Consider the following 115,343-nt stretch of genomic DNA (forward strand, 5'->3'; position numbering starts at 1 on the left):
GGCATAATCCAACAAGTCCGCTTTCTCGGGGATTATTTTGGCGTTCGAAATATCGGTGAGCTGGAAGAAGTGCTCGTTGGTTGTCGGCATGATCGAACAGCATTGGAGAAACGATTATCTCAGATTTCGCTGCATGCGTATCTTCATGGCGTGGAGTTGCCGATATTGCTGGACTGCCTGTTCTGATTTTTTGTCTGTTACCATTGAACCGACTGTTCCATTTTGGATCAATGTTCATGTATGGGACATGATAAAACATGTCTGTAAAAGTAGGCTTTTTGTAATATCCTGAAATAGCTGTTTAATTCCGCTTGATCTTTCAAGGCATGCTCCTTGCTTTATGGATGTATCGTAACATCTAACCTTAGGAGATAACAAAAATGGATGCAGCAGAAAAAGCAGCAATGACATTGGGTAAAATGCAGCAGAAAGCTGGTGACGTTTTCCCAAACTACCTTGCTTTCACCAAAGAAATCAGCCAATTCGGTCCTATTGATCACAAAACTCAGGAGCTGATTCACGTGGCTTGTTCCATGATGTCTCAGTGCGAAATGTGTATCTCTCTTCATATCCAGGGTGCAGCCAGTAATGGTGCTACCAAGGAAGAGATCATGCAGGCCGCCATGCTTGCCATTTCCATGGGTGGTTCACCGAAAATCATGTATATGCACTACGTTTTTGATGAACTTGAAGATCTTTTTGACTAACCGAGAATTCTCGCATACTGCCGAGGCCGGGAGAAGAGTTACCTCCTCCCGGCCTCGGCATTTGACACCAGTCGGGCACCGCGTGTGCGGTGCCCGTTATCCAAGAGGAATGTATGCAGATTAAGACACATAATAGCATTGAGCAATCATTGTGCGGCAAGCCCATCACAGTGGAAGAAGGGCGGAGTGAAGTTTGCTTGATGTGCACGCAGAACATGGCGGCCGACTCACGCGGATTGGTTCACGGAGGATTCATTTTCGGTCTTGCGGATTATGCGGCCATGCTGGCCGTCAATCATCCCAATGTCGTGTTGGGTTCAGCGGAGACCCGTTTCTTGAAGCCCTCACGAGTTGGAGACGTCCTGGTTGCCAGGGCGCAGGATCAAACTCCGGACGAACGGAAGCATGAAGTGCTGGTAGATGTTCTTTGCGGAGAGGATACGGTCTTTTCGGGCAAATTTATTTGTTTTGTTACCAAACAACACGTTCTTGAGAACGCGTAGTTTTATCGGGTAAGCAATAAGAAGGCGACATCACGTCTGATGTCGCCTTCTTGCATTGTCCGTTTTCTTAGCTGAACAGCGTGTCTCCACTCGCATTGCCCAAACCAGGGTGTGAGTCAAAACGGACAACCCCCACAGGCACTTCAACAGCTGCGGCAACGCGTGCTGTTCCCTGAGCGCCGAATCCTCCGCAGAGTTCGATGGCGGCAATACCCTCCTTTTCCACCAGTTCTTTGGCCAGTTTTTCTGCCTGACCATAGTTACTGACGGCAATGGCCAGAAGTTCGACTCCGTCGGTAAGTACCCAACTTCTGTGAAGGGCGGGATCGCCACCGGGTGCGATAAAAATAAATGCGGCTTTAAGTGGTTGGCTCATGCAATGTCTCCTTGTAGGTTATAATGCGTGTCTAAACAGACCTTCTTGTCTGGCCAAATCCATTGTTTTGTGTACGTCGATGACCATGGGGCCGTCTGTATTCAAACGAATACCTGCACGGGCCCCTATCGGGATTTCAACCTCCCGTTCCCCGTCCACAGCTATCAGGCTTGGAGTGACAGACACAGGGAAGACGGTCCCCGGAGCCATTTCCGATACGCCGGCGATCGGCACATCTGCAAACATTCCAGGAGCGATCGCTGCCGTTACAGAGACAGGGGTCTCCTTGCCGATTGTGATGGCGAGGCCTTTAGGATCTTCTGGTCTTATCTCCTGAATTTGACCACCGATTGCGGACAATCCAATGGATGAAGCACTGCATCGTGTTAAAAAGAGTTGTGGAACCTTTTCCATATGCCAGACTGCACGGGATGCGAGAAATACATCGTCATACACTGCGGCATCAACCAATGCGATATCCACTATTTTATTATCAATCAGAATATCAAACATGCAGGATTTAGTGCAACACGCTTCACGCGGAAGTTGGCCGCTTGCAACCAGACCGGCAGCCATCCCGGCCACAGTGGCTTCTCCCATCATGGGGAAGACATTATTAGTTCCCGTGGAAAGCGGCAGAATGGGAAGGGCAACAGTTCCCTTGCAAGCTGCTCGGCTGGTACCGTCCCCTCCAAGCACAATGAGACACTGTGCTCCAAGGGTTTCCATTATGCCCGCTGCAATGGTCGTGTCGGTTTGGTTGTTTCGAATGGGCATTTCTACCGCTTTCACGGGAATCGAGGGGGAAATAGCGTTGAGAGCACGTGGAATGATAGCGTAGCCATCGGGCATATAGAGAATTTTCGTTACGCCGGATCGTTCCAGGCCAAGGATAAGCCTGCGCACCATGCGTACTTTTTCCTGGTTATCGAAGACGCTGCCGTGGGCTACCAGGCGGCGGATGTCCTTACCGGAAGCAGGGTTGGCCAATATGGCTGCTATACTCAACGATACGCCCTTTTGAAATTTGGACGGGGGAACGGCTGAAGCCGTTCCCCCGCAATATGTTTTAACGAATGCTCTTGACTGCTTCGACAATGTTGTCTGCGCTGGGAATGTAGTGCTGTTCCAGCGGCGGCGAGAAGGGAACCGGGCAGAAGGGGGCACCGACACGCTTGATGGGAGCGTCCAGGTATTCAATGGCTTCTTCTGCAACAATGGCAGAGATTTCAGCGCCAGGGCCAGCAAAGGTCACAGCTTCATGAGCAACGACCAGAGCATGTGTCTTCTTGACGGAATCCAGGATGGTGTCCTTGTCCAGAGGCTGGAGGCAGCGCGGATCAACCACTTCTGCTTCAATGCCATCGGCTTTGAGCCTTTCTGCGGCTTCAAGGGCAGAGTAGACCATCTGGGAAGTGGCAACGATGGTGACATCAGAGCCTTCGCGTTTGATGTCGGCCTTGCCGATATCAATGGTGTAGCTTTCATCAGGTACTTCGCCGGATGCACCGTAGAGCAGCTTGTGCTCCAGGAAGACAACAGGGTTGTCATCGCGGATAGCACTGATCAGCAGCCCTTTAGCATCATATGGGGTGGAAGGAATGACGACTTTAAGGCCGGGAATGTTCATGAACCATGATTCCAGGCACTGTGAGTGCTGGGCCGCAGCACCGATGCCAGCACCCTGGGGCATGCGCAGTGTCATGGGAACGGTGGTCTTGCCGCCGAACATGTAGCGCATTTTCGCAGCCTGGTTGAACAGTTGGTCCATGGAAACGCCGATGAAGTCGACGAACATCAGTTCAGGCACGGGACGAAGGCCACAGGCGGCAGCGCCACAGGCAGCACCAACAATGGTGCTTTCGGTGATAGGCGTATCCATGACACGATCTTCGCCGAATTGATCAAAAAGTCCCTGGGTGACGCCAAAGCAACCACCAAACTGGCCAACATCTTCGCCGAGAATGAAGACATTCTCATCGCGCTCCATTTCCTGCCTCAATGCCTCATTGAGAGCTTGCAGATATGTTTTTTCGGACATTATTTTCTCCGTTGGATTTAGTATGGATTCGTAAAAGGGAACGAGCGCCGTTTAGGCGTACACGTCGTCCATCATGGCGCTGGAAGCCGGCATAGGACTTTCCTTGGCAAATGCGACAGCCTCATCGACGTCTTTTTCAATGCCAGCCTTGATTTTTTCGGCTTCCTTTTTGCTGAGAGTCTTGCTTTCGATAAGCTTGGCCTCAAAGCGGGGGATGGGATCCTTGGCCTTCCATTCTTCCAATTCTTCATCGCAGCGGTACGTGCAGGCATCGCCTTCGAAGTGACCGCGCCAGCGGTATGTCTTGCATTCCACCAGAGAGGGGCCTTCGCCATTGCGAGCGCGCTTGACTGCTTCGGTGACAGCTTCATGAACTGCGAGTACGTCGTTGCCATCAACAACAACACCGGGCATGTCATATGCGGCGGCACGGTCGGCGATGTCGACGATAGCCATGGATTTGCACTGAGGGCAGGAAATGCCGTACCCGTTGTTTTCATTGACGAACACCAACGGCAGTTTCCAGGCGCTGGCGATGTTCAACGCTTCTTGGGTGGTACCCTGGTTGGATGCACCATCACCGAAGAAGCACATGGCAACGTCTTTGCTCTTTCTGTATTTTGCAGCCAGGGCAGCACCGGCAGCCAGCGGGCCACCTCCACCAACGATACCGTTGGCACCGAGAATGCCGAGGTCAAGGTCGGCGATGTGCATGGAGCCGCCTTTACCTTTGCAGTAACCGGTTGATCTGCCGAATATTTCAGCCATCATCAGCTTCAGATCGCCACCTTTTGCGAGCAGGTGACCATGGCCACGGTGGGTACTGGTGATCATGTCTGCGTTGGTGAGTGCAGCGCAGGCGCCTGTGGCGACTGCTTCTTCACCAAGGTAAAGGTGAACGAAGCCGGGAATTTCGCCTGCAGCGAAAAATTCCTGCAACTTCAGCTCGAACAGGCGAATCCTGTTCATGGTTTCATACATCTGAATCAATGTCTTCTTACTGAGAGCCATTGCTTTCTCTCCTCTGGGTTATTCGGCCTTGGCGGCGCATCCGCAGGCCTGTTTTTCCGTTATTTCCGTCCCGCCATCCGCCATATCCATCTCGACCGAGACAGTGAGGGCGGCGCACGCTACAACAATATTGCTGACACCAGGGGCAAAGCAGGGGACCTCAATCCCCGGAATACTCATGCCACCGGTAGTCAAAGACAGCGAAGTCTCGCCGATCGGGATGCAAGAAAGGACTGCATCCCGATCGACACTATCTGGTTCGGGGACGGCCACTTCCGCATGCACGAAGACGCCTTGAAATTGATCTCGGCCACATATTTCCATGATTCCACACAGGCATATCCGGGAAACAGCATCGCGCACTGCGCGTACCGCGGCCTTGGTCATGTCTTCACCGTGCAGATCCGCGGCGTAACCGAGTTCTATGGCAAATCGTTTTCGCGACATGGACGGGCTCCTAAGCGATCATCAGGCCGGGATTTTCCAACATGTCTCCCAGCTCGCGCAGGAAGGACATTGCCGGAGCACCGTCCGTGGTCATGTGGTTGAAGGTCAGGGAAAGAGTCATCATCTGACGAATACAAATCTCACCATCTTTGACGGCGGGCTTTTCGACGATGCGACCGACTCCCAGGATGCCGGTTTCGGGAGGATTGAGGATGGGGGTGAACCCGTCGACGCCAAGCATGCTCACATTACTGATAGTAAATGTACCGCCTGCTATTTCATCCATGCTCAGTCCGCCCTTGCGAGCGCGACTGGCGACATCCCGAACTTCCACTTTGAGTTCTTCAAGAGTGAACGTGTCAGCCATCTTGACATTGGGGACGATGAGTCCGTTAGGCAGGGCAACGGCGATGCCGAGGTTGACGTGCTCATGCATGTGGATGCCATCATCCTGCAGTGTGGAATTCATGATGGGGTGACGCTTGAGGGCACGACAGACTGCGTAGGATACCAAGTCATTATATGACAAACGGTAGTCCTGATTGCGCTTGTTCCGCTCAAGGAAGCTGGTGCGCAGGGCGACCAGTTCAGTAACGTCCAACTCCACGAAAACAGAGAGTTGTGCTGCGCTGTTCAGGCTTGCATGCATGTTGTCTGCGATGAGCTTGCGGACGCCGTCCATGGGGACAATGGTGTCCTTGGCTGCGGCCTGAGCTGCTTGAGCAGGCTGTTCGGCTGCCGGATTCATGGCGCGCAGAATGTCAGCCTTGGTGATTCGACCACCATCTCCAGTACCGGTGACATCATTGAGATCAATTCCCTTTTTACGAGCGAACTCAATGGCTTTGGGACTGGCGTTTACGTTGCAAGCCGCGTCGGCTGTTTCCTGTACATCCTTTCGGGTAATACTCCCGTTGGGACCAGTTCCTACAATAGTGGATAAAGCTACGCCCAGTTCCTTGGCCAGCTTGCGTGCTGCAGGCATGGCGGGGACGAACTCTCCATCTTCAACTGCCGGTGTAGGTGTTGTGGAAGAGGGGGCTTCAGCGGCGGGGGCGCTTGCTTCTGCTTCAGGTGCGGCACCTGCGGCAGCCTTTTCCGGTGTTTCTCCCGGTGCGGCAATGGTTGCGAGTACGGCCTGGACCGGTGCAACTTCACCTTCGGGTACAATGATTTGGAACAAGATTCCACTGGCGGGCGCTTCAACCGAATTGGTAATTTTATCGGTTTCAACTTCGAACAGTTCTTCTCCTGCTTCGACTTGGTCGCCTTCGCTTTTCAGCCAGCGGACAACCTTTCCTTCTTTCATGGTCAAACCCCATTTGGGCATGATCACTTGTTCAGCCATGACCGAGTCCTCCTAGTTGTTAACGTATGAACGTCACCCCTTGTGCAACGGGAGTGCCAAATAATTATATATATTTATTTCAAGTGTTTGAGTGTGTTTTAAGCAAAATGAATCGCTCTGCTTGTGTTCGGGGGTGGAACAAAAGACTTTGAGAAAATATAGTGAGGCTGTGTGTGTTTATCTCTTTGTTATTGTTGTGTTTATTTGTATAAAATGGATTTTAATCTGTTCAACATTTGAACACTTGACAGAAAATGGGTGATGAGTCAGTCATTCAGAGTTGTGAGATATTATTTTGCGTTTTCACGGAGGGCGGTATGCATTCGCTTTACAGGGATGGAGATGGTTTTGGAATTAGTCGAGACTCGGTTGATGGGGCCAACCCTGTTGGTCTCAAGCTATCGCGACCCCGTCGGCAACGAGCCGCCTCTGTCGATTATACCCGTTGGAAACAATTCGTTGATGGAAAGCACCCTAGTATAGATGATATGGATAAAACCCTTGTCGATTCATGGAGTCGGTGCCTTGATTTGGCCGTAGACCCAGGGCCTCGGTGTTGCTGGGATTTTACTCCCATGGATCAACTCAAGTCTTTTTCATCCACTCTTGAGAAAATATGCGGTGATGTTGAAACCACGGCATATAGGGCTATCAAGGGGAAAAAACTGTTGATTACAATGACGAACGCCGATGCCCGGGTTGTTCGCACCTGCGGTGATCTTGAAGTCTTACGGCAGGCAGACAAATTGAATTTTGGTCCCGGAGCAAACTGGGCAGAAGAAAGTGTCGGCACCAATGCCATCGGCACTTCTCTGGTTACCGGTCGTCCCATTCAGGTCATGGGGGAAGAGCATTTTTGTCGGAGCCACCACAGATGGAGTTGTACGGCTGCTCCCATTTTGGATCCTCGTGGCGACATATGGGGGTGTTTTGATATTTCAGGCCCCACGGAATCCGATCATTCCAAGAACATGGAGCTGGTTTTGCAAGCTGCAAAGGCTTTGGAACACAGGTTGTCACGACTGTATTGTTCCGAACTAGAAGGGCAGATGGGATCGCTTTTTTCTTCGATGTTCAATTCCGTCATGACCGGCATCATTTCCATGGATTCTTCCGGGAGAATAACCAACGCCAATACTATTGCGGAAACCTTGCTGAATCATACAGGGAAATCTTTACGAGGATATCAGGCAGATCTCTTTTTTGATTTCGAAGTGTTTCTTGCAAAGGCAAAGCATGCGACCATACATGAGCCTGTCGTCATTAAATGCCTTGTAAACAAGGACCTTTTTGTTAGGGCCATGCCCATATTCGCCACTGATGGAACATGGACAGATACCATTATCACGGTCAGTGAAATGCAACGTTTCCATCAAAGTGTCGTCCCGGAAAGGGTGCTGGAGGAGAAAAAGAACGTCTCCGTTGAAACGCCGAAAGGATTTGAACATGTCCTGCATTCAAGTGCGGTCATGAGGAGGGCAATCAAACAGGCAGCCAATGTTGCCAGGACACCCTCCACGGTTCTCTTGTCTGGAGAGTCCGGAACCGGCAAAGAATTATTTGCCCGTGGCATTCATCAGGCCGGGCCGCGTGCAAAGAATCCTTTTGTCGCGGTCAACTGTGGTGCTTTCTCCGAAGAACTTGTTCAGAGTGAGCTGTTTGGGTATTGCGAGGGCGCTTTTACCGGCGCAGTGAAACGCGGCCGGATAGGGCAGTTTCAACGAGCGGACAAGGGCGTGTTGTTCTTGGATGAAATTTCAGAAATGCCTTTGTCGCAACAGGTCAATCTCCTCCGGGCTCTGGAGGAACGGGCTATTGTGCCTGTGGGCGGTACCGACCCTCGCCCAGTGGACGTAAAAATTATTGCGGCCACAAACAAGGATCTGAGTGAGCTTGTGCAGCAGGGGTTGTTCCGTGAGGATTTATTCTACAGATTGAATGTGGTGGGTATTGCCATACCTCCACTTCGGGATCGTGGCGGTGACGTTGTACAGCTTGCTGCTTACCATTTGAATCGTCTGTGTTCCGATTTCGGTCTGGAAAGTGTGCACATTTCGCCGGAAGCCGAGAGTGTTTTGATGGTTCATGATTGGCCGGGGAATGTTCGTGAATTGGTCAATTGCCTTGAGTACGCCGTGAACAATCTGTCTGGAGATGTTTTGCATATGGAAAACCTTCCCCCCAGTTTGCTGGCGCAAGCACGGGGCGGTACGGATACAGACCGGATAAAGCGGACAAGTGAATTTCATCTCAAGAAAAGGGAAGAGGTCGCCATTCGTGAGGCCCTGGATTTTCATAATGGCAATATCAGTAAAACAGCCAAAGCCCTAGGAATCGGACGAAATACATTGTATTCCAAAATGGAACGATTCAGTATTCAGGCATAAATCAGCGGTTTCAATCTTATTTTAAAATATTTTAAAATCAAATAGTTATAAGCAAATAGGGGGAGTCTGGCTCCCCTTTTTGCTTTTCGGATTTGTTGGAGCGGGGCTACACTTCAACAGTATTTTTCATACTCAGATTAATGCGACCGCGAGCCGTATCAACACCAATCACCGTCACCTCAACCTCACGGCCAGCAGCGACCACTTCAGATGGATCACGTACAAACGTGTCGGACAGCTGGCTTATATGAACCAGTCCGTCACGGTGAACGCCGATGTCTACGAACGCGCCAAACTTGGTGACGTTGGTGACGATACCAGGCAGTTTCATACCTTCATACAGGTCGCTGATATCGTTAACACCTTCGGCAAATGAAAAGACACTGAATTCGGCACGCGGATCACGGCCCGGTCTGGTCAGTTCGGCCATGATATCACGCAAGGTGGGGAGACCGACCTCGTCAGAGATATATTTATCGATCTGCACCTTATTGCGGGCTGTTTCATCGCTAACCAGGTCCGCAACCGAGCATCCTGCTTCTTTGGCCATCTGTTTGACCAGTGCATATCGTTCTGGATGAACAGCACTTGCATCCAGTACTTCTTTTCCATGAACACGCAGGAATCCCGCTGCCTGTTCAAAAGCCTTGGGTCCAAGCCGTTTGACTTTTAACAGGTCTCGACGGGAAGAGAAGGGGCCTTGTTCATCTCGGTGATTGACAATATTTTGTGCCAGTACAGGCCCCAGACCGGATACGAATGCAAGGAGTTCTCTGCTGGCTGTGTTTATATCGACGCCCACCGAGTTGACACATTGTTCCACCACATCATCCAGGCTTTTTTTGAGGGCAGTCTGATCCACATCATGCTGATACTGGCCGACGCCAATGGATTTAGGATCTATCTTGACCAGCTCGGCCAGTGGATCCATGAGTCGACGCCCGATGGACACCGACCCACGAACAGTCAGGTCGAGATCAGGAAATTCACGGCGGGCTACCTCAGATGCGGAGTAGATGGAAGCTCCGGATTCGTTGACCAGCAAGGCTGGTATGCCGAGATTCAACTCACGGACAAAGGCTTCGGTTTCACGCCCTGCCGTACCGTTTCCGATGGCAATGGCTTCGATAGCGTGCTTGGTAGACAAGGTTTGAAGAACACGAGCCGCCTCTTTCTGCTGATTCTTTGAGCCTGTAGGAAAAATAGTGGAATATTCCTTGAGAGCTCCCTGCGCATCAAGGACGGTGAGTTTTGCCCCTGTACGGAAACCGGGGTCCAGAGCCAGTACGCGTTTTTGGCCAAGAGGGGCAGCCAACAACAGTTCACGTAAATTGGCTGCGAATACGGTAATGGCTTCAATATCAGCACGTTTTTTTACTTCGGCGCGTATTTCATTTTCAATGGATGGCCCCAGCAAACGTTTGTAGCAGTCATCCAGAGCTAATCCCACCTCGTGCGAATCCTGCCCAGTGCCGCGCAATACGGACTTACGCATAAGCTCCGTCGCCTCTTCTTCAGACGGACGCAGAGAGAGTTTCAGCAGCTTTTCATTCTCACCGCGGAACATGGCCAGTGCCCGGTGTCCGGGGATGCGAGCGAGAGGTTCATTCCAATCAAACCAGTCACGGTACTTTGCACCAGCTTCCTCTTTGCCTTTTGCGACCTTGGATACGAATCTGCCTCGCTTTACAAACAACGTTCGCATAGCGGCACGCGCCCTGGCATTTTCGTTGATATTTTCAGCTATGATATCTCGTGCTCCGGCCAGAGCGGCGTCTACATCAGGGACGTCTTTGCCCGGATTGACAAATCCTTTGGCTTCAGCACTTGTATTTATCCCACGTTGGCTGAACACGATCTTTGCCAGCGGTTCCAACCCGCGCTCCTTGGCCATCGTTGCCCGAGTCCTTCTTTTGGGGCGGTAGGGCAGATAGATATCTTCAAGCTGCGCTTTGTCTTGAGCCTTTTGGAGTGCCAGCTTTAGATCAGCGGTAAGAAGCTCTCGTTCGGTCAGTGACGACAGGATTGACTCGCGGCGCTTGTCCAACTCGGCCAGTTCGTTCAGCCTGTCACGAACCCCAGCAACGCCCACTTCATCCATGGTGCCAGTTGCTTCCTTGCGATAGCGGGAGATAAATGGCACGGTCGCGCCTTCATCAAGAAGGGTGGCAACAGCTTTAACATGCTGTTGTTTAAGGGAAAGTTCACGAGATATTGTTTGTATATGTGTATCGATCATGCGGTGCGTATTCCTTGCAAATGAAGTAACGAATTCAAGTTGAAATATATTCAAGTAAGACAGGTTGATGGTGGAGTTTCAAAATCAAAGAACAAGCCCTTCACAAGAAGTGAAAGGCTTGTTCTTTATGAATAGACTGAAGCGTGAGTTCGGTCCATGCGTTTCCAACAGATTAAAAAGGGTACTCAAGAGTGCTTTGTTGAACGTGCTCTTGTTTGCCCATTTTTTTGTCAATGGCTGTTATGCGGGCTGTAGCTGCTTCACGTTGTTCCTTGCGGGAGGCGTTCTTGACCACTGTGCCGAGCAGTTTTTTGGCTGTTTCGTACTTGCCGCGTTTCTCATAGATGAGTGAAGCCCTGTACATGGCGGTCAATGCCCATATGTTTTCCTGCGGATACTTCCAAGCCAGTTTGAGATAATAATCCAATGCCTTATCCGTGTTTTTCAAGGCATATTCACCTTCACCGAGCCAAAACAGTGTTTCCGCTTGAAGTGTGGTTGTCATCTGGTTTTTAGATTGCCACATGCTCAACAACTCTTCCCGCGCCGCTTCGTATTCCCTGCGCTGTTGGAACAACAGGGCCATGCGTAAGCGAGTCATGACGGGAATAGTTTCGCCGGTTTTGACCATTTCCTTATAGGTGGTCAATGCTGTCGCCTGTCTGCCAGAATCGAGTTCAAGACGGGTCTTGATGTCCAGCCAGGCCATTCTCAAATTTGAGGGGAGGGTGGTTTCATCAATTTTGTTCAGGTAGTAGGCTCCCAACTGCAGGTTTTTATCTTTCACGACATCATCGGCCAGATAGAGCAACCCCTGAATGCCGAAGGATGAATCACTGAAAAGAAAGGCAGCACGTTTGGCCAGCTTGACCGTTGGAGCGACATCAAAGGTATGACGCAGGTGTGCCAGCAGGAGCAACTTGTCCAGGGGGTACTGAATTTCAGAGAGAGATTCGAGTCGTTCGAGCGGGGCTTCAGTCCAGAAGGGGGCCTCGGTTCTTTCGTGAATGTCCATCCCACCTGCACCTGATAACAGCGACAGGATGGGGTATAATGCATAGGATTCTGCCGGATTATGCGGAAGAATATTGTTCAAGTTATCCTTGAAGGTTAGTACCCCGGCAACCTGAAGAGAAATAGGAAGTTTTGATTTATCTATTTTATTCCAGATGGTTGACGCTGACTTTTTATTTCCGTTTGAAAGAGCCAAGGCAAGTTTGAAGCTGTTCAGAAGTGCAGCCGTCTGCTCAGAAATGAGCATGGAACGGAGTTCCGTATCAATGGCCGCCATGGCTTCTTCAAAGTCCATTTTCAGCAGGTTATTTCTGAATTGAGTCCAGGGACCGGAGTCCTGGTTTCCAAGAAACCACTTGCCTCGAGATTTGGAATAAGGCGCAAGGACGTTGCCAGCCCAAAAGGCGTGTGCCTTGAGATAATTGCCTTTTTCGAAAATATGCAGATTAGGGGGAAGGGAGCCTCTTTCCATGAAAACGGCTAATGAAGACCAGAAAATTCGAACCGGTTCATTCGTCAGTTGAGAAACAGAAGAATACGCCTCATCGAACTGTTCCAAAGAAATGGAGGCCATTGTCTGGATGATCAAATCTGTATCAGTGGCGCTGACCAAAGGAGTTGAACGATGAGAATCCCCTGTCAATTCAGATGGTTCGTTCTCTGGATTAACAGAAGTATTGGGATTCAACAACACAGCAGCTCTGTTCCAGAAGTCGTCATTCCAGACTTTTTTCCCGACCATCAGCACCATGTTTAACGCTTCTTTCTGTGAATCCTTTGAAAGGGTGTAGTTTGCACTGTATGACCAGTACATCTTAAGCCAGACATCGTGCCAGATTTGCTGCAAATCGGGTTCACTGTCGAATCGTTCATCCATGACACTTTTGGTCATGTTTTGCGATGCTTGAGTGAACCAAAGCACTGCCTGAGACAGGTTCCCCAAGCCACGGTGGGCAATACCACCCAGCCAAAGCCGTTCCGCTTCGAGTTTCGGGTCGCTGAAAGCGGGGGTCATTTCAATTATTTCAAGAGCTTTCTGTGGAGAATTCAAATTGAGGTAAACCTGAGCTCTTTTTAGAATGGCGTCCGGGGTCTCGGCTTGCGCCTCCTGTGAGTATTCATGTTCAAGGCGATCCCAGGCGCTGTAGTGCTCAAGCCATTGCTTGAATGTCTGCTGTTGACCTGCAAATGCAGGACAAGCGGTTCCAACGACAAGGGCGAAAGTCAAAATAATGGGGTGTAAGCTGTATTTCATATTTCCTCTAAGGTCAGAGTGGAATTGAGTACTGTTGTTAGAGACTCATTACCAGTCACTCATGAAACACTCAATGAAGAGTTTGGCCATTTGCGTTGAAAAAGACTGAAAGCAAAGGTGAGGAATCAATACTGTATTTCGAACCGTTCGATTTCGATTATTTGTTAAAAGTTTACATAATTTACATTATGAGACAAGAATGCAACATCTTGATATCGCGTTATAAAAACCAACTTTAACTGTTGCCGTATGCCTTATTCTGCTTGTCGATGACTTATCGTTTCTGCCTGTGCTTCAGGATCTAAGCCTAAGGGCTTTTATGGCGTTTATGGATATGAGCCTTGGTTTTGGTCTGTAAATGAGTCCTGGCTGAATCTGAGGCCAAAAAAAAGGCCCTGTAACGGGCCTTGTTGTATTTAGGATATGTTTTGGACTCTATTCTTCAGGTATTTCCTTGGAAGTTGCTTCCAACTCCTTCAGAAACTTGTCTCGACATTCGTATGAGCAGAAGACGTGTACCTTCTCCCCTTCTCGAATTCGAATAGAACCATCCTTTTCGACATACGTGCCACAGGAAGGGTCTTTGACCATTTCTCCGGACGCGACTTTGTCCTTGACGACTTTTTCGGACTGCACTTCCGTGTTCTTCTTGTCGCCCATGAAGAGCTTGTACATAACGAAAAGCGCAATGCCGATGGCGAGGAACTTCCACATGGTTTACCTCTCAGAAGTTGTTGGCTAGGAATCCTGCCAGATTTTAAAGTCTTCCAGTCGGTAATCGATGGCGTCGAGAGCTTTATCGATAGTCGTACCATCAGGAAAAACGAAATCAGGAGCCAATTCCTTCAACGGAATAAGGACAAATGCCCTTTTCTTGGCCCGCGGATGCGGCAGTGTCAGGAATTCCGAATCCATAACGAGATCGCCCCAGGCTATGATGTCCATATCAAGCGGCCTTGGTCCTCCTGGTACGGAGCGTTGACGTCCAAGTGCGGCTTCAATACCTGTCAATGACGACAAGAAGCCGGCTGGCGCCCATATCTCGGCGTCAATTTCCAGCTTGATGACCTGGTTCGTGAACCATGGTTGATCTTTGACTTCGCCCTGCGGTTCGGTCTGATAATATTCAGACACGCCCTTCAGGGTGATTTCGTCGCCATAGTCTTCAAGTTTTATGAGTGCATCGTGCAGGTTTTCCTCGGTATCACCAGTGTTTGAACCAAGGCTAACGTAGCAGATTACAGTTTCGATATTCTGGATACCGCCTCCTCAAGCAGATCGTTATGCACAGTCAGGGAAATGCGGAAATACCCTTCTCCCGGTGTGCCGAAGCCGTTTCCGGGGGTCAGAACCACGCCTGTTTGTTTCAGGACGTTTGTAACGAATTCCGAAGACTTGTACCCTTCCGGCGTATTGCACCAGATGTAAAAAGATGCGTCTGGAACGCGGTGACCGATACCGACCTTGCTCAGGGCGGCGCAGACCACATCCCGACGTTCCTTGTAGATCGCACGGAATTTTTCCGCGTAAGGTTCTCCTTGCTGCAATGCGGCAATACCCGCTTCCTGAACAGCCTGAAAGATCCCGGAATCCACGTTTTCCTTGATCTTGCCAAGGCCCGCAATGAGGCTGGCGTTACCTACGGCCATGCCGACACGCCAGCCGGTCATGTTGTAGGTTTTGGACAAAGAGTGGAATTCGATGCAGACATCTTTGGCGCCTTCGCATTCCAAAATGGAGATGGGCTTGTTGTCTGGATCGTAGTAAATCTCTGTGTATGCTGCATCGGAGACAACGATTACATTGAATTCTTTGGCCTTTTCAATGAGGCGGTCATAGAATTCCTTCGTTGCTGTTGCTGCGGTGGGGTTGTTGGGATAGCAAACAAAGATCATCTTTGCCTTGGCCCAAGTGTCGTCATCAATGGCTTCCAGGTCCACCAGGAAGTCATTTTCTTCCAGCAGCGGCAGGTATTCGACGGTACCACCGGCGAATTCTGTGGCAATGCCGTATACCGGATAGTTGGGGGTGGCGACCAGCACCACATCGCCCGGATTCACATACGCAAGGGGGAAGTGGGCAATGCCTTCTTTTGAGCCGATGAGGCTGACCACCTCGGTGGCGGCATCAAGGTCGACATCAAAGCGCTGTTTGTACCAGTCAGCCACGGCCTGACGATAGGCCAACATACCGACATACGAAGGATACTGATGGTTTACGGGCTTTTGGGCGCCCTCATACAGTGCTTCGATAATGAAGTCGGGAGTGGGCAGGTCGGGATCACCGATGCCCAGGCTGATGATATCCATGCCTTTGGCGGCCACTTCTGCCTTGGCCTTGTCGATTGCTGCAAACAAATACGGAGGCAGCGTGGAAAGACGGTCGGCAAGTTTGAAATCAGACATGTAATGGGTCTCCTTAAATTTCTGAGTAGAAGGACTTTCATAATTGCGGGTTGACTCGCTGTCAATGCGAACCATTGCGCTTTTACCGGTCCCTTGGTAGCACCGTATACTCAAGGTGAGTTGTTCTGGACTGATGCGTGCCCGGTACCCTACTCTTTATGATATTATCCAATACTTTTCTGATATTAAATATGATCTGAGCGTGATCATGAATGAAAAAAAGTTAACAAGAACAGTTGAAAACCCCAGTCATCCATGGATTGACATGTATCTTGAACATCTCCTTATTGAAAAGGGGCTGTCCGAAAACAGTTTGACCAGTTATACGGCTGATCTGACTTCGTTGCTCTTGTTTCTGAATGACAGGTCTTTTGAACTCAAGGTTTTGTCTGACCAGACACTCTTCTTGTACCTGACACATCTTCGGGCCAAAGGACTCAAAAGTCGTTCGCTGGCTCGGCATCTTTCTTCTCTGCGTGGTTTTTTCTCCTATGCCATGGATGAACGCTGGTACAAGACGGATCCCGGCCATTTGTTGGAGAATCCCAAGCTCCCCAAGAAGCTTCCGGAATTTCTTTCTCGTGAAGAAATAGGCAGGTTGCTCGCCCTGCCAGACACATCTACCAAGCTCGGCATGCGGGACAAGACCATGCTGGAACTTCTCTATGCCGCCGGTTTACGCGTGTCCGAACTTATCGAGATGAAAGTTCTTGATTATGATGCCCAGGTCGGAATGCTGCGGGTGTTTGGCAAAGGAGCCAAGGAGCGCCTTGTTCCCATTCATTTCACAGCCCAGGACTATTTGAATCAATATCTGCAGGCCACCCGCCCTTCTTTCAAACCTGTGGAGGACTTCATGTTCCTCAATCGATCAGGTAAAGGGCTTACACGCCAAGGTGTATGGAAGTTAATCAAGAAATTTGCTACATTGGCAGATATCAAACGGAGTATTTCTCCGCACACCTTTCGTCACTCTTTTGCCACGCATTTGCTGGAAGGAGGAGCGGACCTGAGGACAGTGCAGCTTTTATTGGGACATGCGGACATCAGTGCGACGGAGATTTATACGCATGTGGAATCTGAACGGTTGAAAAGACTGCATCAAAAGTATCACCCGAGATCATCACTGTAGTTTTGTAATAAACTGAAATTTATGAAGAAAATAGAAAAACTGGCGGCTCCAACTGTAATTACAGCGCACGCCAATGCAGATTTTGATGCATTGGCAGCCATGGTTGCGGCCAGCAAGATATACGAAAACGCCGTGCTCATTTTTCCAGGAAGCCAGGAAAGCAACCTTCGGAATTTTTTTATTGAGAGCACAACATACCTTTTTAATTTCAAGGCTTTCAAGGATATCGATCCGAAATCAGTCGAACTTTTGGTCGTGGTGGATACCCGTCAGCGATCCCGTATTCCGCATGTTCGTCCTGTGCTTGATAATCCTGACTTGCGAATCCATTTGTATGACCACCACCCTGACAGTGATGAAGATTTGCCGTTTGAAAAAAGTGTTGTCAAAACATGGGGATCGACAACAACAATTATAACCCATGAGATTATCAAACAAAATCTGACATTGAACAGAGAGGAGGCTACCCTTTTAGGGTTGGGAATCTACGAAGATACAGGCTCCTTTGGCTTCAATACCACCACCCCGGAAGATTTCGAGGCCGCCGGTTGGCTCAAAAGCCAAGGCATGGATCTTGAGGTAGTGACCGATCTTTTGTCACATGAACTGTCTGCTCAGCAAGTGACATATCTTGGTGAATTACTCAAAAATGCAAGTACATACGATATCCATGGCGTGGATGTCATCATTACGGAAATATCCACGGACGCCTTTGTCCCCGACTTCGCCCTGTTGGTCCATAAGATAATGGACATGGAAAAGATCAAGGTCGTCTTTGCCCTTGGTCGCATGGCTGACCGCATTCATGTGGTCTCGCGTTCCAAGAATCCTGATGTGAATGTCGGTCAGATTTGCGCTTCCCTCGGAGGGGGTGGGCATGAGGCCGCGGCGTCCGCCACAGTCAAGGACAAGACGCTGGCCGAGGTTCGGGATGATCTGTTCGCCCTTTTTTATTCCCAGATCAATCCACAGATCGTGGTGGACAGTCTGATGTCGCGGCCGCCAGTGGTCATTGAGGATGACAAGTCCATTGATGATGCCGTGCAACTCATGTCGCGCTATGGCTTGAAAGACGTGCCTGTGGTGGCTGCCGGAACAATGCATTGTGTCGGTATCATGGGACATAAAACAGCAGACAAGGCGCTGTCGCATCATTTGGGTACTGTCGGTATCACCGAATACATGACACGCACATTTGAAGTCGTAGCCATCAAAACCGATCTGTATCGCGTCATGGAAATCATTCTGAGCAACCGACAGCGCATGTTGCCGGTGGTTGAAGGCGACAACCTCGCCGGTGTCATTACCCGTACAGACCTGATGAACATGCTCATCGATGAACCGGCCCGCATCCCAGATTCATTGCTGCCCGAACGGAAACGAGAGCGCAATATCGGAGCGCAAGTGAAAAACCGCCTGCCGGAAGACATGCTCGATCTGCTTCAAACCGCCGGAGAGCTCGGAACTGATATCGGATGGAATGTTTATGTCGTGGGCGGATTTGTGCGTGATATCCTTCTGGGCAGGCCCAATCAGGATCTTGATCTTGTTGTCGAGGGTGACGGCATTCAGTTTGCGAAAAAACTCGCTGGAATTCTCGGTGGTCGCGTCAAGGCGCACTCCAAGTTCAAGACCGCCGTTGTCATATTACAAAATGGACAGCGCGTGGATGTGGCCACCGCCCGCCTGGAATATTATGAGTACCCTGCCGCCCTTCCAACCGTAGAGCTGTCTTCGATCAAGATGGATCTTTACCGTCGTGATTTCACTGTGAATGCGCTTGCATTGCGTATTAATCCGAATCGCTTTGGCCAGCTAGTCGACTTCTTTGGAGCCGAGCGGGATATTCGGAACAGAACCATACGGGTGCTCCATTCTCTGAGTTTTGTCGAAGATCCGACTCGAATTCTCAGGGCTATACGATTTGAACGCCGTTTTGATTTTCAGATTGGCGGCCAGACCATGCGTTTGATAAAAAACGCCTTGAATCTTGAATTGTTCAGCAAGTTGTCCGGTTCTCGTGTCATGCATGAACTGCAATTGATCATGAACGAGGAAGATCCGCTGTCCTGTCTGTTGCGCATGCAGGAACTCGGCATCATGGAGGCCATTCATCCTTTATTGAAGATCAATAGAGACCGGGTACAGGTTCTCACTGAACTGGTAAAAGTCCATAATTGGTACAAGTTGCTGTATTTGGAACCGGAAATTGTTCCATGGAAGCTCTATATCCTGGGGCTGACAATGGGGGTCAAACGCGATCAGATTGGAAAAATAACCAAACGGTTGTATTTTACCAAAAAAGAAGAGCGTGAGTTCCTCCAGTTGCGTGACCAGATTGGTGACGGGCTCATGAAGCTCATGGGGTGGCGTGAGGGCAAATCAAAGCTCAGCAAGCTGTATTCGATCCTGCACTACATTCCTGTTGAGGGCGTACTCTTCATGATGGCACGGAGCAGGAAGGAGTATATTCGTCGAAATATTTCGCAATATCTTTCCCGGCTCCAGTCTCTTGAGGTTGAGATTAACGGCAAAGATCTACAGGCCATGGGCATTGAACCCGGGCCAATATATACGGTGATTTTAGACAAGCTCCTGATAGCCAAAATTGATGGTCGTATCGAGACCAGAGAAGAGCAACTGAACATGGTTGAAGCCTTGCATAAGGAATTCATCGAAAAATCGGATAATCAGCTCTGATCAGGAGAGGTTTCCCTCTTGCTCTTGCCTGACAAGCCGTGTAGGAAATTCAGGATATTGGTCTGTTATTTTAACTCATAAAGAGAAAGCCTTCGGGCTCTTTGAAAATGGATTTGAGACATGGAAGTTTTATGGGCGCCATGGCGTCTCAATTATATATTGGGTCCAAAACCCGAGGAATGCGTCTTCTGCATTCCTGAGCATACTGACGAAGATCGGGAACGGTGCGTTCTCGCACGAGGGGATCATTGTTTTATTATCATGAACATGTTCCCGTACAATAATGGGCATCTCATGGTGACGCCCTACCGCCACGTTTCCAATCTCACGGATTTGACGATCGAAGAATCCAATGATTGCATGTTGTGGATTCGTCATTGTACGACTGTTTTGGAAAAAGCGTTTACACCCCATGGAATCAACATGGGGTTGAATTTGGGAGAAGCGGCTGGTGCCGGCATTGCCCAGCATATGCATTTTCAGATCGTGCCTCGCTGGAACGGAGATGCCTCGTTCATGGCTGTTTTTGGCGAAACCACGGTCATCCCTGAACATCTGTCTTCAACTTACGGGAGGCTCAAGCCCCTGTTTGATGAAATAACCGCATAAGGAGTTTGTATATGCGTTATATCAAGTTTTTATTTTTATTGGTGCTTTTGGTCTTTTCCGTCATGTTCTTCACCCAGAACAATGATACGTTGTCGCAGGGGTTGAGCCTGGTGCTGGATATCCCCTCTGTCGTGACACTGCACTCAGTGCTTTTGCCCTTTGGCGTTTTGCTTTCATTTGCGTTTGTGGCCGGTGCCTTGCTGACTCTGCTCTATTTTGCCGTAGACAAATTTCGCACCATGTCCACAATGCGCGAATACCGGACTCGTATGTCCAGCCTGGAGCAGGAGCTCAATTCTCTGCGCAACATGCCCATTACTGAAGAGCAGTCTTACTCAGAAGTGAAAGAAGAAGAGAACGCATAGGGACCTCTATGGTTTGGAAATTGTTTGGACGTAAAAAGGTTTCAACATTCGATGAGAACATTGAAGCCGCACGAGCAGCCGGTGGTGGGGAATCCCTGCCGGTTGAGGATACTCGTGCCGCTATCGAGGAGCTTAGTCAGGTCGTCAAGAACGACCCCGAAGCTGTTGAAATCTATCTCGCATTGGGAAGCTTGTATCGCTCTCAAGGGGAAATAGAGCGTGCCATCCAAATCAGAAACAGCCTTATTGTACGGCCTAGCCTGGATCGTAAGTTCAAGGCCCGAGCGTGGTTTGAGCTCGGCAGGGATTTTCGTAGAGGCGGATTCCTTGATCGTGCTGAAAAGGCCTTTGAAGAAGCCCGTGCTCTGGGACAATCCTCGTCATCCATTCATCAGGAAATGGCTCGACTCGCAGCAGAACGCGGTGCCTTTGAGATCGCAGCCGAATCATATGGACAATTGAATCTTCCCTTGCCGCAGGCCCACTATCTGGTGCGACTCGCAACGGATCAGTTCTCCGATGGTGAAGACTCTCGGGCTCACCGATCCTTGCGACATGCCATACGGGCATACCCGGGAGCGATAGAAGCGTGGCTGGAGCAGCTTGTTCAGGCCTATAAAAGCGGCAGTGCCAATAAGGTCGGGGATATTTTAGGACAAGCTCTTGAGCATGTTGCCCCTGAACTGCGGTTTGTCCTTTTCGAGGGAATCCTGCAGGCCATTACTAAAGCCGAGATATTCAAGGAGAGAGCTGCGGGCGAAGAGACTGAATGGTCTCATGCCTGTGCCGATGAAAAGCTGGTGGCCAAGATCATTCCAATCATGGAGTGTCAGGCACCAGATGTCCTGATTCTCTACTATGGGGCATTGTTTTATCTTAAGATCAATGATCAGGATAACGCGCAGGCCTGGTTGGAGAAATCCATGGTCATGCTGCCCGATTTCTGGCTGGCCCGGTTGGAACTCTTTGAACTTTCACGAGCCGATCAGACGTTGACTCCGTTTTTCAGGGAGCAATTAACTTTTTTCATTGATCGGGCCAGACGTGTGCGTCGGTTTTTCTGCCGTCGTTGCGGGTTAAAGCGAGATCAGTTGTTTTTCAACTGCCCCCGTTGTCGAAGCTGGCACTCCATTGCTTTTCGCACTGATATTTCAGAATAACTCTATCTAAATACATCACGTGACCAAAAGAAAACTCACTCCCATGCTTGAGCAGTACCTCCGTTTCAAGGAGGAGCACCCTGGTTGTCTGCTTTTTTTCCGCATGGGCGATTTTTACGAATTGTTTTTTGAGGATGCGGAGATTGTGGCCAGGGCCGTCCAGATAGCCCTGACCAGCAGAAATCCCAATGACGAGAACCCTATTCCCATGTGCGGCATGCCCCACCACTCTGTGGAGCCATACCTCAGCCAGTTGCTCGACAAGGGATACAAGATTGCCATCTGTGATCAAATAGAAGATCCCAAGGAAGCCAAAGGGTTGGTGAAACGCGATGTAACGCGGGTCCTCACGCCTGGCACCGTGGTTGAGGATTCCAACCTTACTTCCAAGGCAAACAATTACCTTGGCGCACTGTATTGGGGTTCCTCCAAAGAGGCCGGGGGCATTGCCTGGGTTGATTTTTCAACAGGTCAGTGGTCCGGTCTGCATAGCCGTCGTGAACTTGAACTGTGGCAATGGATGGCCAAGATCAATCCCAGAGAGCTTTTGCTTCCGCAGGGGATGAAGGTCCCGCCACAGTTTTCCGAGTTGAGTGATCAGGTAACACCGGTTTCTACCGGGACATTTTTTGACATGCCCTCTTCTGTTCATAGAATTCAGGAGACACAGGGGACGGCCGATCTTGGCAGTCTGGGCTTGAAAGGCAAGAATGAACTTGTGCTCGCGTGTGGCGCCCTGCTCACCTACCTTGACCAGACCCAGAAAGGGGAATTTGGTCATATTGGCGAATTCAAGCCACTCAATCTATCGAAGCATCTTTTGCTTGATGAGATAACCGAGCGGAATCTTGAGATTTTCAGACGGCTGGATGGCAGACCTGGCAAGGGAACCCTGTGGCGCGTGTTGGACCGAACCATGACGCCCATGGGCGGCCGTTTGCTTGAAGCGCGTCTCCGCCAGCCATGGCGTCAGCTTTCCCCTATCGAGAAAACTCTTGATTGTGTGTCTTTCTTCTTTGAACGGGATCAACTGAGAGGCGACATCCGTCATGCTCTTGATTCGGTTTATGACCTCGAAAGACTGTCAACGCGCATCTTTCTTGGACGGGCAAACCCAAAAGATTTCATTGCATTGCGAAAAAGTCTGTCAATGTTGCCGACTCTTCAACGGCATTTGAAAGAGCAGAATCTCGAAAAGGCAACAGAGCTGGGGCGTATCATCAGGAAGTGGGATGCCATGGATGATCTGTCCACACTTCTGGACACTGCCCTGGTGGACAGCCCTCCGCCAACCATCATGGAAGGCGGTTTGTTCAAAAAGGGATTTGATGCGGTATTGGATGACCTTATTGATCTCCATGAACACGGCGAGGATCTGCTTAACGAACTGCATCAAAAAGAATTGGCAGCCAATGATATTCCCAAATTGAAATTGGGATATAACAAGGTCTTCGGTTATTATTTCGACGTATCTAAAGCCTATAAGGGCCAGGTCCCGGAACATTTTATCCGTCGACAGACCCTTGTGAACAGCGAACGGTATATTACCCCTGAACTCAAGGAACTCGAAGACCGGATTATCTCTGCGTCTGATGAACGCAAGAGTCTGGAATACAAACTTTTTCAGGATTTGAGAGCACAACTGGCCAAAGCGCGCAGCCGATTCCTTTTCATGGCCGACGTGGTGGCGGCACTGGACTACTGGCAGGGATTGGCCGAAGCCGCCCGAGTGAACGAATGGTGCAGGCCGGAATTGCATGAAGGCATGGAGATAGAAATTCATGCTGGCCGACACCCTGTGGTCGAAGATGCCATGGGTGCGTCAAATTATATTCCCGGTGATATGAAAATGGATACGGATCGACGTATCCTGCTTATTACCGGCCCGAACATGGCTGGTAAATCCACGGTCCTCAGACAGGTCGCCATTCTGACCATTATGGCGCAGATCGGTTCCTTTGTGCCCGCCAAATCGGCCCGTATCGGCCTTGCCGATCGTGTTTTTTCTCGGGTGGGCGCTTCTGACAACCTCGCGCAGGGCCACTCCACTTTCATGGTGGAAATGACTGAAACCGCCCGTATTCTGCGCCAGGCCACCAAAAGAAGCCTGGTTATTCTGGATGAAATCGGGCGTGGAACGAGTACCTATGACGGACTTTCACTGGCCTGGTCTGTGGTCGAAGAACTCTCCATGCGCGCCAGTGGCGGCATCCGCACGCTTTTTGCCACCCATTACCACGAATTGACCAGCCTCGAAGGGAAGATAGACGGCCTCAGAAACCTCAATATTGCAGTCAAGGAATGGAAAGGCGATATTGTGTTCCTGCGCAGGCTTGTCCCCGGCCCCGCGGATCGAAGCTATGGTATCGAAGTCGCCCGTCTGGCCGGTGTGCCGCGTCCCGTGGTCGAACGAGCTCGGGAAATCCTTGCGAAACTCGAAGAAAAATCGCAGGATAGCAACTCACGAGGAGCGGTTGAAAAAGCCTCTCAAACATTGTTGCCCGGCTTTGGGGCGCCTCCCATCGAGATACGCGAAGAGTTGACGGAACATCCTATTATCACTCAGCTTGTTGATCTTGATGTGGACGGCATGACGCCTATCCAGGCGTTGATGCTCCTCAATCAATGGAAGGATATGATCAAGGATTGATTTCATGCAAAAGGCAATCTTAACGATAGTATTACTGCTGTTTACTCTGACTGTACTTGGGGGCTGTGCGCTTGGTCGCAAGGAATGGCCACAGGCAGTGGAAAGTGAAGATACATTCAAACTGAAAATCATCGAAGGGGTTCGGCAGGATGACTGCTTGACCCTGAATGTTGGTGTTACAGGTGCCACCCATCGTCTCTGGCGGGCCAGTATTCAATACGAGGCCGTTGGTAGTGGTGAAGGAGAAGGATGTGAGGGGTGTCCATTCGTACCGAGAGATGCAGTGCATTTTACTCGCGATCAGCATGGATTCACTGTGCAGGACAATCACATGCAGCTCAGTTTCTGTGGGTTGACCCCGGGAACGGAATACAGGTTTCGGGTTGTGGGAAAGAGCGAGCTGCCTACCATGCCTCTCGAATACACTGATGTGTATATGTCATTGCCCTAAACTTTTCAGATTTCTTTTGATATAATAAAAGTATTGGATGATATCAAAGTATACGGAGTACGTATTCTTCACATCATTTTCAGGAGATTGAATCACAATGCATCATTTTGAATACCGCGACGGCTCCCTCTTTGCTGAAGAGGTCAGCGCTACCAAGTTGGCTGAAGAATACGGGACTCCTTTGTATATTTATTCCGCCGCTACGTTCAGGCGTCATTTTCAGGCCTTTGACTCTGCCTTCAAAGGCCTTGACCATTTGACGTGTTTTTCGGTCAAGGCGAACTCCAACCTGTCTGTTCTCAGAATGTTGGGCGAAGAAGGCGCCGGCATGGATATCGTCTCCGGTGGCGAGCTGTATCGTGCTTTGCGAGCCGGTATTGACCCCGGCAAAATCGTCTACTCGGGCGTGGGCAAGCGCGAATCCGAGATCAGAGAAGCATTGGAAGCGCGCATCTTGATGTTCAACATCGAATCTGTCGCTGAATTGCACAAGATTAACGCCGTGGCTGAAGAAATGGGTACGGTTGCCAAGGTCAGTTTCCGCATCAACCCGGATGTGGATGCCAAGACCCACCCCTATATTTCAACCGGCATGGCTAAAAACAAATTTGGTCTGGATATCGAACATTCACTGGAAGCCTACAAGCAGGCAGTGGAACTCAAGAACATTGATCCCGTGGGCATGGATTGTCATATCGGCTCCCAGCTGACCTCAATTGATCCGTTTTTGGAAGCCCTGGATAAACTGCTGAATTTTTATGAAAAATTGAAAGATATTGGTGTGGATATCAAGTATCTTGATCTCGGTGGTGGACTTGGTATCCCCTATGACGAAGAGGAACCGCCCCACCCTACGGAGTTTGGTCAGGCTCTTGTTGAGAAACTCAAGGCATTACCGCTCAAGATCATTCTCGAGCCGGGCCGTGTCATTGCCGGTAACGCCGGCATCATGATCACCGAAGTCGTCTATACCAAATCCAACCCCATGAAGAATTTTCTCATTGTGGATGGCGCCATGAACGATCTGGTACGGCCGAGCCTCTATGGCTCCTACCACCGTATTGATGAAGTGGAAAAAAATGGTCGTGAGACCGATATCTTTGACGTAGTCGGTCCTATTTGCGAATCCAGTGATTTTCTCGCCCGGGATCGCGAACTGCCCAAGATGGAACAGGGGGAAAGATTGGTTGTCTTCTCCGCTGGAGCGTATGGTTTCACAATGGCTTCGAACTACAACACCCGTCCTCGGGCCTGCGAGCTCATAGTGGATGGAGACAAGGTGCTTGTAGCCAGAAAACGTGAAACATATGAAGATCTTATAGAGAACGAAATCTAATTGGACAGGCCGGGGGTTCGCCTCCGGCCTTTTCATTTCAGGCTAGTCATGTCCAGACTCAATTCATTTTATCTTTCTCCTGATCAATGGCCCACAGCGGTTGGTGACACGGTTGTGTTGGAAGGAGCCGAGGTCAAACACATGGGGACCGTCCTGAGAACGGAAAAGAACCAGACCGTTCGCCTATTTGATGGGCAGGGTCGGACCGGACTGTTTGTGGTAATCGATTTCGGACGAAACAAGGCTGTTCTTCAGGCAACAGAACTGGCTGAGCACCCTGCTCCGGCTACTGGACTCACCCTTGCCATTGGTTGGGGAAAATCAAAAAGACGCAACTACCTTTTCGAGAAAACCGTTGAACTCCAAGGTAATGGAATTGTCTTTTGGCAGGCGAAACGGAGCCAGGGGCGCGTTCCCGATCAAATAAAAGCGACATGGTCAGACAAATGCATCCAGGCCGCAAAGCAGTGCGGCAGTGTGTATTTACCAGAATTGAAGACCAGTGTAGGTGGCGTGGCGGCTTTGGTTCAATTGGCTGATGCTTTTGATCACTGCTATATTGCGTGGGAATCAGATCAAATTTCATCTCCGCTCTCCCCTTTCATGCTTTCCAAAGGCCGTTCTCTTGTAGTAATCGGACCGGAAGGCGGGTTCGATGATGCGGAAGCCGAAAAGCTTATTCAGGCATCGTTCAAGGCCGTCACGTTGGGACGGAGTATTCTTCGCTGGGAAACGGCGGCTACATATTGCCTTAGTTTGGCCATGTTTGGTGGACAGGAAGTATAATGAAACTGGAAATAGAAGAAAATCAACCTCTTGCTGATCGAATTCGTCCTGCCACACTGGATGATTTTGTTGGGCAGGGGCATATTCGAAACAGAATAGAGGCATTTACTCACTCCAAGAGGATGCCCAGTCTTTTGCTGTTTGGTCCCCCCGGATGCGGCAAGTCGACCCTGGCAATGTTGTTGGCACACATGACCGGAAAGAAATTTTTGCGTGTCAGCGCCCCGGAAGCAGGGTTGACCGCACTGCGCAAGATGCTGCCCGGGCAGGATATTCTTATCCTTGATGAGTTGCATCGTTTTTCCAAGGCCCAACAGGATTTCTTCCTCCCCATTCTTGAAAGCGGCGAAATTACTCTGTTGGCTACGACTACGGAAAATCCGTCGTTCAGCGTCACCCGTCAACTCCTCTCGCGGCTCCATGTTTTGCGTTTGCGTCAACTCAGCCGAGAAGAACTTTTGGATGTCAGCGTGCGTGGTGCCAAGGAACTCGGTGTTGATCTCGAAGAAGACAGCCATAAGATGCTGGCCGCCATGGCTGGTGGTGACGCTCGTACTCTGCTGAATTTACTTGAGTATACTGCTGAACTTCCCAAGGATAAACGATGCCCTGAGTGCCTGCGCGAGTCGCTGCCGGAGATACTTGTCCGGGGCGATCGGGATGGTGACTCGCATTATGAGCTTGTCTCGGCGTTGATTAAATCCATTCGGGGCAGCGATCCTGATGCAGCGCTCTACTATCTTGCCTGTCTCATCGAAAGCGGTGAGGATCCGCGTTTCATCACGCGTCGTCTGATTATTTCTGCTTCCGAAGATGTGGGACTGGGCGACCCAACTGCCTTGAGTCATGCAGTGGCCTGCCACCAGGCTGTTGAAGCCATCGGCATGCCCGAAGGGTTTATTCCCATGTCGCAAACAGCTGTATATCTTGCGTTGGCGCCCAAATCGAACTCAACATATGGAGCGTATCGGACTGCCCAAAAGGAAGTGCGGGAAAATGGCGCCAAGCCGGTTCCTCTTCATTTGCGCAATGCAACGACATCCCTGCAGCGCGAGTGGGGATATGGTCGAGGCTATCTCTATCCTCATAATTTTCCCAAATCCTGGGCTGATCAGGATTACCTGCCTAGTGATTTGTCAGGAAGAAAATTCTATCATCCCAAAGACCAGGGAACAGAACCAAAACTGCTATCCTGGTTAAGACAATTCAAGAAACAGCGATAACAAATACCCATTAAAACGAATGGTTACGTTTTTGTCTTGCTAGACACTTAAGCCATCACTTTAAGAAATTGCTCCCGTTTTTTTATAGAGCTTCTGCCACTCATCAAGGAACAGAATTGCCGTATCCAGATCGGAGAGTTTGCCCTCCTGTTGTCGAACAGCCCATACTAAATCTTCAAATGAGACATCTTCCGGCAAACGGAGTTTACCAAGTAGCTTTTTAATGTCCTCAGCCAATTCAGGCGGGTAATCTGTGTTGAAAACGGATGACTGTTTCTTTGGTTTTGGCCATCCTGGTATACGTTCAGCCGTGAATTCAATGAGTGTGCGCATACGATGTGTGTAGGTGTGGTCAGCAAGAACGCGTGCCCTTCCACGTTCAGCGATGGCCTTACGTTTTTCTGGTTGAGTTGAATAATAATCAATCTTTTCAATAAGATCATCCATACTTGAGAATGTCGCAAGCTCATCCTCAGCAAACGCCTTGTCAAGCAAGGTTCGTTTATCCACCAATTGAAAAGCGCCACAGGCCGCCAACTCAAAGGTACGAGGATTGACGAAGTCGCCGAAAGTCACCAGTTCCTCCGCCTGAATGCTCGAATGCAAATTGAGATTGATCTTTGTGGCATTAAAAATTTTCACACATTCTTCGGGCGTTACGCGAGCCCCTTTGAGTTGAAGAAGTGGTGCCAGCACATGATCTCCGTCCCATTCGGTACCCCACAGTTTAAAATCATATTTGACCAGATCACGAAACGCCTTACGTCGATTGGCATACCCTGCTCCCATGAATGACACGTCCGATCCGAATTTGCGTTTTTCCACTGGGGTCAGATCAACGGGCTGATGGAAGTCGGGCTGGGCTGCCAATGGCAGGTAGACGGCATTGGGTTGACCTATTGACTCAAGATCTTTGAAAAATTGTCCTTTTTGAATGACTGCAAAGATATCATACAACGGTGCAAACGACTTCCAGTATGTGAAGAGTGTATGATCTTCGACAAACCACATCGCCGTCACCACTCCGTCACGTCTGAGTCGTTTAAGTGCCTGACGATTGAGAGGCGCTTGAGCCATGGACAGAACCATATCCGGCTCAAAAGACTCCACTTTGGCAAGAACGGCCTGACTGACGACGTTCAAAAAGGAATTCTGTAAATAATCCAGTCGATCCGTTGTCACCTTGAGAGCGTCCAGTGAATCGTAGGCAGGGTAAAAATCCGGTGCTTCAAAAGTTTCGACAAGGTGGCCCTCCTGTTGAAGAGCCGAGGCAACATATCGCCCAATGGGCAAAGAGCCGCCGTACAGTGGAAGAACAACCAGTATTCTCAAAGTGTTCATCTAGTTATCCATGTGTTGCGTTGGGTTGTATCTTGGTCATCCAGTCTTTTTCACGATAGAATTCGTGAGCAAAAGCGTGCTCCAATTCCGAAAAACCAGCAGAGACACCAGAGAGATGCTGAAGTATGAACTGCCGCAGCACTGTTCGTTGCTGCAAGTCAGCGTCTTCCCCAGCAAAAGATGTGTATATCTGGCCCAGAGCATCAAATGACGACTTGAAACCAAGTATCCCTTCAGGAGTGTGATCACTCTTTCCTGTAATGAGAAAGCGTTGCAACTGAGGGGCGGTAAAGCCTCCGAGACACCGTACATCATACGGGCATGGCTGTGTCTCAAGGCACGGCAGACACTCTGTAACTCCCTGATAAACCGTATGCCCGAGGCCGTAAGGGCCGGTCTCGAAACACCATGCAGATGAAAGGAAAAAGGCTCGGACAGGCGTTCCAAGGTGTGCTGCCAGGTGCATGGTTCCGGTATCCGGCGTCAAAAGCATATCCAAAGATCCTACTAAATCAACAAGTTCAGCCCAATCGGTTTTGCCAGCTTTGTTCTCTGTCCGGGATTGGAGGCTGGGAGACAACGCTTTGAGCAGTGACTGCCCCGCCTGATGTTCACTTGCCCCACCCAAAAGAAATATTTTTCCTGAAACGGTGGATGACATGGTCGTTACCATGGTCGCCAGAAGAGATGCGGGAAGCGAGCGTCGTGACTCCCGTCCAGCCAGAACAACGCCTATACCGCCTCCTTTGGGCGAGGCATGGGGGTTGACCTGTTCCGGGACAATCATGTCCGGGCAGTACCCGGCCCAAAAATCCACGAGGTTCATACCGAGGCGACGCAGTCTGGACCAACGCATGGCCATTGCCGGCCACTGTCCGGTGATCTCCTGCCCATTGTGCCAGGAGTATCCTTCCACTTTTTCATGATCAAAAAGCGCGGCCAGTCTGAAGTTCAGCGGCGAAAAGTTGAGATTGTAGATGGTCTCAAAATCAATACCGGAGAGTTCTGCAAAGGAGCGTCTGTTCTCCACAAGCATTTTCAAGGCGGCATCATGCCCACTCAATCCGGTTCCATGTGCCAGAATCGGGTGAACGATAACATCGGGATAAACCAGTCGTGCCAATGGTTCAAGAGAGATATCAACACATAGATGTACAGTGGCGTCAGGACGTGTCGTCAGAGTGGCGACGAGTCGCTTTGTCTGGATTAAATCCCCGAATCGGGCGAGTTGTATGACAAGATAATTTTTCATGGTCCTTCAGGGTGTCAAAATACTAGCGTAATTCAATTGATTATTGCAAGAACCGGGCAATTTCCCATTTTACATGCAAGCGGGCATTGGTTATCAAGACAGATGCGATACTATCCAATCTTCGTGAACTTGGAAAACAAACACTGTCTCGTTGTCGGCGCCGGTGACGTTGGCAAACGGAAAATTCAATCTCTGCTCGATTCCGGGGCCGCTGCGGTCACCATCATTGATACCCGAGAGCCTGATTCGTCTTTGGATTCCATTCTTAAGCAGGGTAATGTAACCTATTGTTGTCGGGAATTTGATGATGCGGACCTCAATGGACAGTTCCTGGTTATAGCCTGCACTACTTCCGAGGCAATCAACGAGCATATCAGTCGTGTTTGTAATGAACGTGGTATTCTGTGCAATATCGCCGATCAACCGGAGAAAAGCAGTTTCATTGTCCCGGCATCAGTCAAGCAGGGAGATCTAACCCTTGCCATTTCCACCGGAGGACAAAGCCCTGCTCTGGCCAAATGTATCTGCAGGGATCTGCGAGAATCGTTTGGCGACGAATATGCGCGCTTGCTAACTCTTATGGGCCTCATTCGTCCCCTCATGCTTGATCTTGCTTTGGAAACCAAGGAGAATACAGCTGTCTTTCGTAAGTTGGTCAACTCGAATCTATTGACGGCAATCAAGGATCATGACCTTGACTCTGTCGTCGAAATACTTAAAGAATCTTTGCCCGAACCGTTGCACGACAACATCCCGGAGTTACTTGATGGGCTCGTTTGAATCATTACATATCTGCATTATCGTACTCTATGCTCTTGGCACCCTGTTGTTTCTGACCGGTATTTCTTCCGGAAACGACAAGCTTAAGCGCATCGCCACATGGTTTGCTGTACTCGGTTTTGCTTTGAATACAGTAGACTTGGGGCTCATGGTCAACAGTGACCCCTCAGTGCTGTATGGTGGTACTTTTTATTTCAATATTCTGGCCTGGTCAGTGGTGGCCTTCTACTTCTTCCTTTGGTGGAAGCTCCGCCTTGAATTTCTGGCCATAACCGCCCTGCCCTTGGCAGCCCTTCTTTTTGTCGGCTCGATGGCCTTTGGCGGTATCAAGGTCTTCATGCCGCCGCATTTGACGCTTTTGTTCTTCGGCTTGCATATAGGAACCCTTGTCTTGACACTTGGTGCCCTGATGATGGCCTTTGGGGCCGCTCTGGCATTCATTTATTACAACCGCCAGCTCAAGACCAAGGCCGGCCTGACCTCAATGGGACAAGGAGTACCTTCTCTCAACAAATTTGACACGGTTAATCATTGGACCGTAACTCTCGGGTTTCCCTTGTACACATTGGGGCTTTTTTCCACCTTTTTCTGGTACTGGGTGGCTCCTGACAAGAAATTCGCATGGGATATCATGAAGATAGGCTCATTAGCAGTCTGGTTCCTCTACGCCTTTCTTTTTCACCAACGCATCGTATTGGGGTGGCGCGGACGTAAACCCGCCATCCTGACAATCTGGGTCTTTGCCGGTATGTGCATCTCCCTTATTCATCACACAATTACTTTCAGGGCGATGCCATGAACAATAGAAAAATCATACTTATTGGATTGAACCATCGTACCGCAGGTGTGGACGTACGTGAAAAATTCGCTCTGACTGACGTGGAGAACTTTGAACAGGGGCTCATGGGCAACTGTCCAGTGCATGAATGTATGGCGCTCTCCACCTGTAACAGGGTGGAGATTGTGGCTGTTGGCAAAGGTGTCCCGGAAAGAGAAGTTATGGATTCGCTCATCCAGTACTGGGCAGGAGTCTGTAAGGCCTCTCCGGAGCTGTTGATGGAAAATATCTATCAATATTCTGACCTTGAAGCCGTACAGCACATCTTTACCGTGGCCAGCAGCCTGGATTCCATGGTCATGGGAGAGCCGCAGATTCTCGGCCAGCTCAAGGATGCCTACCGTGTCGCGGTCGAACGCGGTGCAGCCAAAACCATCGTCAATCGTCTGCTGCACAAGTCGTTTTCAGTGGCCAAACGCATTCGTACAGAGACCGCCATTGCTTCCAGCGCTGTTTCAATCAGTTATGCGGCCGTGGAGTTGGCGCGCAAGATTTTCGGCGACCTTGAGGGCACCAAGGCCATGCTGGTCGGTGCTGGTGAAATGGCAGAATTGGCCGCAACCCACCTGATGCGTAATGGTGTGCAGGATATCATCATTGCCAATAGAACACTCTCTCGGGCCAAGGAGCTGGCTGATAATCTTGGTGGTGAGCCTATCCAGATCGAGTCAATGCCTGATCGACTGCATGAAGTGGATATCGTCATCAGTTCCACAGGCTCACCGGTGGCGGTCATCAAGGCCAAGGATGTCAAATCTATCCTCAAGCGGCGCAAAAACAAACCCATGTTTTTTATCGACATCGCAGTGCCACGAGATATCGACCCCAACATCAACAACCTGGACAACGTATATCTATACGATATCGACGATCTCAAAGAGGTGGTCGACGAAAACATGGCCCAGCGCCAGGAAGAGGCATCCAAGGCGCATGCCGTTGTCGAACTGGAGACCGAAATTTTTGGCAACTGGTTGAACTCATTGAGTCTGCAACCTACCATTGTGGACATGGTGGACAAAACCGAAGAAGTTGCTCTTCGGGAATTGAACAAGACGTTGAAAAAAATTGGCCCAGTGGACAACAAGACGCTCAAGGCTCTTGAAACACTGGTCCTTTCCATCGGGCGTAAATCCCTGCATGAGCCTATCTGTTTCCTGAAACGACGTACTCAGGAAGAAGGTTCGGCCGAACGGTTTATCGATCTGGCACGTCGCATGTTCAATCTGGATGACGAGGTCGTTCCGCCTACGGCGCACCTCAACAGGAAATCGCAGACATGCGCACCCGAAGATATTGAACAACTCATTGAAGTATCGAAAAAGGAACAATAATGCGGAGCTATCTGATAGAAGATCTCGTTGAAGACGATTACAAGAAGGTAATGAAATCCTTTGATGAACTTGGATTTCGTGGTCCTATTGATGATATTTATTACCTTCCCATGCCAGAGGAACTTCTTCAACGTGAACAGCAAGAGCATATGGATGAATGTGGTCCGTACTTCATGGCGCTGGAATGTATCGCCGGTACAGAAGAAAGCTCTTTGAAGCTGGAGCTTCTGGTACGTGGCCGCAACAGAATGCGGTGCTCCTGTGTCACCTACGCGACTTCTGAGCAACGCAAGCACATGATTGAGTACCTCGATCAGTTCATCGAGGAGCTTGAAATCTCTGTCTAGTATGACGAGTTCAAAAGATACCCCTCTGCAATCATTGCAGGATTTGCTCCCCAAGTGGGCGCATTTCTGTTTGTATACCGAAAAATTCATTACGCACGAATTGAATGTCGATCTGAAAGAGAAAAAGATCGTCATCGGTGTCTCGGGCGGCGTGGATTCCACCGCCCTGCTGCTTGTCCTGCACTACTTGTCTCCCAGGCTGGGCTGCCACGTCATCGCCGCTCACCTTAACCATACTCTTCGCGATGAAGCCGACGATGATGCTCGCTGGGTGCAGGAATTGTGTGCTTCATTGAACATCAAGTGTCTTGTCAATTCTCAGGACATCAGAGCGTTGGCCAAAGTAATGGGAACTGGTCTGGAAGAAGCGGGCCGTTCTGCACGCTATTCTTTTTTTAACGAGGTCCTGCAATCCCACTCGGCGCAGTATATTGCTTTGGGACATCATCTGGACGACCTGAGCGAAGATGTCCTTATGCGCTTCATCCGGGGAACCGGCTGGCCCGGTTTATCCGGCATGTCCGGGTATGATCCAGACCGCAATCTCATTCGTCCTTTTCTCATGCTTCCCAAATCCACATTAAAGGCGTTTGTGACGCATGTGGGTGTGCTGTGGCGCGAAGACGCTACCAATGCGGAGTCCGATATGACTCGCAACCGTGTGCGTAATGAAATTCTCCCCCTGCTCCTCAAGGAGAACCCCAATTTCAGGGATTCCGTTGGGCGGCTTTGGAAAATTGGTCGTATCGAGAGCGACTATTGGGAGAAAATGACTCAGGATGCCTCAGATACGCTTTCTGCAGACCTCTTGGACGCATCTCACAAGGCGGCTCGGCTTCGTCTCTATAAAGCCTGTCTTGACCGTTTGGGACCGGGACAGGCACTGGCACACACATTATTCAATCTTGATGAAGCCTGGCAGGAAAAACGTGTAGGCGCTGTGCTGCAATTCCCGGGTGAAAAGACTGCTACGATTACCGCTTCCGGCATGGTTTTCGCCACCACCCATTGACTTCCTTTACTGCCCGGTATAAGAGCATGTGATCTTTTGCACAATGTGCTGAACTGCCATGCGGCATTTCGCTTTTTCACTCATCAGGAGGAATTATGAATATTCTTATTTTCGGCCCCAACGGCTCCGGTAAAGGCACCCAGGGAACCCTGGCCAAAGACAAATACGGTCTGGATCACATCGAATCCGGTGCCATTTTCCGCAAGCACATCGGCGGCGGCACCGAACTCGGCATGAAAGCCAAGGAATACATCAACAAGGGCGAGCTCGTTCCTGATGACATTACCATCCCGATGGTTCTGGACGTTCTGTCCAACTCTGATGAAAACGGCTGGTTGCTTGACGGCTTTCCCCGCTCTCTCGTTCAGGGTGAAAAGCTGTGGGAATCCCTGCAGAAAGATGGCGAAAAGCTCGACTTCGTTATCGAAATTAAGCTGCCCCGCGAAATCGCCAAGGGTCGCATCATGGGTCGTCGCCTCTGCGAGAACAACCCGAACCACCCTAACAACGTCGGTATCCCTGTGATCGCTCCTGACGGTGACAAATGTCGTGTCTGCGGCGGCGCTCTGTCCGCTCGTGAAGATGACCAGGATGAAGCCGCTATCGATCAGCGTCACGACATCTACTACGATGAAGAGACCGGCACCATGGCCGCTTGCAACTTCTACAAGAACATGACTGACGGTGGTTTCAAGTTCATCGAACTCAACGGTGAAGATTCCATTGATACTATCAAGGACTACCTGATGAGCCAGCTCGTCTAGTTCTGTCTTTAGAGAATATGTAAAGTCCTTCAGGCATGCCTGAGGGACTTTTTTTGCGTCTATTACCCAGACACACGGTGACGTCTTTAACTGATCAGATACAGACGGTTTTATTCGAAGGACTCCCCTCTCTACAGTATGCCTTGTTGTTTTTAAGCCCGAGGGGACTGATGTTGACAAGCCGGACAACAAAAAAAGGGAAGGACCATGAGGCCCTTCCCTTTGTCTTTTCGAATTGAATCGATTTATGCTTCTACTTCGTCCTGCTTGGCAAAGTCGCTGGGGCCGAAACCAAGAAGGATCGGGCTGGCGACAAAGATGGAGGAATACGTTCCAACGCCGATGCCTATGAGCAGTGCCAGGGCAAAGTCGTGGATAACGGAACCACCAAGAACAAACAGGCAGAACACGACCATCAACGTCGTGAGTGACGTCATGATGGTACGAGACAATGTCTGGTTGACTGACAGATTGATCACATCCGCAAAGGAATTGGTGTTCTTGCGTGCGTTGCTGTTTTCACGGATACGGTCGAATACGATAATGGTATCGTTAAGCGAGTAACCGATGATGGTCAGCAATGCCGCAATGATCGTCAGGTCGAATTCCTTGCCCAGAATTGAGAAGATGCCGATCGTTATGGTCACGTCATGTATAAGCGCCGTTACAGCGCCGAGAGCGTAGTTGAGTTTCAGGTACCAACACAGCCCGACCGTGATGGCCAGAGCCGCGATAATGAGCCAGCCCATGTCAAGACCGAGCAAACCGATACCATACACACCTGCGCCCAAAGCGGCGGCCATGAAGCCAGCTACGGTCCACCGCTGTTCAAAGCGGCCCGAGATGTAAACGGCAATCAGCAACACTGCGTAGAACAGTGCTTCCAAGGCCTTGGAACGTAAGTCGGCACCGACCTTGGGGCCAACCATTTCAAGGCGTTGGATATCGTACGATGCACCGTCAAGATTGGCTTGAAACGCATTGTTCACCCGGTTCCTGACTTCCTCCGAGGAGATGTTGGAACTGGAGGTGCGAATCAGGTACTCGTGGTCGCCTTCCAGACCGAATGTCTGGACGACCAATCCGGGCAGCTCGACACCCTTCAGGGCATCCTTGACCATATTGACGTCTGTATCTTTTTCGATCTTTACCTGGACGATCATGCCGCCTGCGAAGTCGATGCCGTACTTGGGGCCACCCTTGATAATCAGGGAGCCGAGACCGGCCAGAATAAGCAGCGCCGAGAGAATAAAGGCAATCTTCTTGATGCCGATGAAGTCAATAGTCGTGTTGGGTTTAATTATTTGAAGTCCCATGATCGTCCCCTTAAATGCTCAGCTTCGCGTTGGCGGAGCGGCTTTTAGTGTACAGGTCGAACAGGATGCGCGACACGAAGATGGCCGTGAACATGGATGTGACGATACCGAGTATCAAGGTAACAGCAAAACCACGAATCGGGCCGGTTCCGAACTGATAGAGGATAATGGCCGCAATGACGGTGGTCAGGTTCGCGTCCAGGATGGTGAGCGTAGCTCTGTCATACCCTTCAATTATGGCCTGCGTCGAGGAGAGGCCTCGTCTGAGTTCTTCACGGATACGTTCAAAGATGATGACGTTGGCGTCAACGGCCATACCGATAGTCAGGATGATACCCGCTATACCCGGCAAGGTCAGCGTCGCACCAAATAAGGCGAGACCACTCATGATGAGCATGATGTTGATGCAGAGCACCAGGTCGGCGACCATGCCAGCGAATCCGTAATAGATCAGCATGAAGGCAAGCACCGCGACCATACCGATAACTGCGGACATGATACCGTTGTCGATGGATTCCTGTCCCAGGGACGGGCCTACTGTGCGCTGCTCAAGGATCTGAACTGGGGCAGGCAGGGAACCGGCGCGCAATACGACAGCCAGGTCACGCGCTTCTTCCTGAGTGAATTGACCGGTAATGGATGCGCGACCGCCGGAGATACGTTCCTGAATGACCGGGGCGGAATACACCTTGCCATCCAGAACGATCGCCATGCGTTTGTTGACGTTTTCGCTGGTAAGGTTGGTGAAGATGGCGCCACCGCGTGCATTAAAGGTAATGGACACGAAGGGCTTGTTCCACTGGTCCATGGAAACCTTTGCGTCAGTGACATACTCACCGGTGAGCACAGAGTCTTTTTTGAGAACAATGGATGTCTCAGAGTACTTACCGTTGGGCAGTTTGTGCAGAATCGTTGAAAGTTCTCGACCTGGAGCAAGTATGCCCTTCTTCGCTTTTTCGATATCAGCAGTGTCATCGACCATCTTGAATTCGAGGAGTGCTGTCTGCCCGATGATCTTGATGGCGCGTTCAGGATCCTGAAGACCAGGCAACTGGACCTGGATTCGATTATCCTGCTGACGACGGATATCAGGTTCGGCAACGCCGAACTGGTCAATCCTGTTGCGGATGGTCTTGATAGCCTGTTCCATTGTCAGCTTTTCGATATTGCTGCGGTACTGGGGGGAAATGGACAGGACATATTTCAGCTTGCTGTCACCCAGGGGAGTACTACTCTCTATGGCAAAAGGGCTGGAATTTTTGATGATTGTATCAAAGGCATCTTTTTGATCACCTTTGAGCAGGGTCACCTCGATCTGAGATTCGGACAGCACTGTCGGACGCAGGATGAAGACATCCCCCTCGCGTGCCGTGGCCTTGAGGTCGTCTCCAAGACGGGCCAGGTTGTTGTCCATGGCCGTATCCATATCAACACCAAGAGTGAGATGGATACCGCCTTTGAGGTCGAGGCCAAGATTAATGGCATCGCCCGGAAGGATTTTGCCCAAAGCAGAATCCTGTACGCCGGGAACGGACGGTAACATGTATACCAGTCCGAGGATCAGGACGATCAGGGCCGCAATGGCTCTGAAACGTAAACTTTGCATGTAAACTCCCTTACTGAAACTCGACGAACATGGTCAAATTCCACGTTCAAGAAACACAAGTGCGGATCGGGCCACAGACAGTGGTCCGATCCGCTTGATCGTCTCAAATACCGGGTGCAAGAACCTACTTCTTGTCGGCTGCGGGTGCGCCGCCATCCTTGTCGGCTACGAAGCCGCGCTTGATGACAACGTTGACACCTGTGGCGATTTCAATGGTGATATTGTCACCATCGATGGACACGATAGTGCCAAGGATGCCGCCATTGGTCCATACTTTGTCACCCTTTTTGAGGGCTTCCAGCATAGCCTTGTGGGTTTTCTGCTTTTTCTGCTGCGGACGGATGAGCAGGAAGTAGAAAATGGCGAACATCAGGACGAGCATGGGCAGCGGACCGCCAATAATGGCGCCCAAGCCGCCTTCACCACCGCCACCTGCGGGCGGGGCCATGGCATATGCTACGGATTCGAAGAGCATAGGTTTCTCCAAAAAAAGTTAATAATGTTGTACTGTTCCCAGTTTTTTTAGCACGGCACGTATAGGTTGGCATACGGACGATGCGAAAATGGACGTATTTTCACGAAGTTATCGCTCAAAATGTCCTTGCTGTCCAGCTTCAATTCCTTGGCATAATCTTCAACAAGACTTTCAATGATTTTGAAGTCTTCTTCGTCCGCTGGCTGAGCGCTCAAGCCCGGACCGAGCTGGGCTTCAGGCATTTCGCCACGTACATAGATGACACCGCCGTGCATGCCTGTTCCGAGATTTCGTCCCGCAACAGGCGCATCAGGCTTATCAGAAAACATACCCAAGAGCAAAATAATTCCTCCAGCCATATATTCTCCGAGGAAGTCCCCTGCCTTGCCTCCGATCACGATTTTAGGCTGATGTTCAAGATAGGCTTTCATATGGATTCCAACACGATAACCGACATCTCCTCGTATGAATATTTCACCCCCACGCATGGCGTAGCCAATAACGTCGCCAGCGATACCGTCGATGATAACGCGTCCGTCATCCATTGTATTGCCGACACCGTCCTGCGCGTTGTTGTGGATATGGATTCTTGGACCACGCATGAATGCGCCGAGATCCTGGCCGGGGACGCCGTAGATATCAAATGAGAGATCCCCTTCAAGAGCGGTTGCGATATATCGTTGGCCAGTACATTGCTTGATGGTGAAATCAGTCACGCCTTTATTGACAAGCTCCCGTATTTCCTCATTTAACTGACGATAATGTGTTCGCCCTGCCGTGAGCGTCTTCTGTTTTATTTTGACTGGCATTTAAGCCTCCATATCCACAATTACCGGTTCGCCTGCCTTGGGCATCCATACCCTGTCCAGTTCCGGGCAGACATCACGCACGGCAGATTCTTCTGAAGACATGAAGATCATGTCGTCCTTTTCAGCCACCAGCAATGGCCTGAGTTTGATCCGATCATTGAGTCCCATGAGCCTGTTGTTGCTCGCCACCAGGATGGCGAACGGCCCGTTGAGCATGGCCGGTCCGTATGTGGCGCGAAGCGTGGTGTAGAGTTCCTTTTCATCCTCGTCCATACGTTCAATTTCATCCCAAAAAGGCGGAGCAAACACCTTAGCTGCCATTTCCCAGGAAAGACCATGTTTGCGGATGAGCATATCGAGTTCATAGGCCACAACCTCGGTGTCAGTCATCATGGTGCACAGGTAGTCGTGCTCACAAAGGTAGCGCCGGTTGATACCGTAGGAAGAAATTTCGCCGTTATGTACTATGGACCAGTTTAAAATGGTGAAAGGATGAGCCCCTCCCCACCAGCCCGGTGTATTGGTCGGGAAGCGATTATGGCCGGTCCAGATATACGCTTCATATTCTTCCAGCCGGAAGAATTCAGCGATATCTTCAGGAAAACCGACCCCTTTGAAGGCTCCCATGTTCTTGCCGCTGGAGACGACGAACGCGCCGGGAATGGTGGTGTTGATTTTCATGACAACGGCCACCACATAATCCTCCTCAGGCAGTTCCCAGAATTCATTGTCCGGATTCTCGGGAACAGTCACGAAATACCGATTGAATCTGGGAGACGTCGGAATAGCCAATGTCCGGCGTGTCGGAATCGGTTCGTAGAAATGTAACTCGAAGTATTTCTTGAGCAAGGATTCAGACCCACTGATGGCAGCTGTATCATCACACATCATGTGAAAGCAGTATTTGTCTGCATGGTCCGGGTAAATGCCATAGGCGGCGAATCCGCCACCCAGCCCGTTACCTCGGTCATGCATGCAGGTCATGGCCTGAATGGGCATGTCACCGGAAATCAGACCACGCTTCTTGTTGATGACGCCAAAGACGCCGCAACCGGAAATGTCTTTTTCGAAATCATAATATCTGTCTGGTGCTTTCATTGCGTATCTCTTTAGTCGGGGTCAACAACGCCGGGATTCCATGTTTCCTGGAAAAAATCGTCGGGCCACATCAACACATCAGGCTCTCCGGCCAGGATTTGCTTCTTGGCCCCTTCCGGGACAGCCATCTTGAATTTGACAAAAGCGGTGTACATGCCTGCCATATCAATATCACCCACCAAAACATAGCCCACCAGGCGATCGTTCTGAAATACGAGCTTGCGATAGCTTTTTTTCTTTTCATCCAGCGACAGGGCTATTTCATAAGAATCATCGCCCTCGGGAGGATTTACCCGCCCCACTGAAATAGTAGGCAAACCATAAAATGATATTGAATTCATGGACAGGGAACCGGTGAATTCGGTAGCGCAACCAGCCATGTTCTTGCCTGCGCAAAAGCCCTGATTGTAAGCGTTGGTCCAGATGGGAATGACGCGTTTTTCACCGAACAACAGATCTTTGGCCTGGGCCACATCGCCTGCGGCATACACTCCCTCGGCGCTGGTGTGCATATGTTCATCCACCCTGATGCCTTGATCCACTTCGATGGCGGCATTTTTGGCAAGATCGTAGTTGGGCACTACGCCGATGGCAATCACCACTGCGTCACATTGCAAAAAGTCGCCGTCTGTCAGATGGATCCCTTTGAGTCGGCCATCAGTATCTCGTTGAATGTCCTTGGCTGTTACACCGCATCGAACATGAAGCCCCACTTCTTCCAGTCGTTTTCCTGCAAGCGCTGCCGCATTCTCGTCAAAAGCCAGACTCAAAATGCGTGGAGAAAGCTCCAGAATGGTTACCTCAACCCCTCGATCAAAAAGTGATTCACCTGCTTTGAGGCCGATAAGCCCCCCGCCGATGACAACCGCCCTCTTTATTTCCTTGGCTTTCGATATGAGAAGCTGTGTGTGTGTCAGGTTGGTGAAATTATAGACGTCAGCACCATCGGTTCCCGGAATGGACGGTGAAAAAGGAATACCGCCTGTGGCAATGAGTAAATGCTGAAATTCAACCGTGTCACCCTGGTCGGTCGTTATTGTCTTTGTCGTGGTGTCTATGCCGGTAACCCGCGTACCAAGCATCAGAGAAACATTGCTTTTTTGATAAAAATCCTGCGGACGAAGGGCTAATCGCTCGGGGCCGATCTTCCCGGCCAACAGGTAGGAGATAAGCGGACGTCCGTAGGCATGGGAGTCTTCGGCGCCAATAACCAGAATTTCGTTTGTGGTATCGACCTTGCGGATGCCTTCAATGGCACCGATAGAAGCGATTCCGTTCCCGATGATGACGTATTTCATGGTCTCGTTCCTATCGTTCTTCGAATTTTAGTGCCCCATTAGGACACGCTTCCACACAGGCGGGACCGTTCTCGCGCTCAAAACACAAATCACATTTAACGATCTTATCCTCTGTGGGGTGCCGCCTAATGGCACCGTATGGGCAGGACATGAGACAGGACCAGCAGCCGACACATTTTTCTCTGTCATAGACAGTGCGCCCTGTTTCCGGGTCTTTGTGCAGGCCACCGGCGATACAGGCCGCCACACAGGCTGGCTCGTCACAATGACGGCAACTTATGGCCACTGAGATGTCTCCGTTTTCGAATACGCGTTTTCGCGGAGAAAGCCCGTCCTTTCCCCGCTCCTCGCGGAAAGCGATGATCAGATCCTTTGACTTGGAGTGGGATGTAATACAGGCCAGCTCACAAAGGTGGCAGCCGATACAATATTCTTTATTCGGATAAACTCGTTTCATTATGCCCTCTGTCTAGCGCCCGGCGTGTTTGATGCCGAGAATGTCGAGTTCAGTGTCGGAAATACCCACGCCGCGCAGTTTGTCTCGATTGCCGCGCAGGGATTCGATGGAGTTCAGCCCCATACCTCCGAGCATCTCTTCAATTTCGTGCCCCCATGCACGAATGAGGTTGGCCATTTTCTTGGCCGCGATATCCGGATTTTGCCGTTTGGACAGCTTGGGGTCATTGGTGGCGATCCCCCACGGACATTTGCCCGTATAGCACCGTCCGCACAGAGTACACCCCACTGAGATCAGGGTTGCGGTGCCGATATACACGGCGTCGGCACCCAGGGCGATTGCCTTGACCACGTCACCGGAACAACGGATGCCGCCTGCTGCCACAATGGACACATTGTTGCGGATGCCCTCATCTCTCAGTCGTTGATCCACCTGTGCCAGAGCAAGCTCGATAGGAATCCCCACATTGTCTCGAATCATGGCCGGGGCAGCTCCAGTACCGCCACGCATTCCGTCAATGGTCACGATATCGGCGCCAGCCCGGGCGATACCTGAAGCAATGGCGGCCACGTTGTGTACCGCTGCTATCTTGACCGAGACAGGAGCCTTGTATTCGGAGGCCTCTTTCAATGCATAGATAAGCTGGAGCAAATCCTCGATAGAATAAATATCGTGATGCGGTGCCGGCGAGATGGCGTCTGAGCCAATGGGAATCATCCGGGTTTCAGAGACCTTGTCGTTGATCTTTTCACCGGGGAGATGACCGCCTATCCCAGGCTTTGCGCCCTGTCCGACTTTGATCTCGATCCCTGCGCCTGCCTTGAGGTAGTCGCGGTGCACGCCGAAACGACCGGACGCCACCTGAACAATGGTGTTTGCGCCATACTTATATAATGATTTGTGCAGACCGCCCTCGCCTGTGTTGTAGGCGGTGCCGGTTTCCGTGGCGGCACGGGCCATGGCGCGGTGAAGATTGAAATTGATGGCACCAAAACTCATGGCTGCGAACATAATGGGAATATCCAATTCAAGTTGCGGTGTGAGCCGGGTGTTCAATCGGGGTTTTCCGGTTTTCTTGTCGGTCGTGATATCCAACTTGCGGGGCTTGGCCCCGAGGAACGTCTTCAACTCCATGGGCTCGCGTAGAGGGTCAATTGATGGATTGGTTACCTGGGAGGCATCCAGAAGCATCTGATCCCAATAAACGGGAATATCTACCGGCGAGCCCATGCCTGCCAGAAGTACACCGCCTGTATCCGCCTGTTTATAGATATTTTGCAGAAAGACCGGTCTCCACAAGCTGTTTGTCCGAAAATCTGATGGTTTGTTGCGTATATTCAACGCGTTGGTCGGACAGAGGGCTTCGCATCTATGGCAGCCGATACACTTGGCATTGTCATGCATGACCTTTTGGCGGGCATCATCCCAGAAATGCGCCTCATAGGAACATTGCCGGATGCAGACCTTGCAGTTGATGCACAGGTCCGGGTCCCGGTCTATGACGAACTCATGATAGTTCTTGTTGATGGGCTGAAACAGCAAGGTTTGTTACCTCGTATATTGGTTGCCAAAACTTTGATTTATTGAAACAACTTCCCGAAAAGGTGATTTGCTTTTGATAATCCATGAATTTTCACTATTTTTTCAGGGGATAACCAAAAAACCACATCTCATTCCTATCTGTCAAGGAAGCAGTTAATCACTCGATATTAAACCCATTTAAATCTGCTCATAGTTATCGAGCACGCCAGAACCGAGAAAACGCCGTCTTTCCTTGACTTACAACTCCTTTAATAATAAAGAGATTCGCATGAACACGAACCAGAATCGCTTTAGCTTCTTTTTCTTTTTTAGCTTTCGCTTTTTTAGAAGCGCCTGCGGTTCTGAGGTGTGCATGTAAACGACAGTAGACTACATACACAACAAGGGCCGTAGGCGTTAAGCTTACGGCCCTTTTCTTTTGCGGGTCGAAGTGGATGCCGGGGTCGAAAACGAGAGGGGAATTTGTGATGATGTTGGGTTTTGGAAGTATGGAGATAGCACTTGCGTTCTGGCTATCCGTCGGTGCGACGGTACTGTGTGTTGTTTATGGACTCTTGAACTGGAACAACAAAGGCAATGATGAACCCGGGGGGGATGCATAGATGGAAGGCAAACTCATCGGCATACTCATTTACTTGGGAGTCATTTTCTTTCTTGGATACAAAGCATGGAAAAAGACCAAGGAATCGACTGATTACATGCTCGCCGGTCGCTCCATGAATCCGTTCGTTCTGGCCATGTCATACGGAGCAACCTTTGTATCCACATCCGCCATTGTGGGGTTTGGCGGCGTGTCCGGCATGTTTGGCATGTCGTTGCTCTGGCTCACCTTTCTGACCATTTTTGTCGGTGTTTTCATTGCCATGGTCTTTTTTGGCAAGCGGACCCGCCGTATGGGGCTGGCCCTGAATACGCACACCTTCCCAGAACTGCTGGGAAGGCGCTATAAATCGAAGTTCATCCAGCAGTTCACCGGGGTCGTCATTTTTGTCTTCATCCCGGTCTATGCCGCTGCCGTGCTTATCGGCATCTGCCGCATGCTTGAAGTGGCTTTTCCGGCGATCAGCTATCATTACTGGCTTATTATCGTCACTGCGATTGTTGCCATGTACGTCATTACCGGCGGCTTGAAAGCGGTCATGTATACAGACGCCTTCCAAGGATCCATCATGGCCGTCATGATGCTTATCCTTATGGTGACTACCTACTCTCTTCTTGGAGGAATGACCGAAGCGCACCAGGCCCTTACGGATATGGTCAACCTGATCCCTGCCAAAATGCTCAAAGGGGGCCTTGTCAGTTGGACAGAAGGACCAAACTTCAAATCCCCTATCGGCCTGACTGTCTACACCACCATCATTTACGGTGTCGGCATCGGGGTTCTGGCACAGCCTCAACTCGCTATCCGCTACATGACCGTGCCCTCAGACCGTGAGCTGAATCGTGCCGTGGCTATCGGCGGTGTCTTTATCCTGCTCATGACCGGCGTGGCATTCATCACCGGCGCTCTGTCAAATGTCGTCTTTTTCAATGAATTCGGGAAGATTTCCAGTGTCATGGCCAAAGGTAATTACGACAAAATCATTCCCCTTTATATCGATAAAATAATGCCGGGATGGTTTTCAGGGCTCTTCCTTGTGGCCATGTTTGCCGCAGCCATGTCCACCATGAGTTCTCAATATCATGTGGGTGGTACATCGCTCTCGCGCGACTTTCTGGAACAGTACGTTGAAATTGGCAATGACGGCTCGTCCATGAAGCTGAATCGTCTTGGAGTCACTATCGCCATCATCGCCACCCTGATTTGGGCCTGGCTGCTTCCTGAAGGGGTCATCGCACGCGCCACGGCATTCTTTTTTGGTCTGTGTGCAGCCTCGTTCCTGCCCATTTACGTGCTTGGACTGTATTGGAAGGGCATGACAAAGCTCGGCGCCAAGATATCCATGATCGGTGGATTCTCTTTTTCCATGTTCTGGCTGCTATTCATTCACCTGAAAGAAGCTGCCCCCATTGGATTGTGTCAGGCTGTGACCGGCAAGGTTACGCTGGTCGCTGATGCCGCGCCCATGTCCTGGTTGTGGCTCATGCAATGGGTGGACCCCAATGTGGTCGCCCTGCCCGTCTCCATCATTCTGGCCGTCGGTGCCAGCCTTGCCACTCGACGAATGGAACAGGATCATCTGAATCTGTGCTGGGACGGACTCTGTTAACCTTCGGATATTAAAAGAAGTATGGGGACGCCGGGGCAGATGCTCCGGCGTCCTTTTTATATGGTGGATTGACAGTTTCAAGCAATGCGAACATAAACAACTATTCTGATTAAAAAGGACACCAATATGAATAAAATCAATGTAAATATGAAATTTCTCCACCCAGTGTGGGAGGAGCACAAGCTGGCCTATGCAACGGAATATTCGGCAGGACTCGACCTGCGCGCCTGTCTCGATGTGGATGAAATCGAAATCGGGCCAGGTGAAAAGGCAGCCATTCCTGCCGGAGTCGCCATTGAAATCCATGAACCTTCCATTGCAGGGTACGTTTTTTCTCGGAGCGGCCTTGGCACCAAGGACGGCCTTACCGTCAGCCAGGGCGTTGGAGTCATTGATCCGGACTATCGTGGGGAAATCAAGGTGTCTCTGCTCAACACCTCCGATCAAGTGCGACGAATCAAGCGCGGACAGCGCATCGCACAACTGGTCTTCATGCCCATCTTTCAGGCCAACATCCTTCCAATGGATGAACTCGGTGAAACAGACCGTGGGGCCGGAGGATTCGGATCAACAGGCAAACATTAACGAGTTGAGAGAATATAATGAGTAATACATTTGATGCGATAGTAAAAAGAGAGAACAGTCTGCTCTGCAACACCTACGGACGCTATCCTTTGGCAGTGTCCAAGGCAAAAGGCTGCAGGCTGTACGACCTGGACGGCGTTGCATATCACGATTTCCTGGCCGGGATCGCGGTATGCAGTCTGGGGCATAGTCGGGAAGACCTGGCCGAGGTCATGGCTGAACAAGCCAGGAAAATGGTCCATGTTTCCAACTTGTTTTATCAGGAACCGCAATTGGACCTGGCTGAAAAGCTCCTGAATACCTGTGCCGCAGACAAAGTCTTCTTCTGTAACTCCGGGGCGGAAGCCAATGAAGGAGCCATCAAGCTCGCACGTCGCTACATGCATTCGGTCAAAAATGACGATCGGCATGAAGTGATCACGCTTGAAAAATCCTTCCACGGCAGAACTCTGTCCACCCTGACCGCCACAGGACAGTCCGGCCCTATCAAGGATGGTTTCAATCCGCTGCCCAAGGGTTTTGTGACCGTGCCTTTCGGCAATGTGAACGCCCTGCGTGGTGCAATCAACGCACAAACAGCTGCCATCATGATCGAAATGGTCCAGGGTGAAGGCGGCGTACGCCCCCTGCCGAGCGATTACGTCAACGATATAGTCGCGTTATGCAAGGAAAACGGCATTCTGCTTATCGTCGATGAAGTGCAGACCGGGTTGTGCCGCACCGGAAAGATGTGGGCGCACCAGCATTACGGAATTACGCCGGATATCTTTACCTCTGCAAAGGCCCTGGCCAATGGCCTACCCATGGGGGCGGTCATGTGTACCGATGAGGTTGCAAAGGGGTTTGCCCCTGGCTCTCATGCCACCACATTCGGTGGGGGCGCGGTCGTGTCTGCCGTGGCATCCAAGGTGCTTGATATCATGGTAACCGAAAAGCTCGCTGAACGGGCCTGGGATATGGGGGAATTCGCCAAGGCCGAAGCACAAAAAGTCATGGCCAAACATCCTGACAAGATTGCCGGGACACGTGGGTTGGGGCTGCTTTTCGGCATCGAATTGACCTTCAACGGCGCAGATGTCTGGAAAGCCCTTTTGGAAAACAAGATGGTGTGCAATTTGACTCAGGGAAACATCCTGCGCCTTGTACCGCCTCTAACCATAGAGAAAGAGGATATCGTCACCTTTATGGAGGTACTCGATTCCATTCTTTCTTCTGTTGAAATCGACCCGGCTTGACCGTCAACAGGTGAATGCGTATCTTGATGAATAGAGGATACAGATATGAGCGGTGTGGCCCCCATAGAAGGTGCGAGTGAATACCACCCCAAGCACAAAGACCTTGAAGTCGATCGTTTGGAGCAGACTTCCACTCAGCCCCTGCCCGACGAGAAGCCCGTTGTGGCTTTGAATGGAGACGCCGCTAAACAAGCTGAAAAAACGACGATTTACGGATTTCAATATACCGGAAAAGGTTCGTTTATCGACAATGTTTTTTAAATTGATTCACATGCAATAACACAAAAATAAAGGCCGGGGACCAGGTTCCCGGCCTTGTCATATTCAACTCACGGAGACGACGTATTCCATGTCTACCCTGCTCAAAATAGAATTTATCATTGCCGAAGAACTGGCTGATGAAGCCGGTGTATTTATTGTATCCAAGGTGCCCCATGGCTGGGAAGAGACTCCGATCGAAGGTGGTCGAAAAATCACACTGTATCTGGAAGATCATCCTCTCGGCATGGAAGTTGTCAAAGAGTTTCAGGCTCGGTTCCCTGATGGTGACGTCACCTATGGAGAAGAAGAACCGGAAGATTGGGCCATGGCATGGAAGGACTTCTTCGTCCCAGTCAATTGTGGAGAATCATTCAAGATTTTCCCGCCGTGGTTGAGTGATGACGATGATACGACAACCAAGCATATCACCATAGAACCCAAAATGGCCTTTGGCACCGGCCATCACCCCACGACGTCATTGTGCCTTGCGACAATAGGCGACCTGGCTAAAAGCGAGGTCATTCTTCCCGGACAGACTTTTCTTGATCTCGGCACCGGCTCCGGTATTCTCGGCATTGGTTTAAGCATGCTCGGTCTGACTGGTGTCGCACTGGATATCGACCCGCTCGCGGTGTCCTGTGCTGTCGAAAATGCCGGAATCAATGATGTTGCCGAATGCATGGAGTTGGCTGTGGGGTCAATTGACTGTCTGGCTGATGACGTTGAATTTGATCTGGTTGTGGCCAATATCCTGTCAGGACCGCTTATCGAAATGGCCTCGGATATTCTCGCTCGTATCAAACCGGGCGGTTCGCTTGTCCTCTCGGGTATCCTTGTTGACAAGCAGTCCGATGCCGTGGCCGACGCCTATGAGAAGCGTGGCATAGGCCAACCGCAACGGTTCACCGAAGGCGAATGGGTTTGCCTCACCTGGGACAACATAGGAAGCTAAGGCCGTCAATGACGCAGGCTGATACCCTTCTGGCAATGTACGAGGCCATGCATGATGCTTTGGGGCCGAGTGACTGGTGGCCGGGAGATTCTCCCTTTGAGATAGCTATCGGAGCCATTCTTACCCAGAATACCAATTGGAAGAATGTCGAACGGGCCATCGGCAACCTCAAGGACCATCAGGTCTTGACGCCGGAAGGACTGCACTCCCTGCCGGTTGACACGTTGGCAGAATTGATACGCCCTGCCGGATATTACAATATCAAAGCGCGCCGTCTTCGCCATTTTCTTCAATTCCTCTGCGAGGAAGTCGAGTATGATTTGCTCGCTCTCAAAGGATACACCCTTGAGGATCTCCGTCCCAGGATTCTGGGCATCAATGGTATCGGCCCGGAGACAGCAGATGCAATTTTATTGTATGCGCTCGATTTTCCAACATTTGTTGTCGACGCATATACCCATCGGATGATGGGACGCCACGGGCTCGCTTACGAAGACATTGACTACAATGAGTTGCAGTCCATTTTTATGGACGCGTTGCCCGAAGATGTGGCACTGTACAACGAATATCACGCCCTCATCGTTCGAGTTGGCAAAGATTGGTGTAAAAAAAAGGTCGGTCTTTGCGAGACCTGCCCCCTCAAACACTTTCTTGATTGATACGGTTTCATGAAACAACTTTTCTTACTGTTCCTCATATCCACCCTCCTCTTTCCCGCCGTCGCGTGGTCGGAGGGAGAAGGCGACGCGCTCAATGAAACGCTTCAGCAACAACACGACAAGGCTGATCGCAACGAACAGAAGGTTCGTGAGCTCACCAAAAAAGCCGGACAGATTTCCACTCGCCTTTCCGACATTGAGGCTGATGTCAAATATCTCAAACAAAAGGTCAGCAAGCAGGAGGCCGTCCTCAAGGATATCAAAGCAAAGGAAATGAAAACCCGCCAGGATCACTTTCTTCTTGAGGAAGAAAAACAACGGATCACGCTCGAACTTTCCGGTCTGATGCAAACCTTGTGGCCCGTACACCTGCAAAATATCCGTTCCCGGTTTGAGGGCGTCGACAGTTGGGATATGTTTGATCGGCGTTTCAACTGGCTGGCCGAGATTTACAAAGCCACCGGCGACAAGCTTGCCGAGGCAAAGGCCAATTCTGAACAAATTGCCAAAAATCTTGAACATCAACGGCAACTTGCGGCTGAAGCCGAAGAACAACTGGGACAGATCAACAAAAATAAGGACAGACTGCTCTCGAACAAATATGCGTTGCGCAAGAACCTCAGAAAGGTTCGAAAAGAACGGCAGAATGTTGAGAGTGAGTTGACGGATATTCTGGCCACAATCGAAGATCTCAAGTATCAACTACAGTCACAGACAACCAAACGATTTTCCTTATATAAACGGAGTCTTCCGTGGCCGGTCAAAGGTCGTCTGGTCTCCGGGTTCAACATGCGGGCCAAGCCGCCGCTCCATGGATGGACCATCAGTACAGGTGAGGGCGTCAACGTCCAATCTGTTTTCTGGGGTAAAGTTGTTCACAACGACACCCTGCGCGGATTCGGTCATGTTGTCATCGTATATCATGGCTATGATTACTACAGTCTTTATGCCTATCTTTCCGAGACCTTTGTCAGGAATGGGCAGGAAATTGAAAAGAATGAACCTTTGGGGTTGGTCGGATACTGCCCCAAAGCCGATGGACCTGGGTTGTATTTTGAATTGCGTTTTCATCAAAAACCAATTAACCCAAAAACTTGGTTAACAGCTTTGAAATGATGTCAGTTAACCCAACATATTAGGACTCCGTTTACGGGGAGGCTTTCATGCGTGTTTCGCTTTGGATTTTTACTTTTCTTCTTCTCTTCACCCTTTCGGTCGCACCCGGTCCTACCATGGCCGACAACGACGACCACTATGAGGCCCTCAAGCGGTTTTCCCAGATTCTTGATATAATTGAGAATTCCTATGTAAAGCCCCTCACGAAAAAGGAACTTATAGACAATTCAATTCGTGGCATGCTTGAACAGCTCGATCCCCATTCAGCATATCTTTCTCCTGATGATTTCAAGGATATGCAAGAAGATACCGCTGGCAAATTCAGCGGAATTGGTATCGAAATCACGCAGGAACAAGGGCGTATCCTTGTTGTCACTCCGATTGAGGATACTCCGGCGTACAAGGCCGGTCTGTTGGCAGGAGATCTTATTCTTGAAATCAATGGAGAGTCCACACAGGGAATGACACTCAAAGATGCCGTGGACCGTATTCGCGGTGAAAAAGGAACGACTGTCAGGCTCATGATTCTGCACAAAGATTCAAACAAGCCTGTTGAGATTCCCATCGTGCGTGGCACCATCCCCATCGTCAACGTCAAAACCCAATCGCTCGAAGATGGATACCTGTATCTCCGTTTGACCAAATTCCAGGAATCTTCCACGCGTAACCTGCGTGAAAAAATCGCGGAATATCAACAGCAGCATACACTTAAAGGCATTGTCTTTGACCTGCGCAACAACCCCGGCGGCCTTCTCGGCCAGGCTGTATCCGTTGCGGACACCTTCATCGGTGAAGGAACTATCGTCTACATGCAGGGACAAGAAAAGGCCTCTCGCAAGGACTTCTACGCTTCCAACAATGAAAACGAAATAACCGTGCCCATGGTCACGCTGATCAACGCCGGTTCTGCTTCCGCTTCGGAAATCGTTGCCGGAGCCTTGCAGGATCATAATCGGTCCCTCCTCGTGGGAGAACGCTCCTTCGGAAAGGGTTCTGTTCAGACGATCATGCCCATGACCGATGGATCTGCCATCAAGTTGACCACTGCACTTTATTACACCCCCAATGGCCGCTCCATTCAGGCCAAGGGTATTGAACCTGATTTGAACATTCCCTTTGTCGCCCCCAACAAGGACGACGATTCCCAGATGCGCAACCGCTTTACTGTTCGTGAAAAGGATTTGAGTGGCCATCTGGAAAATGGACAGGGCTCAGCCAAGAACAAGAAAGACACTGATGCTGAAAAGGCCAAGGACATGCTCCAACGCGACAATCAGCTCCGTATGGCTTTGGAACTCGTGAAGAGCCTGCCGCGACTGAAGGAAATCAAGTAGGAAAGACTGATCTTATGGACGATCACTCTCCTGAGGAAACCACACAAGAACAGACCGGGTTCGATAAGCTTGTCACCAAGCTGTATCGGCCCGGTCCTCTTATTGCCTTCTTTTCCGTCGTGTTCCTGGCCCTTGTGTCGCTGGGAATTTTTATCCTGACGAAAGAGACGCCCCCTCCCCCTGTGTTGCCCCCACCCGCTGCTCAAGAGGCTCCGGTTGAGACCAAGGAGTATGAAGAACCCACTTCAGAAATGGAAGATTGGGTCAAGCAGGCAGATCTGGCCATCATTCAATCCATGCAGGATTTGGGATTGAAGATGAGTAATCTCGATCTGGTGGACGTTGAACTGCGTCAGCTGGATGGCCGAGGGTATCACTATCAGATTCTCCAAATGCCCAAGGTTGATGACAGGCAGCATTTTCTGATCACTTTGAGGAAGCGCCTCTATGAGCGCCTGCCTGATGCCGTTCTTTTGGATAATGGTGACAATGAGGCCATGGTGGAAATAAATGGTCTGCCGACCCATCGCCTGCTGCTTGAGGCCAAGCCCCGTGTCATTGCCATTCCCGAAGTCAAAGGCCCCAAACTCGCTATTGTCATTGATGATGTTGGCGAAAATTATTCTGTACTCAAAGGATTGATTCGTCTCGATCTTAACCTGACGTTTGCCGTCTGGCCCAATGCAAGTTCAACCAGAGCCTCGGTGGAACTCATCAGTCAGAACAGGCATGATCTGATTGTACATTTCCCAATGGAGCCTATTGGATATCCTGCTGTCAACCCAGGGGATGACGCCTTGTTCGTGACCATGAGTGCTGCCGATATCAGGAAGCAGGTCCAGGCCAATCTCCAGAAAATCCCCGAAGCCATCGGGGTCAACAATCATATGGGGTCGCAATTTACAGGCAATGCTCAGGGGATGAGAGTTGCTCTGGAAGAATTCAAACGGCATGGTCTGTACTTTCTTGACAGTTTAACCTCTTCGAAGAGTGTAGGCAGAAAAGTCGCGAAATCCGTGGCTATTCCCTTTTATGAAAGGGATACCTTTCTGGACAACGTCAAGGATGTGGATGCCATCGTTCATCAACTCAAAAAGACCGAACGGGTTGCCCTGACCAAGGGGACAGCCATTGCCATCGGACACCCCTATAAGGAAACTCTGGCCGCGCTCAAAAAATGGAGCAAATCCAGAAACAGAACCATTCAGATTATTGCTCTATCGAGACTCTCTCCAGAATAAATTTCTGCAGTTTTAATGTGCATCTAAATGCTCATTTGCACTTTTTTGTTCCTAATTTGCACCTTTTTGTTGCACATCAGGCTGTAGTGTGTTTTTACACTCCCACATTTTTTAAAGAAAAAGTGTCGATGTGTAACAGTCTGTTTTTGTTATTATATTCCAAAAGCTGTATGTAGATATTTGAAAAACTCCCAAAATTGTTTAAATAATGTTATGAATAAATGCGGATATTTGGCGCCTTTTTATTGCTTTGAATTGTTCCTGAGTGTAAAAATCAATTTAAGCAAATATGCAGAGTTGACGATAAGAAGATGAGCCATACGGTCCATTTTTTGCTTAATATCTACCCGATATTCAATTTATTGGCGAAAACCGATGACAAACGGGCCGAACAATCGGCAAGAATGAGGCTTTTTTGAAATGAGCAAAATCCTCGAACAAGATGAAGTAGATGCCCTGCTCCGGGGACTTTCCGGCGGGGATGTCGAAACAGAGACTGAGATACCGGAGGATGATACCGGCGTTGTCGCTTTTGACCTGGCCAACCAGGACAGGATCATTCGCGGTCGTATGCCCGTCCTTGAGATCGTCAACGATCGTTTCGCTCGTTTGTGCACAAATGCCTTGGCCAACACCATGCGCAAACGTGTGGACATCAACCCCATCTCCATCGACATGTCAAAGTTTGGAGACTTCATGCGCTCGCTGCCGGTGCCCACCTCCATATCCATTTTCAAAATGGATCCGCTACGCGGCAACGCATTGCTGGTTGTTGACTCCCGCCTGGTCTTCGCATTGGTTGAAAACTTTTTTGGCGGAGCTGGCTCCCAGCCCAAAGTTGAAGGTCGTGACTTCACGCCGATCGAACAGGCCATTGTCGAGCGCGTGGTCAAGATCGCTCTGGCAAACATGGAAGAATCCTGGAAACCGGTCCATGAAGTGCATGTCGAGATGGTGCGCACAGAGGTCAACCCCCAGTTCGCCGCCATTGTTCCACCTTCGGATGTCGTGATCGTGGTTACGTTCGAGGTTGAACTTGAAAACGCCATCGGCTCTCTTATCGTGTGTCTGCCCTATGCGACCATGGAACCTATCCGTTCCAAGCTGCATGCCTCTTTCCAGTCGGAACGTCTGGAAGTCGACCATGTCTGGATCAACCGGTTCAAGGAACGGCTCATGGAAACTCCGGTGGAGATTGTTGTCCGCATGGGAAAGACCGCCATCAGCGGCCGTCAGCTTCTTTATCTGCAGGAAGGGGATATCATTCTGCTGGATACAGACGAAGACGAATTGCTGGAAGCGGAAATTGAGGGGATCCGCAAATTCCGTGGCCTACCTGGCCGCGTCAAAGGCAATAAGTCCTTTCAGATCGTTAAAGAGGAAGAGATCAGATTCTGATACATCTTCACTATATATTGTTCCAAGGGCCGCATTTCGCGGCCCTTTTTTTGTTCTCCGAATTGAAAACACCTTGACTTTGCACCCTGCTGTTGTTCAACTTCCACTCTCAATTAATTCGAGGAGGGATTCATTTCATGAAAAAGATATTACTGACCATGGCAGCGCTCCTGCTGCTTACGGCACCATCCTTTGCCGGTGACCACTACACAGTCTCTGTCACACAGATAGTAGAACATCCCGCGCTGGATGCCATACGAAACGGTGTTATCGACAGATTGAAAGAGAAAGGCATCGACGCTACGTTCAACGTGCACATTGCCCAGGGAAACTCGGCAACCAACGTGCAGATTATCAGTCAGATAAAGGGCGAAGAGCCTGATCTCGTCCTGGCTATCGCCACTCCCGGCGCACAGGCTGCAGCCCAGAAAATCAAAGATCGCCCCATCGTTTTCACTGGTGTCACCGACCCTGTTTCAGCCGGCTTGGTCAAAGATCTCAAAAACAGCGGAAACGGCAACGTAACCGGCATGTCCGATTTCAGCCCCATGGACAAACATGTGGCTTTGATCAAAGAAATTGTCCCTTCCGTGAAAACCATTGGTGTCATTTACAACGCCGGTGAGCCCAACTCAGTGGTGCTGGTCAATGCGCTTACAGAACAGGCCACTCTTGTCGGCCTTGGCGTTGAAGAGGCGACAGTCGCCAACTCCAGCGGAGTGTATCAGGCGGCGAAAAGCCTGGTCGGACGCTGTGACGTTGTTTACATCCCCACTGACAACACCGTTATCTCTGCCGTGGAGTCCGCAGTCAAAGTCTGCTCTCAGAACAAATTGCCTTTGATTGTCGCTGATGTCGATTCAGTTGCTCGGGGCGCCATTGCCGCTGTTGCTGTCGATTATTACAGAATGGGCTTGCAAACAGGTGATATGGCTGCAAAAATTCTGGCCGACGGTGTGAAAGCCGGCGACATGCCGGTGGAGTTTCTCAATGATCTCAAGCTGCATGTAAACAAGAAAGCCGCTGCGGCCATGGGTGTCACCTTGCCTGAGGACATCATCGCCCGTGCAGATAAGGTTATTGAGTAGGCTCTGCTCAATTTGCGTATTGTCCCTAATAAGTATACAAGGCGCGTTGTCTACAACGCGCCTTTTTTTGCCCTTTTTCCAACGGGCTGAAATGTAATGTCTTCTTGATACATCAGGAAAGGAATATGACCAGTTACGCTTTATTTGGAGCTCTTGAACAAGGATTTGCCTACGGCCTTATGGTTATCGGCGTTTATCTGACGTTCAGAGTGCTTGATTTTCCGGATCTTACCGTTGATGGCAGCCTGCCTCTCGGAGCATCCGTATCCGCCGTGGCCATCACCGCCGGCTATTCTCCCTTCCTGGCTGTGCTTATGGCAACCGGCGCCGGATTTATTGCAGGGATGGTGACCGGTATACTCAATACCAAATTCAAAATATTACACTTGCTTGCATCCATCCTGACCATGATCGCGCTCTACTCCATCAACCTGCGCATTATGGGGCGGCCCAATATGGCGCTGCTTGGTCAGGACACCGTGGTAGACTGGTTCAACAACCTTACCGGGTTGCTTCCACAATATTCGACCCCACTCCTTTTCTGCATTATCAGTATTATCGTCATTCTCATATTGATATGGTTTCTGCACACGGAAAAAGGGTTTGCTTTTCTGGCTACCGGGGACAACAAGCAGATGATCACCAGTCAGGGGATTAATACAGACAATGTCATCATCTTCGGCGTCGGCTTGTCCAACGCCCTTGTGGCGACATCCGGCGCACTCGTAGCACAGAATCAGGGTGCGGCAGACGTCAACATGGGTGTGGGAACCATCGTAGCAGGGCTGGCTTCTGTAATCATTGGTGAAACCGTGTTTGGCGACAAGACCATTAGTCGAGCGCTTATTGCCGCCCTGCTTGGTTCTGTTTTGTATCGTATTGCCATTGCCTTGGCTCTCGGACTGAAACTTGGTGCTTTTTCCATTACTCCCAGTGACTTGAATTTGATCACAGCGACCTTGGTTGTCTTTGCTCTGATCATGCCCAAAATGAAGAAAAAATTCCTCGCCGGGAGGTCTGCATGATTTCCATTACAGGTGTAACCAAATCATTCAATAAGGGTGACGTCAACGAAGTGACCGCACTCAACGGCGTCAACCTGGAAATACAAGATGGCGATTTCATCACTATCATCGGCTCAAACGGTGCAGGAAAGTCCACTTTTCTGAATGCGCTTGCCGGATCATTCTACACGGACTCCGGCAAGATTGTTCTTGAGAACACAGACATTACCAAGTGGCCGGAACATAAGCGTGCCGGCATGATTGGTCGCGTGTTTCAGGATCCGTTGCTTGGAACCTGTGCCGGAGCCACCATCGAACAGAACCTTGCCATGGCCAACAAACGCGGTATGTCTCGCAGTTTGCGTTTGGGTATCAAGGCCAAGGACCGTGAATTCTTCAAAGAGAAGCTGGCAGTATTGGGGCTTGGGCTGGAAGATCGCCTCAAAACGCACACAGGGCTCCTCTCTGGCGGACAGAGACAGGCATTGACCATGCTTATGGCGACGCTAGTTCGTCCTCGCCTGCTCCTGCTTGACGAGCATACGGCCGCCCTGGACCCGAAGACAGCAGCCATGGTTCTGGACTTGACCGAAGAAATCGTCAGCTCGCAGAATCTGACCACCATGATGGTGACACACAACATGAATCAGGCCATCAGCATGGGGAACAGGCTTATCATGTTCCACCGCGGTCAGGTTGTCATGGATATCAGTGGCGAAGAAAAACAAAATCTCAAGGTCGAAGATCTCCTCAATCGGTTCTCCGAGTTGCGTGGCGGTGAGGGAGTCTCTGACCGTATGTTATTGAGTTAAGGCCCGCGGGGGCTGGCCTTATGGCATGGATTGGCAAATCCATGTCAATGTGTATATGAACAACAATTAATGGAGGCTCATATGGCTATCGAAAAAACCTTTTCCATCATCAAGCCCGACGCAGTCGAGCGCGGTCTCATTGCTGAAATCCTGAAAATGATCACCGATTCCGGTCTGAAGATCAAAGGCATGAAAATGATCCACATGGATCGTGCAAAAGCCGAAGGCTTCTACGCTGTTCACAGCGAACGTCCTTTCTTTGGCGAGCTCGTGGACTACATGATTTCCGGTCCGGTTGTGGTTTCCTGCCTCGAAGGCGAGAGCGCCATTGAAAAGTACCGCGCTCTCATGGGTGCCACCAACCCTGCCGAAGCTGCCGAGGGCACCATTCGCGCCGCTTATGGCCAGGATATCCAAAACAACTCCTGCCACGGTTCTGACGGTCCTGACACTGCCAAGACCGAGGTAGCCTACTTCTTCAACGACAACGAGCTGGTGGGATAATGACTAAAAAACTCGGGTTCATAGGCGTTGGCAACATGGGCTCAGCCATCATCAAGGGGCTGGCTTCTCGTGACGACATCCAGTTGCATGGTTTTGACCTGGACAAGGAAAGCCTTGCCAAACTGGGCAAGGATTATGGTCTGGTGTCGCATGACACAGCCGTGGATCTGGTCAAGGCATGCGACTATATTGTGCTGGCAGTTAAACCCCAGCACGCCGAACCCGTGGTCAAGGAAGTCACAACAGAGCTGAAAAGCTCCACGTGCTTCATCTCCATCTGCGCCGGTATCACACAGGCAAAATATGAAGACTGGACCGAGGGCAAGTGCCCTGTAGTCAGAGTCATGCCCAACACCCCAGCCCTTGTGGCCGAAGGTGTTGCCGCCATCTGTCTGGATGACAAAAAGCTTACGGATGACATGAAAGTGTTTGTACCCGAGGTTTTTGAATCCATTGGCCAGTCTCACATTCTGCCCGAAAAGCTCTTTGATGCCTTTACAGGCGTGATCGGCTCCGGGCCTGCCTATGTCTTCTATTTCATGGAAGCCATGATAGAATCCGGCGTTGCACTCGGTCTTACCCGGCCACAGGCAGCCGAAATGGTCAAAGGACTTTTCCTCGGTTCTGCCAAACTGGCCAGCGAGTCCGATTACTCCGTTTCTGAACTGCGGGAAATGGTCACCTCTCCTGGAGGAACGACTATTCGTGCGTTAATGCATTTTGACCGTCAGGCGGTCAGAGGTGACATTATCGACGGCGTGTTCGAATCATATATGCGAAGTATCGAACTCGGAGAGTAAATTCATTTAAAAAGGGCTTCTTATGAAGCCCTTTTTTTATGTTATAATGCCATTGTTATTCCCGACTTTATAGGTCAGAAATTGGGCTGGGTTTTGATACAAATTTGAAGCGGGAGTTAGGCATGGACACATCACTTATTACAGCAAGCGGACTTATCTTTTTAGGTGCGCTCATCATGCTCGCCAATATTCTCAGCTATCAACAGAACATTAAGGAAACAGACAGATATACAAGCACTCAAGATGATAAGACACGACATTTCATCAGAATCCATCATCTTTTCATGGCATTTTTCCTTTTAGGGTATCTTGGTGTTTTATATCTTTTCATGACGAAAGTTCACACATTAAGCGCCCTTTTTGTTTCGATCATTTTTTTGTTCGGTGCGATCTTCGTTCATATGAGTGTCGTCATCCAAAAAAGGATGTTTCGGCTTCTGCAGGCAAAAAATGATCACCTTGAACATGAAAGAACTCGGCTTATTTCCATAAACAATCAACTGCAAGAAGAGATCGACGGCAGAATCAAGGCAGAACAATCAGATCAAAAGAAATCCAATTTCTTGTCGTTGGTATCCCACGAGCTGCGAACACCACTGACCTCCATATTCGGATTTACCAAATTGATCAGTAAAGGAGTGGCCAATCTTCCTCAATCCATTGATGGGCAAAATATAGACAAGATCAAGAAAAGGATGGCCGAGAACCTGAATATCGTCAGTAACGAGTGTTGCAGACTCACCCGTTTAATCAACAATGTTCTGGATTTGGCCAAAATTGAATCAGGCCAGATGGAATGGTTAGACACAGATATATGTCTGAAAGATGCAGTAGAATCAGCGCTCAACTCATTGGCGGGGATGTTCGTCAACAATGCAAAAGTGTATGTTTGCATCGACATACCACAGGATGCTCCTGTCGTACGCCTTGATGCAGATCTGTTTACCCAGGTGCTCATAAACATTATCAGCAATGCGGTAAAATTTTCGGAAGAAGGAGAATTGAGCGTACGCATGTCATCTCATGAAGAAGGCGTACTCCTTTCTATTACGGATCAGGGCCAGGGGATTCCTCAAGAGAACTTGAGTGATATATTCGACAAATTCTACATAGTAAGAAGCGGTGATACTCTGGGTGAAAAGCGCCAGGGAACAGGACTCGGTCTTCCCATCTGCCAACAGATCATCAAGCATTATAATGGGCGGATATGGGCTGAATCCAATATCGGAGAAGGCAGTACATTTCATATCCTCCTCCCGGATGCAATTATTGTCGAATAATTAAAACACTAATCGCAACAAACCAAGAAGTGGAATAAGAATACAGGCGGTCAGAAAGCCTGTCCAACGGCACAGCCCCAACAATAGCTGGACCTTTTCTTTTGACCACTCAACGCCTTTCAAACCGAGTATGGGCTTTTCCTTGATCTTGCCGAAATAAACGGTACTGCCGCCCATCTGCGCTCCCACCAACCATGCGGCTGCCGCCATGGGCCACCCTGCGTTAGGGCTTTCCATCTTCCTGGCGTCAAAAACAAAATTCGACCACGCATCCTTGAAATTCAGTCCTCGAATTTTACCCACGAGGATCATCAGACAGGCGGTTATTCTGGCGGGTATGTAGGCAAGAACATCATCCACCCTTGCCGCCCCTTCTCCCAGGTCCTTGTATTTTTCCGTCTTATAGCCCCACATTGAATCCATGGTGCTGACGGTTTTGTAGACCCAGAGACCACCAACGCCGCACAGAAGAAGATAGAAAAGCGGTGCTACAAAGCCATCATTGAAATTTTCACTGAGGGTCTCAGCCAGAGTCCTACGGAGACCATTCTCATCGAGCGCTTCTGTATCCCTGCTCACCAACAGGCCAAGCTTTTGCCGAGCCTCTTCAAGGTTCCCTTCATCCAGTAAATTGGCGACCTTGTTGGATTCATTGAGCAGACTGCCCAGTGCCAGCCCTGCATAGGCAAGGTATAGGACGATGATGACGCCGACATAAGGGATGGACGCGAGCGATTTCGTGACAACCCAGGCTAGTCCTGAAAAGAGAAAAATTGCTCCCCACCCTGTCGGACGCAGGTTTATATCAATATCGCGCGCGGCTTTTTCAAACATATCTAACCCTTTGCCAATAAGCCGAACAGGATGAGGCAAAGAATGGGGATCGCCGAATACACGGTCGATAACAATGGCCAAAACCGGAATGATGAACGCGTAGTATATTTCCATATTCAATAAAAAAAGGGTCGAGAAGCAGAACTCCTCGACCCGATTGGTTTTTAATTTTCGAAGTATGACCTAAGCAGTGCGCTCCGAACCGGGTGACGCAGCTTCCTGAGGGCCTTGGCCTCAATCTGTCTGATACGCTCACGAGTGACGTTGAAAAGCTTACCGACCTCTTCCAGAGTGTGGTCGGACTTTTCACCAATGCCGAAGCGCTTCCTGAGTACCTGCTCCTCACGTGGAGTCAGGTCAGACAGGACTGAGGCAATCTGCTCACCGAGTTTGGTGGAGACCACCTCTTCAGCAGGCGCAGTGGCCTTCTTGTCTTCAATGAAATCGCCAAGGCTGGAATCTTCCTCGTCACCGATTGGCGTCTCAAGAGAGATAGGCTCTTTGGCGATCTTGAGAACCTTTTTGACCTTTTCAAGCGGATAATCCATACGCTCCGCAATCTCTTCGGGAGAAGGATCACGACCCAGTTCCTGTACGAGATACCGAGAGGTCCGGATAAGCTTGTTGATGGTCTCGATCATGTGCACAGGGATACGGATCGTCCTGGCCTGGTCCGCGATGGCACGGGTGATGGCCTGACGAATCCACCATGTGGCGTACGTGGAGAATTTATATCCACGCTGGTATTCGAATTTATCGACAGCTTTCATCAAGCCGATGTTGCCTTCCTGAATGAGATCCAGGAATTGCAAGCCTCGGTTGGTGTACTTCTTGGCAATCGACACAACCAGACGCAGATTGGCACGAATGAGCTCCTGCTTTGCCCGCATGGCCGTGCTGTTGCCGGACTTGATGCGCCACAGCACCTCTTCGAGGTCGTGGACAGAGTGACAGCACTTGTCCTGAAGACGATTCATGATCTCCAGCTTACCTGCGAGCATTTCCTTGAAGGAGAAGAATTCCTCCACGGTCATGCCAAGTGTGTCGGCAGCCACAACGGGGTTGATCTCGCGATCGTCAACCTGTTTGAACAGTTCTTCTATCTCAGTCTTGGTTTGTCCCACAGAGAGGATATATGCTGACAAGTCGCGCTGGCAGTTGTGCATCTGGCGCACATAGTCATTAACTGTCTCGATAATACGATCAATCAGTGTCTTTTCCAGCTTGATGTCGCGAAGACGCGTGACAACCTCTTCCTTGAAATCAAGGATTTCCTTCTGGACACTGTAGACGCGCTTGTCCAGGCACGCACAGTAGTCAAGCTTGCCATACAGTTTTCTCTTCTTATCGTAGAGGTCTCTCACCTCACCGAGCAGATGGATGACGCGCTGGCGCTGGTTCATTTCATCTTCGGAAGGATCATCTTCTTCAATGGTTTTGACCACGTCCTTGAGCTTGATATATCCTTCATCGAGGTCATGCCCCACATCAATGAGCTCTTCGATAGCCACGGGAACTTCAACCAGAGAGTAAAGAACGTCCATTTCGCCATTTTCAATCTTCTTGGCTATGACGACCTCACCTTCCCGGTCCAGAAGCGGCACAGCGCCCATCTCACGCAAATACATGCGTACCGGGTCTGTGGAGCGAGAGGCATATTCCGTGGAATCTTCCTCCTTTTCATCCAACTCCAGTTCCTTTTCAGGATTGAGTTTTTTGCCGCTATCTTCGGAATCCACGATGGCAATGTCCATCTGGTCGAAAATGGCGTGAATCTCTTCCAGTTGTTCCGGCGAATTATAGTCGGATGGAAGAGCTTTGCTCAATTCTTCATATGTGAGAAATCCCTTTTTCTTACCTTCGGCAATAAGGGTTTTTATCTGTTGAATTTCTTTAATGTTGCTCATCATCCCTCCTGCGAGATTCCTTCAAGGCCAAGAGTTCAAGTGCCCGCTTGGTGTCGCCTGTTTCCTGCGCCTGACGTATGGCCTCAGTGAGCTGACGTCTGTTCATTTCATCTTTACCAGACGAGATTTTGTTACAAATATGCTGCCATTCGTTCAACAACTCCCGACCGGACAAAATGTTTGCCCGCATTTCTTCGCGGCATCTGATGTAGAAGCTTTTTTCCTGGCCACCCAACAGATCTGCTATCTGGCCTGGTTGCGCATTGACCAGCTTCTCCCACAATGCCTTCGCCCAATCAGTGCGAAGAATACGATCAAATCCTCTTTTGGATAGTTCCGGCACATAATCCGGATACTGGATCGGAAACTGTAAAAAGTACCGATCGTCCTTATCATCCTTGCCTACACCCATTACCGGTGCCTGCTGAGGAGCCTGAGTCTGTCGAGGCTGCTGTTGTGTGTTGCGTGGCGGTGCGCTTACACCGGCATCACGCCTGAAGTCAGCCTCTGATAACCCGAGCCCTGCAGCCAACCGGGGCAGGTAATATGCCCTCAAGGATGCATCGGCCAAATCCGACAAAAAACTTTTGGCCCAAGCCATGATTTCCCTTGGCGCGAAAGCCGTGCGCAAAGTATTCATGCAATACGCCAAACCATCCGGGGCCTCATTCATGCAAGCCTCGAATCCATCCGCTCCCTGAACCTGAAGCAGACTATCCACATCTTCCCCATCCGGCATGATGACCACTTTGCAAGCCACACCCTGCAACAGGATCATTCTGCTGGATTTCATGGCGGCCTTATGGCCGGCTCCATCGCCATCAAAAACAAGATCAATACGCGACACAAATCCAGCCAACCTTTTAACCTGTTCAGATGTCAGGGCAGTTCCCAAAACACCACAGGCGTCAGTGTAGCCGAATTGATGCAGCGATATCACATCCATGTATCCTTCGGTCAGAATGGCTCGTTTTGTTCGAGTCATAGTGGACCGTGCCAGATTCAACCCATACAAGTGGTCGCCCTTCTTGTAGATGGGAGTATCCGAACTGTTCAGATACTTGGGTTCTCCATCTGTAATAATTCTACCGCCAAAAGCAATAACCTTCCCTGATAAATTCTGAATGGGAAAAATCAATCTTCCACGGAATCTATCGTAAATATTACCTTTTTCGTTTTTTGACAAAAGTCCGGCTTCGACCCCTTGATCAGGATTTCGCCCTTTTGATTTCAAAAAATTGTCCAAACCATGCCAATCGTCAGGACTATACCCCAACTGGAATTTGTCCATGACGTCCTGTGTCATACCACGATCAGTCAAATATTTTCGACAAAAATCTCCAGAGGCTACACGCAAATTCCGCTGAAACCACTGGCTGGCTTCCTCATGCATGGCAATGAGCATCTGTGTACGGGCTTTCCGTTCAGCTGCATGCGGGTCATGGGGGACATGTGAGAGCTCGATCCCGGCCTCGGCAGCCAACTGCTCAAGAGCCTCCCGAAAATCCAGCCCATTGATACGTCCATAAAAATCAATGACATCACCTGAGGCCTGACACCCAAAGCAATAGAAAAATCCTTCGTCATCATTGACGGACATGGAAGGTTTGGTTTCCTGATGGAATGGACACGCCCCCATAAATCGGCCTGAAACGGGTTTCAGGTCTACATAACGGCGCACTATGTCCGAGATATTGATTCGGGCCTTGACAGCCTCGACACCACTTCTGTCCACCAAGCGTCTCCGTCGATTACTTCAATTTCACTTCAGTCATGCCATCCCCACCCCGATCTTCGGGTGCCAGGGAAAACGTCTCAACCGCCGGATAGTATTTAAGAAAATTATGGACTTCACGTCGCAATGCCCCAGTACCGCGACCATGAACGATCTCCAACTTGCCAGCACCCTTGCGCAAAGCGCTATCCATGGCCCGCTCAAGTTCGGCAATAGCCATATCCGCCCTGTTTCCCCGAAGGTCGACTTCTACCACAAGATCGTTTGGCGAAGACACTGGTTTTGCGTTTTTGAAGGGCGCCTTCCTTGTCTTACCAGCCGGACCGAGATGTTCCGCCTTGACCCACATGGCTACACCGCCGATATCGACTTTGGCCTGCTTTTTCTTGGTGTTGACTTCAAGCACGGTACCGATCTTGTTCCATGCCAGATACGACACTTTCATGTTCGGGACAATATCATTGAAGGCAAAGGAGGCAACTTTTTCTTGTGATGCTCCCATATCTTCAACTTTCATACGAACCTGAGACAATTTTTTACGGGCCTCTTTTCGACTGATTTTGTCAGCCTGCCACTGTTTGACCAGGTCCTGAGTGCGTGTCTGAATATCCTTGAGAAGTTTGGTCCGCTCCTTCTCAAATTTTTCTTCCAGTTTGGCGCGCTTCTGCTCAATCTTTCCCCGTTCCCTTTCAATGGCATCCAGTTCGTCTTCGCGTTTCACGGCCATTGCATTGAGTCTGTCGAGGACAGAGGATGTATCGGAACCATCCAGCAATAAATACTTTTCGGCACGAGTGAGAATTTCTTGAGGGAGTCCATGCTCTTTTGCCACATCCAGTGCGATGGATGCTCCCACCTGGTCGTAGGCGAGCTTGAACAACGGCTTCTTTGTACTCGGATCAAACAGCACGCTGGCAGCACGAACGGCTTCGGTGGCCATTGCATACGCCTTCAGCGCCGGGAAATGGGTTGCCGTAAAGGTTGTAGCCTGCCGTTCAACCAATGAATCAATCACGGCCTGAGCTAACGCGGCGCCCTGCGTAGGATCGGTGCCAGCGCCAAATTCGTCGAGAATGAACAGAGAACGGCTGTCAACATGCTCCCATACGCGTTGCAGATATTGAATCTGCGCCGTGAATGTGGACACATTTTCTTCAAGGGATTGCTCATCACCCATGATAACAAATATTTCAGTCCAGAACGGCAGTCGACTGCCCTCGGCCACAGGCACAGGCAGACCGGAAAAGGCCATCAATCCAATGAGGCCCACGGTCTTGAGACAGACCGTCTTACCACCAGCGTTGCCTCCGCTGACAATCATGGCCTTCTGGCCATCCAACAATCCTATGCTAAGAGCCTGAACAGATTCTTCTGCCAGGGCCAACAGAGGGTGCCGAGCCTTGAGCAGGTTGGGCGCCCCTTCTTCCACTACTTCTATAGTGCGACCGTCGTACTGATTGGCCAGTTGCACCTTGGCCATGAGAACATCCATAACAACAAGCGCCTGATATGCTCCAGCAACCTCTTCCCGTTCTGTACGAACGAGATCGGTCAGATATTGCAGCACCTTGTACTCTTCAGCGCGCTCTTCACGCTTGAGTTCCTGAAGCTTGTTGTTCGTCTCAACAAGAAAAATTGGTTCGAAATAGCAGGTCTCACCCGTCTGTGAATAGTCGTGGATGATGCCTTTGGTTTTGTTCTTGTAGTTTGCCTTGATGGGCAGCACATAACGGTCTGACGAAACCGTCATGTATTCATCCTGCATGGCCTGGGCCATGTTCTCCTGCAAAATGAAGTCTTTGACCCGCTTGGTGCAACGTTGATGAATGGAACGAATTTCCTGCCTGACAGCCAATAGGTCGGGCGAGCTTTCATCTCGTATTTGCCCTTCCGCATCCAGGCAACGGACAATGCCGGAAATAGTCTTTTGGGGCCATGCATAGTTGAAAAGAGTCGTGTGAAGCGTATCCCATTCCCGATCCTGAAAACGTTCAAGGGACTCCCTGGCGTTTTTGGCTATATCAAGAATGATACGTAAGGCAAAAAGCGCATCCTGATCCAGGACCGCCTGATCACTGTCCAGATGGGGAAAGATGCCTCCCATCTCGGGGAATGGCGTCAACTTGAAGCCGGACTCCCCTACCCACTGGGCTGCCTGTTCAAACAGAACGGACGCGTTCCGCACGTCTTCACATGATTTAAACGGGCTGATCTCCAGGCACGACTGAGCCCCGGGTTCGGATATGGCGAAACCGGATAATGCCCCAAGGATCTTGGGAAACTCCAATACATGGAAAGTTCTGGACTCCATAAGTGAGTCGCGTCCTTGGAAAGTTAGGAGAGCTTGGACTTAACCAGTCCACTGGCTTTCTTGCCGTCCACCTGCCCCTGGTGGGCGGAAAGGACAGCTTGCATCACCTTACCCATGTCAGCCATGGAGGACGCACCGAGGTCGGCAATGGCCTTGTCGACCGCTGCATTCAACTCATCATCGGAAAGTTGTTTGGGAAGATATACTTCAAGCTCGACAAGCTCTGCGGCTTCGATCTTAGCCAGATCTTCTCTGTCAGCTTTCATATATTGATCGTATGAATCTTTGCGTTGCTTGACCTGTTTTGCAATAAGATCAAGAACGACTTCGTCCGCGAGGGACTCAGCCTTTTCATCGACCAAACGGTTTTTAATGGCCGTCTTGAGATGTCTCAAGACGGCCACTTTTACCGTCGATTTAGCCTTGTAGGCCTCGATGTAGTCTTTGTCTATTTGTTTAAAAAGACTCATGTCTACATGTTGCGCATTTTACGCATCTTTTTAGCAAGCCTTTTCTTGGCGGCAGCTTTCTTTTTCTTCTTCTGCACGCTGGGCTTTTCGTAGTGCTGACGCTTTTTCAGCTCGGACAGAATTCCGGCCTTCTCGACCTGCTTCTTGAAGCGGCGGAGAGAGATGTCGAAATTGTCATTTTCATCAAAGTAAACGCCTGGCAAAGTAAATCACCTCCTCGGTGAACTGCCCGCATGTTTTGGCGGGCTAGCGAAATAAGAGAACTTACATATACGTATCACACGTGGAATGCAACACTTAATTTTTATAAAGCAAAAGTTCGTATCATAAGAAAAGGCCTGTCGACTGAGACGACAGGCCTTGATTCTCAAAAAATGTATGAACTAGTGTTCGGCTGCTTTGGCGTCACGCAGAGACTGCAGGACAGTAACAGCAAGGGCGAGGCCGATAACGCCAAGGACGATGTACAAGACACCGAAAAAGACGAAGTGATCGGGCATCCACCAGGGAAGGTCCATGGGCAGTGGGCTGTGTACGGTTTCACCGTGAATCATCATAAAAATTACTCCAACTATTTGACGGCGTCTTTAAGAATTTTGCCAGGGCGAAATTTGACGACCTTTGTGGCCGGGATCTTGATCTCAGCCCCGGTGCGAGGGTTGCGTCCTACGCGGGCCTTACGCGCTTCAACAGCGAAAGTGCCGAAACCAGTCAGGGTCAACTTGCCATCTGATACCAGAGTGCCCTCAACGGTCTCAAGAAATGCATTCAGTGCGCGCTCAGCGTTAGCTTTGGTCAAGTTGGCCTTTTCCGCGATTTTAACAACCAATTCAGCCTTTGTCATCAGTCATTCCTCCTCGATGAATAATTACCTGTACGTATCTGGTTAAAGTGCAGCCAGAGCACAAAACGTACTCACACTTTGATTCCTTCAACAAGTCACTTCTTGGCCTTTAAATGAACTTTCGCTGTGTGTCCAGTCTGAGCAGGAAAAAAACGAAAAAAACTACGCCATATGGCGCTTTCAAGGCCATTTTACTTTTTTAAAATATACACTGAAGTGCATTTTTTTGCCCATTCGAATAAAAGAGGCCTCAGCTTTTTGTGAAAATGTGCACTAAATACATTTCGACAGCGCCCTAAATTGTTCCGGGGTGAGGTTCTCAGGGCGACTCTTTGGATTGACGCCTTCCTGATCAAACCAGGCTTCAACAGCAGGCGACCACCGCTTCTTGAGTATGGTGGAAATCTGTTTTCTTCGTTGTTGAAATAATATCTTAATCAGTCCGGACAACTTTTCGGGATCTTCCGGCCATTGATTTATAGGTAATGGATCAAACCGAACGACAGCTGAATCAATTTTAGGCTGAGGTCTGAAAACTGTCGGCGGTACTTTGAACAGATATGTCGTGGTGCAAAAATTCTTGACCCAGGCAGTCAGTCCGCCAAAGGCCTTGCTGTTCGGTTGAGAGGTCAGCCGAAGGGCAACTTCATGTTGGACCATGAATACCGCCCTTTGCAGCGTTGTCACCTGACTCACGATGTCCCAAATAAGTTTGGAACCCACATTGTATGGGAGGTTGCCAATGATTTTACACGGCTCATTGTTCAAAGACGCCCAGGGGAATTTCAAGGCATCGCACCGAACGACGTTGAGATCCGGGTAGTCTTCATCCAGTCGGTCTGCAAGGCTGTCGTCCATTTCGATGGCTGTCAGCGACTGCGCCCCGACTTCAGCAAGATGCTCTGTCAAAGCCCCCTGCCCCGGACCTATTTCTATTATTATATCATCGCTTCCGGGATCGAGAGCATCCACGATTTTGCGACAGATGTTTTGATCGATCAAAAAGTTCTGTCCCAGACTTTTCTTGGCTCTATGCTGATGGCGGTCATTCATTCTTTGTTCTCCGTTGGCAATGGATAGCCGAAGGCCATTTGTCTGGCAACATCATTGACACCATAATGTGTCAAAACGTATGGGTCTTCGGTATTAATTATTTTAGGAGGACTCATGGATTTACGTCATTATGTGCGGGACATTCCCGATTACCCCAAAAAAGGTATCACCTTTTACGATATTACCCCGATTCTGATGGACCCGGAAGCATTTCAGTATGCTGTGGATCAATTGGCAGAGAAATATAAAGAGAGCGGTGCAACAAAGATTGTGGCTGCTGACGCACGTGGATTCATCTTCGGCGCTCCCCTGGCTCTCAAAATGGGCATCAGCTTTGTGCCTATCCGCAAGCCCGGTAAACTGCCCTATAAGAACCGCTGTGTTACCTATGACCTTGAATATGGTTCCGACACACTGTGCATGCATGTGGATGCCATTGGACAGGATGACAAAGTTCTCCTGATCGATGACCTGCTGGCCACCGGCGGCACAGCTGAAGGCATGGTCAAACTGGTCAAGGAAGCAGGTGGAATTATCGTGGGTGCCGGTTTCATCATTCAGCTCGGCTTCCTGGATGGAGACAAGGTTATGAAAGCCGCAGGCGTTGACCACGATTTTCTCCTTGAAATCAACTAGAAGGTATTACCATGACCAAGATAGGCATTATTGGCGGCAGCGGCCTGGACGATCCTCAACTGTTGCAGAACGCACACGATCTTGATGTTGACACCATTTACGGCAAGCCCTCGGCTCCGCTCAAGGTCGGAACCATCGAAGGCAAAGACGTTGTTCTTTTGGCCCGCCATGGCCGTGAACACACTGTCCCGCCTACTTTTGTCAACTACCGCGCAAACATACAGGCATTGAAAGATGCGGGCTGCACTCTTATTCTGGCCACTACGGCCTGTGGCTCCCTGCGTGAAGAGATCGATCGGGGACATTTGGTCATCCTTGACCAATTCATTGATTTCACTCGCCGTCGGCCGGTGTCATTCTATGAAGAGTTCGAACCCCATGGCGCGGTCCACACCGGCATGGCCGATCCTTTTGACGACAACCTGCGGTCTTTATTCAACGATGCGTGCAAAAGCCTGGATATCACCCATCACGAAACCGGTACGGTCATCACCATTGAAGGCTCCCGTTTCTCCACCCGTGCGGAATCGAACATGTTTCGCATGTGGGGTGCGGATGTCATCAACATGTCTGTTGCCCCTGAATGCATCCTGGCCAATGAGGCCGGCATTCCCTATGCCGCGGTTGCAATGAGCACCGACTACGACTGCTGGAAGACTGATGAAGCGCCCGTTACCTGGGATGATATCCTCGAAGTATTCAAGGGCAACGTGGAAAAAGTCACCTCACTGATCGTTGAAGTCATAAAAAACATAGACTAGTTGTAATGACACACCCCACCGCCAATACACCCGCTCCGTCACCCTGCGACTTGATAATCAAGGCAGATGTCGTTGTCACACAAGACGATGCTCGCAGAATTCTCACTGATGCCGGGGTTGCTATCAAGGACGGCCTTGTTCTCGATATCGGCTCCTATGCATCCATGGAAACAGGATACTGTCCCGCACAACGTCTTGACCTTTCCGGCAAGATGCTCATGCCTGGATTGGTCAATGGACATACGCATTTGCCCATGACGCTGCTCCGGGGCGTAGCGGACGACCTGCCGCTCATGGAGTGGCTCGAGAGCCACATCTGGCCTGTCGAGGCGCATCTGACTGACGAACTGATTACCATTGGTGCTCAGATTGGTTGTGCAGAATTCATCCGCACAGGGTGTACTTCGTTTCTCAATGGCTATTTCCATGAGCATCTCACTGGAAATGCTGTCGCTGATTGTGGTCTGCGTGCCGTTCTGGGTGAAGGGTTCTTCAGTTTTCCTTCCCCGATGTTCAAGACGGCGGAAGATTGCTGGCAAACGCTTCGTGGACTGAATCGGCAATTCGAGACGCACTCCAGAGTGCGTACGGCCATTACGCCACATGCGGCTTTCACGGTCATGCCGGAGGAGCTCATCGCGAGTTTCGAGCTGGCGGAAGAGCTGGATATTCCATGGCAGATTCATCTCGCGGAATCCCCAATGGAAACAGCTGTCTGTTTGGATAAATATGGTAAACGACCCATTGAGCTGCTACACCATCATGGTCTTCTGACCAAGCGCACCACCCTGCATCACTGTGTGGACGTTACGGATGAGGAGATCGAGATTCTTGCTGATTCCGGTGTGAACGTTGTTCATAACCCGGTCTCCAATCTCAAGCTCTGTTCCGGCATTTCACCCGTACAAAAGATGCTGGACGCCGGGGTCATGGTCGGACTTGGCACGGATGGCGCATCAAGTAACAACCAACTCAACATGTTTCGTGATATGGGGTTGGCAGCACTTGTCGGCAAAGTCCGTCATGAAGACGCTTCTGCGGTCAATGCGCAGTCAGCTTTGGACATGGCCACTCGTAACTCGGCACATTGCCTTGGATGGCCTGAATTGGGCAGGATTGAAAAAGGATGCCCGGCAGACATGATTGCGCTTGATTTGGCGTATCCGAATCTCATGCCTGTGTTCAATTATGTCTCACATGCGGTGTATGGTGCGACAGGCATGGAAGTGTGCATGACCATGGTCGGAGGTGAAGTCCTCTATCTTTACGGAGATTTCAAGACAATCGACATAAATCTGTTGCGCACCAATGCTTTGCAGGCTAGTGACTGGGTACATTCTGTTGCGGAAAGATGAAAAAAGAAGAGCAAATAACTTGACAACACCCACCCCGGGTGCATATCGAATTCTGCTCTTGCATTAATCAAGATTCAAAGCTGCTGACTTTTAGCCGCATAATTTTTAGGAGGAAGGCACAACATGGCCAAGAAAAAAGTTATTGTTTCCCTGGAAGGCGCTGTGAAGACCGATGAAGGTCTGAGCTACAAGGGCGTCATCATGGAACCTGTCGTTGAGCAATGTGAAGGTTGCGAGCGTGTTGTTTCTGTTGAAGAAGCAAAGTACTGCCCGACCTACGCCCAGCCCGCTACCAAATGGGCTCACGGCGTCTGCAACTTTGCCACCCACGTTCGCGCAGAAGTGGACAAGACCGGCAAGGTCAAAGTCAACCCGCTCAAGGCTTCCAAGCGCGCCGCTCGCGGTCGTTAGGATTTTGCAAGCAAAAAAGGCGGGGGCGAATGTCCCCGCCTTTTTTTTGTTTGTACCTTTGAACATTTGGGATATTGAGTAAATAAACACTGGAGAATCCATGGACGCTCTTTTTTCAAAACTTGATCAACAAGCTGAAATCGTTGTCGATATACAAAAGAAACTCACCGCAATCCCTGCATTGGGCCCCACCAACGGCGGTGATGGTGAAAAAGAAAAAGCTGAATTTCTGGTTGAGCACTTGAAGTCCATGGACATCGCTGACATCCGTGAATTTCACGCTCCCGATGACAGGGTCTCCTGTGGCTATCGTCCCAATATCGCAGCCATTATGCCGGGTAAAAACACAGAAAAAACGCTGTGGGTCATCTCGCACATTGATATCGTGCCCCCTGGCGACCTGGCTCTGTGGTCCTCTGATCCATACACCCTGGTTCAGGAAGACGACAAAATCATCGGTCGTGGCGTAGAGGATAATCAGCAAGGCATTGTCTCTTCACTTCTTGTTGCTCAGGCTCTCATTGATCTCGATATCACCCCGGAGATCAATTACGGCATGATCTTTGTGGCTGATGAAGAAACCGGTTCCCAATATGGACTGGGGTATCTTGTTGATGAGCATGAAGACCTTTTTTCCAAGGACGATCTTTTTCTGATCCCGGATTTTGGTGAACCCACCTCTGAACAAGTTGAAGTGGCTGAGAAGTCCATGTTCTGGCTCAAGGTCATCATTGAGGGCAAGCAGTGCCACGCGTCCACTCCCGACATGGGATTGAATACGCTGGTCCCCTGTGCGGACTTCATTCTGCGTATCAAAGAATTGGAAAGCATTTTCGATGCGGAAAATCCCATTTATGATCCGCCCCGCTCCACGTTCCAACCGACAATGAAAGAAGCCAACGTCGCCAATGTGAACACAATCCCCGGCCGAGATGTCTTCTATGTGGATTCCAGGGTTATGCCGGAATATGATCTTGATGACATTCTCAATACTATCAAGGGCTTTGGGTCAGAGGTCGAGAAAAAGTACGGTGTAACCATTTCCTATGACATCCCCATGCGTGAACAAGCCGCTCCTGCGACTCCCGTAGACAGCGAGATCGTTATCAAGACCATGCAATCCATCAAGAAGGTGTACAATAACAACCCGCGCACCGTGGGTGTTGGTGGAGGCACTGTGGCGGCGATGTTACGGCGCAAAGGATATGATGCCGTGGTTTGGGCTACCTTGAACCACAAAGCACACCAGCCCAATGAATGGGCGTCCATCCAGAACACCATCAATGATGGCAAGGTCATCGGCGATATGCTCTGCTCCAAATAACACCACGGAGTTTTCGTGCAGTCCAAAGCCCTCTTTCCCGATCAATTCGACCTTATAGTGGTCGGCGCAGGTCATGCCGGTTGCGAAGCAGCTATGGCTGCGGCAAGACTTGGCCTGAAAACCCTGTTGCTGACCATCAATATCGACCGTATTGGCCACCTCTCCTGCAATCCCGCTATTGGTGGGCTTGCCAAGGGGCACATGGTCAAGGAAATTGATGCGTTGGGCGGCATGATGGGGGTATGGGCCGACGCAGCCGGAATTCAGTTTCGCATACTGAACACCCGCAAAGGACCGGCGGTACGCTCCAGCCGAGCCCAGATTGACCGCATAGAGTATATGCGGGTGGTGCAAAAATCCATTTTCTCTCAGGAAAATCTCTGGGTATTTCAGGATACCGGAGCAGCGATCCTGACAAAAGATGGGAAGGTCTGCGGTCTCAGAACTGAACTTGGTGAGATTATGCACTCCCGAGCCGTGCTTTTGACCACCGGCACTTTTTTGCGCGGCCTCATGCACATTGGGTTGGAGAACTTCAAGGGTGGGCGCATGGGCGACCCTGCCTCCAACTTCCTGTCGGACAACCTGCGTGAACTCGGTTTTGAACTCGGTCGATTGAAAACAGGGACCACTCCCCGCTTGTTGAAAAGCTCCATTAATTTCGATGTAATGCAAATCCAGCACGGAGATGATCCACCGGTCCCCTTCAGTTTTCGTAATAAAAGCGTCCCCATGCCGCAGATCCCTTGTTATCTGACGTACACCAACGAAAAGGCGCATGACGCCATCCGTTCTGGTTTCGACCGTTCACCCATGTTTACCGGTGTCATTGAAGGGACCGGCGCGCGTTATTGTCCTTCCATCGAAGACAAGGTTGCCCGTTTCCCTGAAAAAGACCGGCACCAGATTTTTGTGGAACCCGAAGGGTATGACAGCCCGGAAATGTACCCCAGCGGTATCCCGACCAGTCTCCCGTTTGATGTGCAGAAAAAAATGATCGCTGCCATCGAAGGACTGGAAAACGCCCAGATTGTTCGTCCGGGATATGCCATTGAATACGATTACTCTCCTCCGACACAACTCAAGCCGACACTTGAGACCAAGCAGGTCCCGGGACTGTACTTTGCCGGACAGATCAACGGCACTTCGGGATACGAGGAAGCCGCTGCACAGGGCTTGTGGGCTTCGTTGAATGTCTTCAGCAAACTCACCGGGCATGAGCCTTTCCTTTTATCCCGAGATCAAGCGTATATGGCTGTGCTTGTTGATGATCTGGTTACCAAGGGAACAGAAGAACCATACCGCATGTTCACCTCGCGCGCAGAACATCGACTGCTGTTGCGGGAGGGCAACGCAGATGAACGCCTGACCCCCATAGGACGCGAATTCGGCCTGGTTGATGACACCCAATGGACACTGTTTTCGGCCAAACAGGAAAACATGCAGGAAACGCTGAAAGCTATGCGAACCATCAGGATTCGCCCTGATGCCGCCACACGGGATATCCTGAAAGAAATCGGGGCAGCGGTCCCTGGCAAGGCGGTTGAACTGGCCGCACTGTTGCGCCAGCCACAGATGTCCATCGAAAAACTGACCGTTTTTTATCCGGCGCTCGCCGACCTTGAAGAAGATGTGTTGCGCGAGGCTGAAACCCAGGTTCGCTACGAAGGATACCTCGTCAAACAGGAAGAACTTGTCGCAAAGTTCAAAACAATTGAACATACCATTTTACCTGAAGATATAGACTACTCCGAAATTTCAGGCCTGACCCGAGAGGTGGTGGAGAAGTTGACAAACGTACAACCTCGTACGCTGGGACAGGCTGGACGCATATCCGGGATTACACCAGCGGCTCTTTCCTGTATCGAAATTCATCTTAAAAAACTTGGCGTTGTGTAACCAAACCTTCATAAGATCGTATTGACAGGCTGAGTGTCACTGTCTAAATAGAGAAAATATGATGAAACGTTTGTCGTCAAACGTTTATACCATTTTTCATAGCTTCGAACCCCATTCAAGGAGTCTGATCTTGGACGAAGGATCTGACAGTCGATTTATTTATATCTTAAAAAAAATATTCGGCAACAATGACCAGCAAATAGAGGAGCATATCCTCGAAGCCAGAGCTGAAGGAGAAATTGATCGCAACGAAGTCTCCATGCTCTTGAACATCCTTGAACTGGACGACAAGTTGGTCAAAGAAATCATGGTTCCACGTACCGACATGGTGTGTGCAGGAATCGACAGCTCTGTAAAAGATGTTGCTGATATCATTACTAATCTTGGGGCACACTCCCGTATCCCCATCTATCGCAACACCAAGGATCATATCGTGGGCGCGGTCCATGCCAAGGACCTTCTTGACCCACTTCTTCATGGTCAGGACGACTCCCCTGTCCTCTCACTCATACGTGATGTTTCCTTTGTGCAGGAGGAAGTCAAACTGGACGAAATCCTCTCCCTGTTCAAACGGGAAAAACTCCAGATAGCTATTGTTCAGGATGAATATGGCGGCACATCCGGCATGGTCACCCTTGAAGATGTTCTTGAAGAAATCGTCGGAGAAATCCCGGATGAACACGACCAGGAACGTCCTGAAGATATTCAAAAAACATCAGACGGCGTCTTCATCGTGTCCGGTCGCGTTCCTCTGGACGAGGTCAGTGAGCGATGTGCGCTTGAGCTTGAAAGCGAAGAGGTGGACTCCATCGGCGGGTATGTGGCAGCAATGGCTGGCAGCATCCCTCGGCAGGGAGAGTTCTTCACCATTGCGAACAGGCGCTTTACCGTCCTTGAGGCAGATGACCGCCAAATCTGGTCCATTAAAATCGAACCCAACAAGAAAGCGTAAATCGTGCTGACACTGGTACTCATCTCCACTCTGGGCGCCTGGATCGGATTCGCCAATCCCCTGTTCCACTTTCCGCTGGCCGCCCTGGCCTTTCCCATGGGGCTGGCATGGATAGGATTCAGAGCAACATCAGGGAAGAAAGCTTTTAAATTCGGCTGGATGGCAGGAGTGCTTGCTGCCACGGGCTGTTATTACTGGATGGTCATTCCCGTTCAGGTTTATGGTGGACTGCCGTGGTACATCGCCCTTCCCTGCCCGTTTCTGCTGGCCTCTTTCATGAGCCTGTACTTCGCCTTTTTTTCCCTCGGCATGTATCACGCAGGGCAAAAACTGACCGGTATTCCGCTTTGTCTGCTGGCTGGGCTTGCATGGGCGACCATGGAGATGCTCATGGGCATCGTCCTGACTGGATTTCCTTGGGTCAACCTTTCGTCGGCCTTTGCCTCATGGCCCGTCGCCATTCAGGGTGCTTCTGTCATCGGAGCGTACGGCCTGTCTGGGGTGATGACCACCCTGGCCGTGGCGCTTCTGCTTTACAGCACCTATAGAAGCGCATTGTGGCTGGCGGTCGGTATCACCATTACCTTGATTTCCTTTGGCTTCTACAGAGTAAACACTCTGGAAAAGGGCAACGGGGACTACGTGCTCTCCGCCATTCAAGGCAATGTTGATCAGGGTGAAAAGTGGATTCCGGCCTATCAGGCCGATACTATAAAAAAGTATGCCCATTTGACGCTTCAGGCAATCAGACAGAACAAGCCTCGAGCAGTCATCTGGCCCGAAACCGCCATGCCGTTCTATCTTCAGGACAGGACCCAATACCGCAAAGCGGTTGAGACTCTAGCGCAGGAAGCCGATATCAATATCATTACCGGTTCTCCCGCATATAAAGTCACAAACATGAAGTCCAGCTCCTATGTTCTTTTCAACCGAGTCTGGCTCATGGATACCCTTGGTCGGACAACACAATATTACGACAAGGAGCACCTTGTCCCCTTTGGCGAATATATGCCCTTTGCCGAATGGCTGCCTTTCGATAAATTGGTCACGGCTGCCGGAAACTTTGTCCCTGGCGAGGACAATAAGCCCCTGATGTTGGATGGTGTTGCCCTTGGCATGCTCATTTGTTATGAAGCCATATTCCCTGAACTGGCACAGAAGCAAGTAGCCAATGGTGCTAATATACTCATCAATATTAGCAATGATGCCTGGTTTGGTGACACATCGGCACCACGACAGCACTTGAATTTATCCATCATGCGTGCAGTTGAACAGGACAGATGGCTGGTTCGCAGCACCAATACGGGCATATCCGCTTTTGTCGCACCTACCGGACGCATTGCGGCCATGGGCACCCAGTTCAAAGCTGAAAGTCTCAGCCATGCTGTTGAACCCCGAACCGGGTTCACTGTTTTTCATCGTATTCACTACTGGTTGGAATATTGTATCTTTACTTTGACCATCGTTGGATTCGGTTACATACTCTTTGTCGCCAGACGACAAAAAGGAACGATCATATAATGCTTGAATATCCTGATCTCAAAGCCGCATCCGCGGAGCTTATTGAGCAATTCCAAACCCTCTGGGGGCGTCTTTGACTACGCTGAGACGGCAGAACGACTTGAGGCGATAGAAAAAGAACTCTCCAAGCCCGATGCATGGGACAACCCTGAAGCATTGACCCCTGTTCTCAAGGAAAAAAGTCAGCTTTCCACCAAACTCGATATGTACAACGGCCTTTCCGAAGCAAAGGAAGACCTCGATGAGTGGCTTGAGTTGGCTCAGGAAGACCCTGAAGAGGAATCCCTGGCAGCACTCGACAATCAGGTAAAACTGCTTCGTCAGCGCCTTGCAGGCACGGAATTGGCCACCATGTTCGCCTTTGAACATGATAAATCCAACGCTATTCTCGAAATTCACCCCGGAGCCGGTGGTGTGGAGTCGCAGGATTGGGCCGAAATGCTCCTGCGCATGTATATGCGCTATGGCGAACGCAAAGGATTCAAAGTCAATCAGCTCGATTATCAGGCGGGGGACGAGGCCGGAGTCAAATCCGTCACCCTGCAGTTGGAAGGTCTATTCGCATACGGCCTCCTCAAAGGGGAAGCCGGCGTGCATAGATTGATTCGAATTTCTCCCTTTGACTCTTCTGGAAGGCGGCATACCTCATTTGCTTCGGTTGATGTCTACCCCGATCTGGATGACGACATTGAAATTGAAGTCAAAGACGAAGACTTGCGCGTGGACACATTCCGTTCAAGTGGTCCGGGTGGCCAGTCTGTCAACAAGACCAGCTCAGCCGTACGTATTACCCACATTCCCACCGGCATTGTTGCTCAGTGTCAGAATGAGAAATCCCAGCACCGCAACAAAGCCACGGCAATGCGTTTGCTGAAGGCTCGTCTTTTTGAACAGGAATTGAAAAAAATTGAAGAAAGCCGTCGACAAGACTATCAGGCCAAGGAAGCCATTGCCTGGGGAAGTCAGATCCGGACATATACTCTGCAACCCTATCGTTTGGTCAAGGACCATCGTTCCAACAGTGAAAGCGGCAATGTTGACGCTTTTCTAGACGGAGATCTAGACGAAATGATTCGAAACCACTTACTATATATCCATGCTCATGGAAAAAACTCTTAATTTCTCAGAACAGGAACTCGCCACAGAATTGGCTGCACTTCAGGAAGAACTCTGTGCGTTCTCCAGTCAGTGCCCTGATTCTCCCGAGAAGAATAATGCAGTGTGGATTTTCCGGCTATGCCAAGGCATATCCACCGATGAATGGGAAAGCCTGTCAGAGAAGCATGACTTCAGGCAATGGTTAACCATGCCCATAAACGACAATGCCTTTCCGCACCTCAAACAGTTTCAAAAGACCCTAGAGCGGTTGGCATATCAGACAGATCATGATCCTCTTACGGGGCTGGCGAACAGACGCGCTTTTGATCGTACCCTTGATATTGAAATGGAACGCTCTCGGCGGGCTAAGACACCTCTTTCGTTAGCCATCTTTGACCTGGATAACTTCAAATCAATAAACGACACCTATGGCCACCCCAAAGGTGATGAGGTTCTGGTCAAATTTGCCGAGCATTTAAAATCAGGCACCCGCCGATATGATCTAGCAGCACGCTTTGGTGGAGAAGAGTTCGCGCTGATCATGGCCGGTTCCGGCGTGGTCAGGGCAAAAAACCTGCTTGAACGACTCCTCATGGAATTCAGGCAGATTGAATTTACTTCCCCAGATAACAAGACGATTTTCAACGTCACCTGTTCAGCTGGACTGACCTGCTTCAAGGGGATGGGGAAAATAGATGATACGCAGCTCATTGAACTGGCTGACGGTGCACTCTATGAAGCAAAATCTGCCGGCAAGAATCAGGTCAAAGTATCCCGGTTACTCTTTGTAGACAATGTACCGAATGAAACTCTTGTACATGCAAACGAGAAGCAATTCCTGTTTGGCGGGAAATAATGGAGAATGTCATGAATAATAACAATACTCTCAGCCTCGCCATTATGAGCGGTAAGGGTGGTGTCGGAAAGACTAATATCGCCCTCAACCTGGGCTATGCCTTGCACCAGGCAAAGATGAAAGCCATCCTGATGGACTGCGATCTTGGTTTAGCCAATCTAGATGTACTGCTCGGCATTTCCCCGGAACGCAATTTACGCGACCTGCTTCAGACCGGCGTGAACGCCGAAGATGTTGTCGTTGCAATTGAAAACGGATTCGACATGCTCCCGGCCACCAGCGGCATCCCCGAACTTGTCGAAATGGATGAAGACATGCAGGACATCCTCTTCAAGAAACTTGTTCTGCTGGCAGGTTCATATGACTTTCTGATGCTTGATCTTGGTGCTGGCATCAGTCACACAGTCCTCTCTTTTGCCGAACTCTCCCAGTTACGCATTGTGGTGGTTACTCCAGAACCGACCTCCATGACCGACAGTTATGCCATGATAAAAGTACTGGTTACGCAACATCAGGTCAAAGATTTTTTAATTGTGGTAAATCAGGCGACCAACGCCAACGAAGCAAACCAGACTTTTGAGCGACTAGCCGCTGCTTGCAAGAATTTTCTTGATATCGATCTGATGAATCTCGGATTTGTTCATCAGGATCAGACACTTGTTGAGTCTGTTCGCAGGCAGACGCCCCTTATGAAATTTGCTCCGGATGCCCCTGCCAGCAAGGACATTCGCGGGTTAGCCAAGAAGATAATGCGCTATCGGGAAGATAATCTTGAACGCATTGCAGGAAGACCAATCCTGAAGAATTTCCCTAGTGAATGAAAAAGTCCAATTTTGGGGTTGACGAAAAGAGTCATTTTTCGGCATAGTTAGTGAGAATTTAGGAACTAATATTTTTCTTGTTCCCCTACAGGACACATTTTGAACCTGTGGGTAACTCTTTTTTTCAGGGGGAAACCATGAATAAGAGCGAATTGATCAAGGCTCTGTCAGAACAGAAGAAAATGCATGTGGACGAAGCCACCAAAGTTGTCGGAGCCTTTGTTGATTCTGTCAAAGAGGCTCTTCTCCGCGGCGATCGTGTTGAGATCAGAGGCTTTGGCAGTTTCAAGATAAAGGATTATGAAGGCTATACCGGACGTAATCCGAAATCTGGTACTGTCGTTCAGGTCAGGCCCAAAAAGCTTCCTTTCTTCCGTCCTGGTAAAGAGCTGAAAGAATTTATAAACCAATAGAATGAGACGGTTTTTCTACTGCCTTATTGTGGCAGTTGCTTTTGTCGTATGCGGTTCAGCCCATGCGGAACAGACTGTTCTGACCATTCTTTACTCGGCAAATACGTTTGGCACGGTGCGGCCATGTCCATCATGAGGGGGAAAAACCCTTGGTGGCGTGGCCCGGCGGGCCACGTATTTTTTTGACGTGCAGAACCCATCATCACCCCAGATAATTGTATCCGGTGGCTTTGAGTACAAGCGTCCTGAGTCTCGATCTCCCGAATCCAGCACATTACAATCATTAGCAAAAGCATATGACAGAATGGGCTACAAAATTGGCATGTTGTCAAATGAGGAAGCAGAGACATTAAAGGATGCCGGCATCACGCCCCCTCAATGGCAGAGTACGGCCGAGAGAGTGCCCTACTCGATCATCAGAACGGAATCGGGTGACGATATCGGATTCATACGTTTTCCCAGTCTCCCCAAAGGGGTTGATATTCCATCTGCAAGAGTAATAGAGGAAATATCAAAGACTATCGAAAGAGAACAACCACATGTTCGCCTTGTTGTCGCCCTTTCTGATTGGGGATGGATCGGAGAACAGAAGTACCTTCAAAAAAATCCACAAGTTGTACCGGATTTTCTTTTAGGGAGCGGAATAGGTTCAGGTATTAACGGACGACCACTGGCTGATGGACGCTGCGTCTGGGTACGTCCGTATGATCGAGGACGAAGTGTCGCCAAAATCGAAATTTTTTCCTGGCCAAATCGTAAAAATCCAATTGCCTGGCAAGGCGCGAAGAACTATAAGACGAGTTCAATCGGATTGAACGACACATACAAGAGCAATCCAGAAGTAGAAGCGATATTCCAGTAGCGCCTACTTTCGAAGAATAATTAACTGCAGAAGGAGATGACAATGGAATTCAGAGGAGCCTTTACCGCCCTCTCGACGCCATTCACCGCTGACGGTGAAATTGATGAAGCGAACTTTCGCGACTTCATTGAATGGCAAATCGAACAGGGAATTGATGGGTTGGTGCCTTGTGGCACTACAGGCGAAGCAGCGACCATGTCCCACTCAGAACAGGGGCGCATCATCAAAATTGCCGTTGAACAGGCCAAAGGACGTGTCCCCGTCATTGCCGGCGCTGGTTCAAATTCCACCAAAGAGGCCATTGAGCTGACCAAGATGGCCAAAGAAGCCGGGGCGGATGCGGCGCTTCAGATTACGCCTTACTACAATAAACCCACTCCTGGTGGTCTGGTAGAGCACTTCAAGGCTATCGCCAAAGAAGCATCCATGCCTATCGTTCTGTACAATGTTCCTGGGCGCACCGGACTGAACTGCCTTCCGGCTCACCTCAAGGCCATTGTCGATGCCGTACCAGAAGTTGTCGCTATCAAGGAAGCCACTGGCAACCTGAGCCAGGCAGCACAGGTCATTGAGGAATGCGGCAAGAACTTCAATCTCATGTCAGGTGATGATTTTACCGTGCTGCCTCTCCTCGCTGTCGGTGGATGTGGCGTCATCTCAGTTACTTCAAACATCATGCCTGCTGCCATGAGCAATATGTGCAAGGCCTTCTTTGACAAAGATCATGAAAAAGCCATTGACCTGAGTCTGCTTATGGCTCCGGTAAACCGCGCCATGTTCTTGGAAACAAATCCCATTCCGGTCAAAACTTCTTTGAAAATGATGGGTATTTTTAAAGAAGCAACTTTCCGTCTGCCCATCGTTCCCCTGCAGGAAGAAAACAAACCCAAACTGGAAGCTGTCCTCAAGACCGCTGGTGTTTTGTAAATATAAAAGCCCCTGTTTTAACAGGGGCTTTTTCGTCATCTCCGAAAGGGACGGTCAATTGACCGTCCCTTTTTATTTGATATTGTCGTGATTGGAAAGCTGACATGCGTGATTTCGTAACCGATTGAATACCATGTCGCACACGTTCATCTTGAATTGAAGACGCAAAAAAGCCCGCCAGCACAACGCTGACGGGCCGATACTTTGCGCTAATCAATCAGATCGCTTCAACTAGGCTTCGAAAGCCTTGATGAAGTTCGGGGCAACCTGTTTCTTACGGCTCATGACGCCATCAAGGTAAACAGGAGCACCATCGGTAGCAACACCGAAAGCCTTCTCAACGACAGAGGTGTCGTCAGAAGCGATGAGCATTTCGGAGCCTTCTTTCATGATGTCGGTCAGCAGCAGGAAAACGGAGTGACGGCCGTCAGCCTTGACCTTTTCAATTTCAGCCTGAAGAGCTTCCTTGTGAGCGTCCAGCATGGACAGGTCAACAACTTCCAGCTGGCCAATGCCAACTTTGTTGCCGGACATATCGAAATCTTTGTAATCACGGAAAACCAGCTCGTTGGGGGTAGCACCATCAACAGCGGACTTAACTTTAAACATTTCCATGCCCAGAGCCATGACATCATCAACACCAGCGATCTTGGCAAGAGCTTCAACAGCAGCCTTATCAGCATCGGTGCAGGTAACGGACTTGAACATGACGGTGTCGCTCAGAATGGCACACAGCATTGCACCAGCGATGTTGGCCGGAATTTCAATGTTGTAGAAGTCGTACATGCCTTTCAGAACGGTACAGGAACAGCCCACGGGCCAAACCCACATTTCCAGAGGTCCCGAAGTCTCGACATCACCCAGCTTGTGGTGGTCGACAACAGCGAGGAGCTCGCCCTTGTCCAGATTGTCAATGGTCTGAGAAACGTCAGTGTGGTCAACCAGAATGATCTGCTTGTCAGTAGCATCAGTGACGATCTCAGGAGTAGCACAGCCGAACTTTTCGACTACGAAGACAGACTCAGGAGCGAGTTCGCCCTGAACAATTGCCTTGGCTTCCATGCCACGCTTGGAAAAAAGATCCGCGGTACCGATCGCAGCTGCGACGGTGTCAGTATCAGGGTTTTTGTGTCCAACAACCAAAATAGCCATATCTAATCCTCCTAAATTGAATTGTCCTTATCCTAAGGAAATCGTGCCTTGAAAATAGAATGTGACGAATATCACAACCTATCTCAACTGCCAAGCTAAAAACACCTATAAAGGGAGAAAACAACAAAAAGGATGATCCCTGTTGCCAGAACGGCATATGCACGTTTTACTCGTAACGCCATTAATCCGCCCAGGCTAGCAATAATCCAAAGATGAGCCCATTGAATATTCAAAGAGGCAACCAACCCTGGATACAGGGAAAAAGCGAACTCAAGAAGGACCTTGAGTATGAGAATAGCCACGAAGAAAACACCCCATGAGATAAGGAATGTCCTTGCTAGTGAACGAAGTATCAATGTACCAGGCAGATTGGGCTTTTCTGGCTTCCGTACCCAGTTGAGAAGCTTGTTGTAGCTCATTCGTTCACTGTCTCGTATCCACCCTTCTGCCAGCGTCCCAAGCCCGGCCAAGGGCATGCTTGCAAATAGAATGACCATGATCTGAGCTGGCTGGACAAAACCCAAATAGGTTGTCAGCGAAAGTGCCGAAAAGGTCGCAGCAGTAAGATGAGGAGGAATAAATGACCCGACAGGAATCAGATCAAGCCAGAAAAGTTCAAAGAAAATGGCAATGTTGAGGCTGACGGTATATTCCCCTGTAAATACACCCCAGAAAAAACCGACAACCAGTGGGCGCTCAAGAAGGCCAAGACTTATGGAGTAACGAAAGAGAGAAAAGAGAGCAAAAAAAAAGCGACCAGGGAAAACCAGGCTATAGGACTATCCAAGGACATGATTAAAACCTCGCCTGGATCGGGTCATTGGGTACACATCGGAAATCGAGCTCCACGCCCTTTCGATTCAGATGACGAAGACAGGTTTCATCTTCATCGGATAGAGCGACACTGGGGGAAACCTGTTTCTTGCCAGGACTGTAGTGGACATTCCCAATATTCAGAACAGAAAAATCAAAACCGGAATCAAAAGCTCTTTTGGCATCAGCACAGCTGGAAAAAAGGATGATGATGTCATCTGTGCTTCCGTCTGAACGCGAACCGTTAACAGCTTCTGTGAGCGTCTCTACAGTGACAAAAGAGCTCTCAACGGTACCGGGAATGGCGAGCGACATGATTTCTTGCTGGAGAACGTCGTTAGCTAATTCATCGTTAGCGACAATAACGTTTTTCGCACCAATATACGGCAACCAGGTTTCAATGATCTGACCGTGAATCAAGCGATTGTCTATACGAACAAGAAGCACGGTACGAACCCTATTTTTTTGCTTTTTTGCGCAACATGGCGCCCGCAACTTTAATGCCCTGCTGGCCTGCTGATTCAGCAGTCGCAGCCAACGCATCCAATGTCATGTCACGGGACTGCAGAGTGGCAACCACCATGGGCAGGTTTACACCGGTGATCACTTCGAGATTTTCGGATTTCATAAGCGAAAGACTCATGGTCGTTGGCGAGCCACCAAAAAGGTCAGTCAAGGCCATGACGCCTTTTCCCTGTTCCACAGACTGGATGGCAGACCTGATGGATTCCATGGTTTCATCAACACCTTTGTTGACGTCCACACCAATAGCCAAACAGTTTTCCTGCTTGCCCATGACGGTCTCGGCCGCTGCCAGGAGCGATTCCCCGAAAGTGCCGTGAGTGACAAGAACCACGCCGACCATTGCTTTTGTATTGCCAGACTTTGCAGTCATGAATTATCCAAGTTCCATATGTCTGTGTTCGATCGACATACTATACCCTTTTTTCTTCAGGGCCGCCAGTACCGACTCAGCCTCCGCAACGGACCTGTGGCGCCCTCCGGTACATCCGATGGCAAGGGTAATACGATATCGACCTTCATCAGCGTACAGTGGGAGAAGGTAGCTGATGAAATCAGTAAAACGGGTATCAAATTCTTTGCCCACATCAGAGCCAAGCACATATCGTTGGACTTCTGAGTCCAGTCCGTTCAGTTGCTTTAACTTTTTGTCAAAATACGGGTTCGGTAAAAAGCGAAGATCAAAGACGAGATCTGCTTCAGTGGGCACACCGTACTTGAAACCAAAGGTCACAATATGCACGCGCATCCCGCGACCGGCTTCTTCCAGAGCAGTCCACTTGGTTTGAATGACCCGCCGAAGATCGTGAATGGAATAATCAGAGGTATCAAGAACCATGGCAGCATCAGTTCGAATAGGAGCCAGGAGTTCTTTTTCCTTCTCCAACGCCTGCTCCAATCCAAGCTTCTTGCTTTCAAGCGGATGCAGCCGCCTGGTCGTAGCGTACCGGCGCACCAATTCACCCATTTTTGCCTCAAGAAAGAGGACTTGTGGTGAAATGCCGATATCGGCAAAATCCTTTATAGCCTGATCCCATCCAGCAAGAAACTCCAACTGACGGAGGTCCATACCCAGGGCAAGGCCACGATATTCATTATCGAATTTGAGTATGAGATCCGCAATTTTCGGGGACATTTCCGAGGGAAGCCCATCAATACAAAAAAAGCCCAAATCTTCAAAGACCTTGAGCGCAGTAGATTTACCGGCTCCGGAAAGGCCGGTGACAATGACGACGGGAAAAGGATTGGCAATCGTCATGAAAGAGCAACCATTGGGTTAAACACTTTTGAGAAGCCCCCACAAAGCCTCGCTCCCCTCGGCCTCATGAAATGCCCGACGGAAGGATTCGTCTTTGAGCAGACGAGAAATATGCGCCAGAACTCGGAGGTGCATACCTGCCACCTGTTCAGGAGCCAGAACAACAAAAAATATCGTGCATGGTTTGTGATCCAAAGCATCAAATTCAATACCGGTCTCACTGCGACCGACAATAACAATGACGTTTTCCAGATCTTCCAGTTTGCCGTGAGGGATAGCTATACCATCACCAATGCCGGTAGTACCGAGTTTTTCACGTTCGAAAAGGACACGGACCGCCTGGTCCGTGTCCATTTCTGGATATTGTATGCCCACAGGGGCGATAAGTTCTTTCAACACATCCGATTTGGATTCGGACGTCAATACGGGAAGGACAAGCTCCTTCGCCAAATAGTCACCAAGTTTCATATTTAGTTTCCAGGGTCGATCAGTCCGTAATCGCCATTTTTTCTTTTATAGATTACATTTACGCCCTCAGTTTCCGCATTGCGAAAAACCAGGAAATCATTTTCAAGTACATCAAGTTGCATGGCTGCTTCGTCAACGGACATGGGCTTGGGCACATACTCATCCGTACCGACGATGGTAGGCACAGCTTCCGGAACGAGGTCCTGGAAGGACAAGACACTCATCTGCCCCATCTTGTTTGCACGCGCTTTCCTGATACGGCTCTTCTGCTTTTCGCGCATCTTTCTGAGTTGGGCTTCCAGCTTGTCGAGAACCATGTCAATAGTCGCATACATGTCCTCAGAGGCCTCATAGGCCGATATGTGAATGCCATCCGAATTCAGAATTACATCCGCCATATGGCGAAACTTTTCGACCAGCAAATTGACCTGGAGATCGGCTTCCGAATCAGAAACGTATTTGGCGACCTTTTCAAAACGCTTTTCTGCGTAACCCTTGAGATGATCAGACGGCTCAAAGTTCTTGAAAGTGAAGCTGATGTTCATACGCTGCCTCCTGGTTTAGAGTGCGGCAAACCGTACTGGTTTAGAAGTACTGCTTGCGTTTCGAAGAAGAAGGAATACCCATTGCCGAACGATATTTGGCGACTGTGCGCCTGGCGATGTTTACCTCAAGCTTTTCCTTGAGTTCATCCCCAATCTTTTCGTCACTGAGCGGTTTCTTCGTGTCTTCTTCTGCTATCATTTGCTTGATAAGCGCCTTGACGCTTTCTGAACCCACCTGCGAACCATCATCCAGTTCCAGGGCAGAATTAAAGAAGAACTTTAACTCAAAAATCCCATACGGAGTTGAGACATACTTACTAGTAGTAATACGGCTCACCGTGGATTCATGCATCTCAATATCCTCAGCTACCTCCTTGAGGATCAGGGGTTTGAGCTTTGTCACACCCTCCTCGAAAAAGGCTCGCTGGAAGCGGACAATGCTCTCAACTACTTTATACAATGTTCTCTGCCGCTGGTACAGACTTTTCATCAACCATGCGGCAGATCGCATCTTTTCCTGAAAATACTCTTTTTCCTTGCCCGCTGCACCCTGCATGGAATCCATGTAGAAGGTGTTCATCTGCAACCGCGGCATGCCGTCCTCGTTCAAGATGATGACGAACTCCTCACCATACTTGTAAACAAACACATCCGGGCTGACATAATGGGGCTCGGTACTGGAAAAATTGGTTCCCGGCATGGGATCAAGGGTCTGCATGAGGTCAAGATAACTCTTGAGCTCATCCATGGAGATCTTGAACTTGCGGGCAAGGGGCTTGTATCGATTCTTCTCAAGGTCTTCCAGATGATCTGTGACCAACGAGACAAGAATGGGGTCCGTGTACCCAAGGACCTCCATCTGAACGAGCAGACACTCCTGCGGAGTGCGTGCGCCAATGCCTATGGGATCAAGGCGTTGGATGCGTGAAAGAACGTATTCAATCTCCTCTTCGGTGGCTTGCACCATGGATTGAATCTCTTCCATTGAGGCCTGAAGATAGCCATTGGTATCAACGTTACCAAGGATGATCTCACCGATAGCCAATTCGTGTTCGGAAAAATTCGAGAGACGCATCTGCCAGTTGAGATGCCCTTCAAGAGACGGCTTGGAAGCCAATCTGGCCTCAAAAGACATACCCTCTTCCGGCATTTCCGCGTCACGGGCTGCAGACTGCTTGGAGGTGCTGGAGAATTCGCCTAGATAATTCTCCCAATCCGCATTGCGAACCAGCTCTTCTTCGGCCTGAGATTCTGTCATCGCCTCTGAGGAATCAGAAACATCAGCCTCGGTTTCGCTCTCATCGAGAAAAGGATTCTCCATGAGTTCCTGCTGCACTGTTTCGAGCAATTCCAATCGCGAAAGCTGCAACAGCTTGATAGCCTGCTGCAACTGCGGTGTCATAACCAGTTGCTGAGAGAGCTTAAGCTGTTGTCTGAGTTCCAATCCCATTATTTATGCCTTGAGCTGTATGCAATTTATTTTTTGATACAAATCTTCATTTATGTAGATTTACTATGCCACAATCAACTGACAGAAGCAAGAATATTCTTATAAACTACTGTCAGCATTAACGATATACGATACAAAATCTGACATGAAAAAAGTGTACCAACGATTCACCATTGTGTAAATCGACAATACGTAAAACTTGTGTGGAGAGATGATTACAAGCTGAAATCTTCGCCCAGATATATTTGACGGGCACGACTTGATTGAACGATTTCGTCCGGAGAGCCTTCCAAGATGACTGAGCCTTCATAGACAAGGTATGCCCTATCGCAAATATTTAATGTTTCTCGCACATTATGGTCGGAAATCAGAATTCCGATCCCCATACTTTTAAGGACGGAAATAATCTCCTGAATATCAATGACCGCAATAGGATCAATTCCCGCAAAAGGTTCATCCAACAAAATAAACTGCGGGTCGAGGATAAGCGCCCGGGCGATTTCCAATCTACGACGTTCACCACCCGACAGAAACATGGCCGCCTGGTCCGCCAGCTTGGTAATGGTAAACATTTCCATCAATTCATCCGCTCGAGCCCGCTGCTTTTTTGAACTCAAGGGCGTCTGCTCAAGGATGATCTCGAGATTCTGACGAACCGTCAGCTTCTTGAAGATAGAGCTTTCCTGGGGAAGGTAACTCACACCCATACGAGCCCGTTCATGCAACGGCTTGTCAGTAAGCACTTCGCCGTCCAGGGAGACCTCCCCGGTATTCGGCTGGACAATGCCGACCAGCATGTAGAATGTCGTGGTTTTGCCCGCTCCGTTGGGCCCCAGCAAGCCGACAACTTCCTTGGGATTAAGCTCGATATTGATGCCATGAACGACTTCTTTCTGGCCATATCGTTTGGACAGATTTGCTGCCCGCAGTCCATCAGCCATTATTGCCCCTTGATTTTGTCAGGAGTCATGAAAATGGCTTTGACCCGCTGGCTCTTACCGCCGACCACCTCACTGCGGTTGTCCTTGAGGTGGAATTTGACCACCTCTCCGGAAAGACTGTTTGGACCATCCTGAAGCAAAGGGTTTTGCTCCATTTTAAGCAGTTGCGCTTCCACAAAGTATGTCAGCTTACCGCAAGTACCCTGGCTCTTCCCTTTAACGGCTTTAACGTTGCCCTTGGCAATTATACGATCAATGCTGTCAGCAGAAAACTTCTTGCCGGTCTTTGAAGAAAGAAACGCAGAAAGAGAGTTCGCCCACAGCGTCAATTCTCCATGCACTGCAACCACATTGCCGACAAAGGACACCACTTTACCGGATTCGTCATAGGTCATGCGGTCGGAAGTGATCTTGACAGGAACACGATTGGGATCAATGCCGGTCAGGACTGGGTCCGGAGGCGTATCGGCAACTGGGGCCTTAACCTCACCTTCCCCACTTGGCGCTTCGACAACTGTTTGGGAGGTAGGTTTCTGTTCAGGCTTGGAAGTTGGTTTTTGTACGGATTTGGGAACAACTTCCAGATACTTGGCGTTGGCGTATCCAACGGCTTTGGCCTTGTCGCGCACCTTTTCATTTATATTGAAAACAGCAATCCAGCCATTTTCGAGAAAATCGCATTTTACCCGTTGCCCTTTGGCAAGAGTCAGGACGTGTTCACTCGTTTTGTCAGGCAATTCTCGCACATTGAGATTGACGGTAGCCTGACGAAGCTCACCCCACTCCTGAGCCAGGACGGTAGTGGGCAAAAGCACTGTGAGCAATACCAATGCAGATAGCAGGATACGTATATTCATCATCACGACCTCACTCTTCATTTTCAATCAGCGGATTGTTGTCCAGCCCTTTGGGAGCCAACAGAGCTTCCACTCCGCCAGCTGCGACCATTTGGCGTGTCACCAGATCAATTTCAAGCGCAGTGGCCTGAACCGTCATGTCCGGTCGACGGACCGTCACTCCGCCTTTGAGGTATACTTTACCAATTGCACCAACATAATCAAGGTGTTGTGCATCAAGAGCCATGTTTCCAAAACGACCGCTGACACCGTCATACAGGGTCAGATTATCATTTTTCTGATCAACTTCTCCGTGATCGGCACGGACATAGACTTCCTGACGATCATCACCAAAAAAAGCGGTCAGCTGAGGATATTCAACGCCGATAAGGCCGACACTCTGGTTATACTTGGCTGTTTTAGCCAACAACTTCCAGGTCATGCTCCCTCGTTTTCCCTGAACAAGCTCAATATCTTCTGCGGAGACATCCGCTTCTTCGAGCAATCGCTGACGTGTATTGGCCGTAGTGGTCGACGTGGCCTCGGTTTCAATAATCGGGTCAGAAAAAAAGAGTGTTTTGACCGCGATACCGAGCCCAAGCCCGACAACAAAGATCAAGGCGAAAAACAACGCCGGACGCCCTTGCATTATTCCGCCCACTGTTTCCAGGCCTCTTCTTTGAGCCCGCGTGCTTCAAGAATAAAGGATATGGCTTCACGCACTGCGCCATCACCTCCTCGGCGGGTGGAAACCCAATCAGCTACCGAGAGGGTTTCAGGCACCGCGTTTGGCACAGACATGGCCAAACCAGCCACGGCCATGACACCAAGATCAATCCAGTCATCACCCATGAAGGCCGCTTCGGATGGCTGAATACCGACCTGGTCACAAATCTCTTTGAACAGGGGAGCCTTGTCATGCTTGCCGGAATAATAATATTTGATTCCAAGCTCGGTAACCCGTTTCTCGACCGGCTTTTGATTCAAACCGGTTATGACCCCGATTTCAAGCCCTGATGCCTGAGCAAGCTTGATGCCGAGACCGTCCTGAACATTGAAACGCTTCATGACAATACCATCGTCGCCATAATACAGCCCTCCGTCCGTGAGGACGCCGTCCACGTCAAGAACGAGCAGCTTGATATTCCTTGCGAGCTCGAATGCTGCATCAACCACGATTCAACTCCCACAAGGCTTTCAAACGGACAAGCAGCGACTCGACCTGGTCCAGTGGGAGGCTGTTGGGGCCATCACACAAGGCCTTGTCTGGATCGGGGTGTACCTCCATAAAGACACCGTTGGCGCCCGCGGCCACTGCAGCCGAGGCCAACACCGGAACGTACTCCCGCTGCCCGCCACTTGAACCACCCATGCCGCCGGGCAACTGAACCGAGTGCGTTGCATCCATGACCACAGGCACATCAAACGCACGCATCTGCGGAATGGAACGCATATCCACGACAAGGTTGTTGTAACCATAGGTGGAGCCGCGCTCCGTGAGCCAAACTCGTTCGTTGCCCGAAGCGCGTACCTTGTCCACGGCGTTTTTCATATCCCATGGAGCCAGAAACTGCCCTTTCTTGATATTGACAACGGCCCCGGTCTTGGCCGCAGCCACGAGTAGGTCGGTTTGACGACACAGAAAAGCCGGAATCTGAAGCACATCCGCCACCTCGGCCACGGGTGCGGCTTGTTCGGGGTGGTGGATGTCCGTGACAACTGGCAGTCCGAAGGTCGATTTGACCTCGGACAGCATTGTCAGTCCTTTTTCCATGCCCGGACCACGAAAACTGGTCACGGACGTCCTGTTCGCTTTGTCAAAAGAACTCTTGAAGATCAGCGTCAGACCCAGTTTATCTGCCAGTCCGGCCAGGGTCTCGGCAGCCTGAAGAGCGATCTCCCTGCTTTCAAGTGCACAAGGCCCGGCAATAATGAACGGCCCTTCCAGACTTGCTGTATAGAGGTCTGTCATCAGCTATTTCTTGCCCTTTTCTTCTTTTGAGGCCCTGATGAAATCCCTGAACAGCGGATGCGGGTTCATGGGATTGGATTTGAATTCAGGGTGGAACTGACAGCCCAGGAACCAGGGGTGATTCGGCAGTTCAACTATTTCCACGAGGGATTCGTCTGGTGCCGTACCCGACAGGACCATACCGTTTTCCAGGAACGCTTCAATAAAATCATTATTAAATTCAAAACGATGACGATGGCGCTCATCAATATTAATAGTTTTGTACGCCTCGTAGGCCATGGTGTCTTTCTTGAGCTTGCACGGATAGGAACCAAGACGCATGGTGCCACCCTTGTTGGACTCTTCACATCGAGTTTCGGTCTTCTTGGTACGGAAGTCATACCACTCTTTCATCAAATAAATGATGTTGTTCTTGGTGGTCATGTCAAACTCTTCCGAATTTGCGTCTTCCAGACCAATGACGTTACGTGCGAATTCAATGCAGGCACACTGCATGCCAAGACAGATACCAAAGAACGGCACCTTGTTTTCACGGGCATACTGAATGGACAGAATCTTGCCTTCGACGCCACGGGTTCCGAAACCGCCGGGAACCAGAATACCATCCAGATCCTTGAGTTTCTTCTCGACGTTTTTGGCGTTAACCTTTTCCGAGTTCACATACTCCAGTTCAACCTTGACCTCGTTGGCAACTCCACCATGGACCAACGCTTCGTGCAGGCTCTTATATGCTTCAGTCAAATCAACATATTTGCCGATGATACCGATTTTGACCGAACCCTCGGGATTCTTGAGGACATGATTGAGCTTGATCCACGGATCCAGTTCTGCGTTGCGAGCCGGAAGCTTCAACAGAATGGCAATTTTCTGATCAACGCCCTCTTCATAGAACTGGAGAGGCACTTCGTAGATGGAGGAAACATCCACGCCCGTGAACACGGCGTCCTGATCAACGTCACAGAACAGCGCGATCTTGCGTTTGAGATCATCCTCAAGTTCTGTTTCGCAACGACAGATAATGATATCAGGCTGGATACCCACGGAACGCAGTTCCTTGACGGAATGCTGTGTGGGCTTGGTCTTCAACTCACCGGCAGTCTTGATATAAGGGACCAGAGTAAGATGAATGTACAGCACATTTTCCTTGCCAAGGTCATTCTTGAGCTGACGAATGGCTTCAAGGAAAGGCTGGCCTTCAATATCACCAACCGTACCACCGATTTCGATAAGCGCGACATCTTCGCCGTTCGGCAGGTTGATGACTGCTTCCTTGATAGCATCGGTAATATGCGGGATGACCTGCACGGTACCACCGAGATAATCGCCCCGGCGTTCTTTCTGAATAACAGAGTTGTAGATAGACCCGGAAGTGTAGTTGTTCTGCTGACTCAAGGCGGTATTCAGATAGCGTTCATAGTGCCCCAAATCCAGGTCGGTTTCAGCACCATCATCGGTGACATACACTTCACCATGCTGGAAGGGGTTCATGGTGCCTGGGTCGACATTAATATACGGGTCGAGTTTCTGAATTGTGGCCTTGAGTCCTCGTGCCTGGAGAAGTGCGCCGATAGATGCGGCTGCAAGTCCTTTGCCCAGGGAAGAGAGAACACCGCCGGTAATAAATATGAATTTGGTTTTCATGCGCCAAAAAGCCCCTTCATTATGCTTGAATTATTTGGATATATCATGTTCGGACTTCTGCTCCGAGCATATTGACTGTCGTACGCCGGACAAGTATGTTCCCGTCCAGCACATAGCTGCTTTGCAAATTTCGCAGGGTACTGCGACAAAGTCAATACGAAGAGGAGATTTTAATGGCCAGCGTCAACGCTCTTGTCATAACCGGATACGGTACCAACTGCGAAAAGGAATCTGCCTATGCACTCAAGCAGGCAGGCGCAGAGAATGCCGATATCGTCTATTTTTCCGACCTTGCTGCCGGTCATGTCCGCATGGACAAGTACAATTACCTCCTCTGCCCCGGCGGATTTCTGGATGGTGATGACCTCGGTGCAGCCCAGGCGGCCGCACTGCGCTGGCGGTGGTCTAACGACACCGACGGCAAGCCCGTTCTGGACCAGTTGAAAGCCTTTTTTGACAACGGAGGTATTATCCTCGGTATATGTAATGGCTTCCAGCTTCTTTGCAAACTCGGCCTGCTTCCCGCTATAGGCGGCAAATATTTTGAACGTCAGGTTTCTCTTTCGTATAATGATTCCGGTCGATTCGAAGATCGCTGGGTCCGCCTGAAAGCCAATGCGAACTCCCCCTGTGTCTTCACCAAGGGAATTGAATACCTCGATGTGCCCATCCGCCACGGCGAAGGCAAGATCATCCCCATGGACGACCCGACCTTCCAGGCGCTGCAGGATGAAAACCTCATTGCCGTCCAATACGTAGACCCTGCAACCAATGAGGTCACCCAGGAATATCCATACAATCCGAATGGTTCCCCTCTGGGCATTGCCGGCCTGACAGATCCCACAGGCCGCATTCTCGGTTTGATGCCTCACCCTGAAGCTTACAACCATGTAACCAACCATCCGTCCTGGACCCGCGGCACAGATCCGAACATTCCGCTGGGACTGGTCATGCTTGAAGCCGGGGTGAAATACCTCAAGGCGCAATAGGTTCAGGGGCTGCTCATGACTGCCCCCACCCCGCCGCAACCGCCTGTCGGAGTCAGCTGGCGGTCACTCATGGATGTCGCCTTTGAAGAGGCGTGCAAGGCTGCCAAAAATGGTGAAGCCCCCATTGGTGCCGCCCTGTTCTCCGCGAAGGGCGAACTGATTGCCAAAGCATACAACCAGCCCATTGCGTTGAATGATCCCACCGCACATGCCGAGGTTCTCTGCCTGCGCAATGCCGCTTCATCATTAGGAAATTATCGGCTCAACAACACCATAATGGCTGTGACGCTGGAGCCGTGCCTCATGTGCACCGGTGCGCTCATTCATGCTCGGGTCAGCGGTGTGCTCTTTGCGGCCCGCGATGATCGTGCCGGAGCTTTGGTCTCCAACCTCAATGGTTGTGCCCTTCCGTTTACCAATCACAACCTGTGGACAATTGAAGGTGTTATGGCCGACGAATGCAGCGGCATTCTCAAACGTTTTTTCCTTGAACGGAGAAAATAGGGTTTTGCCCCTTTACAATCGGCAAAACAGGTTTATTTCCTCACATTCAAGACCATTCAAATGTTCAGGAGTATACGATGATAATTGCACTTCCCACCCGTGACGGAAATATCGACGACCATTTTGGTCATTGTGATCACTACACGCTGATCACATTGGACGATGACAAGAACATTGTCAGCAAAGAACGCATGGACTCCCCGGAAGGATGCGGCTGCAAATCCGACATCGCACCGGTCCTGGCCATGAAAGGCGTCAAGGTCATGCTGGCCGGAAACATGGGCCAGGGTGCAGTCAACATCCTCCAGGACAACAAGATTCAGGTTGTACGTGGCTGCTCCGGCGATATCGACGTAGTCGTCGAAAAATGGCTGGCCGGTGAAATCAAGGATGAACTGATCATCTGCGATCATCACGATTGCGACCATCACTAGCCACTGCGAGTAAAGAACCAAAAGCCCCAAGCATCGCTCGATGCTTGGGGCTTTTCTTTGAAAAAGACGGCACTGGCGAAGCTAAAGCGTCGTTTTCAAAGACGCGACGCTGGTAACGTCCGCATAAACCATTCCGAGCGCAGCCAGAAAAGCGGCATGAACATGCGCCGCCGGAACAGTTGTCCCCTCAAACTCCAACGACCTGGCAGCACAGGCGTCATGAGCTACAACCACTTCAAATCCCAGATCAAAGGCGGCGCGCACGGTCGCGTCAATGCACATGAGTGTCATCATGCCAATGACGACCACCCTTTTCACGTCGGCATCTCGGAGTGCGCCCTCCAATCCGGTCTCCCGAAAACTGTTCGGATAGTGCTTGAGGATCACCTTTTCTCCATTAACGGGAATAACCAATGGGTGAATTTCTGCCCCCTTGGTTCCTGGCAACAAGAATCCGGCTTCGGGCCGCAGGCTCTCATGGCGAACATGAAAAACGGGTAATCCACGCTCCCGGAAAGTATTCAGGAGGATCTGTCCTTTCCTTACGGCCTTCTCAGCATTTTCTTGCTCAAAAGCACCACCAGGAAAATAATCATTTTGTAAATCCACTACAATCAACGCTGTCTTATCCATCTCAATCTCCTTTTTTATCAGTGCAACTCAGTTGGTTCGCCTTGAGTCCAGAGCTCGCCATCAATACCTGCATCAAAAATACAACGTTTGGCATGAATCAAAAGTGTCGCAATTGACAAAAAACAGGCAAAAATTGACAATGCAATACAAAGGGACAATCAAATGGTTCAAATCGACATTCTCAGCATCCCAGGATGCCTAAACTCGGCAGTTTCCGGCATTGGCGAAATCCTGACCTTGTCCAACACAATTGCCAAAGCTGATATATTTCAACACGCTGTACGTTCAGTGTATGGACAGTCCGTACAAAGCTTCACAGGGGAATCCATAGAACCTGTCGGACAGCTGGCAGACGCTTCACCAGATATTCTCATTCTACCTCCCCTGCTGAACTCATTGGATGAGGTCCTCTCCATGCGGGAGATCATTAATTGGCTGTCTGCTTTTCATGCCTCTGGCGGAGTCGTCGTAACGATATGTGCCGGAGCGTTCCTGCTGGCCGAAACAGGACTCCTTGATGGACGGGCGGCAACGACCCATTGGAATCTTGTTCAGGATTTCAAGAACCGCTATCCTTCTGTTGATCTCCAGGCAGAACGGCTCCTCATTGACGGAGGTGATTATATCTGTGCCGGAGGGATTTCCGCCTGGATGGACTTGTCACTGCATCTGGTCACACGGCATGCCGGGAGAGACATTGCTCGAGCTTGTGCCAAGATGATGTTGATGGACCCGCAACGTGAATATCAAACACCCTACGGCATGGGAGGATTTCGCCGGAATCATGGCGACGATGCAGTTCTTGCCTCCCAAAAATGGCTGGATACGCAGTATTCAGCGGTGGTTCGCATCAAAGACATGGCCGAAATAGCGGCCTTGGGAGAACGGACCTTTCTCCGTCGCTTTCGTGCGGCAACAGGCATAACACCGGCAAACTATATTCAACAAATACGAGTGGAAGCAGCACAAAATCTCCTTGAAACAACAAGCCTGGGGGTTGAAGAGATCGCAGATTCGGTTGGCTACGGAGACGACAGTACATTCAGAAAACTCTTCAAACGGATAATGGGGTGCACGCCCTCTGCCTACCGACAACGATACTCAGCCCTGAACAAAAAGGATGGGGCTTAAGCACAGGATACACCAATACTCTGTCTAAAAGAGTAGCAAAATTCCTTGCCAGCAAGGCCTAGTCTGTTTATATACCCACTTCACATCGGCGTTAGCCACCGCGGAGAGGTAGCGAAGTCCGGCCGTAACGCGCTCGACTCGAAATCGAGTTACGGGTTCATCCCCGTACGTGGGTTCGAATCCCACCCTCTCCGCCATATTTCAAGGGGTTGCGTATTCATACGCAACCCCTTTCTTCATGCTTTTTTTGAACCATATGCGTTTTGATATGCGCTTCGTCTCTAACAAGGTTTCACATCAGAAACGAAATCGCGTGTAGATTCTTTTTATTCCAGAGACTTACTTCAGGTATTTCTTTAGAATTCGATCATATTCACTCGTACCATTTTCATCGGGGATTTTCAGTTTTTCAAGGGCGGTATTCAGCTTGCTGATAAACTGGTCATCAAAGCTCTTGTTAAAGCCGAAATAAAGATCCACTTCTTTGATGACATAATACACCTGGTACATAGTTGGATCAATTCCCAGCTCTTCCATCATGTGAAAGGACGGAATGGCCGCATACGCCAACAGGTCTAGACGCCCGTCTGCGAGCATTCTCAAGCCAAACTCCGTCTTTGGAATACGGTATACTTTATCCGGAGGAAACCCCTGCTTGAACAATAACTGCTCCGGGGCTGAATTAAGCAACGTTCCCACAACGTACTTCGAAGCATCCGAAGCCGTTTCCACAACAATATTTCGATTTTGTTTACCAATGAGGGCGAGCTGTAAGGGATATACAGGACCGACCCATTTAAGCTGATCTTTGCGCTCTTCTGTAAATGCTGCGCCCAATAACACATAACCAGGCATTGTTGTTGTGTCTTCATATGCCCGCGCCCAGCCAACCATCTGTATCGAAGTTGGATCAATCGGGTTTCCAACGTCCTCCATAATCTCAGCCAGAACATCGACCATGATCCCTTGCACCTTTCCCTTTCTCTGAAATTTCAAGGGAGGCAAGGTGTTTCCAAGCACTTGAATATCATAGGAAAAACAAACTGATGGAGCAAGACAGAAGCAGAATGTCAGCAGACAGCATAGTACATTTATCATACTATTGAATACATACAACCTTAACCATACGCAAGCAGGAGATTATAATTCACAAACGACGACTATTGAGGGTCAGATTACCTTAAACTTAACTTGAGCTTAAATAGACACCGACTCAACATAGACAATCTTTTTTTTGAAAGACAATATTCTATAAATATCATCTAAAAAACAACAACATACAGTAGTCAAATATACAAAAAACAATTTACAAAGCTGTTATCACATAAAACGACTTCAATAACACATGCTCAAGCCAATTGTTAGCATGTGTTCTATACAGAATATAAAAATACAACAGAGTGTCTATTACATATATAATTAATCAGCATTAAAAACGCGTTAGACAAAGATTATAATTGAAAATTATATTGATTTGGATATTGTTAGGTTGACAGTGTTTTTTAGGTATTTGTTTTTTTTTTGAATTTCAACGAGCAGGTGTGGGGATGCAATTCAAATCGATCAAGACGAAAATTGTGTTTATGTCAGGGTGCTGTCTCATAGCAACAGTGGTTTTCCTTGTTGCTTTGCAGATCTATTCACAAGAACAATCAGCCGACTTCGTGACTCAAAAGGTCAATGAACTTATTGAGAACCAAACTCGTAAGGGACTGCTGGCTACCGCTGAACGTGAAGCAAATTATCTGAGTGGAAAATTAAACATCAATATTGACACGGCCCGAACTGAAGCTTCTGCCTTCAGGGCTATTGTCAGCAACCCTGATCTGGTTTCTTCTATCGATGTTAGAAAGACATTTAATGACATTCTCCTGACAATCTTGAAAGATAATCCCGAATTTTTGGGAACATATAGTGCGTGGGAACCGAATGCCCTTGATGGACTTGACGCGCGATATGCAGGAGACAAGGCAAGCGGACATGATGACAGTGGTCGGTTCGTCCCTTACTGGAACAGAGACAAGACCGGCGCTATCGCCCGCCAAGCGCTGGTGGGATACGAAGATGCCTCATTACACCCCAACGGTGTAACCAAGGGTGGTTGGTATCTGTTCCCTCGTCAAAGAAGAAAAGAAAACATTCTCGACCCGTTTCCGTACATAGTACAGGGCAAGCAGGAAATGTTGACAACCATATCTGTGCCCATAATCGTCAACGGCAAATTCCTGGGTATCGGCGGTACAGACCTTAGATTGGATTTCATCCAGAGCCTCAGCCAGGATGTTGCCAAAAATTTGTATGATGGTCAGGCTGTTGTTCAGGTTATCAGTAACATGGGTATTGTTGTCGCCAACAGTGAAGACACAAACTCAATAGGCAAGCCTTTGAAGGATGTCTTTGATGGTGATTGGCAGGCGGTTGTAAAAAGCACAGAGTCTGGAACTTCCAACATTCTGATTTCGCCCGAAAATGAATATGTTGAAATTACTGCCCCGATTCATCTTGGCAACACCGGCACTCCCTGGTCAATCTTTATCAGAGTAAAGCGTGCTCTTGTATTCGAAGAAGCCACTAAGCTGGCTCAGATCATGGCCGAAAACGCACGGGGCAACACGATAATGGGCGTTTCTGCCGGAGCAGTCATTGCCATCCTCGCTTGTATGGCAATCTGGTTCCTGGCCAATGGAATTATCAAGCCGATCAGAGTTGCTGTCTCCTTCACGGAAAAGATTGCAAGTGGTGATTTTGTCAACAATAATATTGATGTCAACCAAAAGGACGAAGTCGGTGTCCTGTCCAACACCTTGAAGAGCATGGCCGAAAAGCTCAAGGGCGTTGTCCTGGAAGTCAAGAACGTCTCTGAAAGTGTCGCCTCAGGCAGCTCCGAATTGTCCTCCTCCTCCATGGATGTATCACAAGGCGCAACCGAGCAGGCCGCTTCCATTGAGGAAGTAACTTCTTCCATGGAAGAGATGACCGCGAATATCGGTCAGAATGCCCAAAATGCACAGGAAACAGATTCATTGGCAACCAAGGCTGCTACTGATGCAAAGGTTAGTGGAGAAGCTGTGGAGAAGACGGTTATCTCCATGCGGAGCATTGCCGAAAAGATCTCCATTGTCGAAGAGATCGCCAGACAAACCAACCTGCTGGCACTGAATGCTGCCATTGAGGCCGCACGAGCAGGTGAACACGGCAAGGGATTTGCTGTTGTCGCCGCAGAAGTTCGCAAGCTCGCAGAACGAAGTGGAGAAGCTGCCGCTGAAATCAGTGAATTGTCGAGCAGTAGTGTCGAAGTTGCAGAAAAAGCTGGTGATATGCTGAAGTCTCTTGTTCCTGACATCGAGAAGACCGCAGCGCTGGTCCAGGAAATTACTGCAGCCTGTAACGAACAGAACTCCGGCGCAACTCAAATCAACCAGGCTGTCAGCCAGCTTGATTCCGTCATCCAGCAAAACGCTTCAGCAGCTGAAGAAATGGCATCCACAAGTGGTGAACTTGCCTCTCAAGGAAAGCACCTGCAACAGGTCATGTCGTTCTTCCATGTAGACGCCGGCGGTGGATTCAAGTCGTCTTCGGTACAGGTTCAGAGAAAGCCCGTAGCCGCCATTCCTCCCTCTGCCCCCAAGGAAACACCTGCGAAGGGAATGCAGTTGGAAGGCATGAATGATTCTGACGACAGTGATGAGTTTGAACGCTTCTAACCTGTCATAGTTATACTCAAAAACATGGCGAGGCTTTAGGGCCTCGCCTTTTTTATTGAGCCTCTGCCTCAGGTAAAATAACGCTGCGCTTCATAACGCAACAGAATCACAGAGCTGCCTTTATTTATTGGACAACGTTCATTCAAAGGCCTATCCAAAACCATGTCCATGTTACCGTTCACACATTCCGTTGTAGAACTTATCCGATCCATCCTAAGGGGGACGGTATCGACCTATGGCAGTATTGCTGCCATGGCCGGGAGTAGTGCAGCGCGACAGGTAGTCAGAATCCTGCATATATACAGCAAAAAGGAAAGCCTTCCCTGGCACCGTGTGATCAACAAGAAAGGAGAAATCTCTTTGAGCGCTTTTCAAGGATATGAAGAGCAAAAAGCATTATTGGAAAGCGAAGGTATTATCTTTGATCACAACGATAAAATTGATCTCCAACGCTTTCAATGGAAGCCGGACATAACGAATTGTAAGCCCCCCACCCTTTAACCATGACCTCACCATGAACAAGAGACCCCTCGGATTATTCTTTGCCCTGCTCGCTGTAATCATTTGGTCCGGCAATTTTGTCATCGCCAGCGGGATAGTTGACTCAATTCCACCCATAACGCTGGCAACGCTCAGATGGATAACGGCCGCTGTGGTCTTCCTGCCCTTTTCCATCAAGTCGATGTTAAGAGAAAGGAAAGCGTTGCGCGAGCACTGGTTCTCTCTGCTGGTTGCAGCCATAACAGGTGTGACCATGTTCAATACTCTGGTGTATGTGAGCGCACAGACAACAGACACCGTCAACATGGCACTGTTCGCCTCCACGACTCCGGTCTTTGTGGTTATTCTGGCAAGAATTTTTCTCGGCGAAACAATCACACTGTTTCGCTCCATCGGCCTGCTCATAGCCATAAGCGGCATGCTGACAATCGCCACACGAGGCCACCTGGACGTCCTGTTGAATCTTACATTTCGGATTGGAGACATCTGGATGCTCCTGGCCGGTTTCCTTTGGGCCGTGTACTCCATTCTGGTCAAGAAAAAGCCCAAGACTATCAGCCAGTATTCCTATCTTGGAACCGTATTTCTGGTTGGGGCCATACCACTCATACCAGCTGCAATCATCGAGCAGCCGTTCTATCCGGCATGGTCTTTAACGCCGGCGATAATTGGCGCGACCCTGTATATAGGTATCGGCGCGTCTCTGGTGGCCTTTTTCTTGTGGAATTATGCTGTCATGTATATTGGCCCCGGAACGTCATCGTTATTTCAATATTTTCTCCCTGTATTCAGCGGCATAGGATCCTACTTTCTTCTTGGACAACCCGTTACCGTTGCACATGGAGTGGGTTTCGTACTGATCTTCATGGGGGTTGTCATGGCAACTCGCCCCCGTTAACATGACGTATGATTTGATAAACTAGTTGCAAACAAAATCCATTTTACAATAGGCTCTCCTCATGAAACATTTCATTCTCATATTCATAGTGTGTACAGTTTCCCTTACTGGTCTTTTCGCCTGTAGCAGCAAAGCCCCTGACCTCGGTTACAAGGATGGCGTATTTGCAGCCTGCATGGAGAAAAATGATGATTGTATTTCCTCGCAATCACCCAATGAGGAATTCAGGATCGAACCATTTGCTGCGCAAGGCGAAACCGATATCGTCATGGTCGATCTGACCAGATCCATCGAATCCATCTTTGGGAGCAAAGTGATCGCTGTTGAAGGCAATTACCTGAGAGCGGAATTTCGGAGCACTATCATGCGCACCATGGATGATGCCGAATTCTATTATGACAAGGACGCCCACGTCATTCAAATCCACGCCATGTCGCGTGGTGATCTTTTCGATTTTGAGGGTAATCGTGAACGCCTGGAAGAATTGCGTCAGATCTTTTCGCAAATGCACTAACGGAAAGTACTCTATACTCAGGGAGCAATAGGCTGCACACTTGCTTCAGAGATACCCCATAGTCAAAAAAAAGACCGCATTCTTTGCGGTCTTTTTTTTTAAAAGCCAAATCAATCTATTTCGAGATCGCCTCAGTGGGGCATGTCTCAATGGCTTCATTGACACAATCCGCGTCAGAATCTTCTGCAATAACTAGAGCCTTCTCCCCATCCGCGTCCATTTCAAAAACGTCCGGGCACAGCTCCACACAGGACTCACACCCTATGCATTCATCCTGATCAACAACAATTACCATAATGCAACCTCCTGAATAACTTTATCTATATGTCGAAAAAACCAACAGTTACTTTTTTTATAGCCCGCTTAACAATTTAGTAGCAACACTTTTTATTCATATCACTCTTTGACACCATTACATATTGGCAGACACACGATAAAGCTGTAAAAAATCATTATGTTTGATACAATTAGCATCATCTCCATTGTTCTTCTCGCCGCATTCATCCAGGGTCTGACAGGTTTTGGGTTCGGCCTGATAGCGTTACCTCTTCTTGGTTTTTTCATAGATATAAAGACAAATGTCCCACTGATCGTCTTATTGGCCGTTTTCATCAGCATGACCCTCAGTTGGCAACTCCGTAGCCATATCCATGCAAAAACAATCGGCATACTCATGGCTGCCACCATTCCGGGAATTGTACTGGGAGTGTATGTTCTCAAACTACTTTCAGCTTCGACACTTTCTATAGGACTCGGCGTAATAATGGTGCTCTTCACAATCTACCAATTGCTCCTAAAACCAAAGACCAGAGAGCTAGGCCATACAGTGGCCTGTATTGCAGGATTTTCTTCAGGCGTTTTGGGTGGAAGCATCGGCGCTGGAGGTCCTCCCGTCATCATTTATTCGACCATTCAACCGTGGTCAAAAGACCGGTCAAAGGCCACCCTGGCAGCCTATTTTACCATCTCGGCCTGGGCTATCGTTGCTACACATGCATACACGGGCTTAATTACCAAAACAGTTCTGTACCATTTCATGACAACCTTTCCAGCACTAATCGGAGGCACACTGCTGGGTACCTTTGCCTATACACGCATCTCAGACCATGGATATCGAAATATTGCCTTGATACTCGTCCTTATTCTTGGAGGCATACTGATATACAGGAACATCCAATAATACGTAAATACTCCACCTGTTCTTCAGACAACTTCAGCTCTCAACTGTTTAACTTACGGTAATACATTTACATTTCTTGTATTTTTTATTCACGTATACTATCATTCGAAAAAAACAGATTCAGTGATATTGTATCCCTCTGACTCGGCGTAACGAGAATCATCAACCAGAAGAAATCCATATGCTTGCCTTCATAAAAAATGCTTTCAAAAAAGATCAGCTCATCCTTTTGGCATCCGGCCTTGCTGCCACTTTTTTCATAGCGCTGATCTATAACCAACACCCCCACTTTCTTCAGTTACTCAACCTCAAAATTTATGATCAATATTTAAAAGAATATCACCAACCTGTAGCAACCCATGTTCCTGTTATTATAGACATTGATGAGAAGAGTCTGGCAGAAATAGGACAATGGCCTTGGCCCCGCTATCAAGTAGCCAAACTCATGAAATACAGCCAGGCGTATGGGGCTGTTTCCGTTGCTTCTGATATCATTTTTTCCGAACCAGACAGGACATCTCCGATCACGGTTCAGGATTCTTTTAAAAAAGAATTAGGGCTCGACTTCAAATACTCAGGGCTTCCGGCAGCCTATCAGGACAATGACGTTTTACTTGGGGCCAATCTCAAAACCGGACCATTTGTACTCGGAATGAACTTTATACCCACGATTACAAGTGATTCCGTAAGGGCATTGAATCGTGGCTGTTTCGTGAAACCAGCCAAAATCGCAGTGCATTCTACCAAAGATGCCATATCCATGTATGACGCTCTACCAACGGCCGAAGCGGCAATCTGCCCTTTGCCCGTACTCGCAAAATCCGTCAAACACACTGGCTTCATTACAACATTTCCAGACCCTGACTCAGTCTACCGGAGAGTCCCCCTTCTCTATGTCTGGCACAGAAAACTCTACCCCAGTCTTGCCATGGCAGCTCTGATGCAAGCCACGGGCGTCGAGAATATTACTATCAGAATGCGGTCACAAGGAGTCGAATCCATTCGGTTCAACAAAACCATCATCCCTACGGACAAGAATGGTCGTATCCTCATCAACTACCGTGGCCCGACCGGAAAATTCGAATACTTCAGCGCCTCTGACATCCTGAAAAAAAGGCTGCCCATGGGGGCACTGCAAGGCAAGATAGCGTTTATCGGGACATCGGCCTCCGGCCTCAAGGATATGCGTGCCACTCCACTTGATCCGAGTTATCCTGGCGTGGAAGTCCACGCAACACTCATTGACAACATCCTTTCGCGCCAATTTCTGGTGCTCCCTGACTGGGCTACCGGCATGGAGTTTATGGGGTTGATACTAGCCGGAATCACAACAACGCTTCTTCTCATGTGGGCCAGAGCAACATGGATGATCGTCCCCTTGGTTGGCATGGCATTCGCCATGTTTGCCGGGTCGGCATATCTCTACAAGGAACAGGGGTACTTTATCTCCCCCCTCTACTCCTATCTCACCCTGGCAGTGAACTTCACGCTGCTGACACTGATTAAATTCTGGCGCGAGGAAAATGCCAAGAAATTCATTCATGGCGCATTCGCTCATTACCTTGCCCCCTCAGTTATCGGTCAAATCATGGATGACCCGGATTCACTGACATTGGAAGGTCAGGAAAAAGATATCACGATCCAATTCTCGGATGTCCGCAGCTTCACTTCGTTGTCCGAGAAGTTGTCTCCAACGCAGGTCACCAACCTCCTTCACGATTACCTGACCCCTATGACGCGAATCATCACGAACCATGACGGCACCCTGGATAAATTCATCGGCGATGCGGTCATGGCCTTCTGGAACGCGCCGCTCGATGTTGAAAATCATCAGGAATGTGCCTTGAATGCCGCCCTCGCCCAGCAGATAAAGCTTGAAGAGCTGAATGAACTATTTCTTCATAAGTACGGATTTACTATTGCAGTGGGTATCGGCATTCATTCAGGCCCGGTCAGGGTAGGCAACATGGGATCAGCGGACCTGTTCGACTACACCCTCATCGGTGACAATGTGAACCTTGCCTCAAGGTTGGAAGGTTTGACAAAATATTACGGTCAGAAACTGATAGTCAGTCAGACAATCAAAGACGCGTGCGGAGACAACTACTATTTTCGTATTTTGGATAATGTGCGCGTTAAGGGAAAGAAACTCCCTGTGACGATCTATACCGCCTACCCTCTGGAACAAGCCAAAAGCCGCATGGAAGAATTGGAATTATATGAAAAAGCGCATGCAGCATATCTCAACCAGAACTTCAATGAAGCCAAAGCTCTCTTTGTCGAGTTACAGCAAAAAAATGTCGAGCCCTTACTATACGATCTGTACATTGAACGTTGTGAGCTACTTATACAGAATCCGCCAGACAATGACTGGGACGGTGTTTTTGTCCACAAAACCAAATAACGATAAATTGAAAGACAGATATAACAATCTGAAAACCATTCCAAACAACATATAATTCTTTGACTCAAGTAAAGAAGAATAGACGCACAGACTTCCTTGCCTCTTTGAAGCATGCAAGAGATTAATTGGTGCCAGTTCTATATATCCGCAGTGAGTTAAGGCTTTTCTAAACTTTGTTTAGTAAACAACAGTTTCGTAAATTAAAACGACTGTTTCAGCTTAACCAACTGTAATTACTAGTCATACGTAAGCCCAAAAGATTTGCAAGAAGTGTGAAGAAGGGCTATTAAAATCAGCTTCAAACTGCACCTATAAATAGAGATTATATCACCGTGAGCATTAACGGAAACAAAGTTCTTATTGCAAACAGGGGCGAAATCGCCATCCGAATCATGGAGGCCTGCTCAGACCTTGGTCTGCCGTTCGTTGCCCTGTATACTGATGAAGATGCCCAGTCCGGGCATATTGATGTCGCCAAACGACTTGGTGGCGCCAAGTCCCTCTATAAAATTCACAACTATCTGGACGCAGGAGATATCCTGTCCGTGGCTGATGAATCAGAAGCCACCGCCATTCATCCGGGATACGGATTCTTTTCTGAAAACTATCGTTTTGCCCGGCGGGTGACAGAAAGAGACAGGGCCATGACCTTCATCGGCCCTTCCTGGGAGGTCATTCGCGATCTGGGTGACAAGATCAATACCAAACGACTCGCCAGAAGCCTCGGCGTTCCTACCGTCCCCGGCTCCGACAGAGCTATCTATGATGAATTGGAAGCTGAAGCCATTGCCCAGTCCCTCTTCGATTTCCAGGTCAAAATGGGGATCAATCGCCCCGTCGTTCTGGTCAAAGCCTCAGCTGGCGGCGGCGGCATGGGAATTGACGAGTGCGAAGACATGGCCCGCTTCCGGCAGACCTATCGCCGCATTCGCAATTACTCCCTGCGTACCTTCAATGATGAAGGCGTTCTCATCGAACAGCGAGTCTTCAATTTCAACCATCTGGAAGTTCAGATCGCATCCGACCGCACCGGCATTAACCCCGTGCATTTCGGTACCCGCAACTGTTCGGTTCAGAGCCCCGGCCTGCAAAAGCGTATCGAAGTGGCTCCCGGCTTCTGGCCTCAGGATCTCCAATACACTTTTGACGCCCAGAAATTGATGGACGACATTACCGGCTACTCTCTCTCTATCGCTCGTGAGATCAAATACGACAACGTTGGAACATGGGAGTGGATCGTCACTCCGAACGGCGAACCATTCCTCATGGAAGTCAATACTCGCATCCAAGTGGAAAATGGCGTGTCGGCCCGCATAGCCACGACCAAGGGCAACAGGGACGTCAATCTGATCCGCGAACAGATTCGTATCGGTCTGGGTGAAGACCTGGGCTACACTCAGGACAACGTAACCTTTGACGGTGTCGGTATCGAGTACAGACTCATTGCCGAAGATACCGAATCCGGTTTTACTCCGTGGGTAGGCAAGATCGAAGAACTCAAGTGGAAACAGCGTGACTGGATCTCCATGCATACGCATGTTCCCACAACACGAACCTATCAGATTCCCACTGAATACGATCCCAACCTGGCCCTGGCAATCATCTGGGGCAAAGATTTGAAGGAAGCCAAAGAACGCGGCCTCGAGTTTTTGAAGGATCTCAAACTCAACGGTTCCGATTCGAGCGGTGCGGGCATGAAATCAAACATCCCATTCCTCATCGAGAAAACCGAAAACCTGCTGCAATTCTAATATTATGAATATTGAAAAAAAAATGGAAGAGCTCCTGGCTCGGGTCAACTATGCTCGAGACATTCTGGGTAATAAGGCCCGTCCTGAACTGGACGCCTTTGCCAAGGAAATCAGTGAGTTCACAATAACGAACAAGGACCTTCCCGAGGATCAGGCCATCCGGGCAGTGAACTCGCTGGACAAGCGACTCACCACCATGGAATCAGCCATAGACGCACAACTTACGGCCATGGACAAGGTTCGCATTGTCCGTCACCCCCAACGTGCCTGCCTCAAGGACATTCTCGAGAATGTCTACGACAACTACACGGAAATCGGCGGTCAGGACGAACACTCCATTGACCCCGGCATGCTCATTGCGCGTGCATATATCACTCGTCATCGCGGCAAAAAGGTCATCCACCAGCCTGTCATGGTGGTCGGGCAGGAGAAAGGCCACGGCGAAGAGTTTCGTAACGGTGGTTCCATCAAGCCATGGGGAAACAGCAAGGCGCTGAAATACATGAAAGTCGCCGCGCTTGAACAGATTCCCATTCATGCCTATGTGAATACGCCGGGCTCCTATCCTGTCGAAGATTTTCCAGGAGCAGCCCAACAGATCGCAGAAAATATCTACGAGATGTCCGGCCTTGATGTGCCCATCATCGCCATTTTCTCTGAAGGCGGTTCCGGTGGTGCCGAAGCCATCGGCATGGCGGACAAACGACTGATGCTGTCCCACGGATACTATTCCGTTATTTCTCCTGAGGGAGCCGCGGCCATTGAAGGCCGTATTCGCGGCTCACAGCGCGCACCGACCGAGCTGATCGAGTCATGCGCCATGGCTCAAAAGATTACAGCCCAGGACAACCTGGCAAATGGCTATATCGATGAAATAATCGAAGAACCGCCATTAGGTGCCCGCGCAGATCACTTTGATTTCTACAAGCAGGTTAGAGAGCAGATCATTCGCGCCACAGATGAGGTCACACTCTCTGTTCGCGGCATCCGTCTCTTCCGCGCCATGGCCATACGCCATTTCAAAAAAAATACTGATGTCATCGTTCGCTGGTCTCTCAACGAAAAAGCCAGAGAACGCCTTGTTGCGCGCCGTTTCAAGAAGTACCGCAAGCTGGCTCAACATGCCTTCAAAGACAACCGTCCCGTTATGGAAAAGCTCTATGCCACCAGTTCCGGCATCGTCTCTTCCACAACCGGTCTCATTCTCTATGGACTGATCAAGCCTTTTAAACAGCGCATTGGTCGTATCATAGAGGAAGTCAGGGACGAAACGCATGTGATTACAGCCAAGATCAGCGGCTTTTTCGGCAACATGCTGAAAAGTGTCGGCATCACATCCAGTGATGAAAAACAAAAAGAGATGGAACTCACGGGGCTGTCTGAAGCTGAACCGATCGAAGTCGCCGTGCCGACCAATGGCGGGTATAAATCCCCTCAGGCGCTCATCGATCGTGAGATTTCCTGCCCCCACTCCCAAAAAAGAGGCTGTCTCGACATCTGGGCCAGAGACCTCTTTACTGATTTTGCCGGAGTTTGCCCGCATTGTGGATACAACTTTCCCATGGAATATCAGTGGTATCTTCATAATGTTTTTGATGAAGGCTCTGTCCGTGAATTCAATCACGACATCGCCTCCGGTAACCCGACAGGCTTTCCGAACTTCGAGGAACGCGTACAGGCCGCCAAGGATAAAACCGGGTTGCAATCCAGCTGCATGACCTTCAACGCCTCGCTTGAAGGTATTCGCCTGACCTGCGCCACCCTTATCGCCAACTTCAGAGGCGGTTCCGTGGGCGCAGCCGAGGGTGAAAAGTTCATCCGCGCACTGGAATTGGCCCAGACCAAACATCAGCCTTTCCTCGCGTACATCCATGGTACAGCCGGTATCCGTATTCAGGAAGGCGTAAACGGCCTGATCCAGATGCCTCGCGTCACCATGGCCGTGCGCAAATATATTGAGGAAGGTGGACTCTACATCGTCCTGTACGATACCAATTCCTATGCTGGCCCGGTTGCATCCTTCCTTGGCTGCTCCCCCTACCAGTATGCAGTTCGCTCCTCCAGACTGGGTTTTGCCGGCCCTGGCGTCATTAAAGAGACGACCGGCATCGAGATACCCCCGGATTACCACAACTCCTTCAAAGCCCTTTCCAGAGGGCATATTCAAGGCGTGTGGAGCCGCAAGGATATCCGCAAGAACCTGCACCAGTCTTTCCTGACTATTGGTGGCAGAAACCTCTACTACCGTTAGAAGATATATAAATGCACTTATCAAGGGCAGTTCCTACCAGGAACTGCCCTTTTTTTTGCCACCAAAGATTTTCACCGCTGTCACAGCACAGTAACAATTCTTCAGTCACAAAATGTAAAAGGATACATCTACAAGAGCAATGGGTATAAAAATCATCGACATACGGCTACACACCAATGTTAAAAAACACAGAGGATGCCCATGCCACTACGACTATTCAAGCAAAAAATAGAGCAAGAAGAGCCTTATATGCACCAGGAACTCCCTAAACACCTTCATGCGCAATTTCGTGTGGGAACAACGCTAACGCAAACCCTGGTACTTATCACTATTCGGGACTACTACACTCTTCGCGAAATGTACGGGCAAAGTTTTGTTGACCTGTTGGAAAAAGAACTGAAGCAGTCACTGACGCAAACAGCAGCTAAAAACAGGACAAAACAGACACACATTCAACACGTTGGTCCTGGCATAACAGCGTTCCTCGTTCCCCAGGACAATAACCCGGCAGACACGGCATACGAATACAAGATTCAGGCGCAAAATGACATGGAACGGACCATGCTTCGCCATACTGGGCTCGGCATAGACCTCGGTATGGGGTTTGCTCTGATCCCCCATACCAAAACAGACAGTTTTGACACACTCATCGTTCATGCTCTGCAAGAAGCACGGCGCATGGAAAGCCGCCCGCTCAACATGAACGAACTCTCCATCACAAGCCGTTTTAACACCATCCTTACGCAGGGATGGGTCACAGCTCATTATCAGCCCATACTGGATTTTCGTTCTGATACGATTCTTGGGTGGGAGGCGCTGGCACGGGGCCCCGAGGGATCGTCCTTCCGTTCGCCTGTCATGCTCTTTGAAACAGCCGAAGAACTGGGCCGTCTTTTTGCGTTGGAGAAGCTCTGTAGAGAAGCCGCCATTTCCAATGTCGGGAAACTTACAGAGGGCCAGAAGCTCTTTTTGAACATCCACCCCAAAACCATGGGGGATCCGTCTTTCACCCCCGGCAACACCATGCGACTGATGGAACAGGCAAACCTGACTCCAGACAACATCGTCTTTGAAATCACGGAACAACACAGTGTCCAGGACTTCGACCTTTTCTATCGGACTCTTGAGCATTATCGAAGCCAGGGATTTCAAATTGCTGTTGACGATGCGGGCGCGGGGTATGCGGGGCTGGCACTCATAGCGGAACTGCAGCCCGACTACATCAAGATTGATAAATCACTGATTATTGATATCCACAAGGACCCGGTCAAACGGGCATTGGTTGAAACCACAGCCACTTTTGCCGACAAAATAGGTTCTCGTATCATAGGAGAAGGCATCGAGTGCAAGGACCAGGCGCTCTGTCTCAAGGATATCGGAGTCCACTGCGGACAAGGATTTTTCCTTGCAAAACCAGCAGCTCCGAAACCGTCCGTCAGCCCGGACTGCCTCGACCTCAGACCTATCAGTGATTTTTCAAATGCCATCACCTGTTCACAGCCAGTAGGTGAAATCGCACAGGCTCCGCATGCTGTTGAGCCGGACTTCCTTGTCTCACAAGCCCAAAACTTCTTCAAAAAGAACAACACATTCAGCAACATCGTTGTTACTCAGAAGAACCTTCCCAAAGGGCTGATCATGGAATACCAGCTCAACCGACAGCTCTCATCCCAATATGGCATCGCCCTTTATCACAAGCGTTCAGTGGAATCGATCATGGATGACAACCCGCTTGTGGTGGATTTCGATACGCCGGTTGAGCAGGCTGCGCACACAGCCATGAAACGAGAACCATTCAAGGCATACGACGATATCATCGTGACCAGAAAAGGTCTGCTCTACGGTGTGGTTACTGTCCAATGTCTGCTGAATGCCCTGGCGAAAATCCAGGTGGAAATGGCCAAGGGAACCAACCCTCTCACCGGCCTACCAGGCAACGTGGCCATTGAGCAGGAAGTGGAAAACCGCATCAAACAACACAAATCTTTCAGTATTATTTATGGCGATCTGGACCATTTCAAGGTGTTCAACGACACCTATGGATTCAAGAATGGCGATCGTATCATCAAACTGGCGGCCGATATCATGAGCTGGGCAACACGCAAACATGCCCCGAAGGAGGCCCGTCTCTGCCATATCGGCGGGGATGATTTCGTCCTCATCACCACGGCCGATTCAGTCCCCAAGATTTGCAAATCCATCGCTCGATGTTTCGGACGATTGGTCAACAACTGCTATTGTGCGGAGGATCGAGAACGAGGATGGATAAAGGCCAAGGGACGAGATGGCAAGGAACGAAATTATCCGCTTGTGACCATTTCACTCGGTGTCATTGAAATCTTCGGCAAATGCTCACTTATGGAGATCGGCGAACGAGCGGCTCACATCAAGAAATACGCAAAATCCATCCCCGGCAACTCCGTTGCCATCGACCGGAGACCGGCCGTTGGCAGCGAAGAGCTTATTCAATCAAAAAACAAACGTCCCTGATCAATGGGGGCAGACCTATCTGGTCAGTTTGCGGAACTTGAGCTTGTGGGGCTGATCAGCATCCGAACCCAACCGTTTTTTCCTGTCTGCATCATAGTCATTGAAGTTGCCCTCGACCATGACCACCTTGGAATCGCCTTCAAAAGCAATTATGTGGGTGGCGATACGATCAAGGAACCAACGATCATGGCTGATAACCAGCACACACCCTGCGAAGTTTTCCAGACCATCCTCAAGGGCGCGCATGGTATTCACATCAAGGTCATTGGTCGGTTCATCAAGAAGCAGGACGTTGGCACCGGATTTGAGCATCTGGGCCATATGCACACGGTTCCGCTCACCACCGGAAAGGACATCCACTTTCTTCTGCTGATCCTGACCTGCAAAATTGAACCGAGAGCAGTAAGCGCGAGCATTGACTTCACGTTCACCCAGCTTCACGAATTCATTTCCGCCACTGATAATTTCGTATACGGTTTTG

112 protein-coding genes and 1 tRNA gene (2 of these 113 only partly in view) are annotated in these 115,343 nt (G+C 49.7%); 65 read left to right on the top strand and 48 right to left on the bottom strand.

From position 1 onward, the window contains the following. From lplA to SRBAKS_RS02090, 3 genes are all read left to right on the top strand, one after another. On the top strand, positions 1 to 186 hold the 3' end of the coding sequence (gene lplA / locus SRBAKS_RS02080; protein ID WP_229593116.1) for a lipoate--protein ligase. Its footprint begins 792 nt before the window's first position; 186 of the gene's 978 nt are visible here — the last part of the coding sequence; its start codon lies beyond the left edge, outside the window; it ends in the stop codon at positions 184 to 186. Positions 187 to 380: 194 nt separating this feature from the next. Further along, the gene (locus tag SRBAKS_RS02085) at positions 381 to 707 is read left to right on the top strand and encodes a carboxymuconolactone decarboxylase family protein (RefSeq protein ID WP_229593118.1); all 327 of its coding nucleotides are present in this window, start codon (positions 381 to 383) and stop codon (positions 705 to 707) included. Positions 708 to 820: 113 nt separating this feature from the next. Continuing rightward, on the top strand, positions 821 to 1,210 hold the full coding sequence (locus tag SRBAKS_RS02090) for a PaaI family thioesterase (RefSeq protein WP_229593120.1): 390 nt from the start codon (positions 821 to 823) through the stop codon (positions 1,208 to 1,210). A gap of 67 nt (positions 1,211 to 1,277) precedes the next feature. Here SRBAKS_RS02090 and SRBAKS_RS02095 read toward each other — a convergent pair whose 3' ends face one another. The 6 genes from SRBAKS_RS02095 to SRBAKS_RS02120 all read right to left on the bottom strand — a co-directional run bounded on the left by SRBAKS_RS02095 (position 1,278) and on the right by SRBAKS_RS02120 (position 6,433). After that, positions 1,278 to 1,586 (bottom strand): DUF6506 family protein, encoded by a 309-nt coding sequence (locus SRBAKS_RS02095; RefSeq protein ID WP_229593122.1) that lies wholly within the window; start codon positions 1,584 to 1,586, stop codon positions 1,278 to 1,280. A gap of 18 nt (positions 1,587 to 1,604) precedes the next feature. After that, positions 1,605 to 2,576, bottom strand: coding sequence for an NAD(+)/NADH kinase (locus tag SRBAKS_RS02100; protein WP_229593124.1), 972 nt, complete (start codon positions 2,574 to 2,576; stop codon positions 1,605 to 1,607). A 79-nt stretch (positions 2,577 to 2,655) separates the two neighbouring features. Next, positions 2,656 to 3,627, bottom strand: coding sequence for an alpha-ketoacid dehydrogenase subunit beta (locus tag SRBAKS_RS02105; RefSeq protein ID WP_229593126.1), 972 nt, complete (start codon positions 3,625 to 3,627; stop codon positions 2,656 to 2,658). 51 nt (positions 3,628 to 3,678) lie between these two features. Continuing rightward, complete coding sequence (locus SRBAKS_RS02110; protein WP_229593128.1) at positions 3,679 to 4,638, bottom strand: thiamine pyrophosphate-dependent dehydrogenase E1 component subunit alpha; 960 nt, start codon at positions 4,636 to 4,638, stop codon at positions 3,679 to 3,681. 18 nt (positions 4,639 to 4,656) lie between these two features. Beyond that, entirely contained in the window at positions 4,657 to 5,085 is a 429-nt protein-coding gene (locus SRBAKS_RS02115; protein WP_229593130.1) for a Lin0512 family protein, read from the bottom strand. Positions 5,086 to 5,095: 10 nt separating this feature from the next. After that, the gene (locus SRBAKS_RS02120; RefSeq protein WP_229593132.1) at positions 5,096 to 6,433 is read right to left on the bottom strand and encodes a dihydrolipoamide acetyltransferase family protein; all 1,338 of its coding nucleotides are present in this window, start codon (positions 6,431 to 6,433) and stop codon (positions 5,096 to 5,098) included. 317 nt (positions 6,434 to 6,750) lie between these two features. Here SRBAKS_RS02120 and SRBAKS_RS02125 point away from each other — a divergent pair, with 317 nt between their 5' ends. Then, positions 6,751 to 8,820 carry a sigma-54-dependent Fis family transcriptional regulator gene (locus SRBAKS_RS02125; RefSeq protein WP_488225856.1) on the top strand — a complete coding sequence of 690 codons (2,070 nt, stop codon included), beginning with the start codon at positions 6,751 to 6,753 and terminating at the stop codon, positions 8,818 to 8,820. Between the two features lie 106 nt (positions 8,821 to 8,926). On the opposite strand, the gene SRBAKS_RS02130 is transcribed toward SRBAKS_RS02125, so the two are convergent. The 5 genes from SRBAKS_RS02130 to SRBAKS_RS02150 form a co-directional block, all read right to left on the bottom strand. Next, positions 8,927 to 11,059, bottom strand: coding sequence for a Tex family protein (locus tag SRBAKS_RS02130; RefSeq protein ID WP_229593136.1), 2,133 nt, complete (start codon positions 11,057 to 11,059; stop codon positions 8,927 to 8,929). A gap of 172 nt (positions 11,060 to 11,231) precedes the next feature. Next, positions 11,232 to 13,328 carry a tetratricopeptide repeat protein gene (locus tag SRBAKS_RS02135; protein WP_229593138.1) on the bottom strand — a complete coding sequence of 699 codons (2,097 nt, stop codon included), beginning with the start codon at positions 13,326 to 13,328 and terminating at the stop codon, positions 11,232 to 11,234. Positions 13,329 to 13,763: 435 nt separating this feature from the next. Then, complete coding sequence (locus tag SRBAKS_RS02140; protein ID WP_229593140.1) at positions 13,764 to 14,042, bottom strand: transcriptional regulator; 279 nt, start codon at positions 14,040 to 14,042, stop codon at positions 13,764 to 13,766. A gap of 24 nt (positions 14,043 to 14,066) precedes the next feature. After that, entirely contained in the window at positions 14,067 to 14,588 is a 522-nt protein-coding gene (gene folK, locus SRBAKS_RS02145) for a 2-amino-4-hydroxy-6-hydroxymethyldihydropteridine diphosphokinase (protein ID WP_347339466.1), read from the bottom strand. Further along, positions 14,567 to 15,733 carry an LL-diaminopimelate aminotransferase gene (locus SRBAKS_RS02150; RefSeq protein ID WP_229593142.1) on the bottom strand — a complete coding sequence of 389 codons (1,167 nt, stop codon included), beginning with the start codon at positions 15,731 to 15,733 and terminating at the stop codon, positions 14,567 to 14,569. The genes folK and SRBAKS_RS02150 overlap by 22 nt, the downstream gene beginning before the upstream one ends. 208 nt (positions 15,734 to 15,941) lie before the next feature. Here SRBAKS_RS02150 and xerD point away from each other — a divergent pair, with 208 nt between their 5' ends. The 10 genes from xerD to SRBAKS_RS02200 all read left to right on the top strand — a co-directional run bounded on the left by xerD (position 15,942) and on the right by SRBAKS_RS02200 (position 28,145). Continuing rightward, a complete protein-coding gene (xerD, locus tag SRBAKS_RS02155) occupies positions 15,942 to 16,865 on the top strand; it encodes a site-specific tyrosine recombinase XerD (RefSeq protein WP_283816509.1) in 924 nt (307 codons plus the stop codon). Positions 16,866 to 16,886: 21 nt separating this feature from the next. Further along, the gene (locus SRBAKS_RS02160; RefSeq protein ID WP_229593146.1) at positions 16,887 to 19,565 is read left to right on the top strand and encodes a CBS domain-containing protein; all 2,679 of its coding nucleotides are present in this window, start codon (positions 16,887 to 16,889) and stop codon (positions 19,563 to 19,565) included. Positions 19,566 to 19,685: 120 nt separating this feature from the next. After that, positions 19,686 to 20,174 (top strand): HIT family protein, encoded by a 489-nt coding sequence (locus tag SRBAKS_RS02165; RefSeq protein WP_229593148.1) that lies wholly within the window; start codon positions 19,686 to 19,688, stop codon positions 20,172 to 20,174. 11 nt (positions 20,175 to 20,185) lie between these two features. Continuing rightward, positions 20,186 to 20,539 carry a LapA family protein gene (locus tag SRBAKS_RS02170; RefSeq protein ID WP_229593150.1) on the top strand — a complete coding sequence of 118 codons (354 nt, stop codon included), beginning with the start codon at positions 20,186 to 20,188 and terminating at the stop codon, positions 20,537 to 20,539. Between the two features lie 8 nt (positions 20,540 to 20,547). Further along, entirely contained in the window at positions 20,548 to 21,699 is a 1,152-nt protein-coding gene (locus tag SRBAKS_RS02175) for a tetratricopeptide repeat protein (RefSeq protein WP_229593152.1), read from the top strand. Positions 21,700 to 21,742: 43 nt separating this feature from the next. After that, entirely contained in the window at positions 21,743 to 24,349 is a 2,607-nt protein-coding gene (mutS, locus tag SRBAKS_RS02180; protein ID WP_229596892.1) for a DNA mismatch repair protein MutS, read from the top strand. 4 nt (positions 24,350 to 24,353) lie between these two features. Beyond that, the gene (locus tag SRBAKS_RS02185) at positions 24,354 to 24,800 is read left to right on the top strand and encodes a hypothetical protein (protein ID WP_229593154.1); all 447 of its coding nucleotides are present in this window, start codon (positions 24,354 to 24,356) and stop codon (positions 24,798 to 24,800) included. Positions 24,801 to 24,897: 97 nt separating this feature from the next. Further along, positions 24,898 to 26,136 carry a diaminopimelate decarboxylase gene (gene lysA, locus SRBAKS_RS02190; RefSeq protein ID WP_229593156.1) on the top strand — a complete coding sequence of 413 codons (1,239 nt, stop codon included), beginning with the start codon at positions 24,898 to 24,900 and terminating at the stop codon, positions 26,134 to 26,136. A gap of 48 nt (positions 26,137 to 26,184) precedes the next feature. Then, positions 26,185 to 26,922: an RsmE family RNA methyltransferase gene (locus tag SRBAKS_RS02195; RefSeq protein WP_283816510.1), complete on the top strand. Its 738-nt coding sequence runs from the start codon at positions 26,185 to 26,187 to the stop codon at positions 26,920 to 26,922. Then, the gene (locus SRBAKS_RS02200) at positions 26,922 to 28,145 is read left to right on the top strand and encodes a replication-associated recombination protein A (RefSeq protein ID WP_229593160.1); all 1,224 of its coding nucleotides are present in this window, start codon (positions 26,922 to 26,924) and stop codon (positions 28,143 to 28,145) included. Before SRBAKS_RS02195 ends, SRBAKS_RS02200 begins: the two co-directional genes overlap by 1 nt. A gap of 60 nt (positions 28,146 to 28,205) precedes the next feature. On the opposite strand, the gene SRBAKS_RS02205 is transcribed toward SRBAKS_RS02200, so the two are convergent. Together SRBAKS_RS02205 and SRBAKS_RS02210 are read right to left on the bottom strand one after the other, a co-directional pair. Further along, positions 28,206 to 29,486: a CgeB family protein gene (locus SRBAKS_RS02205; protein WP_229593162.1), complete on the bottom strand. Its 1,281-nt coding sequence runs from the start codon at positions 29,484 to 29,486 to the stop codon at positions 28,206 to 28,208. A gap of 4 nt (positions 29,487 to 29,490) precedes the next feature. Next, positions 29,491 to 30,738 (bottom strand): glycosyltransferase family 9 protein, encoded by a 1,248-nt coding sequence (locus SRBAKS_RS02210; RefSeq protein WP_229593164.1) that lies wholly within the window; start codon positions 30,736 to 30,738, stop codon positions 29,491 to 29,493. Between the two features lie 102 nt (positions 30,739 to 30,840). Between SRBAKS_RS02210 and SRBAKS_RS02215 the strand changes: the two genes are divergently transcribed. The 6 genes from SRBAKS_RS02215 (at position 30,841) to SRBAKS_RS02240 (ending at position 35,810) form a co-directional block, all read left to right on the top strand. Beyond that, the gene (locus SRBAKS_RS02215; RefSeq protein ID WP_229593166.1) at positions 30,841 to 31,518 is read left to right on the top strand and encodes a precorrin-2 dehydrogenase/sirohydrochlorin ferrochelatase family protein; all 678 of its coding nucleotides are present in this window, start codon (positions 30,841 to 30,843) and stop codon (positions 31,516 to 31,518) included. Further along, positions 31,505 to 32,317 carry a cytochrome C assembly family protein gene (locus SRBAKS_RS02220; protein WP_229593168.1) on the top strand — a complete coding sequence of 271 codons (813 nt, stop codon included), beginning with the start codon at positions 31,505 to 31,507 and terminating at the stop codon, positions 32,315 to 32,317. Before SRBAKS_RS02215 ends, SRBAKS_RS02220 begins: the two co-directional genes overlap by 14 nt. Then, positions 32,314 to 33,687: a glutamyl-tRNA reductase gene (gene hemA, locus SRBAKS_RS02225; RefSeq protein WP_229593170.1), complete on the top strand. Its 1,374-nt coding sequence runs from the start codon at positions 32,314 to 32,316 to the stop codon at positions 33,685 to 33,687. The genes SRBAKS_RS02220 and hemA overlap by 4 nt, the downstream gene beginning before the upstream one ends. Further along, positions 33,687 to 34,034 (top strand): hypothetical protein, encoded by a 348-nt coding sequence (locus tag SRBAKS_RS02230; protein ID WP_229593172.1) that lies wholly within the window; start codon positions 33,687 to 33,689, stop codon positions 34,032 to 34,034. The genes hemA and SRBAKS_RS02230 overlap by 1 nt, the downstream gene beginning before the upstream one ends. A gap of 1 nt (position 34,035) precedes the next feature. Further along, positions 34,036 to 35,046, top strand: a complete 1,011-nt coding sequence (gene tilS / locus SRBAKS_RS02235; RefSeq protein WP_229593174.1) for a tRNA lysidine(34) synthetase TilS — start codon at positions 34,036 to 34,038, stop codon at positions 35,044 to 35,046. A 95-nt stretch (positions 35,047 to 35,141) separates the two neighbouring features. Continuing rightward, entirely contained in the window at positions 35,142 to 35,810 is a 669-nt protein-coding gene (locus SRBAKS_RS02240; RefSeq protein ID WP_229593176.1) for an adenylate kinase, read from the top strand. Positions 35,811 to 36,055: 245 nt separating this feature from the next. Here the strand turns inward: SRBAKS_RS02240 and secF are convergent, their stop codons facing one another. From secF to SRBAKS_RS02280, 8 genes are all read right to left on the bottom strand, one after another. Then, the gene (gene secF, locus SRBAKS_RS02245) at positions 36,056 to 37,126 is read right to left on the bottom strand and encodes a protein translocase subunit SecF (RefSeq protein WP_229593178.1); all 1,071 of its coding nucleotides are present in this window, start codon (positions 37,124 to 37,126) and stop codon (positions 36,056 to 36,058) included. 10 nt (positions 37,127 to 37,136) lie between these two features. After that, positions 37,137 to 38,732, bottom strand: coding sequence for a protein translocase subunit SecD (gene secD / locus SRBAKS_RS02250; protein ID WP_229593180.1), 1,596 nt, complete (start codon positions 38,730 to 38,732; stop codon positions 37,137 to 37,139). A gap of 124 nt (positions 38,733 to 38,856) precedes the next feature. Further along, on the bottom strand, positions 38,857 to 39,207 hold the full coding sequence (gene yajC, locus SRBAKS_RS02255; protein WP_229593182.1) for a preprotein translocase subunit YajC: 351 nt from the start codon (positions 39,205 to 39,207) through the stop codon (positions 38,857 to 38,859). A gap of 47 nt (positions 39,208 to 39,254) precedes the next feature. Beyond that, positions 39,255 to 40,016, bottom strand: a complete 762-nt coding sequence (locus tag SRBAKS_RS02260; RefSeq protein ID WP_229593185.1) for a GltB/FmdC/FwdC-like GXGXG domain-containing protein — start codon at positions 40,014 to 40,016, stop codon at positions 39,255 to 39,257. Beyond that, on the bottom strand, positions 40,017 to 41,114 hold the full coding sequence (locus SRBAKS_RS02265) for a class II glutamine amidotransferase (RefSeq protein ID WP_229593187.1): 1,098 nt from the start codon (positions 41,112 to 41,114) through the stop codon (positions 40,017 to 40,019). Between the two features lie 11 nt (positions 41,115 to 41,125). After that, entirely contained in the window at positions 41,126 to 42,412 is a 1,287-nt protein-coding gene (locus tag SRBAKS_RS02270) for an NAD(P)/FAD-dependent oxidoreductase (RefSeq protein ID WP_229593189.1), read from the bottom strand. Between the two features lie 10 nt (positions 42,413 to 42,422). Continuing rightward, complete coding sequence (locus SRBAKS_RS02275; RefSeq protein ID WP_229593192.1) at positions 42,423 to 42,869, bottom strand: 4Fe-4S dicluster domain-containing protein; 447 nt, start codon at positions 42,867 to 42,869, stop codon at positions 42,423 to 42,425. A gap of 12 nt (positions 42,870 to 42,881) precedes the next feature. After that, positions 42,882 to 44,411 carry a glutamate synthase-related protein gene (locus tag SRBAKS_RS02280; RefSeq protein WP_229593194.1) on the bottom strand — a complete coding sequence of 510 codons (1,530 nt, stop codon included), beginning with the start codon at positions 44,409 to 44,411 and terminating at the stop codon, positions 42,882 to 42,884. A 470-nt stretch (positions 44,412 to 44,881) separates the two neighbouring features. On the opposite strand from SRBAKS_RS02280, the gene SRBAKS_RS17890 reads away from it, so the two are divergent. The 17 genes from SRBAKS_RS17890 (at position 44,882) to SRBAKS_RS02360 (ending at position 60,890) form a co-directional block, all read left to right on the top strand. Next, positions 44,882 to 45,013, top strand: a complete 132-nt coding sequence (locus SRBAKS_RS17890) for a symporter small accessory protein (protein WP_347339467.1) — start codon at positions 44,882 to 44,884, stop codon at positions 45,011 to 45,013. Beyond that, a complete protein-coding gene (locus SRBAKS_RS02285) occupies positions 45,014 to 46,621 on the top strand; it encodes a sodium:solute symporter family protein (protein ID WP_229593196.1) in 1,608 nt (535 codons plus the stop codon). It abuts the gene before it with no gap. A gap of 126 nt (positions 46,622 to 46,747) precedes the next feature. Beyond that, positions 46,748 to 47,206 carry a dUTP diphosphatase gene (dut, locus tag SRBAKS_RS02290; RefSeq protein ID WP_229593199.1) on the top strand — a complete coding sequence of 153 codons (459 nt, stop codon included), beginning with the start codon at positions 46,748 to 46,750 and terminating at the stop codon, positions 47,204 to 47,206. Between the two features lie 17 nt (positions 47,207 to 47,223). Beyond that, the gene (locus SRBAKS_RS02295; protein WP_229593201.1) at positions 47,224 to 48,441 is read left to right on the top strand and encodes an aspartate aminotransferase family protein; all 1,218 of its coding nucleotides are present in this window, start codon (positions 47,224 to 47,226) and stop codon (positions 48,439 to 48,441) included. A 45-nt stretch (positions 48,442 to 48,486) separates the two neighbouring features. Next, positions 48,487 to 48,702 (top strand): hypothetical protein, encoded by a 216-nt coding sequence (locus SRBAKS_RS02300; protein WP_229593203.1) that lies wholly within the window; start codon positions 48,487 to 48,489, stop codon positions 48,700 to 48,702. An 88-nt stretch (positions 48,703 to 48,790) separates the two neighbouring features. Next, entirely contained in the window at positions 48,791 to 49,654 is an 864-nt protein-coding gene (locus SRBAKS_RS02305; protein WP_229593205.1) for a 50S ribosomal protein L11 methyltransferase, read from the top strand. A gap of 8 nt (positions 49,655 to 49,662) precedes the next feature. After that, positions 49,663 to 50,313, top strand: a complete 651-nt coding sequence (locus tag SRBAKS_RS02310; RefSeq protein WP_229593207.1) for an endonuclease III domain-containing protein — start codon at positions 49,663 to 49,665, stop codon at positions 50,311 to 50,313. A 9-nt stretch (positions 50,314 to 50,322) separates the two neighbouring features. Next, on the top strand, positions 50,323 to 51,429 hold the full coding sequence (locus SRBAKS_RS02315; protein WP_229593209.1) for a murein hydrolase activator EnvC family protein: 1,107 nt from the start codon (positions 50,323 to 50,325) through the stop codon (positions 51,427 to 51,429). A 47-nt stretch (positions 51,430 to 51,476) separates the two neighbouring features. Further along, positions 51,477 to 52,763 (top strand): S41 family peptidase, encoded by a 1,287-nt coding sequence (locus tag SRBAKS_RS02320; RefSeq protein ID WP_229593211.1) that lies wholly within the window; start codon positions 51,477 to 51,479, stop codon positions 52,761 to 52,763. A gap of 14 nt (positions 52,764 to 52,777) precedes the next feature. Beyond that, entirely contained in the window at positions 52,778 to 54,004 is a 1,227-nt protein-coding gene (locus tag SRBAKS_RS02325) for a divergent polysaccharide deacetylase family protein (RefSeq protein ID WP_229593213.1), read from the top strand. A gap of 420 nt (positions 54,005 to 54,424) precedes the next feature. Further along, the gene (fliM, locus tag SRBAKS_RS02330) at positions 54,425 to 55,402 is read left to right on the top strand and encodes a flagellar motor switch protein FliM (RefSeq protein ID WP_229593215.1); all 978 of its coding nucleotides are present in this window, start codon (positions 54,425 to 54,427) and stop codon (positions 55,400 to 55,402) included. A gap of 137 nt (positions 55,403 to 55,539) precedes the next feature. Then, positions 55,540 to 56,490 carry an ABC transporter substrate-binding protein gene (locus tag SRBAKS_RS02335; protein WP_229593217.1) on the top strand — a complete coding sequence of 317 codons (951 nt, stop codon included), beginning with the start codon at positions 55,540 to 55,542 and terminating at the stop codon, positions 56,488 to 56,490. A 125-nt stretch (positions 56,491 to 56,615) separates the two neighbouring features. Next, a complete protein-coding gene (locus tag SRBAKS_RS02340) occupies positions 56,616 to 57,515 on the top strand; it encodes an ABC transporter permease (RefSeq protein ID WP_229593220.1) in 900 nt (299 codons plus the stop codon). Next, positions 57,512 to 58,306 (top strand): ABC transporter ATP-binding protein, encoded by a 795-nt coding sequence (locus SRBAKS_RS02345; RefSeq protein ID WP_229593222.1) that lies wholly within the window; start codon positions 57,512 to 57,514, stop codon positions 58,304 to 58,306. The genes SRBAKS_RS02340 and SRBAKS_RS02345 overlap by 4 nt, the downstream gene beginning before the upstream one ends. An 81-nt stretch (positions 58,307 to 58,387) precedes the next feature. Further along, complete coding sequence (gene ndk, locus SRBAKS_RS02350; protein ID WP_229593224.1) at positions 58,388 to 58,810, top strand: nucleoside-diphosphate kinase; 423 nt, start codon at positions 58,388 to 58,390, stop codon at positions 58,808 to 58,810. Further along, on the top strand, positions 58,810 to 59,610 hold the full coding sequence (gene proC / locus SRBAKS_RS02355) for a pyrroline-5-carboxylate reductase (RefSeq protein ID WP_229593226.1): 801 nt from the start codon (positions 58,810 to 58,812) through the stop codon (positions 59,608 to 59,610). The genes ndk and proC overlap by 1 nt, the downstream gene beginning before the upstream one ends. Before the next feature lie 122 nt (positions 59,611 to 59,732). After that, complete coding sequence (locus SRBAKS_RS02360; protein WP_229593228.1) at positions 59,733 to 60,890, top strand: sensor histidine kinase; 1,158 nt, start codon at positions 59,733 to 59,735, stop codon at positions 60,888 to 60,890. On the opposite strand, the gene cbiB is transcribed toward SRBAKS_RS02360, so the two are convergent. The 9 genes from cbiB to rsmA all read right to left on the bottom strand — a co-directional run bounded on the left by cbiB (position 60,891) and on the right by rsmA (position 70,044). Beyond that, on the bottom strand, positions 60,891 to 61,838 hold the full coding sequence (gene cbiB / locus SRBAKS_RS02365; protein ID WP_229593230.1) for an adenosylcobinamide-phosphate synthase CbiB: 948 nt from the start codon (positions 61,836 to 61,838) through the stop codon (positions 60,891 to 60,893). 50 nt (positions 61,839 to 61,888) lie between these two features. Next, positions 61,889 to 63,631 (bottom strand): RNA polymerase sigma factor RpoD, encoded by a 1,743-nt coding sequence (rpoD, locus tag SRBAKS_RS02370; RefSeq protein WP_229593232.1) that lies wholly within the window; start codon positions 63,629 to 63,631, stop codon positions 61,889 to 61,891. Then, positions 63,618 to 65,366 carry a DNA primase gene (dnaG, locus tag SRBAKS_RS02375; RefSeq protein WP_229593234.1) on the bottom strand — a complete coding sequence of 583 codons (1,749 nt, stop codon included), beginning with the start codon at positions 65,364 to 65,366 and terminating at the stop codon, positions 63,618 to 63,620. The genes rpoD and dnaG overlap by 14 nt, the downstream gene beginning before the upstream one ends. A 16-nt stretch (positions 65,367 to 65,382) precedes the next feature. Beyond that, complete coding sequence (locus SRBAKS_RS02380; protein WP_229593236.1) at positions 65,383 to 67,677, bottom strand: endonuclease MutS2; 2,295 nt, start codon at positions 67,675 to 67,677, stop codon at positions 65,383 to 65,385. 23 nt (positions 67,678 to 67,700) lie between these two features. Further along, a complete protein-coding gene (locus SRBAKS_RS02385; RefSeq protein WP_229593238.1) occupies positions 67,701 to 68,147 on the bottom strand; it encodes a GatB/YqeY domain-containing protein in 447 nt (148 codons plus the stop codon). Positions 68,148 to 68,149: 2 nt separating this feature from the next. Further along, positions 68,150 to 68,350, bottom strand: coding sequence for a 30S ribosomal protein S21 (gene rpsU / locus SRBAKS_RS02390; RefSeq protein ID WP_229593240.1), 201 nt, complete (start codon positions 68,348 to 68,350; stop codon positions 68,150 to 68,152). A 180-nt stretch (positions 68,351 to 68,530) separates the two neighbouring features. Then, the gene (locus SRBAKS_RS02395) at positions 68,531 to 68,704 is read right to left on the bottom strand and encodes a hypothetical protein (protein WP_229597033.1); all 174 of its coding nucleotides are present in this window, start codon (positions 68,702 to 68,704) and stop codon (positions 68,531 to 68,533) included. 14 nt (positions 68,705 to 68,718) lie between these two features. Continuing rightward, complete coding sequence (locus tag SRBAKS_RS02400) at positions 68,719 to 68,991, bottom strand: HU family DNA-binding protein (protein ID WP_229593242.1); 273 nt, start codon at positions 68,989 to 68,991, stop codon at positions 68,719 to 68,721. 273 nt (positions 68,992 to 69,264) lie between these two features. Next, positions 69,265 to 70,044 carry a 16S rRNA (adenine(1518)-N(6)/adenine(1519)-N(6))-dimethyltransferase RsmA gene (rsmA, locus tag SRBAKS_RS02405; RefSeq protein WP_229593244.1) on the bottom strand — a complete coding sequence of 260 codons (780 nt, stop codon included), beginning with the start codon at positions 70,042 to 70,044 and terminating at the stop codon, positions 69,265 to 69,267. A 114-nt stretch (positions 70,045 to 70,158) separates the two neighbouring features. Here rsmA and SRBAKS_RS02410 point away from each other — a divergent pair, with 114 nt between their 5' ends. From SRBAKS_RS02410 to dapA, 14 genes are all read left to right on the top strand, one after another. Further along, on the top strand, positions 70,159 to 70,680 hold the full coding sequence (locus SRBAKS_RS02410) for an adenine phosphoribosyltransferase (RefSeq protein WP_229593246.1): 522 nt from the start codon (positions 70,159 to 70,161) through the stop codon (positions 70,678 to 70,680). 11 nt (positions 70,681 to 70,691) lie between these two features. Beyond that, positions 70,692 to 71,441 (top strand): S-methyl-5'-thioadenosine phosphorylase, encoded by a 750-nt coding sequence (gene mtnP, locus SRBAKS_RS02415; RefSeq protein ID WP_229593248.1) that lies wholly within the window; start codon positions 70,692 to 70,694, stop codon positions 71,439 to 71,441. Between the two features lie 5 nt (positions 71,442 to 71,446). After that, positions 71,447 to 72,796 carry an amidohydrolase gene (locus tag SRBAKS_RS02420; RefSeq protein ID WP_229593250.1) on the top strand — a complete coding sequence of 450 codons (1,350 nt, stop codon included), beginning with the start codon at positions 71,447 to 71,449 and terminating at the stop codon, positions 72,794 to 72,796. Positions 72,797 to 72,919: 123 nt separating this feature from the next. Further along, the gene (locus SRBAKS_RS02425) at positions 72,920 to 73,207 is read left to right on the top strand and encodes a PxxKW family cysteine-rich protein (protein ID WP_229593252.1); all 288 of its coding nucleotides are present in this window, start codon (positions 72,920 to 72,922) and stop codon (positions 73,205 to 73,207) included. A 100-nt stretch (positions 73,208 to 73,307) separates the two neighbouring features. Continuing rightward, complete coding sequence (locus tag SRBAKS_RS02430) at positions 73,308 to 74,531, top strand: M20 family metallo-hydrolase (protein WP_229593254.1); 1,224 nt, start codon at positions 73,308 to 73,310, stop codon at positions 74,529 to 74,531. A 15-nt stretch (positions 74,532 to 74,546) separates the two neighbouring features. Continuing rightward, a complete protein-coding gene (gene mnmG, locus SRBAKS_RS02435; RefSeq protein WP_229593256.1) occupies positions 74,547 to 76,430 on the top strand; it encodes a tRNA uridine-5-carboxymethylaminomethyl(34) synthesis enzyme MnmG in 1,884 nt (627 codons plus the stop codon). Between the two features lie 130 nt (positions 76,431 to 76,560). Beyond that, the gene (locus SRBAKS_RS02440; protein ID WP_229593258.1) at positions 76,561 to 77,382 is read left to right on the top strand and encodes a hemolysin family protein; all 822 of its coding nucleotides are present in this window, start codon (positions 76,561 to 76,563) and stop codon (positions 77,380 to 77,382) included. Between the two features lie 3 nt (positions 77,383 to 77,385). Continuing rightward, positions 77,386 to 78,903, top strand: coding sequence for an apolipoprotein N-acyltransferase (gene lnt, locus SRBAKS_RS02445; protein WP_229593260.1), 1,518 nt, complete (start codon positions 77,386 to 77,388; stop codon positions 78,901 to 78,903). Continuing rightward, a protein-coding gene (prfB, locus tag SRBAKS_RS02450; protein ID WP_229593263.1) for a peptide chain release factor 2 occupies positions 78,903 to 80,022 on the top strand; the annotation gives its coding sequence in 2 pieces (ribosomal slippage) (positions 78,903 to 78,977 and positions 78,979 to 80,022; 1,119 coding nt in all). Before lnt ends, prfB begins: the two co-directional genes overlap by 1 nt. Then, entirely contained in the window at positions 80,000 to 80,857 is an 858-nt protein-coding gene (locus SRBAKS_RS02455) for a GGDEF domain-containing protein (protein ID WP_229593265.1), read from the top strand. The genes prfB and SRBAKS_RS02455 overlap by 23 nt, the downstream gene beginning before the upstream one ends. Before the next feature lie 11 nt (positions 80,858 to 80,868). Continuing rightward, the gene (locus tag SRBAKS_RS02460; RefSeq protein WP_229593268.1) at positions 80,869 to 81,678 is read left to right on the top strand and encodes a MinD/ParA family protein; all 810 of its coding nucleotides are present in this window, start codon (positions 80,869 to 80,871) and stop codon (positions 81,676 to 81,678) included. Positions 81,679 to 81,785: 107 nt separating this feature from the next. Continuing rightward, on the top strand, positions 81,786 to 82,091 hold the full coding sequence (locus SRBAKS_RS02465) for an HU family DNA-binding protein (RefSeq protein ID WP_283816512.1): 306 nt from the start codon (positions 81,786 to 81,788) through the stop codon (positions 82,089 to 82,091). A gap of 1 nt (position 82,092) precedes the next feature. Beyond that, the gene (locus SRBAKS_RS17925) at positions 82,093 to 82,953 is read left to right on the top strand and encodes a UshA-like (seleno)protein family 2 (protein WP_420705215.1); all 861 of its coding nucleotides are present in this window, start codon (positions 82,093 to 82,095) and stop codon (positions 82,951 to 82,953) included. Between the two features lie 42 nt (positions 82,954 to 82,995). Beyond that, the gene (gene dapA, locus SRBAKS_RS02475) at positions 82,996 to 83,880 is read left to right on the top strand and encodes a 4-hydroxy-tetrahydrodipicolinate synthase (RefSeq protein WP_229593274.1); all 885 of its coding nucleotides are present in this window, start codon (positions 82,996 to 82,998) and stop codon (positions 83,878 to 83,880) included. Positions 83,881 to 84,111: 231 nt separating this feature from the next. Here dapA and SRBAKS_RS02480 read toward each other — a convergent pair whose 3' ends face one another. From SRBAKS_RS02480 to pyrG, 14 genes are all read right to left on the bottom strand, one after another. Continuing rightward, complete coding sequence (locus SRBAKS_RS02480; protein WP_229593276.1) at positions 84,112 to 85,032, bottom strand: manganese-dependent inorganic pyrophosphatase; 921 nt, start codon at positions 85,030 to 85,032, stop codon at positions 84,112 to 84,114. Positions 85,033 to 85,127: 95 nt separating this feature from the next. Beyond that, a complete protein-coding gene (locus SRBAKS_RS17825) occupies positions 85,128 to 85,802 on the bottom strand; it encodes a PTS sugar transporter subunit IIC (RefSeq protein ID WP_283816554.1) in 675 nt (224 codons plus the stop codon). 25 nt (positions 85,803 to 85,827) lie between these two features. Then, positions 85,828 to 86,292 (bottom strand): PTS sugar transporter subunit IIB, encoded by a 465-nt coding sequence (locus SRBAKS_RS02495; RefSeq protein WP_229593280.1) that lies wholly within the window; start codon positions 86,290 to 86,292, stop codon positions 85,828 to 85,830. A 10-nt stretch (positions 86,293 to 86,302) separates the two neighbouring features. Continuing rightward, positions 86,303 to 86,740, bottom strand: coding sequence for a PTS sugar transporter subunit IIA (locus SRBAKS_RS02500; RefSeq protein WP_229593282.1), 438 nt, complete (start codon positions 86,738 to 86,740; stop codon positions 86,303 to 86,305). A 3-nt stretch (positions 86,741 to 86,743) separates the two neighbouring features. Beyond that, a complete protein-coding gene (gene rapZ, locus SRBAKS_RS02505) occupies positions 86,744 to 87,625 on the bottom strand; it encodes an RNase adapter RapZ (protein WP_229593284.1) in 882 nt (293 codons plus the stop codon). Positions 87,626 to 87,643: 18 nt separating this feature from the next. Further along, entirely contained in the window at positions 87,644 to 88,093 is a 450-nt protein-coding gene (locus tag SRBAKS_RS02510) for a PTS sugar transporter subunit IIA (RefSeq protein ID WP_229593286.1), read from the bottom strand. 2 nt (positions 88,094 to 88,095) lie between these two features. Next, positions 88,096 to 88,638 carry a ribosome hibernation-promoting factor, HPF/YfiA family gene (hpf, locus tag SRBAKS_RS02515; RefSeq protein WP_229593288.1) on the bottom strand — a complete coding sequence of 181 codons (543 nt, stop codon included), beginning with the start codon at positions 88,636 to 88,638 and terminating at the stop codon, positions 88,096 to 88,098. 40 nt (positions 88,639 to 88,678) lie between these two features. After that, entirely contained in the window at positions 88,679 to 90,088 is a 1,410-nt protein-coding gene (gene rpoN / locus SRBAKS_RS02520; RefSeq protein ID WP_229593290.1) for an RNA polymerase factor sigma-54, read from the bottom strand. A gap of 215 nt (positions 90,089 to 90,303) precedes the next feature. Further along, positions 90,304 to 91,029 carry an LPS export ABC transporter ATP-binding protein gene (gene lptB / locus SRBAKS_RS02525; RefSeq protein ID WP_229593292.1) on the bottom strand — a complete coding sequence of 242 codons (726 nt, stop codon included), beginning with the start codon at positions 91,027 to 91,029 and terminating at the stop codon, positions 90,304 to 90,306. Then, on the bottom strand, positions 91,029 to 91,889 hold the full coding sequence (locus SRBAKS_RS02530) for an LptA/OstA family protein (protein ID WP_229593294.1): 861 nt from the start codon (positions 91,887 to 91,889) through the stop codon (positions 91,029 to 91,031). Before SRBAKS_RS02530 ends, lptB begins: the two co-directional genes overlap by 1 nt. A 7-nt stretch (positions 91,890 to 91,896) precedes the next feature. After that, entirely contained in the window at positions 91,897 to 92,514 is a 618-nt protein-coding gene (lptC, locus tag SRBAKS_RS02535; RefSeq protein WP_229593297.1) for an LPS export ABC transporter periplasmic protein LptC, read from the bottom strand. Next, positions 92,514 to 93,041: a KdsC family phosphatase gene (locus SRBAKS_RS02540; RefSeq protein ID WP_229593300.1), complete on the bottom strand. Its 528-nt coding sequence runs from the start codon at positions 93,039 to 93,041 to the stop codon at positions 92,514 to 92,516. The genes lptC and SRBAKS_RS02540 overlap by 1 nt, the downstream gene beginning before the upstream one ends. Further along, the gene (gene kdsA, locus SRBAKS_RS02545; protein ID WP_229593302.1) at positions 93,034 to 93,837 is read right to left on the bottom strand and encodes a 3-deoxy-8-phosphooctulonate synthase; all 804 of its coding nucleotides are present in this window, start codon (positions 93,835 to 93,837) and stop codon (positions 93,034 to 93,036) included. Before kdsA ends, SRBAKS_RS02540 begins: the two co-directional genes overlap by 8 nt. A 3-nt stretch (positions 93,838 to 93,840) precedes the next feature. After that, the gene (gene pyrG / locus SRBAKS_RS02550) at positions 93,841 to 95,478 is read right to left on the bottom strand and encodes a CTP synthase (RefSeq protein ID WP_229593304.1); all 1,638 of its coding nucleotides are present in this window, start codon (positions 95,476 to 95,478) and stop codon (positions 93,841 to 93,843) included. Between the two features lie 173 nt (positions 95,479 to 95,651). On the opposite strand from pyrG, the gene SRBAKS_RS02555 reads away from it, so the two are divergent. The 3 genes from SRBAKS_RS02555 to SRBAKS_RS02565 all read left to right on the top strand — a co-directional run bounded on the left by SRBAKS_RS02555 (position 95,652) and on the right by SRBAKS_RS02565 (position 97,405). Continuing rightward, positions 95,652 to 96,467 carry a phosphoribosylformylglycinamidine synthase subunit PurQ gene (locus SRBAKS_RS02555; protein WP_229593307.1) on the top strand — a complete coding sequence of 272 codons (816 nt, stop codon included), beginning with the start codon at positions 95,652 to 95,654 and terminating at the stop codon, positions 96,465 to 96,467. Between the two features lie 15 nt (positions 96,468 to 96,482). Beyond that, positions 96,483 to 96,971 (top strand): nucleoside deaminase, encoded by a 489-nt coding sequence (locus tag SRBAKS_RS02560; protein ID WP_229593309.1) that lies wholly within the window; start codon positions 96,483 to 96,485, stop codon positions 96,969 to 96,971. 77 nt (positions 96,972 to 97,048) lie between these two features. Continuing rightward, complete coding sequence (locus SRBAKS_RS02565) at positions 97,049 to 97,405, top strand: NifB/NifX family molybdenum-iron cluster-binding protein (protein WP_229593312.1); 357 nt, start codon at positions 97,049 to 97,051, stop codon at positions 97,403 to 97,405. Positions 97,406 to 97,486: 81 nt separating this feature from the next. Here SRBAKS_RS02565 and SRBAKS_RS02570 read toward each other — a convergent pair whose 3' ends face one another. Further along, on the bottom strand, positions 97,487 to 98,038 hold the full coding sequence (locus tag SRBAKS_RS02570) for a cysteine hydrolase family protein (protein WP_229593315.1): 552 nt from the start codon (positions 98,036 to 98,038) through the stop codon (positions 97,487 to 97,489). Positions 98,039 to 98,200: 162 nt separating this feature from the next. Here SRBAKS_RS02570 and SRBAKS_RS02575 point away from each other — a divergent pair, with 162 nt between their 5' ends. Both SRBAKS_RS02575 and SRBAKS_RS02580 read left to right on the top strand, forming a co-directional pair. Continuing rightward, positions 98,201 to 99,169: a GlxA family transcriptional regulator gene (locus tag SRBAKS_RS02575; protein WP_229593317.1), complete on the top strand. Its 969-nt coding sequence runs from the start codon at positions 98,201 to 98,203 to the stop codon at positions 99,167 to 99,169. A 102-nt stretch (positions 99,170 to 99,271) separates the two neighbouring features. Beyond that, positions 99,272 to 99,366, top strand: a tRNA-Ser gene (locus tag SRBAKS_RS02580). Between the two features lie 142 nt (positions 99,367 to 99,508). Here the strand turns inward: SRBAKS_RS02580 and SRBAKS_RS02585 are convergent. Beyond that, on the bottom strand, positions 99,509 to 100,267 hold the full coding sequence (locus tag SRBAKS_RS02585; RefSeq protein ID WP_283816513.1) for a substrate-binding periplasmic protein: 759 nt from the start codon (positions 100,265 to 100,267) through the stop codon (positions 99,509 to 99,511). Between the two features lie 449 nt (positions 100,268 to 100,716). Here SRBAKS_RS02585 and SRBAKS_RS02590 point away from each other — a divergent pair, with 449 nt between their 5' ends. The 4 genes from SRBAKS_RS02590 (at position 100,717) to SRBAKS_RS02605 (ending at position 104,786) form a co-directional block, all read left to right on the top strand. Continuing rightward, entirely contained in the window at positions 100,717 to 102,873 is a 2,157-nt protein-coding gene (locus tag SRBAKS_RS02590) for a methyl-accepting chemotaxis protein (RefSeq protein WP_229593322.1), read from the top strand. A gap of 168 nt (positions 102,874 to 103,041) precedes the next feature. Continuing rightward, a complete protein-coding gene (locus SRBAKS_RS02595) occupies positions 103,042 to 103,374 on the top strand; it encodes an MGMT family protein (RefSeq protein ID WP_229596894.1) in 333 nt (110 codons plus the stop codon). A 13-nt stretch (positions 103,375 to 103,387) separates the two neighbouring features. Then, complete coding sequence (locus SRBAKS_RS02600; RefSeq protein ID WP_229593325.1) at positions 103,388 to 104,272, top strand: DMT family transporter; 885 nt, start codon at positions 103,388 to 103,390, stop codon at positions 104,270 to 104,272. Positions 104,273 to 104,333: 61 nt separating this feature from the next. Next, complete coding sequence (locus SRBAKS_RS02605) at positions 104,334 to 104,786, top strand: DUF1499 domain-containing protein (RefSeq protein ID WP_229593328.1); 453 nt, start codon at positions 104,334 to 104,336, stop codon at positions 104,784 to 104,786. 115 nt (positions 104,787 to 104,901) lie between these two features. Here the strand turns inward: SRBAKS_RS02605 and SRBAKS_RS02610 are convergent, their stop codons facing one another. Continuing rightward, the gene (locus SRBAKS_RS02610; RefSeq protein ID WP_229593331.1) at positions 104,902 to 105,081 is read right to left on the bottom strand and encodes a ferredoxin; all 180 of its coding nucleotides are present in this window, start codon (positions 105,079 to 105,081) and stop codon (positions 104,902 to 104,904) included. A gap of 159 nt (positions 105,082 to 105,240) precedes the next feature. Between SRBAKS_RS02610 and SRBAKS_RS02615 the strand changes: the two genes are divergently transcribed. From SRBAKS_RS02615 to SRBAKS_RS02635, 5 genes are all read left to right on the top strand, one after another. Beyond that, positions 105,241 to 105,966, top strand: coding sequence for a sulfite exporter TauE/SafE family protein (locus SRBAKS_RS02615; protein WP_229593334.1), 726 nt, complete (start codon positions 105,241 to 105,243; stop codon positions 105,964 to 105,966). Between the two features lie 181 nt (positions 105,967 to 106,147). After that, positions 106,148 to 108,370, top strand: a complete 2,223-nt coding sequence (locus SRBAKS_RS02620; protein ID WP_229593336.1) for a CHASE2 domain-containing protein — start codon at positions 106,148 to 106,150, stop codon at positions 108,368 to 108,370. Positions 108,371 to 108,702: 332 nt separating this feature from the next. After that, on the top strand, positions 108,703 to 110,121 hold the full coding sequence (locus SRBAKS_RS02625) for a biotin carboxylase N-terminal domain-containing protein (RefSeq protein WP_229593338.1): 1,419 nt from the start codon (positions 108,703 to 108,705) through the stop codon (positions 110,119 to 110,121). A gap of 4 nt (positions 110,122 to 110,125) precedes the next feature. Continuing rightward, entirely contained in the window at positions 110,126 to 112,372 is a 2,247-nt protein-coding gene (locus tag SRBAKS_RS02630) for a carboxyl transferase domain-containing protein (protein WP_229593340.1), read from the top strand. Between the two features lie 249 nt (positions 112,373 to 112,621). Continuing rightward, positions 112,622 to 114,862, top strand: a complete 2,241-nt coding sequence (locus tag SRBAKS_RS02635; RefSeq protein WP_229593342.1) for a GGDEF domain-containing protein — start codon at positions 112,622 to 112,624, stop codon at positions 114,860 to 114,862. 15 nt (positions 114,863 to 114,877) lie between these two features. On the opposite strand, the gene ettA is transcribed toward SRBAKS_RS02635, so the two are convergent. Then, on the bottom strand, positions 114,878 to 115,343 hold the end of the coding sequence (ettA, locus tag SRBAKS_RS02640) for an energy-dependent translational throttle protein EttA (RefSeq protein ID WP_229593344.1). 1,217 nt of this gene lie beyond the right edge of the window; only the last 466 of its 1,683 coding nucleotides appear in the window; its start codon lies beyond the right edge, outside the window; it ends in the stop codon at positions 114,878 to 114,880.

The sequence above is a fragment of the Pseudodesulfovibrio sediminis genome (genome assembly GCF_020886695.1).
Taxonomy (GTDB): domain Bacteria; phylum Desulfobacterota; class Desulfovibrionia; order Desulfovibrionales; family Desulfovibrionaceae; genus Pseudodesulfovibrio; species Pseudodesulfovibrio sediminis.

Excerpts from the sequence above, each read along its gene's own strand:
- SRBAKS_RS02085 (WP_229593118.1), top strand. The coding sequence starts at position 381 with ATGGATGCAGCAGAAAAAGCAGCAATGACATTGGGTAAAATGCAGCAG.
- SRBAKS_RS02090 (WP_229593120.1), top strand. The coding sequence starts at position 821 with ATGCAGATTAAGACACATAATAGCATTGAGCAATCATTGTGCGGCAAG.
- SRBAKS_RS02095 (WP_229593122.1), bottom strand. The coding sequence starts at position 1,586 with ATGAGCCAACCACTTAAAGCCGCATTTATTTTTATCGCACCCGGTGGC.
- SRBAKS_RS02105 (WP_229593126.1), bottom strand. The coding sequence starts at position 3,627 with ATGTCCGAAAAAACATATCTGCAAGCTCTCAATGAGGCATTGAGGCAG.
- SRBAKS_RS02110 (WP_229593128.1), bottom strand. The coding sequence starts at position 4,638 with ATGGCTCTCAGTAAGAAGACATTGATTCAGATGTATGAAACCATGAAC.
- SRBAKS_RS02115 (WP_229593130.1), bottom strand. The coding sequence starts at position 5,085 with ATGTCGCGAAAACGATTTGCCATAGAACTCGGTTACGCCGCGGATCTG.
- SRBAKS_RS02120 (WP_229593132.1), bottom strand. The coding sequence starts at position 6,433 with ATGGCTGAACAAGTGATCATGCCCAAATGGGGTTTGACCATGAAAGAA.
- SRBAKS_RS02125 (WP_488225856.1), top strand. The coding sequence starts at position 6,751 with ATGCATTCGCTTTACAGGGATGGAGATGGTTTTGGAATTAGTCGAGAC.
- SRBAKS_RS02130 (WP_229593136.1), bottom strand. The coding sequence starts at position 11,059 with ATGATCGATACACATATACAAACAATATCTCGTGAACTTTCCCTTAAA.
- SRBAKS_RS02135 (WP_229593138.1), bottom strand. The coding sequence starts at position 13,328 with ATGAAATACAGCTTACACCCCATTATTTTGACTTTCGCCCTTGTCGTT.
- SRBAKS_RS02140 (WP_229593140.1), bottom strand. The coding sequence starts at position 14,042 with ATGTGGAAGTTCCTCGCCATCGGCATTGCGCTTTTCGTTATGTACAAG.
- SRBAKS_RS02150 (WP_229593142.1), bottom strand. The coding sequence starts at position 15,733 with ATGTCTGATTTCAAACTTGCCGACCGTCTTTCCACGCTGCCTCCGTAT.
- xerD (WP_283816509.1), top strand. The coding sequence starts at position 15,942 with ATGAATGAAAAAAAGTTAACAAGAACAGTTGAAAACCCCAGTCATCCA.
- SRBAKS_RS02160 (WP_229593146.1), top strand. The coding sequence starts at position 16,887 with ATGAAGAAAATAGAAAAACTGGCGGCTCCAACTGTAATTACAGCGCAC.
- SRBAKS_RS02165 (WP_229593148.1), top strand. The coding sequence starts at position 19,686 with ATGGAAGTTTTATGGGCGCCATGGCGTCTCAATTATATATTGGGTCCA.
- SRBAKS_RS02170 (WP_229593150.1), top strand. The coding sequence starts at position 20,186 with ATGCGTTATATCAAGTTTTTATTTTTATTGGTGCTTTTGGTCTTTTCC.
- SRBAKS_RS02175 (WP_229593152.1), top strand. The coding sequence starts at position 20,548 with ATGGTTTGGAAATTGTTTGGACGTAAAAAGGTTTCAACATTCGATGAG.
- mutS (WP_229596892.1), top strand. The coding sequence starts at position 21,743 with ATGCTTGAGCAGTACCTCCGTTTCAAGGAGGAGCACCCTGGTTGTCTG.
- SRBAKS_RS02185 (WP_229593154.1), top strand. The coding sequence starts at position 24,354 with ATGCAAAAGGCAATCTTAACGATAGTATTACTGCTGTTTACTCTGACT.
- lysA (WP_229593156.1), top strand. The coding sequence starts at position 24,898 with ATGCATCATTTTGAATACCGCGACGGCTCCCTCTTTGCTGAAGAGGTC.
- SRBAKS_RS02195 (WP_283816510.1), top strand. The coding sequence starts at position 26,185 with ATGTCCAGACTCAATTCATTTTATCTTTCTCCTGATCAATGGCCCACA.
- SRBAKS_RS02200 (WP_229593160.1), top strand. The coding sequence starts at position 26,922 with ATGAAACTGGAAATAGAAGAAAATCAACCTCTTGCTGATCGAATTCGT.
- SRBAKS_RS02205 (WP_229593162.1), bottom strand. The coding sequence starts at position 29,486 with ATGAACACTTTGAGAATACTGGTTGTTCTTCCACTGTACGGCGGCTCT.
- SRBAKS_RS02210 (WP_229593164.1), bottom strand. The coding sequence starts at position 30,738 with ATGAAAAATTATCTTGTCATACAACTCGCCCGATTCGGGGATTTAATC.
- SRBAKS_RS02215 (WP_229593166.1), top strand. The coding sequence starts at position 30,841 with ATGCGATACTATCCAATCTTCGTGAACTTGGAAAACAAACACTGTCTC.
- SRBAKS_RS02220 (WP_229593168.1), top strand. The coding sequence starts at position 31,505 with ATGGGCTCGTTTGAATCATTACATATCTGCATTATCGTACTCTATGCT.
- hemA (WP_229593170.1), top strand. The coding sequence starts at position 32,314 with ATGAACAATAGAAAAATCATACTTATTGGATTGAACCATCGTACCGCA.
- SRBAKS_RS02230 (WP_229593172.1), top strand. The coding sequence starts at position 33,687 with ATGCGGAGCTATCTGATAGAAGATCTCGTTGAAGACGATTACAAGAAG.
- tilS (WP_229593174.1), top strand. The coding sequence starts at position 34,036 with ATGACGAGTTCAAAAGATACCCCTCTGCAATCATTGCAGGATTTGCTC.
- SRBAKS_RS02240 (WP_229593176.1), top strand. The coding sequence starts at position 35,142 with ATGAATATTCTTATTTTCGGCCCCAACGGCTCCGGTAAAGGCACCCAG.
- secF (WP_229593178.1), bottom strand. The coding sequence starts at position 37,126 with ATGGGACTTCAAATAATTAAACCCAACACGACTATTGACTTCATCGGC.
- secD (WP_229593180.1), bottom strand. The coding sequence starts at position 38,732 with ATGCAAAGTTTACGTTTCAGAGCCATTGCGGCCCTGATCGTCCTGATC.
- yajC (WP_229593182.1), bottom strand. The coding sequence starts at position 39,207 with ATGCTCTTCGAATCCGTAGCATATGCCATGGCCCCGCCCGCAGGTGGC.
- SRBAKS_RS02260 (WP_229593185.1), bottom strand. The coding sequence starts at position 40,016 with ATGCCAGTCAAAATAAAACAGAAGACGCTCACGGCAGGGCGAACACAT.
- SRBAKS_RS02265 (WP_229593187.1), bottom strand. The coding sequence starts at position 41,114 with ATGAAAGCACCAGACAGATATTATGATTTCGAAAAAGACATTTCCGGT.
- SRBAKS_RS02270 (WP_229593189.1), bottom strand. The coding sequence starts at position 42,412 with ATGAAATACGTCATCATCGGGAACGGAATCGCTTCTATCGGTGCCATT.
- SRBAKS_RS02275 (WP_229593192.1), bottom strand. The coding sequence starts at position 42,869 with ATGAAACGAGTTTATCCGAATAAAGAATATTGTATCGGCTGCCACCTT.
- SRBAKS_RS17890 (WP_347339467.1), top strand. The coding sequence starts at position 44,882 with ATGTTGGGTTTTGGAAGTATGGAGATAGCACTTGCGTTCTGGCTATCC.
- SRBAKS_RS02285 (WP_229593196.1), top strand. The coding sequence starts at position 45,014 with ATGGAAGGCAAACTCATCGGCATACTCATTTACTTGGGAGTCATTTTC.
- dut (WP_229593199.1), top strand. The coding sequence starts at position 46,748 with ATGAATAAAATCAATGTAAATATGAAATTTCTCCACCCAGTGTGGGAG.
- SRBAKS_RS02295 (WP_229593201.1), top strand. The coding sequence starts at position 47,224 with ATGAGTAATACATTTGATGCGATAGTAAAAAGAGAGAACAGTCTGCTC.
- SRBAKS_RS02300 (WP_229593203.1), top strand. The coding sequence starts at position 48,487 with ATGAGCGGTGTGGCCCCCATAGAAGGTGCGAGTGAATACCACCCCAAG.
- SRBAKS_RS02305 (WP_229593205.1), top strand. The coding sequence starts at position 48,791 with ATGTCTACCCTGCTCAAAATAGAATTTATCATTGCCGAAGAACTGGCT.
- SRBAKS_RS02310 (WP_229593207.1), top strand. The coding sequence starts at position 49,663 with ATGACGCAGGCTGATACCCTTCTGGCAATGTACGAGGCCATGCATGAT.
- SRBAKS_RS02315 (WP_229593209.1), top strand. The coding sequence starts at position 50,323 with ATGAAACAACTTTTCTTACTGTTCCTCATATCCACCCTCCTCTTTCCC.
- SRBAKS_RS02320 (WP_229593211.1), top strand. The coding sequence starts at position 51,477 with ATGCGTGTTTCGCTTTGGATTTTTACTTTTCTTCTTCTCTTCACCCTT.
- SRBAKS_RS02325 (WP_229593213.1), top strand. The coding sequence starts at position 52,778 with ATGGACGATCACTCTCCTGAGGAAACCACACAAGAACAGACCGGGTTC.
- fliM (WP_229593215.1), top strand. The coding sequence starts at position 54,425 with ATGAGCAAAATCCTCGAACAAGATGAAGTAGATGCCCTGCTCCGGGGA.
- SRBAKS_RS02335 (WP_229593217.1), top strand. The coding sequence starts at position 55,540 with ATGAAAAAGATATTACTGACCATGGCAGCGCTCCTGCTGCTTACGGCA.
- SRBAKS_RS02340 (WP_229593220.1), top strand. The coding sequence starts at position 56,616 with ATGACCAGTTACGCTTTATTTGGAGCTCTTGAACAAGGATTTGCCTAC.
- SRBAKS_RS02345 (WP_229593222.1), top strand. The coding sequence starts at position 57,512 with ATGATTTCCATTACAGGTGTAACCAAATCATTCAATAAGGGTGACGTC.
- ndk (WP_229593224.1), top strand. The coding sequence starts at position 58,388 with ATGGCTATCGAAAAAACCTTTTCCATCATCAAGCCCGACGCAGTCGAG.
- proC (WP_229593226.1), top strand. The coding sequence starts at position 58,810 with ATGACTAAAAAACTCGGGTTCATAGGCGTTGGCAACATGGGCTCAGCC.
- SRBAKS_RS02360 (WP_229593228.1), top strand. The coding sequence starts at position 59,733 with ATGGACACATCACTTATTACAGCAAGCGGACTTATCTTTTTAGGTGCG.
- cbiB (WP_229593230.1), bottom strand. The coding sequence starts at position 61,838 with ATGGAAATATACTACGCGTTCATCATTCCGGTTTTGGCCATTGTTATC.
- rpoD (WP_229593232.1), bottom strand. The coding sequence starts at position 63,631 with ATGAGCAACATTAAAGAAATTCAACAGATAAAAACCCTTATTGCCGAA.
- SRBAKS_RS02380 (WP_229593236.1), bottom strand. The coding sequence starts at position 67,677 with ATGGAGTCCAGAACTTTCCATGTATTGGAGTTTCCCAAGATCCTTGGG.
- SRBAKS_RS02385 (WP_229593238.1), bottom strand. The coding sequence starts at position 68,147 with ATGAGTCTTTTTAAACAAATAGACAAAGACTACATCGAGGCCTACAAG.
- SRBAKS_RS02395 (WP_229597033.1), bottom strand. The coding sequence starts at position 68,704 with ATGATGATTCACGGTGAAACCGTACACAGCCCACTGCCCATGGACCTT.
- SRBAKS_RS02400 (WP_229593242.1), bottom strand. The coding sequence starts at position 68,991 with ATGACAAAGGCTGAATTGGTTGTTAAAATCGCGGAAAAGGCCAACTTG.
- rsmA (WP_229593244.1), bottom strand. The coding sequence starts at position 70,044 with ATGAATGACCGCCATCAGCATAGAGCCAAGAAAAGTCTGGGACAGAAC.
- SRBAKS_RS02410 (WP_229593246.1), top strand. The coding sequence starts at position 70,159 with ATGGATTTACGTCATTATGTGCGGGACATTCCCGATTACCCCAAAAAA.
- mtnP (WP_229593248.1), top strand. The coding sequence starts at position 70,692 with ATGACCAAGATAGGCATTATTGGCGGCAGCGGCCTGGACGATCCTCAA.
- SRBAKS_RS02420 (WP_229593250.1), top strand. The coding sequence starts at position 71,447 with ATGACACACCCCACCGCCAATACACCCGCTCCGTCACCCTGCGACTTG.
- SRBAKS_RS02425 (WP_229593252.1), top strand. The coding sequence starts at position 72,920 with ATGGCCAAGAAAAAAGTTATTGTTTCCCTGGAAGGCGCTGTGAAGACC.
- SRBAKS_RS02430 (WP_229593254.1), top strand. The coding sequence starts at position 73,308 with ATGGACGCTCTTTTTTCAAAACTTGATCAACAAGCTGAAATCGTTGTC.
- SRBAKS_RS02455 (WP_229593265.1), top strand. The coding sequence starts at position 80,000 with ATGCTCATGGAAAAAACTCTTAATTTCTCAGAACAGGAACTCGCCACA.
- SRBAKS_RS02460 (WP_229593268.1), top strand. The coding sequence starts at position 80,869 with ATGAATAATAACAATACTCTCAGCCTCGCCATTATGAGCGGTAAGGGT.
- dapA (WP_229593274.1), top strand. The coding sequence starts at position 82,996 with ATGGAATTCAGAGGAGCCTTTACCGCCCTCTCGACGCCATTCACCGCT.
- SRBAKS_RS02480 (WP_229593276.1), bottom strand. The coding sequence starts at position 85,032 with ATGGCTATTTTGGTTGTTGGACACAAAAACCCTGATACTGACACCGTC.
- SRBAKS_RS02500 (WP_229593282.1), bottom strand. The coding sequence starts at position 86,740 with ATGACTGCAAAGTCTGGCAATACAAAAGCAATGGTCGGCGTGGTTCTT.
- rapZ (WP_229593284.1), bottom strand. The coding sequence starts at position 87,625 with ATGACGATTGCCAATCCTTTTCCCGTCGTCATTGTCACCGGCCTTTCC.
- SRBAKS_RS02510 (WP_229593286.1), bottom strand. The coding sequence starts at position 88,093 with ATGAAACTTGGTGACTATTTGGCGAAGGAGCTTGTCCTTCCCGTATTG.
- hpf (WP_229593288.1), bottom strand. The coding sequence starts at position 88,638 with ATGAACATCAGCTTCACTTTCAAGAACTTTGAGCCGTCTGATCATCTC.
- rpoN (WP_229593290.1), bottom strand. The coding sequence starts at position 90,088 with ATGGGATTGGAACTCAGACAACAGCTTAAGCTCTCTCAGCAACTGGTT.
- lptB (WP_229593292.1), bottom strand. The coding sequence starts at position 91,029 with ATGGCTGATGGACTGCGGGCAGCAAATCTGTCCAAACGATATGGCCAG.
- SRBAKS_RS02530 (WP_229593294.1), bottom strand. The coding sequence starts at position 91,889 with ATGATGAATATACGTATCCTGCTATCTGCATTGGTATTGCTCACAGTG.
- lptC (WP_229593297.1), bottom strand. The coding sequence starts at position 92,514 with ATGCAAGGGCGTCCGGCGTTGTTTTTCGCCTTGATCTTTGTTGTCGGG.
- kdsA (WP_229593302.1), bottom strand. The coding sequence starts at position 93,837 with ATGACAGACCTCTATACAGCAAGTCTGGAAGGGCCGTTCATTATTGCC.
- pyrG (WP_229593304.1), bottom strand. The coding sequence starts at position 95,478 with ATGAAAACCAAATTCATATTTATTACCGGCGGTGTTCTCTCTTCCCTG.
- SRBAKS_RS02555 (WP_229593307.1), top strand. The coding sequence starts at position 95,652 with ATGGCCAGCGTCAACGCTCTTGTCATAACCGGATACGGTACCAACTGC.
- SRBAKS_RS02560 (WP_229593309.1), top strand. The coding sequence starts at position 96,483 with ATGACTGCCCCCACCCCGCCGCAACCGCCTGTCGGAGTCAGCTGGCGG.
- SRBAKS_RS02565 (WP_229593312.1), top strand. The coding sequence starts at position 97,049 with ATGATAATTGCACTTCCCACCCGTGACGGAAATATCGACGACCATTTT.
- SRBAKS_RS02570 (WP_229593315.1), bottom strand. The coding sequence starts at position 98,038 with ATGGATAAGACAGCGTTGATTGTAGTGGATTTACAAAATGATTATTTT.
- SRBAKS_RS02575 (WP_229593317.1), top strand. The coding sequence starts at position 98,201 with ATGGTTCAAATCGACATTCTCAGCATCCCAGGATGCCTAAACTCGGCA.
- SRBAKS_RS02585 (WP_283816513.1), bottom strand. The coding sequence starts at position 100,267 with ATGATAAATGTACTATGCTGTCTGCTGACATTCTGCTTCTGTCTTGCT.
- SRBAKS_RS02590 (WP_229593322.1), top strand. The coding sequence starts at position 100,717 with ATGCAATTCAAATCGATCAAGACGAAAATTGTGTTTATGTCAGGGTGC.
- SRBAKS_RS02595 (WP_229596894.1), top strand. The coding sequence starts at position 103,042 with ATGTTACCGTTCACACATTCCGTTGTAGAACTTATCCGATCCATCCTA.
- SRBAKS_RS02600 (WP_229593325.1), top strand. The coding sequence starts at position 103,388 with ATGAACAAGAGACCCCTCGGATTATTCTTTGCCCTGCTCGCTGTAATC.
- SRBAKS_RS02605 (WP_229593328.1), top strand. The coding sequence starts at position 104,334 with ATGAAACATTTCATTCTCATATTCATAGTGTGTACAGTTTCCCTTACT.
- SRBAKS_RS02610 (WP_229593331.1), bottom strand. The coding sequence starts at position 105,081 with ATGGTAATTGTTGTTGATCAGGATGAATGCATAGGGTGTGAGTCCTGT.
- SRBAKS_RS02615 (WP_229593334.1), top strand. The coding sequence starts at position 105,241 with ATGTTTGATACAATTAGCATCATCTCCATTGTTCTTCTCGCCGCATTC.
- SRBAKS_RS02620 (WP_229593336.1), top strand. The coding sequence starts at position 106,148 with ATGCTTGCCTTCATAAAAAATGCTTTCAAAAAAGATCAGCTCATCCTT.
- SRBAKS_RS02630 (WP_229593340.1), top strand. The coding sequence starts at position 110,126 with ATGAATATTGAAAAAAAAATGGAAGAGCTCCTGGCTCGGGTCAACTAT.
- SRBAKS_RS02635 (WP_229593342.1), top strand. The coding sequence starts at position 112,622 with ATGCACCAGGAACTCCCTAAACACCTTCATGCGCAATTTCGTGTGGGA.